The sequence below is a fragment of the Streptomyces sp. LUP47B genome (genome assembly GCF_001746295.1).
Lineage (GTDB): Bacteria > Actinomycetota > Actinomycetes > Streptomycetales > Streptomycetaceae > Streptomyces.
Window position 1 is genome coordinate 285,522 of the sequence record NZ_MJAH01000010.1, and the last position, 113,888, is coordinate 399,409.

Genomic DNA, 113,888 nt, shown 5'->3' on the forward strand with positions numbered 1-113,888 from the left:
GTACGGACGACACGGAGTACACGATCTTCTCCGGCCTGCTGCTCGCCCGGCACGGCTCGGCCCTCACGCCGTCCCATGTGGAGGCGGCCTGGCACGAGTGGATCGCGGACCGGGACGAGGGCCCGTTCCGGGGCGCGGGCTTCAGCGAGCGCGGCACGCTGGAGAACCTGCGCCGCGGCCTGGCGGCCCCGATCTCGGCCCAGCACCGCCACGCCTGGAGTGACGGCCTGGCCATGCGGGCGGCCCCTTTCGGCGTCTTCGCGGCGGGCCGTCCCGCTGAGGCGGCCCGTCTGGTGGCGATCGACGGCTCGGTGAGCCACGACGGCGAGGGCATCTACGGCGGGCAGGCGGTGGCGGCGGGAGTGGCGGCGGCGATGGCGGGCGCACCCACCGTCGTGGTCGTCGCGTCCGCGCTGGCGGTGATCCCGGACGACAGCTGGACGGCCCGGTCACTGCGCCGAGCCGTGGCCGTGGCACACCGGGGCGAGAGGGCGGTCCGCTCCGCGGTGGTGATCGGCGGCTACCCGTGGACCGACCTGGCCCCCGAGGCGGTGGCCCTGGCCTTCGGCGCGTACGCGGCGGCCGACGGCGACTTCCGCGAGGCGGTCCTGACGGCGGTGAACATGGGGAGGGACGCGGACACGACGGCGGCGGTGGCGGGGGCCCTGGCGGGAGCGACGAGGGGAGCGTCGGCGATCCCGGCCGACTGGGCGTCGGCGATCGGCCCGGCGAGCGGCACCTGCCTCCCCTCCATGGCGGGCCATCACGTACTGGACGTGGCGGAGCTGCTGGTGCCGGGCGAGGACAAGAAGTGGGCCACGACCGGCCTCACCCGGCACCCATGGCCGGCCGCGAACCCGGCCGCCTTCACCCTGGCGGCGGACGGCAACCCGGGAGTGGCCCGATGAGGCGGCCGGGCCCCTCGACGGAGACACCGGGCCCCACCCCCACCCGAATCACCCCCACCACAACAGCCCCACCGACCGCTTCCGACACCACGACCCGACCGACCACGTCCGACACCACAGCCCGAGCGACCAGGTCCGACGCCACGGCCCGACCGACCACGTCCGACACCACCGCCGCCCGACCGACCACCTCCGACACCCGGGCCCGACCGACCACCTCCGACGCCACGACCCGACCGACCACCTCCGACGCCACGACCCGACCGACCACGTCCGGCGCCGCCCCACCAACCACCACCGGCCCGGCCACCCGATCGAACGCCTACAGCACCACGACCGCGGCAACCACCTGCAGCGCCACAGCCCCGCCACCCACCACGGACGCCACCACCCAACCGATCACCCACAGCACTACGACCGCGCCAACCACCTACAGCACCACAGCCCCGCCACCCACCACCGACCCCGCGGCGCACACGGCGCCCACGGCGAAGCCGCACCAACCCGCCGCGCCCACGCCGAAGCCACACCAACCCGCGCCCGCCGACGGCGAGTTCGCCCCACAGGGGCCACCCGCAGCCGACCACGAAAGCCGCGCGGGTGGTGCGGGTGGGAAAACGAAGGCCGAAGGCGAAGCCGAGGCCGGACAGCGAGTCCAGGGCCTCCTCCTCGGCCTCGCCGCAGGCGACGCCGCCGGCTGGCCCGCCGCCCGCCACAGAGCCGCCCGCATGCCCGACTGGACCCGCCGCCTCACCCGCGAGCTCGACACCTTCGCCGAACAGAACGCCACCACCACCCTCCCCGTCCCCATCGCCCTCAACCAACCCCCCGAACCCCTCCGCCTCGGCCCCTCCGACGACGCCGAATGGGCGGCCTTCACCGCGGAAGCCCTCCTCAGGGCAGGCGCCGGCACGACCCTCGGCGACCTGACCGGAGACCGCCGTACAAGAGCCGCCATCGACGCCACCTGGAACGCCCTCGCCGCCGAAGTGGCCGCCGCGGCACATCGCGCCCCCGAGATCGAGTCCGCCGTCCTCCCCCTGCGCGCCCGTATCTCCGTAAGAGCGGGGCTCGGCAACCTCGCCACCGGACTGCGCCCACCCGCCACCGGCCACGACAACCCGCACTACTTCGACGACGCGGCCTGCATCAGGGCCTGTGTCCTCGCCGTCGCCCACCCCGGCAACCCCCGACTCGCCGCGGACCTGGCCGAGTTCGACGCCCGCTACACCCAGGACGGAGACGGCGTACACGGCGCACGGGCGATGGCCGCGGCCGTCTCCCTCGCCCTGATCGGCACCCCCGTCGAGGCCTGCGTGGCGGCCGCCCTCACCGAACTCCCCGAGGAGACGGAGATCGGCCGCAACGCCCGCCACGCCCTGCACCTCGCCCGGTCCGCCGACACCGCCTTCGCCCTGATCCCCGCCCTGGAACACGAAATCGTCGACCACGTCTACAGCTACGGCATCGCGGCCGCCGAAACCGTCCCCGTGGCCCTGGCGCTGGCCGGCGCCGCACAGGGCCGTATCGCCGAGGCGATCCCCGCCGCGGCCTGCCTCTCCCGGGTCGCCGACTCGGCCCCCGCCCTGGTGGGCGCGCTGACCGGGGCACTGGGCGGCGCCGGCGCGATCCCCGCCACCTGGCGCAACACCTGCCGGACACTCTCCGGCTGCGCCCTCCCCCGCCTCACCGGCACGGACCTCGTGGAACTCGCCGAACTCCTGGAAGCCGCACAACCGCCCCTCCCAGGAGGATGATTCCGGGCATGACGCCCAAAAACTCAGAAATCGGCCTTGAGGACCGGATCACCGGAGCCCTCGTGGGCGCGGCGGTGGGCGACGCCCTCGGCGGCCCCGTCGAGGGCTACTCCCCCGACCAGATCCTCGAACGTCACGCTGGCCGCGTCCACGGCATCGTCGGCCCCTGGAACGGCGACGCCTGGCGCACCGCCCGCCCCATCGCCCCGTACCACAAGGGCGACGGCCACATCACTGACGACACCTTGATGACCCACGCCCTGATCAGGGTCTACGACCGCGTCCGCGACCACCTCGACGCCTACGCGATCGCCGACCACCTGGTCCCCGACCTGATGACGAACCCGCGCTGGATCCCGGAGCTGGAGGCGGCGGCGCTCCCCCTCCAGCGGATCTTCCTCGCCGAGAAGTGGCTGGTCACGCGCCTCCACTACGGCCATGTCGACCCCCGGGAGGCAGGCGTCGGCAACATCGTCAACTGCGGCGCGGCGATGTACATGGCGCCCGTCGGCCTGGTCAACGCGGCGAACCCGCGAGCCGCCTACGCCGAGGCACTGGACGTCGCGGGCGCCCACCAGTCGTCGTACGGCCGCGAGGCGGCGGGAGTCTTCGCGGCGGCGGTCGCGGCGGCGGCGACACCGGGCGCGACACCGGACTCCGTGGTGACGACCTGTCTCTCGCTGGCGAAGGACGGCACCCGTACCGCGATCGAGCAGGTCTGCGAAGTGGCCACCCGCCACACGGACTTCGAGTCGGCACTGCTCCCGCTGCGGAAGGCGGTCGCGCCCTACGACACGGTCGGCCCCGACTACCGCGCCCCCTCCCTCGGCGCCCGCCGCCCCTCCCGCCTCCACGCGATCGAGGAACTCCCCATCGCCCTGGCCATGTTGCTCGTGGCCGCGGGCGACTACCGGCGCGCGGTCCTCGGCGCGGTGAACTACGGCAGGGACTGCGACTCGATCGCCACGATGGCCGGCGCCCTGGCCGGCGCCCTGGGCTCCCCGGTCCCGGACGACTGGTCCAAAACGGTCTCGGAGGCGAGCCGCCTGGACCTGTGGGAACCGGCGGCGACGCTGACGGCCGTGACCCGGGAGGTCTTCGAGCGGGACGTGACCCACCGCAGGACCCACGAGGCGGCCTTCGCGGACCTCGGAGGCCCGAGATGCTCCGACTGACCTGGGTCCAGCCGGAGGACCTGATCGGCCACGAACTCCGCCAGGCGGCCCAGGACGGCAGGGAGCCGTCGGCGATCGTGGCGAGGTGGAGAGCGGCGGGCGGCAAGGGGGCGCCGACACGAGCGGGCGCCTCCGCGGAGCCCGCGTCCAGGTACCTGCGGCAACTGGCGGAAGACCTGCTGGACGAACTGGCGGATCTCCCCAGCGCGTTGGCGGAACACGAACCCACCGACCTCGCGACGATCAAGGCCCGCTGCCGGGAGTGGCCGTCGCACACCCCCGCGGCACCCCCCGCGCAGGCCGGTCTGGAGGCGGCCTGGCTGGGCCGGGCGGCGGGCTGCCTCCTGGGCAAACCGGTGGAGAAGCTCCCCCTCGATGCCATCCGCCGACTCGCACGGTCAACCGGCAACTGGCCCCTCGACACGTACTTCACGGCCAAGGGCGTCCCGGCGGAACTCCTCGCCGCCCATCCCTGGAACCGCCGCTCGGCAACCACCTCCCTCGCCGAGAACATCGACGGCATGCCCGAGGACGACGACCTCAACTACCCCCTGCTGAACCTCCTGTTGCTGCAACGCCACGGCAGGCGGTTCACCACCACGGACGTGGCCGAACTCTGGCTGGCCGAACTCCCCGCCGGCCGCACCTTCACCGCCGAACGCATCGCCTACCGCAACCTCCTCCAGGGCCTGGAACCCCCGAGAACGGCCCGCCACCGCAACCCCTTCCGCGAGTGGATCGGCGCCCTCATCCGCGCGGACGTCCACGGCTGGACCAACCCCGGCGACCCGGCCGCCGCGGCCGAACAGGCCCACCGGGACGCCACCCTCACCCACACGGCGAACGGCGTCTACGCGGCGATGTTCACGGCAGCGGTGATCGCCCGGGCGACGACGACCCCCGACATCCACACCTGCCTGCGCACCGGCCTCACCGTGATCCCCCCGAACTCCCGCCTGGCGAGGGCGATCACCCACGCCGTCCGACTGGCCGAGCGGCACGAGGACTTCGACGAGGTCGTTGACGAACTCCACGCCACCCACGCGGCCACCCACCACTGGGTGCACTCGATCCCCAACACCGCGCTGATCACCGCCGCCCTCACCCACGCGAACGGCGACTTCACCGGCTCCGTCTGCAGAGCGGTCAGCGGCGGCTGGGACACCGACTCCAACGGCGCCACCACCGGCAGCATCGCCGCGCTCCTGGCCGGTGCCCCCGACCACCTCCCCGACCGCTGGACCACCCCCCTCAAGAACCGTCTGGCCACCTCCGTCGCCGACTTCAACGGCACCGGCTTCGACACCCTGGCCCACCTCACCCACCGGGAGGCTGCTCGCCCATGACCCACATCGCCGTGCTCGGCAGCACGAACATGGACCTGGTCACCTACGTCGACAAGGCACCCCGGCGCGGAGAAACCGTCACCGGCAGAGAGTTCCGTACGATCCCCGGCGGCAAGGGCGCCAACCAGGCGATCGCCGCGGCCCGCGCCGGCGCCACCGTCTCGATGATCGGCGCGGTCGGCAACGACGGCTTCGGCACCCGGCTGCGCTCCACCCTGGAGCACTCCGGCGTGACCACCGACCACCTGCGCACCCTCGACGGCCCCTCCGGCACCGCGCACATCGTGGTGGACGACGCGGGCGGCAACGCGATCGTCGTCATCCCCGGCGCGAACGGCGCCGTCGACCACCTCGTCCCCGGCGACGAGGGCCTGATCGCCTCCGCCGACGCCCTGCTCCTCCAACTGGAGACCCCCCTGTCGGCGGTCCTCGCGGGCGCGCAGACGGCCCGGTCCCACGGCGTCCGCACGATCCTCACGCCCGCCCCCGCCCGGCCCCTCCCGCCCGAACTCCTCGCCGCCACCGACCTGTTGGTGCCCAACGAGCACGAGGCGGCCACCCTCACCGGCCAGAGCGACCCGTTCGCCGCGGGCGCCGCCCTCCTGGACCGGGTCCCGCGCGTGGTGATCACCCTGGGCGCGGCGGGCAGCGTGTATCTGACCCGGGACGCCGAACCCCTCGCCGTCCCCGCCCCGCACGTCACCGCCGTGGACTCCACGGGTGCCGGTGACACCTTCGTGGGCGCCCTCGCCGTCGCCCTCGGCGAGGAACGGCCGATCCGGGAGGCGATGGCCTGGGCGGCCACGGCGGCCGCGCTCTCCGTCCAGCGGGAAGGCGCCTCGGCGTCGATGCCCTACCGATCCGAGATCGAGGCCCGGTACACGTCATGACACACGCACCTCTCACCGGCCTCCGCGTTCTCGACCTGGCCACCCTGTTCGCGGGCCCGATCGCGGCCACCATGCTCGGCGACTTCGGCGCGGAGGTCGTCAAGATCGAACACCCCACGAGGCCGGACCCCTCCCGTGGCCACGGACCCTCGAAGGACGGCATCGGCCTGTGGTGGAAGGTCCTGGGCCGCAACAAGCGCACGATCACGATCGACCTCTCCAAGCGGGGCGGTCGCGCCACCTTCCTCCGCCTGGCCGAAACGGCGGACGTGGTCATCGAGAACTTCCGCCCCGGCACCCTGGAGAAGTGGGACCTCGGCTGGCCGGAGCTCTCCGCCGTCAACCCGCGGCTGGTCCTCACCCGGGTCACCGGCTTCGGCCAGTTCGGCCCGTATGCCCACCGCCCCGGCTTCGGCACCCTCGCCGAGGCGATGAGCGGCTTCGCGGCGATCACCGGCGAACCGGACGCGCCCCCGGTCCTGCCGCCCTTCGGCCTGGCCGACTCCATCGCGGGCCTGGCCACGGCGTACGCGGTGATGACGGCGCTCGCGGCCCGCGACCGCACCGGCGAGGGCCAGGTCGTCGACATGGCGATCATCGAACCGATCCTGACGGTCCTCGGTCCGCAGCCGACCTGGTACGACCAGCTCGGCCTCGTCCAGGAGCGCACCGGCAACCGATCCGCCAACAACGCCCCGCGCAACACCTACCGCACGGCGGACGGCACCTGGGTCGCCGTCTCCACCTCGGCCCAGTCGATCGCGGAGCGCGTGATGCGCCTGGTGGGCCGCCCGGAGCTGATCGACGAGCCATGGTTCGCGACCGGCGCCCAGCGCGCCGCCCACGCCGACGTCCTCGACGCGGCGGTCGGCTCCTGGATCGCCGAACGCACCCGCGCCGACGTCCTCGCGGCCTTCGAGAAGGCGGAGGCCGCGGTCGCCCCGATCCAGGACATCCGGGACGTGATGGCCGACCCGCAGTACCAGGCGCTCGACACCGTCACCACGGTCGACGATCCCGACCTCGGCCCCCTGCGCATGCAGAACGTCCTCTTCCGGCTCTCCTCGACCCCCGGCGCGATCCGCTGGGCGGGCCGCCCGCACGGCGCGGACACGGACGAGATCCTGACGGAACTGGGCCTGACCGAGGCCGAGTTGACGGCCCTGCGCACGGAGGGTGCGCTGTGAGACCGCACCCGCTCACCTGGCTCTACGTCCCCGGCGACCGCCCGGAGACCGTCACCAAGGCCCTGGCCTCCGGCGCCGATGTCGTGGTCGTCGACCTGGAGGACGCGGTGGCCCCCGAACGCAAGCGGTACGCCCGCGAGGCGACGGCCGAACGTCTCGCCGACCCGCAGCCGATCCCGGTGCACGTCCGGGTGAACGCCCTGGACAATCCCCTGGCGGCGGCTGACCTGGCAGCGATCGCCGCCCTCCCGGGCATCTCCGGCCTACGGCTGCCCAAGGTCACCGCTCCCGACCAGATCACCCACGTCGCACAGACGACGGCCTGGGCCGAAGGAGGCGCCCCGCCCCTGTACGCCCTCCTGGAGTCGGCCCTGGGCATCGAGCGTGCCTACGCCATCGCCACCGCGCACCCGGGTCTGCGCGGCATCGCCCTCGGTGAGGCAGACCTGCGAGCCGACCTCGGCGTACGACACGACGGGGGCCTGGACTGGTCCCGCTCGCGAGTGATCGTGGCGGCAAGAGCGGCGTCCCTCCCTCCCCCGCCCCAGTCGGTCCACCCCGACACCCAGGACCTGGCGGGCCTCGAAGCGTCCTGCGCCCACGGCCGCGCCCTGGGCTTTCTGGGCCGGGCAGCCGTGCACCCCCGCCAGCTCCCGGTGATCGAGCGCGTCTATCTCCCCACGGCGGAGGAGATCGAGCAGGCGGAGACGGTCCTCAAGGCGGCGGAGGCCCACCGGGGCGCCCAGGCCCTCCCGAACGGCACCTTCATCGACGCGGCGGTGGTGACCCAGGCCCACCGCACGCTCTCCCTCGCCCACCGCCGCTGACATACGGCGAGGGCGCCCCGACAACTCGGGGCGCCCTCGTCGACGTACAACGGACCGTCAGCTCTTCTTCGCCGACCCGGCCTCGTCGCTCACCTCACGGGAGTCGGCCTCGGTCTCGCCGGAGTCGGCCTCGGCTTTCTCTGCCTTCTCTTCCTTCTCCGCACCGTGGGCCTTCTCGGCCTCTTCGGCCTCACCGTCGGCGGCGTCGGCACCCGGCTCGACCACTTCCTCGCGGCCGGGCCGCTTCTTCGCCGACAGCACGAAGTACGTCACCGCGAGCACGAACACGATGATCGCGGTCCAGACGTTGAGCCGGACCCCGAGGATGTGGTGGGCGTCGTCGATGCGCATGTACTCGATCCAGCCGCGCCCCGTGCAGTACGCGGCGACGTACAGCGCGAAGGCCCGTCCGTGTCCCAGCTTGAAGCGGCGGTCGGCCCAGATGACGAGGAGCGCGACGCCGACGCACCACAGCGACTCGTACAGGAACGTCGGGTGGTAGTAGCCCGGCACCCGGCCGTCCGTGGAGGACGTGATGTGCAGGGCCCACGGCAGGTCGGTCGGCTTGCCGTACAGCTCCTGGTTGAACCAGTTGCCCCAGCGGCCGATCGCCTGCGCGAGGGCGATACCGGGGGCGAGGGCGTCGGCCCAGGCGGGCAGTGGGATGCCCCGGCGCCGGCAGCCGATCCACGCGCCCAACCCGCCGAGCGCGATCGCACCCCAGATACCGAGGCCGCCCTCCCAGATCTTGAAGGCGTCCACCCAGTCACGGCCCTCGCTGAAGTACAGCTCGTAGTCCGTGATCACGTGGTAGAGGCGGCCGCCGAGCAGTCCGAACGGCACGGCCCAGACCGCGATGTCGGCCACCGTGCCGACCCGCCCGCCGCGGGCGATCCAGCGCTTGTTGCCGAGCCAGACGGCAACGAAGACACCGATGATGATGCAGAACGCATAGCCACGCAGCGGGATGGGACCGAGGTGAATCACCCCGCGCGACGGGCTGGGAATGTAGGCAAGTTCCATGGCAGGGTCGACGCTACCCTGCCGGGCCGGGCCGACGGCAGGCGGCCCGGCAACGGGTGGATAACAGGCGGGTGAGAGAACCCGCCCGCCGGCTTGCTCCCTGTCAGCCGCTCCTTCACCCCTTGGCGGCGGCCTCCACCTGCTGCTTCAGCTTCGCCGGCGTCATCGTCCGGTCCTGGTAGATGTTCTTGCCGTCGAGCAGCACGGTCGGGGTGCCGGAGAATCCGCCGTTGCGGAAGGCGGCCGCGGACTTGTCCACCCAGGTGTTGTGGGTGCCCTTCTCGACACAGCTGCGGAAGGCGGGGGTGTCGAGCCCGTCGACCTTCTTCGCCAGTTCGAGGAGTTTGCCGTTCTCGGCGTAGTCGTCGCTGGTCTCCTCGGGCTGGTTCTCGTAGAGCACGTCGTGGTACGCCGGGAACTTCCCGGCGTCCTGGGCGCAGGCCGCGGCATTGGCCGCGTTGCGGGAGCCGGTGCCGCCCATGTTGCCGTCGATGATCGTCGCCAGGTGGTACTCGACCTTGAGCTTGCCGGACCCGGTGAGCTCGTGGATCGCCGGCCGGTACGCCGCCTCGAAGGCCTTGCAGGCCGGGCAGCGGAAGTCCTCCCAGACGACCAGCGTCGACTTCGCGCCCTCCTTGCCGACCGGGACGGCGAGGCTGTCCTGGCCGTTGGCCCCCGAGGGCGCCACGACCGGGCCCGAGGCCTTGTCCTTGCCGGAGTTCGCCGCGATGACACCGATCACCGCCGCGAGACCCAGGACGCACACCACGCTCGCGCCCACGATCAGCACCCGGCGCCGCCTGTCCGCGGTCTTCTGCTTCGCGCGCTCCTCCGCCAGCCGCTCCCGGGCGGTGCGCTTTCCCTCACGGTTCTTCTCGCTCACACCCGCAGAACGAACCGGGGAGGCGCACCGCGCCTCCCCGGTCCCAGGACCACTCCTTCGAGTGACCGAATATCTCATTACGCGATGACGGGCCGCGCCGCGGTCACGCCTGTCGGCGCACGCCCTTCGCCAGCTCGCCCGCGAGTGCGCGGACGCCCTCCACCCCGGCCCTGTCGTCCGGCGCGTCGAGCATCCGCTTCACGAAGGCCGAGCCGACGATCACGCCGTCGGCGAAGCCGGCCACCTCGGCGGCCTGCGTGGCGTTGGAGACGCCGAGCCCGACGCAGACCGGCAGGTCGGCACCCGCGGCCCGGGTCCGTTCGACCAGGTCCTGGGCCTGCGCCCCGACCGACTCACGGGTACCCGTGACGCCCATCAGCGAGGCGGCGTAGACGAAGCCGCTGCCGGCCGCGGTGATCTCCGCGAGTCGCGCGTCCTTGCTGCTGGGCGCGACCACGAAGACCGTGGCGAGCGCGTGCTTCTGCGCGTGCTCCCGCCACAGCGCCGACTCCTGCACCGGCAGGTCGGGCAGGATGCAGCCCGCGCCGCCGGCCTCGGCGAGCTCGGCCGTGAAGCGCTCCACGCCGTAGCGGTCGATGGGGTTCCAGTACGTCATCACGAGCACCGGCTTCCCGGTGGCCTCGTGGGTCTCCTTGACCGTGCGCATGACGTCCGCGATCTTGACGCCGCCGCGCAGGGCGATGTCGTCGGCGGTCTGGATGACGGGGCCGTCGAGGACGGGGTCGCTGTGCGGCAGACCCACCTCGACGACGTCGGCACCGCCGTCGAACGCGGCCTTGATCGCCTCGATCCCGCCGTCCACGGTCGGGAACCCGGCCGGGAGGTAGGCGATGAGCGCGGCGCGGCCCTCGGCCCTGGCGGCGGCGAGGGTGTCCGACAGCAGCTGAATGTTCCCGCTCACTTGGCGTCCCCCTCGATCTCGGCGGTGTCGGCGTCCTGGTCGGCGGCGACCTGGGCGTCGGTGTCGTACAGGTCGAAGTAGCGGGCGGCCGTGTCCATGTCCTTGTCACCGCGGCCGGACAGGTTGACCACGATCAGTCCGTCCTTGCCGAGCTCCCTGCCGACCTCCAGGGCACCGGCCAGCGCGTGGGCGCTCTCGATGGCCGGGATGATGCCCTCGGTGCGCGACAGCAGGCGCAGGGCCTGCATCGCCGCGTCGTCGGTGACCGCGCGGTACTCGCCGCGGCCGCTGTCCTTGAGGTAGGAGTGCTCGGGGCCGATGCCCGGGTAGTCCAGACCGGCGGAGATGGAGTACGGCTCGGTGATCTGGCCCTCCTCGTCCTGGAGGACGTAGGAGCGGGAGCCGTGCAGGATGCCGGGCTCGCCCGCGGTGAGGGTCGCCGCGTGTTCGCCGGTCTCCACACCGTGCCCGGCGGGCTCGCACCCGATGAGGCGTACGCCGGTGTCTGGGATGAAGGCGTGGAACAGGCCGATGGCGTTCGAGCCGCCGCCGACGCAGGCGATGGCCGCGTCGGGAAGACGGCCGGCGCGCTCCAGGAGCTGGCGGCGGGTCTCGACGCCGATCACGCGGTGGAAGTCGCGGACCATGGCCGGGAAGGGGTGCGGTCCCGCGACGGTGCCGAACAGGTAGTGCGTGTGGTCGACGTTGGCGACCCAGTCGCGGAAAGCCTCGTTGATCGCGTCCTTGAGCGTGCGGCTGCCGGACTTCACGGCGATGACCTCGGCGCCGAGCATGCGCATCCGGGCCACGTTGAGGGCCTGGCGCCGGGTGTCGATCTCGCCCATGTAGATGGTGCACTCGAGGCCGAACAGCGCGCAGGCGGTGGCCGTGGCGACGCCGTGCTGACCGGCGCCCGTCTCGGCGATCACCCGGGTCTTGCCCATGCGCCTGGTGAGCAGGGCCTGACCGAGAACGTTGTTGATCTTGTGGGAGCCGGTGTGGTTGAGGTCTTCCCGCTTCAGGAAGATCCGGGCGCCGCCCGCCTCCGCGGCGAAACGGCGGACCTCGGTGAGCGAACTCGGGCGGCCGGTGTAGTTGACCAGCAGGTCGTCGAGCTCACGGGCGAACTCGGGGTCGTGCTTGGCCTTGTCGTACTCGACGGCGACCTCGTCCACGGCGGCGACGAGGGCCTCCGGGATGAACTTGCCGCCGAACGCGCCGAAGTAGCCTTCGGGGCTGGGGATCTGACCCTCGGGGTCGGGGATGAAGAACTCGCTGGGCATGCGGAAACCTCACGGTGAGTTTGTGGGAAAACACTAATCGCCGTGGGGCGGGGGGTTGTCAGTTGACTGCGGGCCCGTGGGGGCTGGTCGCGCAGTTCCCCGCGCCCCTGAAGGCCTGCTGCCATCGCCGCCCGTTTACCTGCCCAGGTTCGTCACCGATGACGTAACGGACCCTACGGCCGTGTACCCGGCGAGCCGGGGCCCGGCAGCCCCTCGGACGGCAGCCGCGCGCGAGGCGGGCGTGCCGGTCCATGGGGGTCAGGGTGAGTGTCATCGGGGTCAGCCTATCGGGCGATCAGCCGCGGCCGTGCCGCAGTGCCGGGTGCTCGCCGGCCGCCACCAGGTCGGAGACCGCCGTCTTGGGGTCCTTGCCGGTGACCAGGGACTCGCCCACCAGGACCGCGTCGGCGCCGGCGTTGGCGTACGCGATCAGGTCGTGCGGGCCGCGGACGCCGGACTCGGCGATCTTGACGAGGTGGGCGGGGATCTCGGGGGCGACGCGTTCGAAGGTGCCGCGGTCGACCTCGAGGGTCTTGAGGTTACGCGCGTTGACGCCGATGATCTTCGCGCCGGCGTCCACCGCGCGCTCGACCTCGTCCTCGTCGTGGACCTCGACGAGCGGGGTGAGCCCGATGGACTCGGCGCGCTCGATGAGGGACTCCAGGGCGGGCTGCTCCAGGGCCGCGACGATGAGCAGCACGAGGTCGGCACCGTAGGCCCGGGCCTCCCAGAGCTGGTACGACGTGACGATGAAGTCCTTGCGCAGGACCGGGATGTCCACGCGCGCGCGGACGGCCTCCAGGTCGGCCAGCGAGCCGCCGAAGCGGCGCTGTTCGGTGAGGACGGAGATGACGGCCGCGCCGCCCGCCTCGTAGTCCGCGGCCAGGCCCGCCGGGTCGGCGATCGCGGCCAGCGCGCCCTTGGAGGGGCTGGAGCGCTTGACCTCGCAGATGACCTTGACGCCGTCGCCACGCAGGGCGGCCACGCCGTCCTTGGCCGCGGGAGCCTTCGCCGCGCGCTCCTTGAGCTCGTCGAGGCTGACGCGCGCCTGCCGTTCCGCGAGGTCGGCACGGACTCCGTCGATGATCTCGTCGAGCACACTCACGCGAGCGGCCCCCTTCCAGGCGGTCGGTCCGGCGACTGATGAAAACAAGTGGTCACTGCGATGGTATCCGCAGGAGGGCGTAGGCCTCGCATCCGGTTGACGCCGCACCCTCCCCCACCCTCGAACAAGCTTCGCATGCTCGGGCGGGAGGTGCCCCCATACTGGACGTTCGCCAGTTGATCAAGGATGAAGCCCGCCACCGAACGGCAGGTTCCGGACAACCGTGAAGACCAGCAGCAATGTGCCCAGTGTCCACAGGTGCACCGGCCCGAGCGCGAGCCGCAGCGGTCGGCCGCGTGCCGCACGGACCACCCAGACGGTCCACAGCACGGCGAAGCCCAGATAGCCCACAACGGCCATCGCGTTGTCCTGGAGGGCGGCCAGGAAGTCACCGTGGATGAACGCGTGCGCGCTGCGCAGACCGCCGCAGCCGGGGCAGTAGAGGCCGGTGATCCGGTAGAGCGGACAGACGGGATAGTGGCCGGGCTGGTTGGGGTCCACGGTCCCCACGTACGCGAAGGCCCCGGCGACGGCCGCCAGGATTCCGCCCGGGACGGCGAGCCCGCTGAGTCGGGGTGCGCGCTGGGTGTCGGCGTTCACGCCTCGCATTGTGCCCTGCGGGACCCCACGCACGCGCGAGGGGCGGCCCCCGCGCTCCCGCCGGGCCGCCCCTCCACGAGGTGCTGTGCGTGTCAGCTCTTGGCCTCGGCCGTCTCACCCTGCTGCGAGGTGGCGAGCGGCTTGTGGGTGTCCTTGGGCATGCCCATCCCCATCGCGCTCATGATCCAGCCGACGACACCACCGATGACCACGATCGCCATACCGGCCCAGAAGCCCGCCGGCTGGGCCATCACCATGAAGGCGCCCGCGACGCAGAAACCGATGAAGGCGATAGTGACACCGGTCCAGGCGGCCGGGGTGTGACCGTGGCTGCTGCCCGCCATTGCTTGCTCCTAGGTGCTGAAGTACGTGTCTGAGCCGGACGCTCGAAGTCATTGTCCCGCACGCGAGGGCACGAGGTGATCCGGGGTCGCGCTTTGCGGGCGACCGCTATGCCCCCGTCGGATCCTCTCCCCGGTCGAGGGCCTTCCAGATGTCCTCGGGCCGGTCAGGGTCCACGACGGCGGCCTTACGACGCACCCGTGGCGCCCCGTCCCGCTCGTAGCGCCCGGACATCGCGGGCCACAGCCGTCCGTACCGCAGGGCGAGCAGCCCGGCGAGCAGGATCAGCGCACCCCCGACCACCGCGACGTACGGCCAGGCGGTGTGGGAGAGAGCGGCGACCGTCGCCGAGGTGTCGCCGGAGGCCTGGGCCGCCTGCTCGTCCAGCGCGGACGAGTCACTCGCCCCGAACAGCGCCGCGGCGACGATCCCCGCGCCGGAGAGCGCGAGCAGCGCGGCGACCAGGAAGCGCCCGGCCTTGCGGACGGCGAAGACGGCGACGAGCGCGGCCAGGCCCACTATGGCCAGGGCGGCGGGGACGCCGGTGACGTCACTGCCCTTGGCGGTCAGGGGAAAGGCGCCGCCTGCCACGGTCGCGGTGCCCTCTGACCACCGCTGACGGGTGGCCAGCAGCGCCACGGCGGCGCCGAGCGCGCCGCACAGCAGAGCGACAGCGAGACTCAGACGTCCGGCCCTGGCGGGTCCGGCGGCTTCGGAACGGGGGTGAGGTACAGCAGTCACGTACCCCACTATCACCCGAACCCCGGGCGAACGGGCACCCGGGGTTCCGTGAGAAGCGCCCCATTCCGCGGCGAAGGCCCCTACTTGCCGAGCCGGTTCGCCGTGTGGACCGCCCGCAGGACCGCCGCCGCCTTGTTGCGGCACTCCGTGTCCTCGGCGACCGGGTCGGAGTCGGCGACGATGCCGGCGCCGGCCTGGACGTAGGCGGTGCCGCCGCGGAGGAGGGCCGTACGGATCGCGATCGCGGTGTCGGAGTCGCCCGCGAAGTCGAGGTAGCCGACGCAGCCGCCGTACAACCCGCGCCGGGAGGGCTCGAGTTCGTCGATGATCTGCATCGCGCGGGGCTTGGGGGCGCCGGAGAGGGTGCCCGCGGGGAAGCAGGCGGTCAGGACGTCGAAGGCGGTGCGGCCCTGCGCGACCTTGCCGGTGACCGTGGAGACGATGTGCATCACGTGGGAGTAGCGCTCGACGGACATGAAGTCGACGACCTCGACGGAGCCCGGCTCGCAGACGCGCCCCAGGTCGTTGCGGCCGAGGTCCACCAGCATCAGGTGCTCGGCGCGCTCCTTCGGGTCGGCGAGCAGCTCGTCGGCGAGGGCCTGGTCCTCCTGCGGAGTCGCCCCGCGCCACCGGGTGCCGGCGATGGGGTGCACCATGGCGTGCCCGTCCTCGACCTTGACCAGGGCCTCGGGGGACGAGCCGACGACGTCGAAACCGTCGAAGCGGAACAGGTACATGTACGGGGACGGGTTGGTCGCCCGCAGGACGCGGTAGACGTCCAACGCGCTTGCCGTGCACGGCGTCTCGAAGCGCTGGGAGGGGACGACCTGGAAGGCCTCCCCGGCCCGGATGCGCTCCTTGATGTCCTCGACGGCCTCCTGGAAGTCGGGGCCGCCCCAGAGCGCGGTGTACTCGGGCAGCTCGGAGGGCGGCAGGACGGCCGGGGGCTGGGCCACCGCGCGGGACAGGTCCGCCTCCATCGCGTCCAGGCGGGCCACCGCGTCCGCGTGGGCCTCGTCCACGCCGGTGTCGAGGTCGTTGTGGTTGATCGCGTTGGCGATCAGCAGGACCGAGCCCTCCCAGTGGTCCATGACGGCGAGGTCGCTGGTCAGGAGCATGGTCAGCTCGGGGAGCTTCAGGTCGTCGCGCTCGCCGGGGCCGATCTTCTCCAGGCGGCGGACGATGTCGTAGCCGAGGTAGCCGACCATGCCGCCGGTGAAGGGCGGCAGGCCCTCCTGGTGCGGGGTGTGCAGGGCCTCGATGGTGGCGCGCAGGGCGGCGAGCGGGTCGCCGTCGACGGGGACGCCGACCGGTGGGGTGCCGAGCCAGTGGGCCTGGCCGTCGCGTGCCGTCAGGGTCGCGGCCGAGCGCACGCCCACGAAGGAGTAGCGGGACCAGGAGCGGCCGTTCTCCGCGGACTCCAGCAGGAAGGTGCCGGGGCGCTCGGCGGCGAGCTTGCGGTAGAGGGCGACCGGGGTGTCGCCGTCGGCCAGGAGCTTGCGCGTGACGGGGATGACACGGCGGTCGGTGGCCAGCTTGCGGAAGGTCTCGAGGTCCATGGCGGCTGACCTTACTGATCCGAGGCGGCGGTACCGGAATCAGCGCCGTCCTTGAGGAGCACGTCCGCGTCGAAGCAGGTGCGCGCGCCGGTGTGGCAGGCGGCGCCGATCTGGTCGACCTTGACCAGCACGGTGTCGGCGTCGCAGTCCAGGGCGACGGACTTGACCCACTGGAAGTGGCCGGAGGTGTCGCCCTTGACCCAGTACTCCCGGCGGCTGCGCGACCAGTAGGTGCAGCGGCCGGTGGTCAGCGTGCGGTGCAGTGCCTCGTCGTCCATCCAGCCGAGCATGAGCACCTCACCGGTGTCGTACTGCTGGGCGATGGCGGGGACGAGCCCGTCGGCGCTGCGCTTGAGACGCGCGGCGATCTCCGGGTCGAGGTGACTGGATGGAGCACTGTGGCGCGAAGCGCCTCGATGAGGGGCGGTGGCCGGGCGACGGGCGGGCGGGGGCGTGCTGGTCATGGTTGCCATTGTGCCGCGCGCCACCGACAAGCCCGGGGCCCTGTCCACTGGGCGGACCCGTCGGGCGGCCGTAGGCTGACTGCATGTCGACTTTCGCCAAGCGTGAACGACTTCTCCTCGCCGACCTGTTGGAGGCCGAGGGCCCGGACGCCCCCACTCTGTGCGAGGGCTGGCTCACCCGGGATCTCGCGGCGCACGTGGTGGTGCGCGAGCGCCGTCCCGACGCCGCCGGCGGCCTGCTGATCAAGCAGCTCGCGTCCCGCCTGGACCGGGTGATGGCCGAGTTCTCCGAGAAGCCCTACGACGAACTGATCCAGCTGATCCGCACCGGCCCGCCGCGCTTCTCGCCGTTCCAGCTCAAGCAGGTCGAGGAGCTGTCGAACACGGTCGAGTTCTACGTCCACACCGAGGACGTCCGCCGGGCCCGCCCCGACTGGGCGCCGCGCGAACTGGACTCCGTCTTCCAGGACACCCTGTGGTCCCGTCTGGAGCGCACCGCCCGGCTGATGGGCCGCGGCGTCCCCACCGGCCTGGTACTGCGCCGCCCGGACGGCCAGACGGCGGTCGCCCACCGCGGCACACCGGTCGTCACGGTGACCGGTGAGCCGTCGGAGCTGCTGCTGTTCCTGTACGGCCGGCAGAGCGCGGCCAAGGTGGAGCTGGACGGCGACAAGGAGGCGATCGCCAAGCTGCACGAGGCGAAGGAGCTCGGAATCTGAGGTCACACCGGGAGCTCGGCGCGCCGCAGGTTCCGTGCGCGCCGTCTCCACGACCGGGGCTCAGCCCCGCAAAGGCGTCACCGCACCGGGTGCCCCGCCCCCCGCAGCGTCTCCTTGACCTCGCCGATCCGCAGATCGCCGAAGTGGAACACCGAGGCCGCCAGCACCGCGTCCGCGCCCGCTCCGATCGCCGGTGGGAAGTGGTCGAGCTTGCCCGCGCCGCCGGAGGCGATCAGCGGCACCGTCACGTGCTTGCGGACGGCCTCGATCATCTCCAGGTCGTAGCCGTCCTTGGTGCCGTCGGCGTCCATGGAGTTGAGCAGGATCTCGCCGGCGCCCAGCTCGGCCGCCCGGTGCGCCCACTCCACGGCGTCGATGCCGGTACCGCGGCGACCGCCGTGGGTGGTGACCTCGAAGGTTCCCTCAGCGGTGCGTCGCGCGTCCACCGACAGCACCAGCACCTGCCGGCCGAACCGCTCGGCGATCTCCTTGATCAGCTCGGGGCGCGCGATGGCCGCGGTGTTCACCCCGACCTTGTCCGCCCCCGCCCGCAGCAGCTTGTCCACGTCCTCGGCCGTGCGGACCCCGCCGCCGACCGTGAGCGGGATGAAGACCTGCTCGGCGGTGCGGCGCACCACGTCGTACGTCGTCTCACGGTTGCCCGACGAGGCGGTGATGTCCAGAAAGGTCAGCTCGTCGGCGCCCTCGGCGTCGTACACCTTGGCCATCTCGACGGGGTCGCCCGCGTCGCGCAGGTTCTGGAAGTTGACACCCTTGACCACCCGGCCGTTGTCCACGTCCAGGCAGGGGATGACTCGTACGGCCAGCGTCATGAGGACACCCCTCGGAACGCCTCCACCTCGACCTCGACGACCAGACTCGGGTCCACGAAGCCGGAGACGATGATCATGGACGCGGCGGGCCGGACGGTGTCGAACAGCTCCTTGTGAGCCCGTCCGACCTCCTCCACGTCCCGGGCGTGGGTGATGTACATGCGCGTCCGCACGACGTCTTCGCGGCCGAGCCCCAGCTGCCCCAGCGCCGCGAACGCGACGTCGAAGGCGTTGACCGTCTGCTCGAACGGGTCGCCCGCGACGATCTCGCCGTCCACCACCGAGGTGCAGCCGGAGACCAGCACCAGGCCGTTCGGCAGTTCCACCGCACGGGAGTACCCGAAGGTCTCCTCCCACGGCCCACCGGTCGTGACACGTCGTACGTCGCTCACTTGGCCACCGCCTCCAAGGCCTCTTCCAGGGTGAACGCCTTCGCGTACAGGGCCTTCCCGACGATGGAGCCCTCGACACCGAGGGGCACCAGCTCGGCGATGGCCCGCAGGTCGTCCAGCGAGGACACGCCGCCGGAGGCCACCACGGGGCGGTCGGTCGCCGCGCACACGTTGCGCAGCAGCTCCAGGTTCGGGCCCTGGAGCGTGCCGTCCTTGGCGATGTCGGTGACGACATACCGGGCGCAGCCCTCGGAGTCGAGCCGCTCCAGCGTCTCGTAGAGGTCGCCGCCGTCGCGGGTCCAGCCGCGGCCCTTCAGGGTCGTACCGCGGACGTCCAGGCCCACCGCGATCCTGTCGCCGTGCTCGGCGATGACCTTGGCGACCCACTCCGGGCTCTCCAGGGCGGCGGTACCGAGATTGACCCGGGTGCAGCCGGTGGCGAGGGCGGCCGCCAGGGAGGCGTCGTCCCGGATGCCACCGGACAGTTCCACCTTGATGTCCATCGCCTCGGTGACCTGGCGGACCAGCTCCCGGTTGTCGCCGGTGCCGAACGCCGCGTCCAGGTCGACCAGGTGCAGCCACTCGGCGCCCGACCGCTGCCAGGACAGCGCGGCCTCCAGCGGGGAGCCGTACGAGGTCTCCGTGCCGGACTCGCCGTGGACGAGCCGGACGGCCTGGCCGTCGCGGACGTCGACGGCGGGAAGGAGTTCGAGCTTGCTCACAGTGTTCCGATCCAGTTGGTGAGGAGCTGGGCACCGGCGTCGCCGGACTTCTCGGGGTGGAACTGTGTGGCCCACAGCGCGCCGTTCTCCACGGCGGCCACGAAGGGCTCGCCGTGCGTCGACCAGGTGACCTTGGGGGCCGTCATCGCCGTGTTGTGCGTCTCCAGCGACCAGTCGTGGACGGCGTAGGAGTGCACGAAGTAGAAGCGGGCGTCGGCGTCCAGGCCCGCGAACAGCTGGGAGCCGGCCGCCGCGTCGACGGTGTTCCAGCCCATGTGGGGCACGATGTCGGCCTTCAGCGGCTCGACCGCGCCGGGCCACTCGTCGAGGCCCTCGGTCTGCACCCCGTGCTCGATGCCGCGCGCGAAGAGGATCTGCATGCCGACGCAGATGCCCATGACCGGGCGCCCGCCGGACAGCCGGCGGTCGATGATCCAGTCGCCGCGGGCCTCGTGCAGGCCCTTCATGCAGGCGGCGAAGGCGCCGACGCCCGGTACCAGCAGACCGTCGGCGTTCATGGCCCTGTCGTAGTCACGCGTTATCTCGACGTCGGCTCCCGCGCGCGCGAGGGCGCGCTCGGCGGACCTCACGTTGCCGAAGCCGTAGTCGAAGACGACCACTCGCTTGGATGCGCTCAATTCCACACCTCCAGCCTCACGACGCCCGCGACCAGACACATCGCGGCGCCTATGGAGAGCAGCACGATCAGGCTCTTCGGCATGTCCTGCTTGACGAAGGAGTAGATGCCGCCGGCCAGGAAGAGGCCGACGACGATCAGGAGGGTCGAGAGGCCGGTCACAGCGCGCCCTTCGTGGAGGGGAGGATGCCGGCCGCGCGCGGGTCGCGCTCGCTGGCGTACCTGAGGGCCCGGGCCAGCGCCTTGAACTGGCACTCCACGATGTGGTGCGCGTTGCGCCCGTACGGCACGTGCACGTGCAGCGCGATCTGCGCCTGGGCGACGAAGGACTCCAGGATGTGCCGGGTCATCGTGGTGTCGTACGCACCGATCATCGGCGCCATGTTCTCGGGCTCGGTGTGCACGAGGTAGGGGCGGCCGGAGAGGTCGACGGTGACCTGGGCGAGGGACTCGTCCAGCGGGACCGTGCAGTTGCCGAAGCGGTAGATGCCCACCTTGTCGCCGAGCGCCTGCTTGAAGGCGGCACCCAGCGCGAGGGCGGAGTCCTCGATGGTGTGGTGGGAGTCGATGTGCAGGTCGCCCTCGGTCTTCACGGTCAGGTCGAACAGACCGTGCCGGCCGAGCTGGTCGAGCATGTGGTCGTAGAAGCCGACGCCCGTCGACACCTCGACCTTTCCGGACCCGTCGAGATCGATCTCGACGAGGACCGAGGTCTCCTTGGTCACCCGCTCCACGCGGCCTACGCGGCTCATGCGCTCTCCTTCTTCAACTCACGGACCGCGTCGAGGAACGCGTCGTTCTCTTCGGGGATTCCGGCCGTCACCCGCAGCCAGCCTGGGACGCCGTTGTCCCGGACCAGGACGCCCCGGTCGAGGATCTTCTGCCACATCGCGTGGGCGTCGTCGAAGCGGCCGAACTGCACGAAGTTGGCGTCCGAGGCGGTGACCTCGTAGCCGATCTCCAGCAGCTCGGTGACCAGCCGGTCCCGCTCGGCCTTCAGCTGCTCGACGTACTTGAGCAGGGTGTCGGTGTGCTCCAGGGCGGCCAGCGCGGTCGCCTGTGTGACGGCCGACAGGTGGTAGGGCAGCCGTACGAGCTGTACGGCGTCCACGACCGCCGGGTGCGCGGCGAGGTAGCCGAGGCGCAGGCCCGCGGCCCCGAACGCCTTCGACATGGTCCGCGAGACGACGAGATTCGGCCGTGCTTCCAGCAGCGGCAGCAGTGAGTCGCCGTGGCTGAACTCGATGTAGGCCTCGTCGACCACGACCATGGAGGGCTTCGCGGCCTGCGCGGCCTCGTACAGCGCGAGGACCGTCTCCGGGGGGACCGCGGTGCCCGTGGGGTTGTTGGGCGTGGTGATGAAGACGACGTCCGGCCGGTGCTCGGCGACGGCCTTCTCGGCGGCGGCGAGGTCGATCGTGAAGTCCTCGTTGCGCGGGCCGGAGATCCAGCCCGTGCCGGTGCCGCGCGCGATGAGGGCGTGCATCGAGTACGACGGCTCGAAGCCGATCGCCGTACGGCCCGGTCCGCCGAAGGTCTGCAGCAGCTGCTGGAGGACCTCGTTGGAGCCGTTCGCCGCCCAGACGTTGGCGAGGCCGACCTCGTACCCCGAGGTGTCGCTGAGGTACTTGGCGAGCTGGGTGCGCAGCTCGACCGCGTCCCGGTCCGGGTAGCGGTTGAGATCGCGGGCTGCCTCGCGGACGCGCTCGACGATGCGCTCGACCAGCGGCTCGGGCAGCGGGTAGGGGTTCTCGTTGGTGTTCAGCCGTACGGGGACGTCCAACTGGGGCGCGCCGTAGGGGGACTTGCCGCGCAGCTCGTCCCGTACTGGGAGATCGTCGATTCCGAAGTTCACTTGCTCGTCGGTACCTTCCACCCGAACCGTGCCTTGATCGCCGCCCCGTGGGCGGGCAGGTCCTCCGCCTCCGCGAGCGTCACCACGTGGTGCGCCACGTCCGCGAGCGCGTCCTTCGTGTAGTCGACGATGTGGATGCCCCTCAGGAAGGACTGCACGGACAGTCCGGAGGAGTGGCAGGCACAGCCACCGGTCGGGAGCACGTGGTTGGACCCGGCGCAGTAGTCGCCGAGCGAGACCGGCGCCCAGGGGCCGATGAAGATCGCGCCCGCGTTGCGGACCCGGTCGGCGACCGCGGCGGCGTCGGCCGTCTGGATCTCCAGGTGCTCGGCGCCGTACGCGTCGACGACCCTGAGGCCCTCGTCGATGCCGTCGACGAGGACGATCGCGGACTGCCTGCCCTTCAGGGCGGGCACGATCCGGTCCTCGATGTGCTTGGTGGCCGCGACCTGCGGCTCCAGCTCCTTCTCGACCGCGTCCGCGAGCTCGACGGAGTCGGTGACCAGGACGGCGGCGGCCAGCGGGTCGTGCTCGGCCTGGCTGATCAGGTCGGAGGCCACATGCACCGGATCGGCGGAGGCGTCCGCCAGGACCGCGATCTCGGTCGGTCCGGCCTCGGCGTCGATGCCGATCTTGCCCGTGAAGTAGCGCTTGGCCGCGGCGACCCAGATGTTGCCGGGGCCGGTGACCATGGGGGCGGGCGGGCAGGACTCGGTGCCGTACGCGAACATGGCGACGGCGGTCGCGCCACCGGCGGCGTAGACCTCGTCGATGCCGAGCAGCGCGCACGCGGCGAGGATCGTCGGGTGCGGGAGGCCTCCAAACTCGGCCTGGGCGGGCGAGGCGAGCGCGATGGACTCCACTCCCGCCTCCTGCGCGGGCACCACGTTCATGATCACGGAGGACGGGTAGACCGACCGGCCGCCGGGTGCGTACAGCCCGACACGGTCGACCGGCACCCACTTCTCGGTGACGGAACCGCCGGGGACGACCTGGGTCGTGCGGGTCGTACGGCGCTGCTCGCGGTGGACGAGACGGGCGCGGCGGATGGACTCCTCCAGGGCCGCGCGCACGGCGGGGTCGAGCTCTTCGAGCGCCTTGTCCACAACGGCGGCCGGCACGCGTACCGACTCCAGCCGCACCCCGTCGAACTTCTCCGCGAAGTCGATCAGCGCCGCGTCGCCCCGATGATGCACGGCCTCGCAGATCGGACGCACCTTCTCCAGGGCGGCCTGAACGTCGAAGTCGGCTCGGGGCAGCAGGTCGCGCAGGGCGGGGCCCTCGGGGAGGGCGTCGCCGCGCAGGTCGATTCGGGAGATCACGCTCCCAATTCTCTCAGACCCTCGTCAGGGCCCGTTCGCGCATTCCAATGGCTGATACGCAACCTGGAAGATCGCCTTCACGTCTAGCGTTCAGGGGGTTACTCAGCGGGCATGAACGGCTGTACGAATCCACAAGTGACCGAGGGGCTGGAAGAACCGTGACCGAGGGGGCCGGGGTCCGGGACGGAGACCTGCCGGACGATCTGACCGCCGCGGAAGCCGGTATGTGGCAGGCCTTCCGCAACGGCACCGTGTACGACCTGAGCAGCGGCGACACCGTCGTCGACGATCCGCACGGCGGGCACCCCTGGGGTCCCGAGCGGACGGTACGCGCGCGTATCGTGTGCTGGCTGCTCCTGGACGGTCCGCCCGCGCTCGCCGGCCGGGTCTCGTCCCTGAAGCTCACCGGCGTGCAGATCAGCGGCACCCTGGACCTCTCGGGCGGCACGGTCGTGCCGTACCTGGAGATGAAGGGCTGCCGCTTCGAGCGGGAGATCCTGCTGCCTGAGGCCCGCTTCACCACCGCACGGTTCGTGGACTGCTCGGTGCCGCGCCTGGAGGCCGCCAGGGTGCACACGGAGGGCGATCTGCATCTGCCGCGCTGCCGCTTCCACAACGGCGTACGGCTGACCGACGCGCACATCGGCACGGATCTGCTGATGAACCAGGCGATCGTCTACCGCGACCGCAGCGGCCGTTCGATCGCCGCCGACGGCATCACCGTGGGCCAGGACCTGCAGGCGGAGCTCCTGGAGTCGCACGGCGAGCTGAGCCTGCGCAGCGCCACCATCGGCGTCTCCCTGAGCCTGCGCGGCGCCCGGCTGAACAACCCGTACACCCGGCTCGCGCTGAACGCCCCCCAGCTGACCGTCGAGCGCACGCTGTACCTGACCCCGGCGGGCGTCGGCGCCTCCATGCTGAGCGGGGCGACCCCCGCGCGCGGGACGCGGATCCAGCGCTTCGAGTGCCAGGGCGGCGTGCGGCTGGACGACGGGCGGTTCGGGGACGCGGTCGACCTGGAACGGGCCCGCTTCACCTTCACCGAGGACCAGGAGCTGTCGCTGCGCCGGGTCCAGGCCCCGGAGCTGCGCTTCCTGGGTGAGAAGCCGCAGCGCGGCAAGGTGGTCCTCTCGGGAGCGCGGGTCGGCAACCTGGTGGACCGGGCGAGCGCATGGCCGGGACCGGGCAACCTCCACATGGGCGGGTTCGTCTACGAGAACCTCGTACCGCACGGTCCGTTCCCGCTGGCCGAGCGGCTGGAGTGGGTGGCGGCCGCCACCGCCGAGTACAACCCGGAACCGTACGAGAGGCTCGCGGCGGTGCTGCGGGCCGGTGGCGAGGACGAGGACGCGCGCGAGGTGCTGCTCGCCAAGCAGCGCCGGCGCCGCGAGAGCCTGCCGCTGGCCGCCAAGCTGTGGGGGTACGTGCAGGACTGGACGGTCGCCTACGGGTACCGGCCCGGTCGGGCCGCCGTATGGATGGCGGTGCTGTGGGCGGCAGGCTCCGTGGCGTTCGCACACGCGAGCCATCCGCCGCTCAAGGGCGGCGACCATCCGGTCTGGAATCCCGCCCTCTTCGCCCTCGACCTCCTGCTCCCGGTGATCGACCTGGGCCAGGTCGGTTTCTGGCAATTACGTGGCGGCTGGCAATGGCTGGCGGCCGCGATGGTCCTCCTCGGGTGGATCCTGGCGACCACCGTGGCGGCGGGTGCGACGAGGCTGTTGCGGCGGAATTAGGGAGGTCCGTGGTGCGTAAGGTGAACGTAGGTCACGTCTTTACCGCGCTTTGACCGTCCGTCGTACAACTTTCCACGAGTTGCACGTGCGCACTGGCGCAGGGCTGGCTCGCGGACCTTCAATGGTCGACACCATGGCTCTGCTGCCCCCCTTCATCCGAGCGTCACGGACACCCCCGTACCTCACCGGCGGACTGCCCGCCGACAACGAGGTACTGCTCGACGCGCCCGACGACCGGCTCGGGCCGGCGCTGGTCGCGGCCGGGCAGGGCGCGTACGGACGCGCGGCCGAGGTGCTCGCGGCAACCCGCGAGAGCGCCGCCTGGGAACTGCGCGACCGGTACGTCCGGCGGCTCTCCGCCTTCGCCCGCTCGCGCCCCGAGTGGTACGACGCCTGGCGCGCCGAGGCCCCGTACGACCCGGACCAGCTGCTCCTTGCCGCCCAGCTCGCCGTGGACCGCGTCTGGGACTCACCGGCCCGGGCGGAGCTGCTGCGCGAGGTGAGCCCGCTGATCACGGCCGCGGCACGCGGCGACGACCGCGACCCGGTGCCGTGGCGTATCGCGCTGGACCACGCGCGCGGCTCGCAGGCGGGGCACGTCTACTTCGGGGAGTTGTGGGAGGCGTCCCTCAGTCGCGCCCCGCTCCACTACGGCTGCCATGTCGCCGCGCTGCGCTATCTGGCGACCTCCTGGCGGGGCTCGTACCGCGAGTGTTTCGACTTCGCCGACCGGGCCGCGCAGGACGCCCCGTCCGGCTCCCTCATCCAGGCGCTGCCCGCGCGGGCAGCGCTCGCGTGTCTGACCGAGGGCGGCGGCACCGCGGTGCCGCGCGAGCGGCTGGACGCGGCGGCGGACCGGGCGATCGAGCTGTCCGCCACGTTCGCGGTGGCCGACCTCTGGCCGGCCGAGGTCCGCAACAAGCTGGTGTATGTCCTGGTGCGCCTGGGCCGCTGGACGGACGCTCTGGAGCAGCTGCGCATGATCGGCGCGTACGCGACCTCGTTCCCGTGGGGCCGGGAGTCCGAGGACCCGCTGGGCCGCTTCCTGGAGGTCCGCGAGGAGGTCCGCCGGCACGCCCTGATCCATCCACGGAGTGAGCACGGGGGACGTGTCCGCTCCGGAGGCCATTAGGCTTTGGCGCCGTGACCACCGTGCGGCTCCCGCTCTTCCCCCTGAACTCGGTACTGTTCCCGGGGCTCGTGCTTCCTCTCAACGTCTTCGAGGAGCGCTATCGCGCCATGATGCGCGAACTGCTGAAGACGCCCGAGGACGAGCCGCGCCGGTTCGCCGTCGTGGCGATCCGCGACGGCCACGAGGTGGCGCCCAGCGCACCCGGCCTGCCGGACCAGACGGCCGTGCCCGAGCGCGGCCCCGCGGCCGGCTTCGGCGACGACCCGGCCACGGCGTTCCACGCGGTGGGCTGCGTGGCGGACGCGGCGACGGTACGGGAGCGGGCGGACGGCACGTTCGAGGTCCTGGCGACGGGCACGACCCGGGTCCGCCTGCTGTCCGTCGACGCGTCGGGCCCGTATCTGACGGCCGAACTGGAGGAGCTGCCGGAGGAGGCGGGCGAGGAGTCCGGTCCCCTGGCGGAAGGAGTCCTGCGGGCCTTCCTCCAGTACCAGAAGCGCCTGGCGGGGGCCAGGGAACGCACCCTGTCGTCCGGCACGGAGCTCCCGGACGAACCGTCCGTTGTGTCGTACCTGGTGGCTGCGGCGATGATGCTGGACACCCCCACGAAGCAGCGACTGCTCCAGGCCCCCGACACCGCGTCCCGTCTCCGGGACGAACTGAAACTTCTGCGCGCGGAGACGGCGATCATCCGTAATCTTCCGTCGTTGCCGGCGTCGGAACTGACGCTCGGCCCGACGAGTCTGAACTGAGGCCGGGAACCGCCAGATGCCGAAGAAGCCGAAGAAGCAGCAGCAGCCGGGAGGCACCCCCGCGACGGTGGCCCTGACCGCGGCAGGCGTGCCCTTCACCGTGCACAGCTACGACCACGACCCCTCCCATCCGTCCTACGGCGAGGAGGCTGCCGAGGCGATGGGCGTCTCCCCCGACCGCGTCTTCAAGACGCTGGTCGCGGACGTGGACGGGGCCCTCACGGTGGCGGTGGTCCCGGTGGCCGGCTCACTGGACCTGAAGGCCCTGGCCACGGCGGCGGGCGGCAAACGGGCTGCGATGGCGGACCCGGCCCTCGCCGAACGCACCACGGGCTACGTCCGCGGCGGGATCTCTCCCCTGGGCCAGCGCAAGAAGCTCCCCACGGTCCTGGACGCCTCTGCCTCCACCCACGACACGATCTGCGTCTCGGCCGGCCGCCGGGGCCTCGAGGTGGAACTGGCGCCGGCCGACCTGGCCCGCCTCACGAAAGCGGTCCTGGCGCCCGTCGCCCGCGCGTGACCCCTCGACGAGCCCCCCTTCCTCGGTTGAGCAGAAGGGGCATGTCGAAGAAAACGCGGAAACGCAAATGGCGCACCAAGAAGGGCCGCTCGAACCACGGCAGCCGGCCGGCGTAGGGGTGCGACGGGGATCGTAGGGGTCGAAGGGGGTCATCCCCTACTGCGCAGGCGCTCCGTACCCGTCCTTGGGGACCGGCTCCCCATATATCGGCTCAGGATCCCGGGGCCCGAACAACGCCGTCAGCCCCAGATGCACGACAAGCCCGGCCAGCGACCAGGCCAGCAACGCCCCCTTCGCGCCCAGCTTCAGCGGCGCGGAGAACGTGACGCCCTTGCCCACGGCCTTCGCATGGGCGAGCACATCCGAGGACGGCCCGAGCCATGTCCCCACCCGCCACGCGAGAAAGGATCCCAGGATCCCTCCGACGGCGAGACCCACCACCAACGGCACCCCGCCCCGTCGCCGCCAGAGGAACACCACGAGCGCGCTCACAAAGCCGAAGGCCAGCGCCAACAGGGTGAACGTCCCGTCCACCCCCACCGCCTGCTCCCCTTCGGTGTCCTTGAGATAGACGACCCAGCTGCCCTGCTCGTCCACATCCCCGACCAGCGGCACATGCGGCGCCAGCCACCACCACAGCACGCCGAGCAGCGTTCCGAGGACCGCCACGGCCACCGTGACCGCCAAGGCCTCCAGCAGCTCGGTCTTCATGCCGGGCCCGTCCTGCCCGTACCGGGGTTCGGCCGGGGCCGTGTACCGGGGATCAGGGGCCTGCCACGCATCGTGCGAGGACGGTTCGTGGGGCGGCGGAGGAGGAGTCAACGGTGCGGTCACCCTGACATCGTGCCAGGCCCGCCTGTGCGGCGCGTCACCGGACGGCCGCCCGGCGATACGCCCAGGTGGCGACGGCAAGCGAGACCACGCCCACGCACCCGCACACGGCGAGGTCACCGAGCACGAAGGCCCAGTCGGGATGCGGTCCGAAGGTACGGGCGAACGCCTCGACGCCGTAGGTCGAGGGCAACAGGTCCCGCGCGAACCGCACCGCCTCGGGCATCCGCTCGGCGGGCAGCACCCCGAGCAGCAGCGCGGCGGACATGCCGAGCTGTCCCAGCAGGGTGGCCAGTTCCGGCCGGGGCGCGAGCAGCCCGAGCGCGGCGCCCAGTCCCGCGAGGGCCGCACCGGCCAGCGGGATCACCGCCACGAGCACCCACAGATGGGCCAGCGGAAGCCCGAACAGCACACACCCGAACACGGCGGTCACCACGGTCCCGGGCACGGTGAAGGAGGCGTACGCCCCCGCGGCGCCGAGCACCACGGCGGCCGGCGGCACCGGCAGGGTGGCGTAGTGATCGAGCCCCCCGCTCGCCCTCAGCTGGCCGAAGTACTGAGCGAGCAGATTGAGCGCGACGAAAGCGACGACCAGCACGGACGCCCCGGCGACCACGGACCGGGCCTCGCCGCCGCCGTCCACGACCCCCCGCATCAGGACCATGATGCCGATCGACTGGAAGGTCGCCACGAACAGCAGCGGGATGCGCGCGACCCGCGCGCGGGACAGCTGCGCGCGGTAGACGGCCGCCAGCGACGGCCACAGCCGCGCGCGCGGCCCGAGCTCGGCGGCCGCCGCCCGGCCCGTCTCCTCGACGGCCGGCGCGCCGCCCGGCAGAACCCCGGCGGGTACGACACTCACGTGGCTCTGCTCCTCTTCGCTCCGGCGGTCGCCCTGTGACGTACGGATGCGGCCGTCCGCGTACTCAAAGCGCTCAAGTCTTCACCAGCCCCTGCCGCGCGGCCCCGCCCAGCGCGAGGTACACGTCCTCCAGGCTGGGTGTGGCGAGCGTGAAGTCGTCCAGCGCGGCGAACGCGGCCCCACCGGTGACGGTGGCCACGACCGCACGGGCCTCCTCGGGGGCGAGCCGCAGCGTCCAGCGGCGCCCGGAGGCCACGGCCCGGTCCTGGAGCGCGGCGACCTCGGGGACGTGCAGCGGGGCCGCCTCGCGCCACACGAGGTCCACGCGGACCTCGCCCGCGACCTGTTCCTTGAGGCCGTTGGGTGTGTCGCAGGCGATCACCCGGCCCTGGTCGAGGACGGCGACCCGGTCCAGGACCGTCTCAGCCTCGATGACGTTGTGGGTGACGAGCAGGACGGTCGTGCCCCGTTCGGCCCGCCGCCGGTCCACGGCGGACCACACCGCGCGCCGCGCCACGGGGTCCATGGCGGTGGTCGGTTCGTCGAGTACGAGCAGCGGGCGCTCCCCCACGAGCGCCGACGCGAAGCACGCGAGCCGCCGCTGCCCGCCGGACAGCCTCCTCAGCGGCCGCCCGGCGATCGGCGTGAGCCCCAGCTCCTCGAGCACGGCGTCCCGCTCGGCCCGCGCCCGCCGCGCCTCCAGGCCGCGCAGCCGACCGGTGGTCTCGGCGGCGAGGGAGACGGTGAGGTCGTCGAGGGCGGTGGACTCCTGGCCGAGGTAGGCGAGGATCCGCGAGGCCCGGTCCGGGTGGCGCACGATGTCGTGCCCGAGGATCTCGACGCTGCCGCGGTCGGGCCGCATCAGCCCGGTCAGCTGCCGTACGAGCGTGGTCTTCCCGGCGCCGTTCGGCCCCAGCAGGCCGAAGATCTCACCCCGCCGGATGTCCAGCTCCACGTCGTCGGTGGCCCGCACCTCGGGTGTCCCCGGGGCGCCGCGCCGGCCGCGCACCGCACGGTAGGTCTTGGTCAGCCCGCGCACCGCACACACGACGTCATCACCGTGCCGAAGTGCCTGTGCCGCGCGCGTACTCACAAAGGACGAGACTACGGGGTCGGGGCGTCCTGTTCCCCTTTGGGGCGGCGTATGCGCCGTCTCACTCCCCGGCGGGTGCGTGCTCCGCCGCCGTCCGTACATCGATCTCCCGCCAGAACCCGGCCCGGATCGCATAACGGTCGTGTTCGTCGATCTGGTCGTCCTTGTGCGCGAGCAGCCCGAACCGCGCCGCGTATCTGAGCAGCTCCCCGTCGATCCGGTGCGGCACCCGCGGATACATCCCGGACAGCCGCTGCAGATGCGCCTGGTCCCCCAGCCGCTCCATCCACCGCCGCGCGAAGACCTGCCCGACCTCGAACGGATCACCGCCCACCGTGGTGATGTCCTCCTCCCGGTCGGCCCATCGCTGCTCCGCCGTGGTCAGCTGCGCGAGGGTCGGCATGGAGGCGACCTCGGGCGGCTCGGCGGCGCCACTGGGCCGGTCCACCCACCCTTTGTCGGAGGACCACCGCAGGGTCGCGCTCGCGGGGTGCTGGGCGGCCTGGGTACCGGGCGCCCGCAGCGCGGCGAGGTCCTTGGGCGTCGGCACCCCCTTCGGCGCCGGCACCCGCTCCTGCGTGCCGTTCTCCGAAGGGGCGGCCGTGGCGTGCTCGCGCTCCTCCCCGGTCCGCTCGGGCGCGGACTCGGGCAGCGGCGCCGAGAGGATCGCGGCGATCTCGGGCCGCGGCACCGGTGGCGGCGCGCAGATCCCGCCGACTTCCTTGGCGCGTACGGCCTTGGTGATCCACGCACGGTCCAGCACCCGCCGCTCGTCCGCCTCGGCGACCAGGTCCTCCGACTGGTTGTAGTCCCCGTCGGCGGCCTGCACGGCCCACAGGTGTACGGCGACCCCGTGCTCCTTGGCGGCCATCATGCCCGGCAGCAGGTCCCCGTCGCCGGTGACGAGCACGATGTCGGAGCAGGCGCGATTGCGGGCCAGCTCGGTGAGTTCGGCGTGCATGGCGGCGTCCACGCCCTTCTGGGCCCAGCGTCCGTCGCTGCGGGTCAGGGCGCCGAGCCGGACGGTGACCCGGGGCATCACGCGCAGTCTGCGGTGCTCGGGCTGCGGGACGCGGTCGGGGGCGCCGTCGAACCAGTAGATGCGCAGCAGGGGCCGTTCCGTGTCGGACTCGGCCCGGTCGCGCAGCCCCTGGACCAGGGCGGCGTGGTCGACGGTGATACGGGAACGGGAGGGCTCCCCGGCAAGGAGACTGGCGGCGGCCCCCAGCAGATACCCGGCGTCCACCAGGACGATGCAGCGGTCCACGCGATCCACCCTCTTTCCGGGAGGTTTGCTTCGGGCTTCCTTCGAGTCTGCCCGACCACGCGAGGGTTAACGGCCGGAACTCGATCTTCGGCGTGGCGTTTCGGGGCATCGCACGGCGACATTCCCTGTCACACACGGTAATTATCCGAAATGCGCCTCTTGCCAGCCTATGTGAATCTGATCCCGGCCCTGGCCCCTAGATCCCCCACAGGAGGCAGACACCATGGCCAAGAACAAGAAGCAGAGCCGTAAGCAGCCGCAGTCCGAGCGTGGCCGGCAGGAGGCCCAGCATTCCGCGATGGAGACACCGGCCGAGGAGCGTGCCACGCAGGTGACCCCCGGCGACGTCGCCCGCAAGGGCCGGCAGAAGAGCTTCGGTCACAACTGACATCTGCCTAAAGGGTTGTTGAGACCCGGATACACAGAGGGGCGCACCCGGTTGCGGGTGCGCCCCTCTGGAGTCGTCCTCAGCCCGCCAGGCAGGACGGTCCGAGCAGCACCTTCAGGTCTCCGAAGAGCGCCGGGTCCGGCTTCACGCGATGCCGGTCCAGCCGCAGGACCGTGGTCTTGCTGGGGCCCTGGAGCCGGATGCGGACCTCGCTCTCCCCCTTGTGGTGACTGAGGATCTCGCCGAGCCTGCTGACCATCGGCGGGGTCACCTTCAGCGCCGGGATGGTGAGGATCACGGGCGCGTTGGTGCCCGCGTTGGACAGGTCGGGGACCTGGAGCTCCATCGCGACCAGCCGGGGCACGTCCTCCCGCTTGTCGAGGCGGCCCTTGACGAACACCACGGCGTCCTCGACGAGTTGCGTCGACACCAGTTGGTAGGTCGCCGGGAAGAACATGCACTCGATGGAACCGGCGAGGTCCTCGACGGTGGCGATCGCCCAGGCGTTGCCCTGCTTGGTCATCTTGCGCTGGAGGCCCGAGATGATGCCGCCGATGGTCACCACCGCGCCGTCGGAGTGCTCACCGCCGGTGAGCTGGGCGATGCCCGCGTCGGCCTTGTCGGACAGCACGTGCTCCAGGCCGAAGAGCGGGTGGTCGGAGACGTACAGACCGAGCATCTCCCGCTCCTGGGCGAGCAGATAGGTCTTGTCCCACTCCTCGGTGGTGAACTCCACGTCCAGTCCGAAGCCGGGCTCGCTGGTGTCCTCGTCCCCCATCCCGCCGAAGAGGTCGAACTGGCCCTCCGCCTCCTTGCGCTTGACCGCGACCACGTTGTCGATCATCGAGTCGAAGTGCGCGGTGAGGCCCTTGCGGGTGTGCCCCATGGTGTCGAACGCGCCCGCCTTGATCAGCGACTCGGTGGTGCGCTTGTTGCAGGCGACCGCCTCGACCTTGTCGAGGTAGTCGGGGAAGGAGGCGTACTTCCCCTTGGCCTTGCGGCTGCGGATGATCGACTCGACCACGTTGGTACCGACGTTGCGCACGGCTTCGAGGCCGAAGAGGATGACGTCGTCGCCCTGGGCGGCGAAGTTGTGCTCCGACTCGTTGACGTTCGGCGGCAGCACCTTGATGCGCATACGACGGCACTCGTTGAGGTAGACCGCCGACTTGTCCTTGTCGTCCTTCACCGAGGTGAGCAGCGCGGCCATGTACTCGGCCGGGTAGTTGGCCTTGAGGTACGCGGTCCAGTAGGAGACCAGTCCGTACGCGGCGGAGTGCGCCTTGTTGAACGCGTAGCCGGCGAAGGGGACCAGGACGTCCCACAGGGCCTGGATCGCCTCGTCGCTGTAGCCGTTCTTCTTGGCGCCGGCCTGGAAGATGGTGAAGTTCTTCGCCAGTTCGTCGGGCTTCTTCTTGCCCATGACGCGGCGCAGGATGTCGGCCTCGCCGAGCGAGTAGCCGGCGATGATCTGGGCGGCCTTCTGCACCTGCTCCTGGTAGACGATCAGGCCGTAGGTGACCGCGAGGACCTCCTGGAGCGGCTCCTCCAGCTCCTTGTGGATCGGGGTGATCTCCTGGCGGCCGTTCTTGCGCTCGGCGTAGTTGATGTGGGAGTTCATGCCCATCGGGCCCGGCCGGTAGAGGGCCGAGACGGCGGAGATGTCCTCGAAGTTGTCGGGCTGCATCTGGCGGAGCAGCGAGCGCATCGGGCCGCCGTCGAACTGGAAGACACCGAGGGTGTCACCGCGGCAGAGCAGTTCGAAGGTCTTGGGGTCGTCCAGCGGCAGGGCGAGCATCTCCAGGTCGATGCCCTTGTTGGCCTTCACCATCTTGATGGCGTCGTCCATGATCGTGAGGTTGCGCAGCCCCAGGAAGTCCATCTTCAGCAGGCCGAGCGACTCGCACTGCGGGTAGTCCCACTGCGTGATGGTCACGCCGTCGGTGTGGCGCACCCAGATCGGGGCGTGGTCGACGATGGGCTCGCTGGACATGATCACGCCGGCCGCGTGCACACCCATCTGCCGGACCAGGCCCTCGACGCCCTTGGCGGTGTCGATGACCTTCTTCACGTCCGGTTCGTTCTCGTACATCGACCTGATCTCGCCGGCCTCGCTGTAGCGCGGGTGGGAGGGGTCGGTGATGCCGTTCAGGTCGATGCCCTTGCCGAGGACGTCGGCGGGCATCGCCTTGGTGAGCCGGTCGCCCATCGCGTACGGGTAGCCCAGCACGCGCGCGGAGTCCTTGATGGCGTTCTTCGCCTTGATCTTGCCGTACGTGCCGATCATGGCGACCTTGTCGGCGCCGTACTTCTCGGTCACGTACCGGATCACCTCGACGCGCCTGCGCTCGTCGAAGTCGATGTCGACATCGGGCATGGAGACGCGCTCGGGGTTGAGGAACCGCTCGAAGATCAGACCGTGCGGGATCGGGTCGAGGTCGGTGATGCCCATGGCGTAGGCGACGATCGAGCCGGCCGCGGAGCCTCGGCCGGGGCCGACCGCGATGCCGTTGTTCTTGGCCCACATGATGAAGTCGGCGACCACGAGGAAGTAGCCCGGGAACCCCATCTGGATGATGACGTCCATCTCGTACTCGGCCTGCCGCTGGCGGTCCTCGGGGATGCCGCCCGGGAAGCGGCGCTCCATGCCGCGGCGGACCTCCTCCTTGAACCAGGTGACCTCGGTGTAGCCGTCGGGGATGTCGAACTTCGGCATGAGGTTCTTGGCCTCGAACATGCCCTCGGTGTCGACCTGTTCGGCCACCAGGAGCGTGTTGCGGCAGCCTTCCTGCCAGGCGTCCGAGGAGTCGACGGCGTACATCTCGTCCGTGGACTTCAGGTAGTAGCCGGTGCCGTCGAACTTGAAGCGGTCCGGGTCGGAGAGGTTCTTGCCGGTCTGGATGCACAGCAGCGCGTCGTGGGCGGTCGCCTCGTGCGCGTACGTGTAGTGCGAGTCGTTGGTGACCAGCGGGGGGATGCCGAGCTTCTTGCCGATCTCCAGGAGGCCGTCGCGGACCCGGTGCTCGATCTCGATGCCGTGGTCCATCAGCTCCAGGAAGTAGCGGTCCTTGCCGAAGATGTCCTGGTACTCGGAGGCGGACTTCAGCGCCTCGTCGAACTGGCCGAGGCGCAGCCGGGTCTGGAGCTCGCCGGAGGGGCAGCCGGTGGAGGCGATGAGCCCCTCGGACCACTGGGAGATGGTCTCCTTGTCCATGCGGGGCCACTTCTGCAGCCAGCCCTCGGCGTACGCGTCCGAGGAGAGCTTGAAGAGGTTGTGCAGGCCGGTCCTGTTCGCCGCCCAGATCGTCTTGTGGGTGTAGCCACCCGAACCCGAGACGTCGTCCCGCTTCTGGTGCGGCTGGCCCCACTGGATCTTCCGTTTGTTGCGCCGGGACTCGGGTGCGACATACGCCTCGATCCCGATGATCGGGGTGACCCCGGCCTTCTTCGCGGAGTGGAAGAAGTCGTACGCCCCGTGCAGGTTGCCGTGGTCGGACATGGCGATATGGGTCATGCCCATCTCGTTGCACGCGTCGAACATGTCCTTGAGCCGCGCGGCACCGTCCAGCAGGGAGTACTGGGTGTGGACGTGCAGGTGCGTGAACGGCGGCTTTGACACGGCGTGGCCTCCATGGAAAACACTCGACGACAGGCGGACGGACAGCTCGGGGGACAGCGTCGAAGTCTATGCCTCTGCACTGACACTCAGGGGGTCGCCCCGCGTACCTTCACAACGAGGGCCGCGGGCACTTTCCCCCGGGCCCGACCGTTGGACTGACGACAGAAACGCTGTCGTACACATGTACCAGGAGGCACCCCGCGATGTCGGTTCCGCAGCTCAACGACGAGCACCGCGGCGAGGAGATTCTCGCTGTCTTCGACACCGCCTTCGGCGAGCTCCTGGCCGCCGACCCGGCAGCGTTCCGCGTGAAGTTCCGGAAGATGGCGGCTTCCGCGTTCGCGTTCTACCGGGGCACGGCGTGCCTCTTCTACCACGACCTCGACGCCGAGAAGAGGGGTGGCCCGTACCTCGACGAGCGCACCTCGCGCGTGTGGATCCACGGCGACCTGCACGCGGAGAACTTCGGCACCTACCTGGACGCCAACGGCCGGCTGATCTTCAACGTCAACGACTTCGACGAGGCGTACGTCGGCCCCTTCACCTGGGACCTCAAGCGCTTCGCCGCCTCGGTGGCGCTGATCGGGTACGCCAAGGCCCTCGGCGACGAGCAGATCACCGAGCTGGTGGAGGTGTACGCGGGCGCGTACCGCGAGCGGATCCACGCCCTGGCCACCGGCGCCAAGAGCGACGAGGTCCCGCCCTTCACCCTGGACACCGCGCAGGGCCCCCTCCTGGACGCGTTGCGCGACGCCCGCTCCCTGACCCGCTTCGGCCTTCTGGACTCGATGACGGAGATCCGCGACTTCGAGCGCCGCTTCGCGCCGGGCGGCGGCTCCATCGAGCTGGACGCGGCCACCCGCTACAAGGTGCTCGCCGCCTTCGACGGCTATCTGGAGACCCTCCCGGAGGCCTCCCTGGACCGTCCGGACTCCTACCGCGTCAAGGACGTCGTCGGCCGCCGCGGCATCGGCATCGGTTCGGCCGGTCTGCCGTCGTACAACATCCTTCTCGAAGGGCACACCGACGCCCTGGAGAACGACGTCGTGATCTACATCAAGCAGGCCCAGACCCCGGCCGTCTCCCGCCACATCACCGATTCGGCGATCCGCGACTACTTCCAGCACGAGGGCCACCGCACGGTGATCTCCCAGCGCGCCCTCCAGCAGCACGCCGACCCGTGGCTCGGCTGGACCGAGCTGGGCGGCGCGGGCCAGCTGGTCGCCGAGGTCTCGCCGTACGCCGTGGACCTGGACTGGGGCGACATCGACGACCCGGAGGAGATCGCGGCGGTCGTCGCCGACCTCGGCCGGGCCACGGCCACCATGCACGCGGCGGCGGACGACACCTCCGGCGAGTCCCTGGTGCCCTTCTCCACCGAACGGGCCATCGACGCGGCGATCGCCGCCGACGAGGACGGCTTCGCGGGCCTGCTGGTCGACTTCGCGCACAGCTACGGCGCACGCGCGCGTGCCGACCACCAGACCTTCGTCGACCTGTTCCGCAACGGCCGGATCCCCGGTCTGTGACAGGGCTCATGACCCTTCCCATAACGATAGGGCCGCTCACAGGGATCCTTTAGGGGTCCCTTACAGCCCCGCGTGACAGACTCTCCACGCTATGGACATATCCGGGACCCAGCTACGAGCGCTCCGCGCGGCGCTGTTCACGGCACTCGTCGTGACGCTCAGCACCGCGTCGCACGTGCTGCTGTCCCGGGCTCCCCTGCCGCTCAACACGGTGGCGGCGGTCGCCGTCGCCGTGTTCGCGCTCGCCTACGTGCTGGCCGGCCGGGAGCGCGGCTTCGGGCGGATCGCCGCCGTGCTGATCCCGCTGGAGCTGGCTGCCGACACCGTCTTCACCACCGGCCAGCACGTCTGCTACGGCGCCGCGGGCGGCCCGGTGGCGGGCCCGCTGCGCTCGGTCGGCTGGGACGTGTTCTGCGGCGACGGCACCAGCGTGGGCTCGCCACTGGCCCGGATGACCGGCACCGATCCCGGCCGGCTCGGCGGCCTGCTCGCGCACGCCGACCCGCAGACCGCCTGGCTGCTGCTGGGCGCTCACCTCTGTGTCGGCCTTCTCGCGGCCGCCTGGCTGCGCCGCGGCGAGCGGGCCCTGGCCCAGCTGCTGCGGGCCGTGGCCGCCACGACCTTCCGGCCGCTCCTCCTCGTGGCCGCCGCGCTGACCGTGCGGTCGCACCCGGAGCCGGCCCGCCCGGTGCGCCCCGGCCGCCGTACGGCCGTCGCGCTCGACGAGATCCTCGTGCACTCCCTGGGACGGCGTGGACCGCCGTGCTCGGTCGCTGTCGCCTGAACAGGAACAGCAGCTGAGCACCACCAGTCCCGATCGACGTATCCCCCCGCACACGACGTGTGCGCGTCCCCTTGATGGAGAACACCACCATGAGCAAGCGGAACAGCCAGGCCTCGAAGACGGCCGCCCGTGAGCGGCTGCGCCAGGAGCGCGAGCGCCAGGCCAAGCGTGACAAGGTCAAGCGGCAGGTCATCGTTGCCTGCTCCGTCGTCGGCGTCCTGGCGATAGCCGGCGGCATCGGCTACGCGGTCGTCCAGAACAACAAGCCCGGCTACTGGGAAGAGGCCAAGAACGACAAGCTCGTCAAGCCGGCCAACAGCACGGGCAGCAACGGCACGACGGTCGTCATCGGCAAGAGCACCGCCAAGAAGACCCTGGTCATGTACGAGGACCCGCGCTGCCCCGTCTGCGCCCAGTTCGAGCAGACCGTCGGCTCGACCGTCGACAAGGACGTCGAGGACGGCAAGTTCAAGATCCAGTACGTCGGCGCCAGCTTCCTCGACGGCAACCTCGGCGGCGAGGGCTCCAAGAACGGCCTCAGCGCCCTCGGCGCGGCGCTGAACGTCAGCCCCGAGGCGTTCCTGAAGTACAAGACCGCGATGTACTCCACGAAGTGGCACCCTGCCGAGGACGGCCCCGACAAGTTCAAGGACGACGCCTACCTCATCAAGATCGCGCAGACCGTCCCGGAGCTGAAGGACAACAAGACCTTCCAGAACGCCGTGAAGAACGGCACCTACGACAAGTGGGCCCTGGACATGTCCGACAAGTTCAACAAGGACGGCGTGACCGGCACACCGACCCTGAAGATGGACGGCAAGACGCTGACCGGTTCCGACGGCAAGAGCGCGCCGATGACGGTCGCCGACTTCAACACGGCGCTCGATGCGGCCCTGAAGGCCTGACCCCCGCACTCTTCAGGCAAAGAGCGGGCGAACTTTCACGAGTTCGCCCGCTCTCGTTCATACCGGCCAGTAACCTGATCGGCCGTGACCAGTAGACAGAGATCAGCCGAGAGCAACTCCCTGTCCCCGCGCCGCCGTACGGTCGTCAAGGCCGCGGCGGCCACCGCTGTCCTCGCCGCTCCGCTCGCCGCCGCCCTGCCGGCCCGAGCCGCCGACGAGGCTCCCGCCTTCCTGCACGGCGTCGCCTCCGGCGACCCGCTCCCGGACGGCATCCTGCTGTGGACCCGGGTGACCCCGACCGCCGAGGCCGTGCCCGGTTCCGGGCTCGGCCCGGACACCGAGGTCGGCTGGGTCGTCGCCAGGGACAAGGCCTTCACGACCGTCGTCGCCAAGGGTTCCGTCACCGCGACCGCCGCCTCCGACCACACGGTCAAGGCGGACGTCCGCGGCCTCGCGCCCGCGACCGACTACTGGTTCCGCTTCTCGGCCGGCGGCACCGAGTCCCCGGCGGCGCGCACCCGCACCGCGCCGGCGTCGGACGTGGCCGTCGCGAACCTCCGCTTCGGCGTGGTCTCCTGCGCCAACTGGGAGGCCGGCTACTTCTCCTCGTACCGCCACCTCGCGGCCCGCGGCGACCTGGACGCCTGGCTGCACCTGGGCGACTACATCTACGAGTACGGCACCGGCGACTACGGCACGCGCGACACCGTCGTACGACAGCACGCGCCGGCCCACGAGATCCTCACCCTCGCCGACTACCGGATCCGGCACGGCAAGTACAAGACGGACCCGGACCTGAAGGCCCTGCACGCGGTCGCCCCGGTCGTCGCGATCTGGGACGACCACGAGTTCGCCAACGACGCCTGGTCGGGCGGCGCCGAGAACCACACCGAGGGCGCGGAGGGCGCCTGGTCGGCCCGTCAGGCGGCCGCCAAGCAGGCCTACTTCGAGTGGATGCCGGTGCGCCCGGCGATCGCGGGCACCACCTACCGGCGGCTGCGGTTCGGCAAGCTCGCCGACCTCTCGCTGCTCGACCTGCGGTCCTTCCGCTCACAGCAGGCCGCCGTGGGCAACGGCTCGGTGGACGACCCGGACCGCACGATCACCGGCCGCGCGCAACTGGACTGGCTCAAGGCGGGGCTGAAGTCCTCCGACACGACCTGGCGGCTGGTCGGCAACTCCGTGATGATCTCGCCGTTCGCGATCGGCTCGCTCTCCGCCGACCTGCTGAAGCCGCTCGCCGAGCTGCTGGGCCTGCCGAAGGAGGGCCTCGCCCTCAACCCCGACCAGTGGGACGGCTACACGGACGACCGTCGCGAACTGCTGGCCCACCTGCGCTCCAACGCCATCCGCAACACCGTCTTCCTGACCGGCGACATCCACATGGCGTGGGCCAACGACGTACCGGTTGACGCCGGCACCTATCCGCTGTCGGCCTCCGCCGCCACGGAGTTCGTGGTCACCTCGGTGACCTCCGACAACCTCGACGACCTGCTGAAGGTCCCCGAGGGCACGGTCACCGCGCTCGCCGCTCCGGTCATCCAGGTCGCCAACCGGCACGTCCACTGGGTCGACACCGACCGCCACGGCTACGGCGTCCTGGACATCACCGCCGACCGGGCGCAGATGGACTACTACGTGCTGTCCGACAAGACCAAGGCGAACGCGACCTCGTCCTGGGCGCGTTCGTACCGCACGCGGACCGGCACACAGAAGGTCGAGCGGACGTACACCCCCGTCTAGAGCGTCTCGAGGAAGCCGAGGGCCACCCGCCAGGTGGCCTCGGCGGCCTCCTCGTCGTAGTCCGGGAGGCCGGGGTCGGTGTAGAGATGACCGGCCCCGGCGTATCGGTAGATCTCGACGTCGGCGCCGGTGCGGCCCATCTGGAGATACCAGGCGCTCAGCCAGTCGTCGGTCTCGAACGGGTCCGGCTCGGCCACGTGCAGTTGGACCGGCAGCTCGTCCGCGGTCGCGTTCGGCGCGATGTCCGACGTGCCGTGCAGGAGGAGCAGTCCGCGGGCCTTCTCGTCGCCGAGGCCGAGGGTCTGCGCGATCGAGGCGCCGAGCGAGAAGCCGGAGTAGACGAGACCGCGGTCGGAGTACGGCGCGGCGGCCAGGACGGCCCGCTTGAGCAGTTCGTCCTTGCCGATCTCCGCGTTGAAGGCCATGCCCTCCTCGACCGTCTCGAACGTGCGCCCCTCGAAGAGGTCCGGCGTCCACACCTCGTGCCCGGCCTCCCGCAGCCGGTCGGCGGCCTGACGGACGGCGGGCCTGAGGCCGTAGGTCGAGTGAAAGAGCATGATGTTCATGAGGCCATGGTGCCAGCCTGCACCGACAGCGCCGTTTCGCGGGCGTGCGGGCGGCCGTACCCACTTCGCGGCCGAAGTCACATGTTCATGCCCCGCCCGGGCCGGTTAGGTTCGGGGTCATGGAGAACGTACTCCGGCCACTGATCGTGGTCGGTGGCTCGGTGCTGGTCACACTGGTGATCGGCTGGGCCACCGACCTTCTGCTGCGCAAGGCCGACGCACGCCACAGCGAGACCCCGATGTGGGGGCTGCTGCGCCGTGGTCGCATCCCCTACATGCTCGTGCTGTGCGCGGCGATGCTGAGAGGGGCGTACGACGAGGCGAGGGTGCTGGAGCGGCACAGCGCCGGCATCGGGCAGACGCTGACGCTGGTCCTGATCGGGGCGACCGCCTGGCTGGTGATCCGGATCGCCGCGGCCATAGTGGAGACGACGTACACCCGTTACGCGCGCGCCCACCACGACGCCGCCCGGGTCCGCCGGGTGCGCACCCAAGTGACGCTGATCATGCGGGTGGTCGCCGCGACCGTCGGGGTGGTGGCGGTGGCCGCGATGCTGCTGACGTTCCCCGCGATGCGCGCGGCCGGTGCCTCGCTGCTGGCCTCCGCCGGAATCCTCGGCATCGTCGCCGGTGTCGCCGCCCAGTCGACGCTCAGCAACATGTTCGCCGGGCTGCAGATCGCCTTCGGTGACATGGTGCGCATCGGCGACACCGTGGTGGTGGACGGCGAGTGGGGCACGGTCGAGGAGATCACGCTGACCTTCCTGACGGTACGGACCTGGGACGAGCGCCGGATCACCATGCCGGTGTCGTACTTCACCTCGAAGCCGTTCGAGAACTGGTCCCGCGGCACCCCGCAGATGACCGGCATCGTCTTCTGGCACGTCGATCACACGGCCCCGGTGGAGCTGATGCGCGAGCGGCTGCGGGACATCCTGCGCGGGTGTCCGGCCTGGGACGGCCGCGCCTACGGCCTCGACGTCACCGACACCACCCCGAACACCATGCAGGTACGGGCCCTGGTGACCGCCAAGGACGCCGACGACATCTGGACGGTACGGGTCACGGTCCGCGAGCAGATGCTCCGCTGGCTGACCGAAAACCATCCGTACGCGCTCCCCCGCGTCAACACGGCGGACGCGGTCGTACGGCCACGCGGCGGCCCCTCCTCCAACGGCAACAGCAACGGCAACGGCACGGCCACCCGCCGGGCCCACGAGTCCCCACGGACGGGGCGGGGCTGACGGTCCGTCCCGGGCCGGTGCCCGCACCGGCCCGGGGGCGCGGGGCCGTGTCCCTGTGCGGCTGCCGCGGCGTGGGCGCGCCCCGCCACGACGGACCGCGCCCGCCCACCGTCAATGCCCCCGCTCAGCCCCACCGTTGACCTGCACGACCTGCGAAGTCACATGCCCCGCCCCCGGGGACGCCAGCCAATGAAGCGTCGCGGCGACATCCCCCGGCATCCCGGCCCGCCCGTTCGACGTGTCGTTGACGAGCCGTTCCCGCCGAGCGGGATCAATGGCCCCGCCGAAGAACTCCGTGTCCTCGATGTACCCCGGCGCGACCACGTTCGCGGTGATCCCCCGCGGCCCCAACTCGCGCGCGAGATCATGGGCGTACGGGTGCAGCCCCGCCTTGGCCGCCCCGTACGCCCCGCTCCCGGACCCCCGGTACGCGGCGATGGAGCTCACGAACAGCACCCGCCCGCCCGGCGAGGCGAGCCGCTCCTTCAGCCCCTCGGTGAGCAGTGCCGCGGTCAGGAGATTGAGCCGGAAGTTCACGGTCCAGTTGTGCGCGACGGCGTCGAGCGGATCGGAGCTGTCGACGTGCGGCTCGAGCTGCCCGGTACCCCCGGCGCTGTGGATCAGCACGTCCACGGCCCCGAGTTCACGCTCCACGAACCCGACGACCCCGCGCACCTGGTCGACGTCACCGAGATCGGCGGCGTACGTCAGAGCGCCTGGCACCCCGGCGTTCCCGAGCACCTCGGCACGCCGGCCGAGCAGCAGCACCCGGTCCCCTTCCGCGGCGAACACCTGCGCCGCCGCGAGTCCGATTCCCGTACCGCCACCGCTGATCACCACGTTGCGAGCCATGACCGCAGCCTACAAACGCCCGGTCGGCGAGCTCACCCCGGTTTCCGCACCTTCACCGCAAACTCCGAACGTCCAGATGCCGCAGCACCCGGTCCACGATCTCGGGATCGGCCCCGGGCTCGCTCCGCGCCGCCAGCACCTCGTGCCGCGCCGCGCTGAGCATCTCGCCGTGGATGCGCCGCGCCCGCTTGAGCCGCCGTCGGGCCTCGCGCCGCTCCTCGTCCCCCATCTCGGGAGAGATCCGCACACCGATCTCGAACGCGCGCCGCAGCATCTGCTCCGACAACTCCTCGGGCAGTTCCTCCACGTTCTCGATCTCCCGCAGCCGCTTCTTGGCCGCCTTCGCCGCCCGGACCGCGAGGATCTTCTCGAACTCCATCTCCCGCTCGCTGTCGGACCGCACCCCCAGCCGCTTCACCAGCCACGGCAGGGTCAGCCCCTGCAGCACGAGCGTCGCCATGATCACCCCGAACGCGATGAACACGATCTCGTCCCGGTCGGGGAAGGCCGCCCCCGAGTCGGTCTCCAGCGGGATGGCCAGCGCCAGCGCCACGGACGCCACGCCCCGCATCCCGGACCACCACATGACGACGGTCTCCCGCCATCCCATCGGGATCTCCTCGTCTATGTCCCGCTTGGCGTGCAGGCGTTTGGTGAGCCAGGTCGCCGGCAACAGCCACAGCAGCCGTACGAGCACCACCACGGCCACGATCGCGGCGGCCCAACCGAGCATCTCGCCCCAGCGTCCGGACGCGGTCCGGATCGCGTTGTGCAGTTCGAGTCCGATGAGCCCGAAGGCAACGCCGGTCACGAGCGTGTCGACGATGTCCCAGAAGGTGTGCCCGGCGAGCCGGGTCATCACGTCGTCGGCGTCGGTGGCGTACTCGGCGATGAACAGGGCGGTGGTCAGCACCGCGAGCACACCGGAGCCGTGAAGCTCCTCGGCGAGCACGTAGGAGGCGTACGGCACGAGTACCGTCAGCCCGATCTGGAGCGTGGCGTCACCCAGCAGATCCATCAGCTTGTTGGCCCCCCAGCCCAGCGCGAGCCCCACGGCGACGGCGACCACCGCGGAGAGCACCAGCTCGAAGACGGCCTTCCCGGCCGTGAACGAGCCGCTGACGGCTGCGGCGACCGCCACGTGGTAGAGCACGATCGCCGTCACGTCGTTGAAGAGCCCCTCGCCCTCCAGGATGGACACCAGCCTCCGGGGCAGCCCGAGTTGGCCTGCCACGGCGGTGGCGGCGACCGGGTCGGGCGGCGCGACCAGCGCGCCGAGCGCGACGGCGGCGGCGATCGGCAGTCCCGGCACGATCGCCTGGGCGACGACGGCGACGCACAGCGTGGTGACGAACACGAGCGCGACGGCCAGCAGGAAGATCGGCCGCTTGTTGGCCGCGAACTGCCGCCACGACGTCCGACGCACCGCCGCGTAGAGCAACGGCGGCAACAGGATGGGCAGAATCAGATCGGGTGGAATATCGACATTCGGTACGAAGTCCAGTACCGCGAGCACGATCCCGAGCAACGTCATCAGCACCGGCGCCGGCAATCCGAACCGGTCTCCCACCGGGACACTGATCAGAGCCCCCAGCAGCAACACGAACAACAGGGCCAACTGATCCACGGTCAGAACTCCGGGCAGATCGACAAATCTACGGTCACTTCAGTCTGCCCGCTTCACGCCCAGACCTTCCCGACCGCCGCTCGTCCTCTCCCGTCGGCGCGCATTGCGACCGTCAGAGAACCCGCCGCATGGCCCGATGCGGTATCCCCGCGTCCGGAAACTCCGGCCCGTACGCCACGTACCCGAGCCGCTCGTAGAACCCCAGCGCATGCGTCTGCGCATGCAGATCCACGGCCACGAGCCCACGCGCGCGTGCCGCGTCCTCGACGGCCCGCACGAGAGCCGCTCCCACCCCGAGTCCGCGCGCCGCCTGTGTCACGGCGAGCCGCCCCAACGAGCCCACGGTCACGTCACCGCCGGTCTTCCCGGCCGCGGCCTCTCCGTGCAGCAGCCGCCCGGTCCCGAGCGGCACCCCGTCCTCCCGCACGGCCAGCACATGCACCGCCACGGCGTCGTAGACGTCGTACTCGATGTCCTCCGGCACGCCCTGCTCGCCGACGAAGACCTCCTTGCGCACCGTGAAGCAGGCCTCACGGTCTGCGGGGTCCTCGGCGACCCGCACCACGTACGCGTGCGTGCTCACCCGTAGGTCTCCTCACGCACCAGGTCCAGGGCCTGCTGCAGATCCTCCGGATAGTCGCTCGCGAACTCCACCCACTCTCCGTCCCCGGGGTGCTCGAAGCCCAGCCGCACGGCGTGCAGCCACTGCCGGGTCAGCCTCAGCCGCTTGGCGAGCGTCGGGTCGGCGCCGTACGTCAGGTCGCCGACGCAGGGATGGCGGTGGGCCGCCATGTGGACACGGATCTGGTGGGTGCGCCCGGTCTCCAGCTTCACATCGAGCAGGGAGGCCGCACGGAATGCCTCGATGAGGTCGTAGTGCGTCACGGACGGCTTGCCCTCGGCCGTGACCGCCCACTTGTAGTCGTGCTGGGGGTGGCGGCCGATGGGTGCGTCGATGGTGCCGCTGGTCGGGTCCGGGTGGCCCTGGACGAGCGTGTGGTACCGCTTGTCGACGGTGCGCTCCTTGAACTGCCGCTTGAGCGAGGTGTACGCCCGCTCCGACTTGGCCACCACCATCAGTCCCGAGGTGCCCACGTCGAGGCGGTGCACGATGCCCTGGCGCTCGGCGGCACCGGAGGTCGAGATGCGGTACCCGGCGGCGGCGAGCCCGCCGATCACGGTCGTCCCGGTCCAGCCGGGGCTGGGGTGCGCGGCGACACCGACCGGCTTGACGATCACGACGATGTCGTCGTCGTCATGGACGATCTCCATGCCCTCGACCGGCTCGGCGACGAGCTGCACCGGCGCGGCCGCCTGTGGCATCTCGACCTCCAGCCAGGCCCCGCCGTGCACCCGCTCGGACTTCCCGACCACCGACCCGTCGACCGTGACCTTCCCCGCGGCGGCGATCTCGGCCGCCTTGGTCCGGGAGAAGCCGAACATGCGGGAGATGGCGGCGTCGACGCGCTCGCCCTCCAGGCCGTCGGGCACGGGCAGGGTACGGATCTCGGGAACGGTGCTCACCCGTCGAGTATGCCGGACACCACCGACAGCCCCGACCGGCGCCTGTGGATCACTCCTTGTGGACGGTGCCGTCGGGGTCGAGTCCCTTGAACGACAGCAGCACGATCAGGATGCCGCCGCACACGATCGCCGAGTCGGCGAGGTTGAAGACGGCGAAGTGCTTGGGCGCGATGAAGTCGACGACCGCGCCCTCGAACACGCCCGGGGAGCGGAAGATCCGGTCGGTGAGGTTGCCGAACGCGCCGCCGAGCAGCAGACCGAGCGCGATCGCCCAGGGCAGGCTGTAGAGCTTGCGGGCGAGGCGGGCGATGACCACGATCACCGCCGCCGCGATCACCGTGAAGATCACGGTGAAGGCCTCACCGAAGCCGAAGGCCGCGCCCGCGTTGCGGATCGCCTCGAACCTCAGCCAGTCCCCGACGATCTCGATCGGCTCGTGGTGCTCCAGTTTGGCGACCACGATCATCTTGCTGACCAGGTCGAGGGCGTACGCGAAGGCGGCCACCGTGAACAGCACGGCGATACGGCGCCTGCCCCTGGGCAGCGCCGTCTGGTCCTGCTCCGGTTCGGCCCCCGCCGCCTCTGGGGTATCCGGCGTACCGATGATGCGCTCCGCCTCTGTCACGTGAGTCCCTCGACCTAGATACCTGACTGAGGACGAGGGTACGACACGCCTCCAAGGACCCTCAGTACCGGCGTTCCTGCTTCTGCTTGCACTCCACGCACAGGGTCGCGCGCGGGAATGCCTGCATGCGCGCCTTGCCGATGGGGTTGCCGCAGTTCTCGCACAGGCCGTAGGTGCCGGCGTCGAGCCGCCCCAGAGCGCGTTCGGTCTGGATGAGCATCTCGCGCGCGTTGGCCGCGAGGGCCATCTCGCTCTCCCGCGTGATGTTCTTGGTCCCGGTGTCGGCCTGGTCGTCGCCGGCGCCGTCGCCGGAGTCCCGCATGAGCCCGACCAGGGACTCCTCCGAGGTGGTGATCTCGGTACGGAGCCGCAGGGCCTCGGCCGTGAGCTCGGCGCGCGCCTCGGCGACCTCTTCGGGCGTCCACGGGTCCTCACCAGGACGCACCGCGAGCTCTCCGGGCTCCACCGCGGAGACACGCGCGTTGGGTAGGGCGGTCTTCGCCGCCGTGGCCGTACCAGGAGTCTTCTTCGCAACCACTGTCGTGGCTCCCGTCTGCTTCGCGGCCTCGGCCGCGCCCGCCTTCTTGGCCGTGCTCTTCCTGGCCGCCCTCTTGGTGAGGGTGTTCTTCCCGGAGGTGCCCTGCCCGGCGTCCCCCTGCGGGGCACCGGCCTCCGTGGCGGCCTTCTCCTCGGCCGCGATGTCCTGCGCGGCCGTCTTCCTCCCCGCGCCCTTGGCCGCGCGCTTGGTCGCGGCCGTGTCCTTCACTGCGGATTCCTTGGCGACCGCCTTCTCCGTCACCGCTTCCTTGGCGGCCGCCTTCTTGGTACTGGCCTTCTCTGTGACCGCCTTCTCGGTCACCGCTTCCTTGGTGGCGGCTTTCTTCGTGGCCGCCTTCTTCGTAGCCGCCTTCTTCGTAGCCGCTTCCTTCGTGGCGGCCTTCTTCGTCACCGCTTTCTTGGTGGCTGTGGCTGTCTTCTTCGTGGCCGCCTTCTTCGCGGCGGAGGCTTTCTTGGCGACCGACTTCTTGGCGGCCGCCGCCTTCTTCGGCGTCGAGGCCTTCTTCGTGACAGAGGTCTTGCCGACGCCCTTGGTGACGTCTGCCGTCCCGCCGGCAGGCGCCTCGGCCGCGGGTCTCCCGGCCGAGGCCTCCTCCGCGGCCGTCCGGCCGCCGGGAGCCGCCGTGGCCTTCTTGGCGCCGCTCGCCTTCCGGGGCGCCGCCTTCTTCGCCACGGCCTTCTCGCCACCCGCGCGAGTGCTCTTGACGGCAGCCTTCTTCGCGACGCTCTTCGCCGCCGCTCCGACGGCCTTCACGGCCTTGGCGGCCGCGCCCTTGGCCTCGCCGCCGGAGGCACGGGCATGGGTGGACCGGCCCGACGCCGACTGCTGTACGGCGGTCTTCTTCGCCACCATGCCGCGGCCCCTTCACATATTGTGATCTTGCTCGCGAATCGTGCTGGGACGATAAATCGACTTCAGTCCCGCGGCAACGGGGCACGCCGCCCGATTCGCCCGCCCCGCGCGCGCGGGGCGGGAAGCATGCATGCGTTGTGCCCAGCTCCCCGCCAGGTAATCCGCCGGACCGTCCGTCCCGGAATCCGAACAGCCGTGCCGCTCCATTCGGGTCACTCCGTGCCCTACGGCGGCCTCCGCGTCCGGCCCCGGAAATCCGGTCGGCCACTGTCCCCGGGGCGCCGTACACTGGGCGGAGCGAAAAGCGTGGATGGGGACGAGTAGCGGCGTACGCAGCCCAGAGCGACCCGGGGACGGTGGAAGCCCGGGGGCGAGCGCGACGTGAAGATCACCCCGGAGCCGCCGGAAGAAAGCCTTGGATCAGTGGGCTCCGCCCACGGGCCACCAGGGCCGGTAGACCCGGCATCGCGACCCCAATGAGGGGGCTCACCGACGCACACCAGGCGTCGGCGGGCCAAGGAGGGTGGTACCGCGGGAGCGCGCCGAAACCGGCGCAGGGGCTCTCGTCCCTCCGGACGGAAGGCAGCAAGTCCGCCGGAGGAAGCTCGCTGATGACAACGCCGACGTACCGCCAGGTGCCCGCCCAGGTCGACCTGCCCGCGCTCGAGCACGCGGTGCTCGACTTCTGGCGCGAGCAGAAGATCTTCGCCAAGAGCCTGGAGCAGTCCGAGGGCCGCCCCGAGTGGGTGTTCTACGAGGGCCCGCCCACCGCCAACGGCATGCCCGGCGCCCACCACATCGAGGCGCGCGTCTTCAAGGACGTCTTCCCTCGCTTCCGCACCATGCGCGGCTACCACGTGGCCCGCAAGGCGGGCTGGGACTGTCACGGCCTGCCGGTGGAGCTGGCGGTCGAGAAGGAGCTCGGCTTCACCGGCAAGAAGGACATCGAGGCGTACGGCATCGCCGAGTTCAACGCCAAGTGCCGCGAGTCCGTGACCCGCCACACCGACGCCTTCGAGGCGCTCACGACCCGCATGGGCTACTGGACCGACCTCCACGACCCCTACCGCACGATGGACCCGGAGTACATCGAGTCCGTCTGGTGGTCGCTCAAGGAGATCTTCAACAAGGGCCTGCTGGTCCAGGACTACCGCGTGGCCCCCTGGTGCCCCCGCGACGAGACGGGCCTGTCGGACCACGAGCTGGCGCAGGGCTACGAGACGATCGTCGACCCTTCCGTGTACGTCCGTTTCCCGCTCACCTCCGGTCCGCTCGCCGGCCAGGCCGCGCTCCTGGTCTGGACGACGACCCCCTGGACGCTGGTGTCCAACACGGCCGTGGCCGCGCACCCCGAGGTCACCTACGTCGTCGCGACCAACGGTGAGGAGAAGCTCGTCGTCGCCGAGCCGCTGCTCGCCAAGGCGCTCGGCGAGGGCTGGGAGACCACCGGCGAGTCCTTCACCGGCGCCGAAATGGAGCGCTGGACCTATCAACGTCCGTTCGAGCTCGTGGAGTTCCCGGAGCCGGCCCATTACGTGGTCAACGCCGAGTACGTCACGACCGAGGACGGTACGGGCCTGGTCCACCAGTCCCCCGCGTTCGGTGAGGACGACCTCAAGGTCTGCCGCGCCTACGGCCTGCCCGTCGTGAACCCCGTGCGCCGCGACGGCACGTTCGAGGAGGACGTCCCCCTGGTCGGCGGCGTCTTCTTCAAGAAGGCGGACGAAAAGCTCACCGAGGACCTCCAGCAGCGCGGCCTCCTCTTCAAGCACATCCCGTACGAGCACAGCTATCCCCACTGCTGGCGCTGCCACACCGCGCTCCTCTACTACGCGCAGCCGTCCTGGTACATCCGCACCACGGCCGCCAAGGACCGCCTCCTCCAGGAGAACGAGAACACCAACTGGTTCCCGGAGACGGTGAAGCACGGCCGCTTCGGCGACTGGCTGCAGAACAACATCGACTGGGCGCTGTCCCGCAACCGCTACTGGGGCACTCCGCTGCCGATCTGGCGCTGCGAGGACGACCACCTCACCGTCGTGGGCTCCCGCGCGGAGCTCACCGAGCTGACCGGCACGGACCACTCCGACCTGGACCCGCACCGCCCGTTCATCGACGAGGTCACCTTCGCGTGCCCCCAGTGCCAGAAGACGGCCACGCGCGTGCCGGAGGTCATCGACGCCTGGTACGACTCGGGTTCGATGCCGTTCGCGCAGTGGGGCTACCCGTACAAGAACAAGGAGCTGTTCGAGTCCCGCTACCCGGCGCAGTTCATCAGCGAGGCCATCGACCAGACCCGGGGCTGGTTCTACACGCTGATGGCCGTGGGCACCCTGGTCTTCGACAAGTCGTCGTACGAGAACGTCGTCTGCCTCGGTCACATCCTCGCCGAGGACGGCCGCAAGATGTCCAAGCACCTGGGCAACACCCTGGAGCCGATCCCCCTGATGGACCGGCACGGCGCGGACGCGGTGCGCTGGTTCATGGCGGCCGGCGGCTCCCCGTGGGCGGCCCGTCGCGTGGGCCACGGCACGATCCAGGAGGTCGTCCGCAAGACGCTCCTGACGTACTGGAACACGGTTGCCTTCCAGGCCCTGTACGCCCGTACGTCGAACTGGGCGCCCAGCGAGGCGGACCCGGCCCCGGCCGACCGCCCGGTCCTGGACCGCTGGCTGCTGTCCGAACTGCACGCGCTGACCGACCAGGTGACCCAGTCCCTGGAGTCGTACGACACCCAGCGCGCCGGCAAGCTCCTGTCGGCGTTCGTCGACGACCTGTCCAACTGGTACGTACGCCGGTCCCGGCGCCGCTTCTGGCAGGGCGACAAGGCCGCGCTGCGCACGCTGCACGAGGTCGTCGAGACGGTCACCAAGCTGATGGCCCCGCTGACCCCGTTCATCACCGAGCGGGTCTGGCAGGACCTGGTCGTGCCGGTCTCCCCCGGCGTCCCGGAGTCCGTGCACCTGGCGTCCTGGCCGGAGGCGGATCTGTCCGCCATCGACCCGGAGCTGTCGAAGCAGATGGTCCTGGTGCGCCGGCTCGTCGAGCTGGGCCGTGCCACGCGCGCGGAGTCGGGTGTGAAGACCCGTCAGCCGCTGTCCCGGGCGCTCATCGCCGCGACCGGCTTCGGCTCCCTCGACCGTGAACTGCACGCGCAGATCACGGAGGAGCTCAACGTGAGCGCGCTCGCCTCCCTCAGCGAGGTCGGCGGCAGCCTGGTCGACACCACGGCGAAGGCCAACTTCCGCGCTCTCGGCAAGCGTTTCGGCAAGCGCGTCCAGGACGTGGCCAAGGCCGTCGCGGGCGCCGACGCGGCCGCGCTCTCCCTCGCCCTGCGCGAGGGCACGGCGTCGGTCGAGGTCGACGGCGAGACGATCACGCTCGCCCCCGATGAGGTGATCATCACGGAGACCCCGCGCGAGGGCTGGTCGGTGGCGTCCGACTCCGGTGCGACGGTGGCGCTGGACCTGGAGATCACGGAGGAACTCCGTCAGGCGGGCCTGGCCCGTGACGCGATCCGTCTGATCCAGGAGGCCCGCAAGAACAGCGGCCTCGACGTGGCCGACCGTATCGCGCTCCGCTGGACGGCCACGGACCCGGCCGTGATCGCGGCTCTGTCCGAGCACACGCCCCTGATCGCCGACGAGGTCCTGGCCACGGACTTCGCCCAGGGTGAGGCGGACGACACCTACGGCACCCCGTTCACCGACGAGGGCCTGTCCCTGACGTTCCGCCTGCGCAAGGCGTAACCGGCGAGAGCGAAGGCCCGGTCCCCAGGAGGGGGCCGGGCCTTCCGCGTCTTGGCGACACTGTGATCAACCCGCGTAAAAGGGCGGGGCCCCGGATCGAAATCCGGGGCCCCGCCCTGAACGCTGCCGACGCCTAAGGCGTACTAGAGGCCGTCAGTTGTCGTCCTCGTCGATGAGGAAGCCACGCATCGGCGAGGGAGCCTGTCCCATCGGACCAGGACCCTGGGGCCGTACCGGCGCCATCGGCTGGGTCATCGCGGGAGACATCTGCTGCTGGCCGCCGTAGGACGGGCCGGCCGGCGAAGGACCGCCGCCCATGCCCTGGTTGCCGCCGTACGACGGCGCGCTCGCACCGGCCGGAGCCATGGAAGGCGCCGGGGACGGCGGCAGCGACGCGGTCGCCGGGGTACGCGGCGGAGCCAGCGAGTCGTCGGCCTGGGTCTCCAGCTGACGCAGCTGCGACTCGAGGTACGACTTCAGACGCGTGCGGTACTCGCGCTCGAAGCCGCGCAGGTCCTCGACCTTGCGCTCCAGCGTGGCGCGGGCGGACTCGAGGGAGCCCATCGCGACACGGTGCTTCTCCTGCGCGTCCCGCTCCAGCGCGTCGGCCTTGGCACGGGCGTCACGCTCAAGACCCTCGGCACGCGAACGAGCCTCGCCGACGATCTTGTTGGCCTCGGAGCGAGCCTCGGCGATCGCCTGGTCGGCGGTCTGCTGGGCCAGCGAGAGGACACGGGCGGCGCTGTCGCCACCGGGGCCCTGACCGGGGCCGCCCATCGGACCGCCCATGGGGCCGCCCATCGGGCCACCCATCTGCTGCTGCATGGGCGGCTGACCGCCCATCTGACCCTGGCCCATGGGGCCCTGGCCCATCTGACCCTGACCCATCGGGCCTTGGCCCATCTGACCCTGGCCCATGGGGCCCTGGCCCATCTGACCCTGACCCATCTGGCCGGGGCCCTGCGGGCCACCCTGGCCACCGCCGGGACCGGCGGGCAGCTGCGGAGCACCACTCGGCAGCTGGGGCGGGCCACCCATGGGGCCGCCCATCTGCTGCTGCGGCGGACCGGATATGCCGGCGGGCACCGGAGCGCCGGGACCTGGGCCGCGCATGCCCTGCTGCGGCATTCCCTGTCCGGGCATGCCACCCTGCTGCTGGTCCTGCTGCTCCGGGGGCTTGCGCATGTTCTGCTGGTTCTGGGCAGCAGCACGCGTCGCCGCGGCCAGCTTGGCGCGCAGGTCCTCGTTCTCGCGCAACAGGCGCGTCAGTTCGGCTTCGACCTCGTCGAGGAAGGCATCGACCTCGTCCTCGTCATAGCCTTCTCGGAGGCGGACGGTCGTGAACTGCTTGTTCCGCACGTCCTCGGGGGTCAACGGCATCTCTTCACCTCAACGTAGTCATCGGCAGTCGGCAAGACCGTATCGTCCACAGTCACCTCGCCAGGTTTCCCGTGATGGAGATGAGGATGTAGACGATGATCATCAGCACGAAGAAGGACAGGTCGAGCGCCACGCCCCCGAGACGCAGCGGCGGGATGAACCGCCGCAGAAGCTTCAACGGTGGATCGGTGACAGTGTAGGTGGCCTCCAGAACGACCACCATCGCCTTGCCGGGTTGCCACGAGCGGGCGAACTGGAAGACGTAGTCCATGACCAACCGGAAGATGAGCACGATGAGGAACACCATCAGCGCGATGTAGATCACCTGCGCGAACACGCTCATGGTCTGTCTTTCCCTCTCCCCTGTTCCGTACTTCGTTCCGGTTGTGCTTCTCAGCTCTGGTTGAAGAACCCGCCCTCTGCGATGCGGGCCTTGTCCTCCGCCGTGACATCGACGTTAGCAGGCGACAACAGGAACACCTTCTGCGTCACCCGCTCGATGCTGCCGTGAAGACCAAACACCAAACCGGCCGCAAAGTCGACAAGTCGCTTGGCGTCTGTGTCATCCATCTCAGTCAGATTCATGATCACCGGGGTGCCCTCACGGAAGTGTTCCCCGATGGTACGGGCCTCGTTGTAGGTCCGAGGGTGAAGCGTGGTGATCCGGTAAGGCTCTCGTTCCGACACGACCTTGGGCATGATCACCGGTGCGTTCTTCTCCAGGCTTGCGCGCTCTTGTGTGATGGATGCCACGGGCGCGATACGCGCGGGACGCACCGATTCCGCGGCCGGCGAAGTGGATCGGGGCACGGAGTCGCGCGGCACCGAGGACTGCACAACTCTGACCGATTCATCCCTTTCGGGCTGAAGTACCTGATGTGACTGGTGAGACGGCTCATGCCGTCGGCGGTCCCGCTCGGGCTCCGGGTCGAGTTCCGGTTCGAAGTCGTCGTCGGGGTCGAAACCGCGGCCGTCGTACCCATCGTCCTCCACGAGGCCGAGGTAGACCGCCATCTTGCGCATCGCGCCGGCCATTCTCTGAGTCCTCCGCTCTGTGGTGGATCGGCTGACGACTGCCAAGTGCCCGCGATCCACGAGGTCGTTATGACCGCCTTTCGGCGGAAATGACCATATTTTCTGCTGTGGTCCGACTTCTTGGCGACGTTACCCGAGCCTGGGGCGGACTCCGAGTACCGCGGTGCCGACGCGCACATGTGTCGCCCCTGCCGCCACGGCCTGTTCGAGGTCCGCACTCATCCCTGCCGAGACCATGTTCGCAGCCTGATGGACTCGGCGCAGGTCCGTCGACAAATCCATCAACCGCTCGAACGCCGCCTGTTCGCGTCCCGCGTACTCCCCGGTGAGCGGAGCGACGGTCATCAACCCGTCGAGCCGCAACCCCGGAGCCCGGGCCACGAGATCGGCCAACTCCGCGATTCCGCCTGGCGCCACGCCACCCCGCTCCCCTCGCTCGCTCGATCCGGCGTCGAGCGCGACCTGGATGAGACATCCCACTTCACGCCCGGCCTTCACGGCCTCCTTCGAAAGGGCCGTCACCAACTTGGAACGATCGACAGACTGCACGAGATCCGCGTAACCAACCACAGATCGCACCTTGTTGGTCTGCAATTGACCAACAAAGTGCCAAGTAAGCGGCAGATCCGAACATTCGGCGGCCTTGGGGGCCGCGTCCTGGTCCTTGTTCTCGGCGACATGACGCACGCCGAGCTCCGAGAGCATCCGCACATCGCTCGCGGGATAGGTCTTGGTGACCACGATGAGGGTCACCTCCTCCCGCGCCCGGCCGGCGGCCGCGCACGCGGCGGCGATGCGCTGCTCCACCTTCGCCAGATTTGCGGCGAGTTCATCCTTACGGTCCGTCATGCCCTATCAGTCCAGCCAGACATATCCCGCGAGTCGCCCCGTGGTGCGATCGCGGCGATACGAGAAGTGGTCGCCCGACTCCAGCGTGCACACCGGCGACTGCTGCCGGTCGCGCACCCCGAGCCGGTCGAGTTGCGCGTGCACGCCGGCGGTCACGTCGACCGCGGGCGTGCCCCAACTCGTCTCGGAGTGCGCCGCGGGCTCGACGGCGGCGACGTCGGCGCGCATCTCCTCGGGCACCTCGTAGCACCTGCCGCAGACGGCGGGTCCGGTGCGGGCGACGATCCGGGCGGGATCGGCGCCGAGTTCCGTCATCGCGCGTAGCGCGGCGGGGACGATTCCGGCGACCATGCCGGGCCGGCCCGCGTGGGCCGCGGCGGCGATCCCGGCGACCGGGTCGGCGAGCAGCACCGGGGTGCAGTCCGCGGTGAGGACGGCGAGGGCGAGACCGCGTTCGGCGGTGACGATCGCGTCGACCCGAGGCACCGGCCGCTCGCCCCACGGCGCCGAGACCACCACGGCGTCCGCCCCGTGCACCTGGTTCATCCAGACCACCCGGGCGGGATCGATACCCAGCGTCTTGGCGGCCAGTTCGCGATTGGTCCGCACGGCCTCGGGGTCGTCACCGACCGCCCCGCCGAGGTTGAGCTCCTCATACGGAGCGGCGCTCACCCCGCCCCACCGGTCGGTGAAGGCGAAGTGCGCGCCGCTCACGCTCTCGCGCCGTCCTGTCACTTCAGGAAGTCCGGCACGTCCAGTTCCTCGGCCGCGCTGTCGGTGTAGTGCCGCGACGGCGGGACCGGCGGGGCCACCGGAAGGTCGGCGACCGGCTCCGGCGCGGGCTCCGGGTCCTCCTTCGGCGTGACGCTGCCGAGCGAGCCGAAGGACGGGCGGCTCTCGGTCTGCCGTACCGGAGTGGGCTCCTCGCGGCGGGCCGGGTTCGAGGACGAACCCATGACCGTCTCCCGACGGGTCGGCGGCTGCCCCCCGTCGAAGCCGGCGGCGATCACGGTGACGCGAACCTCGTCGCCGAGGGCGTCGTCGATGACCGCACCGAAGATGATGTTGGCCTCCGGATGGGCGGCCTCGCTGACCAACTGAGCCGCTTCGTTGATCTCGAACAGGCCGAGGTCGGAGCCGCCGGAGATGGAGAGCAGCACACCGCGGGCGCCGTCGATGGACGCCTCCAGGAGCGGCGAGGAGATCGCCATCTCGGCGGCGGCCACCGCGCGGTCGTCGCCGCGGGCCGAGCCGATGCCCATGAGCGCCGAACCGGCCTCGGACATGACCGACTTGACGTCGGCGAAGTCGAGGTTGATCAGACCGGGCGTGGTGATGAGGTCGGTGATGCCCTGGACACCGGAGAGCAGGACCTGGTCGGCCGACTTGAAGGCGTCGAGGACGGAGACCTGGCGGTCCGAGATGGACAGCAGTCGGTCGTTGGGGATGACGATGAGGGTGTCGACCTCTTCGCGGAGTTCGGCGATGCCGTCCTCGGCCTGGTTGGCGCGGCGCCGTCCCTCGAAGGTGAACGGGCGCGTGACCACGCCGATGGTGAGGGCGCCCAGGGTGCGTGCGATGTTGGCCACGACGGGCGCGCCGCCGGTGCCGGTGCCGCCGCCTTCGCCGGCCGTCACGAAGACCATGTCGGCCCCCTTGAGGACCTCCTCGATCTCCTCACGGTGGTCCTCGGCCGCCTTGCGGCCCACGGCCGGGTTGGCTCCGGCGCCGAGTCCGCGGGTGAGTTCGCGGCCGACGTCGAGTTTGACGTCGGCGTCGCTCATCAACAGCGCCTGCGCGTCGGTGTTGATGGCGATGAACTCGACGCCCTTGAGACCGACCTCGATCATCCGGTTGATGGCATTGACACCACCGCCGCCGACACCGATGACTTTGATGACTGCGAGGTAGTTCTGCGGTGCTGCCACGTCGAAGGCCTCTCGCCTCGAGTTACGTGTCGCCGAACCAACGGGGCACTGCTGCCTCGCGATCCGTCGACTGATGCCGAATGGGACGGTCCGTAGCGCCGACCCGAACCCTAACGCTGAAGTTTAGGGTTACCAGTGTGTCTGTTCCCTGGAGTCTTCTGAACAGGACACTAAGTCGACAAGTGGCGCACGTTCAACGAACACGCCGAACCTCCCGTTTTTCTTTTCACCCTATGTGATCAGCCGTAGCAGTGCCCAACCAGGGTGCTGGCCTGCGCTGATGTGCGTCAACTCCCTGATGACGCAGGGGCCGTGGGGACGCTGACGTCGAAGTGCCGCGCATCGGGAGTGGCTTTCATGAGAGCGGCGAGCGTACGGGCCTTCGCGGCACCTTTCTCACTGCTCCCCCAGGCGACGGTACGGCCGCCCTCCAGCTCCAGCGAGATGTCGTCGTACGAACGCACCTTGACGGAACGGGTCGTGTGCGCGACGGCGGCCGGAATGTCACCCGCCACGCGCACCGCTTCGCGCACGAGCCGGGCCTCACCGAAGCGGCGCAGGCTCGCGGCACGGGAGTCCGGCCGGGAGAGCGTCAATTCCAGCGCGGGAACGCCTTTGGGGGCCTCAGAAACCGTGGCGAATCGGACTCCTTCGTCGTCCACTTCGACGAAGTTTCCGCCCTTTTGGACAAGCAGAACCGGAGTACGCTCGGTCACTTTCAGTCCGATTCCATGGGGCCAGGAACGAGCGACATCAACCGAGTCAATTCGGGGCAATTTCCGGAGCAGCCGTGCCTCAATCGCATCGGTGTCGACGGAAATCAGCGGCGCTCCGACCGGCACGTCGGCGGCCTCGCGGACCTGGTCCGGGGTCAGCACCCTGGTTCCCGAGACCGACACGCCTTCGACGCGCAGCCACTGGGAGCCGTACAACAGCCAGACGGTGCCCGCGGAAAGAAGCACGAGCACCACGGCAAGAATGATGATCGTACGAAGCCGACGCACCCTCAACCGCCGGGCAGGAGGCGGGCCGGACGACTCCTGCTGGCGTTCACCGCGCTCGGCGGTCGTCGATCCGGCCACGCCCACTCCCTCTTCCTGGCTACTGGCGTCGGTGGGAGGCGATCGCCTCGTACACCATGCCGACGAGCAGCTCGTCGGCGTCCCGGCGACCGAACTCGGCGGCGGAGCGGGACATCTCGTACAGCCGGTGCGGGTCGGCGAGCACGGGCAGGACGTTGGCCCGGACCCAGTCCGGCGTCAGTTCCGCGTCGTCGACCAGCAGTCCGCCGCCGGCCTTGACCACCGGCTGGGCGTTCAGCCGCTGTTCGCCGTTGCCGATGGGCAGCGGGACGTAGGCGGCCGGGAGCCCGACGGCGGAGAGTTCGGCGACGGTCATCGCGCCCGCGCGGCAGAGCATCATGTCGGCCGCGGCGTACGCGAGGTCCATCCGGTCCAGGTAACTTACCGGGATGTAGGGGGGCATTCCCGGCATCTGCTGTACGTGCGGCAGTTCGTTCTTGGGGCCGACCGCGTGCAGGATCTGGATCCCGGCCTGCTGGAGCCAGGGCGCGACCTGCTGGACGACCTCGTTGAGGCGCCGGGCGCCCTGCGAGCCGCCGGAGACCAGCAGGGTCGGCAGGTTCGGGTCGAGGCCGAACATGTGCCGGGCCTCGGGGCGGGCGGCGGCCCGGTCCAGGGTGGCGATGGTGTGGCGCAGCGGGATGCCGATGTAGCGGGAGTTGCGCAGTTTGCTGTCCGGTGTGGCGACGGCGACCTGGGCGGCGTACCGGGACCCGATCTTGTTGGCGAGGCCGGGGCGGGCGTTGGCCTCGTGGATCACGATCGGCACACCGAGCCGCTTGGCGGCGAGGTAGCCGGGCAGTGCCACATAGCCGCCGAAGCCGACGACGCAGTCGGCCTTGGTGCGCTCAAGGATCTGCTCGGTGGCCTTGATCGTGCCGCGCAGCCGGCCCGGCACGGTGATCAGCTCCGGGGTGGGCTTACGGGGCAGCGGGACGGCCGGGATGAGCGCGAGCTCGTAGCCGCGCTGTGGGACGAGTTTGGTTTCCAGCCCCCGTTCCGTGCCCAGAGCCGTGATCCCCACGCTCGGGTCCTGCCTGCGCAGGGCGTCCGCGAGGGCGAGCGCGGGCTCGATGTGGCCGGCGGTCCCCCCACCGGCGAGTACGACATGCACCGAAATTCACCGCTCTCCGGACGAACGCGCCGAGGGGGCGCGCCGTCTCATCGTGTTCCATCTCCGAGGCCCCCGTGCCGGCACGGCGCCTCCCGCCCGCTTTCTACCAAAGCGGGGTTGCCGCATCGAAAGCGCCGCCCGCGCGGCGGGATCGTCACGCGCGAACGCGATCAGCAGCCCGACGGCGAACATGGTCGGCAGCAGGGCGGAACCCCCGTAGGAGAACAGCGGGAGAGGGACACCGGCGATCGGCAGCAGACCGAGCACCGCACCGATGTTGATCACAGCCTGAGCGGTGATCCAGGTGGTCACGCCTCCCGCGGCATACCTGACGAAGGGGTCCTCCGTGCGTCCGGCCACGCGGATACCCGCATAGCCTAGAGCCGCGAAGAGGGCGAGTACCGACAGCGTCCCCGCGAGGCCCAGTTCCTCACCGGTGACGGCGAAGATGAAGTCGGTGTGGGCTTCGGGTAGTTGGCCCCATTTCTCCACACTCGCACCGAGCCCGGAACCAAAGATTCCGCCGGAGGCGAGGGCATAGATGCCGTGCACGGCCTGCCAGCAGTCGGCGGCCCCGGACTTGGGCTCGGTGGCGCCGATGCAGGCGAGCCGGGCCATGCGGTTGGGGCTGGTCTTGATCAGGACGAACCCGATGAACGCGGCGACCGACAGCACCCCGACGAACAGCCGGGTCGGCGCCCCCGCGAGCCACAGCAGGCCGAACAGGATCGCCGTCAGGATGATCGCCGTACCCATGTCGCCGCCGAGCATGATCAGCCCGAGCAGCAGGAAGGCGACCGGGACGAGCGGCACCAGCATGTGCTTCCACTGGGTCAGCAGCTTCTTGTCCTGCTTGCGGGCGAGCAGGTCGGCCGCCCACAGCACGAGGGCCAGCTTGCCGAACTCGCTGGGCTGGATCTGGAAGGAGCCGCCGAGCGAGATCCAGTTCTGGTTGCCGTTGACCGACATCCCTATCCCCGGCACCTGCACCAGGACCATCAGGAAGACGGCGCCCGCCAGGATCGGATAGGCGAGGGCCCGGTGCAGCTTGACCGGCATCCGGGACGCGATCAGCAGCAGTACGGTGCCGATGGCGGCGGCCAGGAACTGCTTGCGGAAGAAGAAGGATCCCGGCAAGGACATCTGCAGAGCCGTGATCTGGGAGGCCGAGTAGACCATCACCAGACCGAGCACGGTGATCAGCAGACTGCCGCCGAGGATCAGGTAGTAGGCGGTCAGGGGCCGGTCCCAGGCCTTGCGCGCACGTGTGTAGAGCCGTTGTACGGGGTTCTCGCGCGAGGGCCGGGAGACGGCGGGGCGCCGGGACGCCCGCTGCACGGGCGGCCTGCCGGTACGGCTACTGGGCATCAACGCCTCCGCTACGTCGGTCAGGAGCCGAGTTCGCGAACCGCCTCCGCGAACGCGTCACCGCGCTTGTTGTAGTTGGCGAACATGTCCATCGAGGCGCAGGCCGGGGCCAGCAGCACCGTGTCACCGGCGACGGCGAGGCGCGAAGCCTCCTGGACAGCCGCGAGCATCGCCCCAGTGTCGGTCCGGTCGAGGTCCACCACGGGTACTTCCGGGGCGTGTCGCGCGAGGGCTTCACGGATCAGGGCACGGTCCTGGCCGATCAGCACGACACCGCGAAGTCGCTTTGCCGACTTGGCGACCAGCTCGTCGAAGGTCGCGCCCTTGGCGAGCCCGCCCGCGATCCACACGATCGACTCGTAGGCCGCCAACGAGGCTTCGGCCGCGTGGGTGTTGGTGGCCTTGGAGTCGTCGACGTACGCGACGGCGTCCACATCGGCCACGTGGGCGATGCGGTGGGCGTCCGGGGTGAAGTCCCGCAGCCCGTCCCGTACGGCCCTTGCGGGCACCCCGAATGCCCGTGCGAGAGCCGCCGCCGCAAGGGCGTTGGCGATGTTGTGCGGGGCGGGCGGGTTGACGTCGGAGATCTCGGCGAGCTCCTGGGCGTTCTTGTGCCGGTCCTCGACGAAGGCGCGGTCGACCAGGATGCCCTCCACGACGCCGAGTTGGGACGGTCCGGGGGTGCCGAGGGTGAAGCCGACGGCCCGGCAGCCCTCTTCGACGTCCGCCTCGCGCACCAGGTCCTCGGTGGCCTTGTCGGCGACGTTGTAGACGCAGGCGACCCGATTGCCCTCGTAGATGCGGCCCTTGTCGGCGGCGTACGCCTCCATGGAGCCGTGCCAGTCGAGGTGGTCCGGCGCCAGGTTCAGCACGGCGGCGGAGTGGGCGCGCAGGGAGGGCGCCCAGTGGAGCTGATAGCTCGACAACTCCACGGCCAGGACGTCGTACTGCTCGTCGCCGAGCACGGCGTCCAGCAGGGAGACGCCGATGTTGCCGACGGCGGCGGTGCGCAGCCCCGCGGCCTTCAGGATCGACGCCAGCATCTGGGTGGTGGTCGTCTTGCCGTTGGTGCCGGTGATCGCGAGCCAGGGAGCCGCGTCGGGGCCCCTGAGCCGCCAGGCGAGTTCGACATCGCCCCAGATCTCCAGGCCGGCCTCTCGGGCCGCCGCGAACAGCGGCTTGTCCGGCTTCCAGCCGGGCGCGGTGACGACGAGTTCGGTGCCTTCCGGCAGGGTTGCGCCGTCGCCGAGCCGGACGGCGATGCCGAGCGCCTCCAACTCGGCGGCCTGCTCACGCGCGCGTGCGTCGTCGCCGTCGTTGACGACCGTGACGTGCGCCCCGCGCGCGTGCAGCACCTTGGCCGCCGGGATGCCGGAGACACCGAGTCCGGCGACGGTGACGTGCTTGCCCTGCCAGTCCAACGGCTCCGAGGAGGTCACTTTTCCGCTGCCCATCCCGCGTAGAAGAGGCCCAGTCCGACGATCACACAGATGCCCTGGATGATCCAGAAACGGACCACGATGAGGACTTCGGACCAGCCCTTGAGTTCGAAGTGGTGCTGGAGCGGTGCCATTCGGAAGACCCGCTTGCCCGTCATCCGGAAAGAGCCGACCTGAATGACGACCGACATGGTGATGAGGACGAACAGACCGCCCATGATGGCGACCAGGAGTTCTGTGCGGGACAGGATCGCCAGGCCCGTGAGGACACCGCCGAGGGCGAGCGAACCGGTGTCACCCATGAAGATCTTGGCCGGCGAGGTGTTCCACCACAGGAAGCCGAGGCAGGCGCCCATCAGCGCGGAGGCGATCACCGCGAGGTCGAGCGGATCGCGCACCTCGTAACAGGCGTTCGGGTTGGTCAGGCTGCCCGCGTTGGCGCAGGACTCCTGGAACTGCCAGACACCGATGAAGGTGTAGGCGCCGAAGACGAGGACCGAGGCGCCGGTGGCGAGGCCGTCCAGACCGTCGGTGAGGTTCACGCCGTTCGACATCGCGAGGATCATGAACAGCGCCCAGACCACGAACAGGATCGGGCCGATCTTCCAGCCGAAGTCGGTGATGAACGACAGCCTCGTGGAGGCCGGGGTGTTGCCGCGGGCGTCCGGGAACATCAGCGCGAGCACGGCGAAGCTGATGCCGACGATCAGCTGGCCGGCCATCTTCGCCTTGGCCCTGAGGCCCAGCGAACGCCGCTTGACGATCTTGATGTAGTCGTCGAGGAAACCGACCAGGCCCATGCCGCACATCAGGCCGAGCACCAGCAGGCCCGAGTAGGTCGGCGGGTAGCCGGTGATGACCTTGGACAGGAAGTAGGCGGCGACCGTCGCGAAGATGAAGGCGATACCGCCCATCGTCGGCGTACCGCGCTTGCTGCCGTGCGAGCGCGGTCCGTCGTCCCGGATGTACTGGCCGTAACCCTTGCGCGCGAGCAGCTTGATCAGCAGCGGGGTGCCGAGCAGGGTCAGAAAGAGGCCGATGACTCCTGAGAACAGGATCTGCTTCATCATCGGGCGGCAACCTCACCCTCGGCGTCGAGCAGCGCCTGGGCGACGCTCTCCAGGCCGACCGAACGGGACGCCTTCACGAGGACGACGTCTCCCGGGCGCAATTCACTGCGCAGCAGGTCGATCGCCGCCTGTGCGTCGGACACGTGCACCGACTCCTCACCCCACGAACCCTCGTTATATGCGCCCAGTTGCAGCCAGGACGCTTCCCTGCCCCCGACCGCGACGAGCTTGCCGACATTGAGCCGGACGGCGAGCCGTCCAACCGCGTCGTGCTCGGCGAGCGCCTCGTCCCCGAGCTCGGCCATCTTGCCGAGCACCGCCCAGGTCCGCCGCCCCTTGCCGATGGCCGCGAGCGCGCGCAAGGCGGCTCGCATGGACTCGGGGTTCGCGTTGTAGGCGTCGTTGACGATGGTCACGCCGTCCGGGCGCTCGGTGACCTCCATACGCCAGCGGGAGAGGGAGCCCGCCTCGGAGAGCGCGGTGGCGATCTCACTTGCGGACATGCCCAGCTCATGGGCGACGGCGGCCGCGGCGAGCGCGTTCGACACGTGGTGCTCACCGTACAGGCGCATGGTCACTTCGCTTGCACCGGAGGGTGTGTGAAGCATGAAGGCAGGCTGTCCGCTGTCCGTGAGTCGTACGTTCTCGGCGCGAACGTCCGCTTCGCCGGACTCTCCGAAAAGGATCACCTTCGCCTTCGTACGGGATGCCATGGCACGTACGAGAGGATCGTCGGCGTTGAGAATCGCGGCGCCGCCCTCCTGTGCCGACGGCAGGGCTTCCACGAGTTCGCCCTTGGCCTGCGCGATCTGCTCGCGGCCGCCGAACTCCCCGATGTGGGCGGAGCCGACGTTCAGGACCAGGCCGATCTTCGGGGGCGTCAGATCCGTGAGGTAGCTGATGTGGCCGATGCCGCGGGCGCCCATCTCCAGGACGAGGAACTTCGTCTCCTCGGTGGCGGTGAGCGCGGTGAGCGGCAGGCCGATCTCGTTGTTGAGCGAGCCCGGCGTGAACACCGTCGGCGCCTTGCGCTGGAGCACCTGGGCGATCAGGTCCTTGGTGCTGGTCTTGCCGGCGGAGCCGGTGAGGGCGACGAGGGTCGCGCCGAGCCGTCGTACGACATGACGCGCGAGGGCGCCGAGGGCCGTCTGGACGTCCTCGACGACGATCGCGGGCACGCCGACGGGGCGCTGGGCCAGCACGGCCACCGCACCGGCCCGGACGGCTTGTTCGGCGTAGTCGTGGCCGTCGACGCGCTCCCCCACGAAGGCGGCGAACAGACTGCCGTCCTTCACCTGCCGGGAGTCGATGACGACGGGCCCGTGCACCAGCACCGACGGATCCGGTATGTCGTGCGTCTGCCCGCCGACGACTGAGGCGGTCTCGGCGAGAGAGAGGGCGATCACAAGTTCATCCCTGGGTCTTCTGGATGGCTTCTCGAAGCACCTGGCGGTCGTCGAAGGGACGGACCACCCCGGCGATGTCCTGGCCCTGCTCGTGGCCCTTCCCGGCGACCAGTACGGTGTCGCCCGGCCGCGCGCGGGCGACGGCTGCGGCGATCGCGGCCGCCCGGTCCTCGAAGACCTGAACCTCGCCGCGCTCGTGTACTGGCACGGACGCCGCGCCCTCGAGCATGGTTGCAAGGATCGCGAGGGGGTCCTCGGAGCGGGGGTTGTCGGAGGTCAGTACGGCGGTGTCGGCGAGGCGGGCCACGGCGGCGCCCATCGGGCCGCGCTTGGTCCTGTCGCGGTCGCCTCCACAGCCCAGCACGACGTGCAGCCGGCCCTCGGTGACCTTGCGGAGCGCCTTGAGTACCGACTCGACGGCGTCGGTCTTGTGGGCGTAGTCCACGACCGCGAGGTAGGGCTGTCCGGCGTCCACGCGCTCCAGGCGGCCCGGTACGCCCGGCACCGCGGCGACGCCGTCGGCGGCGGTCTGCGGGTCGAGGCCCGCGGCGGCCAGGGCGGCGATCGCGGCGAGGGTGTTCGCCACGTTGAAGGGCCCCGGCAGCGGCGACCTGGCGGTGATCCGCTCGTCCTTGGGGCCGATCACGGTGAACGTCGAGTCCATCGGGCCGACCTGGACGTCGGCGGCGCGCCAGTCGGCGTCGGGGTGGCCCTCGGCGGAGAAGGTGACGACCGGGACCGTGGCCTCCTTGACGAGCCGGCGTCCGTACTCGTCGTCGAGGTTGACCACGCCGAGACGGCTGCGTTTCGGCGTGAACAGCTGCGCCTTGGCCTGGAAGTAGTCCTCCATGCCGGAGTGGAACTCCATGTGCTCCGGACTGAGGTTGGTGAAGACGCCGATGTCGAAGACACAGCCGTCGACCCGGCCGAGGACCAGCGCGTGGCTGGAGACCTCCATGGCGACGGCCTCGACCCCGCGCTCGCGCATGACCGCGAACAGGGCCTGGAGGTCGGTGGCCTCGGGCGTGGTGCGCTCGGACTTGATGCGCTCGTCGCCGATGCGCATTTCGACGGTGCCGATCAGGCCGGTGGACTTGACCCCCTTGAGACCGCCCTCGACGAGGTACGCCGTGGTGGTCTTGCCGGAGGTGCCGGTGATGCCGATCTGGAGCAGGTCCCGGCCGGGGTGACCGTAGATCGTGGTCGCGAGTTCGCCCATCTGCGCGCGTGGGTCCTCGACGGCCAGCACCGGGAGCCCGGTCGCGGCGGCGCGTTCGGCGCCTGCCGGGTCGGTCAGCACCGCGACCGCGCCGAGGCCGACGGCCTGGGTGGCGAAGTCGGCGCCGTGCAGGCGGGCGCCCGGGAGGGCGGCGTACAGGTCGCCGGGGCGGACGGCGCGCGAGTCATGGGTGATGCCCGTGACCTGCGCGCTCTTCTCCGGCTGTTCGATACCCAGCTGGTCGGCGAGCTCCGCGAGGGGTGTTGCGGAGACCCGGACCGGCCGGGGCGGTCCCGGATATGTCACGGGTGCGCCCTTCTGGGTGGTTTGGGACTGATCAGCGTGTGGCACGGCGGTGAGCGTACCGGGCACACCCGCCTCGGAGCGAAGCGAGGGGCGACGGGCGCCCTGGTTCCCGGAATCGGAGGTGGTCGTCGTCACGAGGTGGTTCCTGGTGGCCTTTCCGAGGTGCTGATGAGGCGGAGGTGATGCTGATCAGGGCGTGTAGGAGACGGGCAGCTTCGCGGCCTTCGCCCCCGTGGGCGGGACCTGCAGGGTCTTCAGGGCGAACTCCATGACCTGCTTGTAGACGGGCCCGCAGATCTGGCCGCCGAAGTAACTGCCGCTGGTGGCGTTCTGGATGGCGCAGTAGACGGTGATCCGGGGCTTGTCGGCGGGCGCGAAGCCGGCGAACGACGAGGTGTAGCCCTTGTACTTGCCGGTGGCCGGATCCACGCGGTTGGCCGTGCCCGTCTTGCCCGCGACCCGGTACCCCGGGATGCGGGCCTTGGTGCCGGTGCCCTCCTGGTCGTCCACGACCGACTCCAGCATCCGGGCCAGCGTCTTGGCCGTCTTGGCGCTGACGACCCTTGTCTCCTTGGGCTTCGCGGCGGGTGTGAAGCGTCCGTCGGGTCCCTTCGTGCCGCGCACGAGGGTCGGTTCGACGCGGACACCGCCGTTGGCGATCGTCGAGTAGACGGACGCGGCCTGCATCGCGTTGAGGGACACGCCTTGGCCGAAAGGAATCGTGTACTGCTGCGAGGTCGACCAGTCAGCGGGCTTGGCGAGGATGCCCGGGGTCTCGCCGGGGAAGTCGAGCCCGGAGTAGCGGCCGAGCCCGAATTTGTGCAGGTACGAGTAGAGGACCCGGTTGGCCTGCGCCTGGGTCTTGCCGAGCTGGCCGGTCGCCAGGATGGTGCCGATGTTGCTGGACTTGGCGAGCACGCCGTTGAGCGTGAGGTACCAGGTCGCGTGGTCGATGTCGTCCTTGAAGAGCCGGTCACCGCGGTGCAGCCGGTTGGGCACGATCACATGCGTGAGCGGGGTGGCGACGCCCTGTTCCAGTACGGCGGCCATGGACATGACCTTGGCGGTGGAACCGGGCTCGTAGGCGTCCTGGAGGGCGGCGTTGCCCATGTTCACCGAGCTCGCCTTGGACAGGTCGTTCGGGTCGAAGCCGGGCGAGTTGGCCATGGCGAGGACCTGGCCGGTCCGCGTGTCCTGCACTATCACGTACCCGCGGTCCGCCTTGGACTCCTTCACCTGCTCGGTGATGGCCTGCTGGGCGGCCCACTGGATGTCACGGTCGATGGTGAGCTCGACGTCGCTGCCGGGCACCGCGGGGGTCTCGGTGGAGCCCACGGTGGGCACCTGGCGGCCGCCGGACTGGGCGTAGCGGATCTTGCCGTCCTTGCCGGCCAGCAGGGAGTTCAGCTGCTGCTCGACACCGCCGCCGCCCTTGCCGTCGGCGTTGACCCAGCCCAGTATCCCGGCGGCGAGATCGCCGTTCGGGTACACGCGCTTGGTGGTCGGCACGGACAGGACGCCCGCGAGGACGTTGGCTGTGCCCGGGTCGGTCTCGCTCTTGGTGGCGAGCGCGGTCTTCAGGTCCTTGATCTGCTTCCAGACCTGCGGGGTCTGGCGGTTGGCGAGCAGGGCGTAGCGGAGTGTTCTGTCCTTGGGCCGCAGCTTCTTGACGATCGTCTCCTGCTCCTGCCCCAGGATCGGGGCGAGCAGGGCGGCGGCCTGCTCGGGGCCGTCGTCGATCTTCAACTCCTCGCGGCTGAACAGCGTGGGGTCGGCCGTGATGTCGTACGCGTCCTCGCTGGTCGCGAGGGCCACGCCGTCGCGGTCGGTGATCCCGCCGCGCTCGGCGGCCAGCGTGTAGCCGACATACCGGTTCTCCTGGGCCTTGGCGGCGTACGTGCTCGCGTCGACGGCCTGCACCTGGAGCAGTCGTACGACGAAGGCGGCCAGCACCAGCGTCAGCGCGAGGCCGACCAGGCGCAGCCGGGGGCGGGGGCTGCCCAGGCGGATGGTCTTGGGGGCCGCGGAGCGGGGCGCCGCGGGGCGGCGGGCGGGGCGGGATCCGGGGCCCGGGCGCGGTCGGCCGACGGGGCGGGCGGAGCGCTCGGGGCGCGCGGGTCCTGGCACGCGGCGGCGCGGCGGTTGCCTGCCGCAANCGGGATCCGGGGCCCGGGCGCGGTCGGCCGACGGGGCGGGCGGAGCGCTCGGGGCGCGCGGGTCCTGGCACGCGGCGGCGCGGCGGTTGCCTGCCGAAATCGTCGGACACTTCCGTCACCTGCCGGGGGTCGGGGTCGTGGGGGGCGGGACGACCGAGGGCACGGCCTCGGGCGCCGGTACGACGGTCTGCGTCGGGGTGGAGGCGGCCGCCGGCGTCGGGACGGTCGCGCTGTCGATCACCTCGGGGGCGAGCACGAGCGGCATCCGCCAGGAGGCCTGTTCGGCGTCGGAGGCGGGGGACGGGACGCCCTTGACGGTGCCGTCGGGGTCGAGGAAGGCCGGGTCGCCGCCGGGCACCATGCCGAGTTCACGGGCGCGGCGCACCAGGGCCTCGGGCGCGGAGTAGGCGTCGATGTCCCGTTGGAGACCCTGCTGCTCGTCGGTGAGGCTCTTGGTCTCCTTCTGGAGGTCGGTGAGCTTGAACGACCCTTCGCTGATCGCGGAGTTCAGCACCAGCAGCCCGATGAGGCCGCCGCCGAGGAGGAGCACCACGAGGAGCACGAAGGGGGCGCGGGCCGCCTGTCCGGAGCCCGTCGGGCCGGGGAACAGACGCGCGAGACGGGCCGCCCTCCCCCTCAGTTCGGGTTTCCTACTCACTCACCCTCCAGCGAGTCCGGTTTCCCAACTCACTGACGCGGCTCACGCGCCTCACGCACTTCACTCGATGGACTCCCTGATTCGCTCGGCGCCCCTGCAGCGCGCCGGTGCGGCCCGCCGGTTCTCGGCGATCTCTTCCTCGGTGGGAAGTTCGGCACCGCGCGTGAGCAGCTTGAGCCGGGGCTGGTACTGCTCGGGGACGACCGGCAGTCCGGGCGGGGCGGTGGTGGCGGCGCCGGCCGCGAAGACCTGCTTGACCAGCCGGTCCTCCAGCGAGTGGTACGACAGCACGGCGATCCGGCCGCCCACGGCGAGCGACTCCACCGCGGCCGGGATCGCCCGCTCCAGGACGGAGAGTTCGCCGTTGACCTCGATACGCAGGGCCTGGAAGGTGCGCTTGGCCGGGTTGCCGCCAGTGCGCTTGGCGGCCTGCGGCAGGGAGTTTCTGATCAGCTCGACGAGCCGGGCACTGTGGGAGAAGGGCTCCTTCTCCCGCTCGCGCACGATCGCGGACACGATCCGCTTGGCCTGCTTCTCCTCGCCGTACGCCCTGAGGATCCGGACGAGTTCGCCCGGCGGGTAGGTGTTGAGGACCTCGGCGGCGCTCATACCGGTCGTCTGGTCCATGCGCATGTCGAGGGGGGCGTCCTGGGCGTAGGCGAAGCCTCGGTCGGCCTCGTCGAGTTGCATGGAGGAGACACCGAGGTCGAAGAGGACACCCTGCACGCGCGCGATGCCGAGCCTGTCGAGGACGTCGGGGAGCTCGTCGTAGACCGCGTGGACGAGGGTGGCACGCTCGCCGAAGGGCGCGAGCCGCTCGCCGGACAGGCGCAGGGCCTCCTTGTCGCGGTCGAGGGCGACGAGCCGGGCCTCGGGGAACCGCTGGAGCAGCGCCTCGCTGTGACCGCCCAGGCCGAGCGTGCAGTCGACGACCACCGCTCCGGGCCGCTCGAGAGCGGGGGCCAACAGGTCCAGGCACCGCTGGAGCATCACCGGGACGTGTCGACTCTGACTCAAGGGGCCCTCTCAGGTCCGGCGCGAGGGTACGCACCGCCGGGTCCCCGCCCTCCCTCCCCTTCGCCGGTGGACCCCGGTGAAAGGGGAGGCCTGCCGGCGCCGGAAGCGTCAGCCGACCGGGAGCGGGAGGAGGCCGAGCCGTACGTACGCGCCGCGCACGCGGGGAGATCTCCGGAAAATCGCCGGGGTCTCCGGGGAAAGTCCAGCAGGGAGGCCTCGCCTCCCGCTTCGCGTCACTTTAGTCCACGGCCTCTCGCGGTCAATCAACCGGCCTGCGCGTCGCGCCTCGGCGCGGACCCGACGCCACGAAAGGGCGGAAAACACCCTTTCGGGTGCACCTGGGACCCTGTGGGGTACCTCACACCGAGGACGTGATGACGCTCTTTTTCCCTTCTCACGGCAGGACCGGGACGGCGGTGACCAGTACCGTCATGGTTATGACGACTTCCGCATCCGTTCCCACCGAAGGCGCCATATCTCCCGGCGGCCGTGTGACCGATCGCCTGGTCGACGCCAACGAGCGGTACGCCGCCGCCTTCACCGACCCCGGTATGGACGCCCGCCCGGTCCTGCACGTCGCCGTCGTGGCCTGCATGGACGCCCGACTCGACCTGCACGCCGCACTCGGCCTGGAGCTCGGCGACTGCCACACCATCCGCAACGCCGGCGGCGTGGTCACCGACGACGTGATCCGCTCGCTCACCATCAGCCAGCACAAACTCGGCACCCGCAGCATCGTCCTGATCCACCACACGGGCTGCGGCCTGGAGGCGATCACCGAGGACTTCCGCACCGAGCTGGAGATGGAGGTGGGCCAGCGTCCCGCGTGGGCGGTGGAGGCCTTCCGGGACGTCGACCAGGACGTACGCCAGTCCATGCAGCGGGTGCGCACCTCGCCGTTCCTGGTGCACACCGACGACGTGCGCGGCTTCGTTTTCGACGTCAAGACGGGCCTGCTGCGCGAGATCGACCCCGCGTAATCGGCCGCCGTAGCTGTCGTTTCGCTGTTGATTTCGGCCCTCACGATGCCCATAACGTCGTAAAACCCGACATAGTGCAGCCAGTTGTCCACAGTCGAGTGACACGAATCGGTAACGGCAGCAAGAATGCGGTTGTGGCGTCACGCGGAACTTTTCACGCGTGGTGTCCGTGATTCGGGGTGGGCCGGTTACGCATCACAGAGCGTCGGCCCGGAAAGTACGGGCCGAGGAGGGCCGGGTGACCACCTATGACGATCGAGCGAGCCTCACTGATCTGACCGCCGTCGTGGAGCGGGTACGCAGTTCGGTGGAGGGCGTGATCGAGGGGAAGCCCGAGGTCGTTCGGCTTTCGCTGACCGTGCTGCTCGCCGAGGGACATCTTCTGATCGAGGATGTCCCCGGCGTCGGCAAGACCATGCTGGCCAAGGCGCTGGCGCGGTCCATCGACTGCTCGGTGCGCCGCATCCAGTTCACGCCCGACCTGCTGCCCTCGGACATCACGGGTGTGTCCATCTGGGACCAGCAGCGCCGGGACTTCGAGTTCAAACCGGGTGCGATCTTCGCGCAGATAGTCATCGGCGACGAGATCAACCGCGCCTCGCCGAAGACCCAGTCGGCGCTTCTGGAGTCGATGGAGGAGCGCCAGGTCACCATCGACGGGCAGACCTACGAGCTGCCCAGTCCCTTCATGGTGGTGGCCACGCAGAACCCGGTCGAGATGGAGGGCACGTATCCGCTGCCGGAGGCCCAGCGCGACCGTTTCATGGCCCGGGTCTCCATCGGCTACCCCAGCGCGGACGCCGAGCTGCAGATGCTCGACATCCACGGCGGCGTGAACCCGCTGGACGACCTCCAGCCGGTGGCGCACGCACACGACATCGTGAAGCTGGTCGAGGCCGTCCGCGGCGTCCACGTCGCCGAAACGGTCCGGCGGTACGCCGTAGACCTGGTCTCCGCGACCCGCACCCACCCCGACCTCAGACTCGGCGCGTCCCCGCGCGCGACGCTGCACCTGCTGCGCGCCGCCAAGGCCTCCGCCGCCCTCAGCGGCCGGGAGTTCGCGCTGCCGGACGACATCCAGGCACTCGCCGTGGCCGTCCTCGCCCACCGTCTGCTGCCCACCGCCCAGGCGCAGCTGAACCGGCGCACCGCGGAGCAGGTCGTGCAGGAGATCCTCCAGCGCACCCCGGTTCCCGCCGCGCCCCAGCAGGGCGGCCTCGGGATCGGCCGCTCCGCACCCGCGTACCCGCAGCAGCCGCCGCGGAGCCTGTGATGTCCACCGGGGCGCCATCGGCCGACGGCCCCGAGGCCGACCGGGGCGACAAGGGCGGGGTGCGGACCGCGCTGACGGGTCTGACCACCCGGGGCCGCTCCTTCTTCGCCGCCGGCATCGCCGCGGCCGTCTGCGCCTGCGTCCTCGGTCAGAGCAACCTGCTGCGGGTCGGCCTGATGCTGGCCGTGCTGCCCCTGATCTGCGCCACCGTGCTCTACCGCACCCGCTACCGGGTCGCGGGCAGCCGAAGGCTCTCCCCCGCGCGCGTGCCCGCCGGCAGCGAGGCCCGCGTCCATCTGCGCATGGACAACGTCTCGCGGCTGCCCACCGGCCTGCTGATGCTCCAGGACCGGGTCCCCTACGTCCTCGGCCCGCGCCCCCGCTTCGTGCTCGACCGCGTCGAGCCGGGCGGCCGCCGCGAGGTGTCCTACCGGGTCCGCTCCGACCTGCGGGGCCGCTACCCGCTCGGCCCGCTCCAGCTGCGCCTGACCGACCCGTTCGGCATGTGCGAACTGACCCGCGCCTTCTCGACGTACGACACCCTGACGGTGATCCCGCGCGTGGAGGCGCTGCCGCCGGTGCGGCTGAACGGCGAGGCGAAGGGGTACGGCGACGGGCGGCAACGCTCGCTCGCCCTGGCCGGCGAGGACGACGCCATCCCGCGCGGCTACCGCTACGGCGACGACCTGCGCCGGGTGCACTGGCGTTCCACCGCCCGCTACGGCGAGCTGATGGTGCGCCGCGAGGAACAGCCCCAGCGCGCCCGCTGCACGGTGCTCCTGGACACCCGGGGCCTCGCCTACGCGGGTGCGGGCCCGGACTCGGCCTTCGAGTGGGCCGTCTCGGGGGCCGCCTCCGTCCTGGTCCACATGCTCGAACGCGGCTTTTCCGTACGGCTGTTGACGGACACCGGCAACTCCGTGCCCGGCGAGGGCGCCGACGGCTTCGCGGGCGCCAGTCAGGGGACGGCGGACGCGGCCGGGCTGATGATGGACACGCTCGCGGTGATCGACCACTCCGACGACACCGGCCTGTCGCGCGCGTACGACGTGCTGCGCAGGGGGAACGAAGGACTGCTGGTGGCCTTCTTCGGCGATCTCGACGAGGAGCAGGCCACCGTGGTCGCCAAGATGCGGCAGCGCAGCGGGGGCGCGCTCGCCTTCGTGCTCGACAGCGAGAGCTGGGTGCGGGAACCGACCGACGTGCCCGGGGCGTTGCAGGAGCGCGACGAACGGCTGCGGATGCTGCGCGAGGCGGGCTGGACGGCACTGGGTGTGCCGCGCGGCTCCTCGCTGGAGGAGCTGTGGCGCCTCGCGGACCGCGAGCGCACGGGCGTCGGCGTGGCCGGCGCCGGGGAGGGACCATGCTGAGCGGGCGGGGACGACTGGCGCTGTGCGCGTGGGCGGCCACGCTGATGGCCGCGTGCGCCCTGCTGCCGCTGGTCGAGCCGGTCACCTGGATCGTGCAGGCGGCCTTCCTGCTCGGGGTGCAGACGGTCGTGGGCGCGGCGACCCGGCGGATCCCGCTGGCCCGTCCTCTGACGGTGGCGGCCCAGACCCTCGTCACGCTGGTCATGCTGACCCTGATCTTCGCCCGGGACCAGGCCCTCTTCGGGCTGATCCCCGGCCCGGGCGCTTTCGTGCACTTCGGGGACCTGCTCCAGCAGGGTGGCGACGACATCGCGCGCTACGCGATCCCGGCGCCGCTGGACTCCGACGGCATCAAGCTGATGGTCTTCGGCGGAGTCCTGATCATCGGACTCGTGGTGGACACCCTCGCGGTGACCTTCCGCAGCGCGGCCCCGGCGGGTCTGCCGCTGCTCGCGCTGTACTCCGTCGCCGCGGGGCTGTCCGAAGGACACGGCGACTGGTTCTGGTTCCTGCTCGCGGCGACCGGCTATCTGCTGTTGCTGCTGGCCGAGGGGCGCGAGCGGCTCTCGCAGTGGGGCCGTGTCTTCGGCGGGGCCGCGCGCGGCCCGGGCGCCGACCCCGGGCCGGTGGCGCCGGTGCGCACCGGCCGGCGGATCGGCGTGGCGAGCCTCGGCGTCGCCCTCGCGGTGTCGGCCGTCCTGCCCACGATGAACGGCGGGCTCCTGGACACCACCGGGGCGGGCGTGGGCGCCGGAAACGGCAACGGCGGCACGATCTCCGCCGTGAACCCGCTGCTCACCCTGCGCGACAGCCTGAACGTGGACGAGGACCGCCAGGTCCTGTCCGTGCGGACCGGGAACAGCACCGACGTCTCCAACCTGTACCTGCGGATCGTCTCCCTGGACGAATTCGACGGCCGGACCTGGAAGCCGTCCAAGCGGCCCATCAAGGCCGTACCGGACGACTTCCCCACCCCGGTCGGCCTCGGCGGCGACGTCAGACGCGCGGAGGTGGACACGACCATCGCGGCGGCGAACTGGTACGCGCAGGACTACCTGCCGATGCCGTACCCGCCGAGCGGCGTGAAGATCAAGGGCAGCTGGCGCTACGAGCCCGAGGGGATGGCGCTCGTCGGCGACCACGGGCAGAACACGCGCGGGCTGACGTACCAGGTGAAGAGCCTGGATGTGCAGCCGACGGCCGAGCAGCTCGCGTCGGCGCCGACCGCGCCCGCGGCCATCGAGCGCGACTACACCAAGCTGCCCGACTCGGTGCCGTCGGTGGTCGCCAAGACCGCCCGCGAGGTCACCGCGGGCGCGAAGAACCCCTATGAGCAGGCGGTCGCGCTCCAGGACTACTTCGCGGTGAACGGCGGCTTCGAGTACGACACCAAGGTGGAGGTCGGCGACGGGCCCAACGCGATCGCCAACTTCCTGCGGGACAAGCAGGGCTTCTGCGTGCACTTCTCCTTCGCCATGGCGGCGATGGCCCGCTCCCTGGGCATTCCGGCCCGGGTCGCGGTGGGCTTCGCGCCCGGCACCCCGCAGGCGGACGGCTCGATCTCGGTGGGGCTCAAGGACGCCCACGCCTGGCCCGAGCTGTACTTCGAGGGGGTGGGCTGGACCCGCTTCGAGCCCACCCCGACCCGGGGCACGGTGCCCTCGTACACCGTCCCGGACGCCACCGGCAGTCTGACCCCCGACGTGCCCCGGCCGTCCGCGGGTTCGTCCACGGAGCCGTCGGCCTCCCCCTCGGCGAGCGAGAGCTGCTCCGCCCAGCTGCGCAAGCTGGAGGCGTGCGACAGCGCGTCGCCCGCGGCCGCGGCGGCCGGGGACGGTGGCGGCCCCTGGTGGGCCGTCCAGGGCCAGTGGTGGTACCTGAAGCTGCTGTTCTGGGTGTCCGTGGGACTGCTCGTGCTGTTGATCCCCCTGGCGCCGATGCTGGGGCGGCTGCGCACCCGGTCGGTACGTCTGGGCGGGCACGGCCGCAGTGACGCGGATGCCGCCGCGCACGCCCTGGCGGCCTGGCAGGAGCTGACCGACACGGCGTGGGACTTCGGGATCCTGCCGGACGACTCGCAGACGCCGCGCAAGGCGGCGGCGCGGATCGTACGGCTCGGGCATCTCGATCCGACGGCCGCGGCCTCGGTGCACCGGGTGGCGGACGCCGTGGAGCAGGTGCTCTACGCCCCGCGCCCCCGGCCGACGGCCGGCCTCGCCCAGGACGTCTACCGGGTGATCGGCGGACTGCGCGGCTCGGTCGGCCGGGTCACGCGGGCGCGCGCGCTGATCGCCCCGCGTTCCACCGCACGGGTGCTGTGGGCGGCGTCGGAGTGGTGGGCCGGGGTCAAGGCACGTGCGGCGGCGATCCGGCCGACCCTGCGCAAACCGTTCGGTCAGCAAGGCTGAAAAACCGCCGTCCGCAGACGGCGGCACGACGGTGGCCCGGGCCTTCAAAGGCCCGGGCCACCGTGTTGCGAGGGGTGAGAGTGTCCTGCGGAGAGACGGGTGGAGGTCACGTCCTGAGGACTACGCGAGCTCGAGGACATGTGTGAGGGGGTGAGCACCCGGCTGGGTGCTCACCCCCTCACGACATCTGTGGGAGCTGCTCGGCGGGCCGGCTACTGACCGCCCTGCTCGTCTCGTCGCCGCTGCCAGCGCTGCTCGATCCGATCCATCATCGAGCGCTTCTGGCGTCCCTGGCGACGGGCATGTGGGGCGCCCGCGGCAGGCTGCTCGCCCGGCTTGGGGGCCTTGCGCCAGCCGGTCACGGCGAGCACCGCGCAACCCAGCATGACGAGGAAGCCCACCACACTGAGCCACACCTGCTTGGCGACCATACCGGCCATGAGGAGCGCGATACCTACGAGGAAGCCGGCAACTGCCTGGTAGACCCGCCGCCGGGTGTACGTACGCAGCCCGCTTCCCTCGAGCGCCGACGCGAACTTGGGATCTTCGGCGTACAGCGCTCGCTCCATCTGCTCGAGCATGCGCTGCTCGTGCTCCGAGAGCGGCACGGAGTCCTCCTCATCGTGCAGTCGCCGGGGCGACTCGGGGGGTCCCTTCAGGATAGGCAGGGAATCGCCCCCGTGAAACCCGCCCCTCTGCGCCAATTGGCCAACCGGATTCCGCCATGAACGCTCCGGCTGCTGAATCTTGTCATTCCCCAGCGGCCGTCCCGTCATGCCGGGCGGTCTCCCTCGATCATACGGCGCTGCGCGCGCGATCGGGGGGCCTGTGGCGTACTCCATGTGCCATCAAGTACCTGATCAGCACTCCGGCACAGGGGGCGGCTCAGGCCTCGGCCGCCTCCCGGGTCTCGCCGAGCACATGGAGCTGGGTGGCCACGGAGTGGAAGGCGGGGAGCTCGGCCGCCGCCTCCTCCAGCTTCAGCAGGGCTTCCAGGGCGCCGGGCTCGGTGTCCACGAGCACGCCGGGGACGAGGTCGGCGAAGACCCGCACACCGTGTACGGCGCCCACGGTGAGGCCCGCGCCCTCGACGAGCGCGGTGAGCTGTTCGGCGGTGAAGCGGCGCGGTACGGGGTCGCCGTCGCCCCAGCGGCCGTCCGGGTCGTCGAGCGCCTGCCTGGCCTCCTTGAAGTGGCCTGCCAGAGCCCGGGCGAGCACGGCGCCGCCGAGACCGGCGGCGAGCAGGCTGAGCACGCCCTCGGGGCGCAGGGCGGCCACGACGTTGCGCACGCCCTCGGCCGGGTCGTCCACGTACTCCAGGACGCCGTGGCACAGCACCACGTCGTAGCCGCCGCGCTCGGCCACGTCAAAGAGGCCGTGGGCGTCGCCCTGAACACCTCGCACCCGGTCGGCGACTCCGGCCTCGGCCGCGCGGCGCTCCAGGGCGAACAGCGCGTTCGGGCTGGGGTCGACGACGGTGACCTGGTGGCCGAGGCGGGCGACGGGCACGGCGAAGTTGCCGCTGCCGCCTCCGGTGTCGAGGACGTCCAGTGCCTGGCGTCCCGTGGCCTTGACCCGGCGGTCGAGGGCGTCCTGGAGTACCTCCCAGACCACGGCGGTACGGAGAGAGGCGCGGGGTCGCATCGGGTCCGACACGGCAGTTGACTCCTCGGCGCGGCACCGCCCGTTGCACGGCGGAGCGATCGGGGCGCCTTCCCGGCCGGGGGCGTGGACGGGGAAGGCTTTCAGGCGCTCCCCACCCTATTGCCTCCGGCACCGCGCCCGGCATCGCGGTGCCGGGCGCCAGGGGTACGTCCCGCCCGGTGAGACGGTGGGAACCGTAGGCGGCCGGGTGGGGCACGGGGCGCTGCGAGAAGAGGCTGGGCGGGGCGGCGCTCTGCGGTTCGCTCCGGGCCGGTAAGGCGGCGCCTGAGGCCCGGCGGGACGGTCCACGGGCGGTGCTCTGCGAGCCGCGCCGGGTCGAGGCGTGGAGGCGCGGCGCCCACCGGTTTGACGGGGCACCGCATGGGGTTGCGGGCCTGCCTCGCGAAACGTACCCCCGCGTCCATCCGGGCCGCCGTCGGCGAGCCGGTCTCTGGACCGCCCCCTGTGGTACGAGTCCCGGGAGCGTGCCACGCTCAGCCCGTGTCCGGAAAGTCGCGGCCGCGGTCGGTCTCTGCGCCGCCTGCCTCGGGCTGGTCCGCGTCCTGGCGGGGTTGGGGCAGGACCGGCTGGAGCACCAGCATCCGCTCGACGAGGCGCAGGAACATCGCCACGTCGCGTATGAGGTCGTCCGCGTCCCGGCGGCTGGCCGCGCCCTGGATGCCCGCCTCGGCCCGGGCGCGGCGCCGGGCCCCGGAGGCGAACAGCGCGCTCCACTCCGTGAGCTCGGGCGCTATCTCGGGGAGCACTTCCCAGGCGCTCCGGATCTTGGCCCGGCGTCGGGGCGTGGGCTCCGGACGCCCCCGCGCGGCGAGCACGGCGGCCGCGGTGCGCAGGGCGGCGAGATGCGCCGTCGCATAGCGCTCGTTCGACGTCTCCAGCGCCGAGGCCTCGTCGAGGCCGGCGCGGGCCTGGGCCAGCAGGTCGAGGGCGGCGGGCGGGGCCGTCGTCCGGCGCAGCACGGGGTGCACGTCGCTCGCCGGGCCGGTCAGTGAGGGGGCAGGGCCGGTGGCGCGGCGCCGACGGGCGGCGGCTGCGTGGTAGCTGGCCATGACGAACCTCCTGTCGTCTGGTTGCCGGCACCTCCCGCTACGGAGTGCCGTATGTGCCCATCGTGAGGTATGCCACTGACAATCCGTTCTGACCTGGGCTTTTGCTTCGATCGAAGGTTCGGGTTAGTTTTTGCACTGACCAGTCAGTTCAAAAAGTTCCGGATTCAAGAAGATCAGGGGGTGGCCGTGGACGGAATCGCTGTCACGGCCGAAGGCTTCGGGCTCGAGGGGCCTCGCGGCTGGGCGTTCCGCGGGGTCGACCTCGCCGCGGAGCCCGGCGCGTTGATCGCCGTGGAGGGGCCCTCGGGTTCCGGTCGTACGAGCCTGCTGCTCGCACTCACCGGGCGGATGAAGGCCACCGAGGGGACGGCGACCGTGGGCGGGGCGCGGCTGCCGAAGCAGTTGGCGGCGGTGCGCCGGTTCAGCGCGCCGGCGAACGTCGCAGGGGTTACCGACCTCGACCCGGCCCTGACCGTGGCGGAGCACTTGCGTGAACGGGCGCTGCTGCAGCACCGGTTCGGCGATTCGGTGCGCGCGCTGCTGCGGCCGCGTGAGGAGCGCAGGTCCGAGACGAAGCTGAGGATCGACACCGCGCTGACGGCCGCCGGGCTCGACCGGGAAGCGCTGCCCAAGGGCGCGCGGACGGCCGTACGCGATCTGGAACGCCTGGAGGCCCTGCGGCTGTCCATCGCCCTCGCCCTGATCGGCCGCCCGCGACTGCTCGCCGTCGACGACCTGGACCTGAAGTTGTCGGACGCCGAGCGGACCGAGGCCTGGGCGCTGCTGAGGTCCCTCGCCGCGGCCGGGACGACGGTCGTGGCGGTGTGCAGTGAGGCCCCGGAGGACGCCGTGACGGTGTCCACGCGATCCGAGCCGCAAGAGGACACCCGAACCCGGAAGGAGACGGCCGATGCGCTCGCCGAGACTGGCCGCGCTTGAGCTGCGCCGCTTCGGCAGGGGGAAACTGCCGCGCGCCGCTCTGGTGGCACTGCTCGTGCTGCCGCTGCTGTACGGCGCCCTGTATCTGTGGTCCTTCTGGGACCCGTACGGCCGCCTGGACCGAATCCCCGTCGCCCTCGTGAACGACGACAGGGGTGCCACCGCCGACGGCAGAAAGCTGACCGCCGGAGACGACCTCACCAAGGGGTTGCGCGAGAGCGACACCTTCGACTGGCACCAGGTGAGCGCCGCCGAGGCACGCAAGGGTGTCGAGAACGGCACGTACTACCTGTCGCTGACCATGCCGGCCGACTTCAGCGGGCGGATCGCCTCCAGTGCCGGTGACTCCCCCGAGACCGGCGCCCTCCAGGTCCGTACGAACGACTCGAACAACTACATCGTCGGGCAGATCTCGCGGACGGTCTTCGCCGAGGTGCGCCGGGCCGCGTCCACGAAGGCCTCGCGGTCCTTCCTGGACCGGATCTTCATCTCCTTCTCCGACATCCACGGCGCCACCGTGAAGGCCGCCGACGGGGCCGACGACCTGGAAGGCGGCATCGGCAAGGCCGAGAAGGGATCCGAGGATCTCGCCACGGGCCTGAAGGACGCCGAGGCGGGCACCGGGAAGCTCTCCGCCGGTCTGGCGAAGCTCGACACCGGCTCGGGTGATCTCGCTGACGGCGCACAGCAGGTGGCCGACGGGACCCAGAGCCTCGCCGACAAGGTCAACGGGGTCGCGGACAAGCTGGGCCCCTTCCTCGAAGGCAACCAGAAGACCATCGGCGACACCGCCCGGCTCGTCGCCGACTCGGCCGGGGCCGTCCGCCACAACCTCGGCACCCTGGTGAGGACCGCCCCGGCGGCCGCCGAGGGCGCACATAAGGCGGCCGCCACCCTGAACGCCGTCTATAAGGCGCGCTGCACGGACCCCGTGCTGCCGGACCCCGCCTGCGCCGACCTGAAGAAGGCCGAGCAGGCCGCCGCCGACGTGGCGAAGGTGGCCGACGACGTCAACGCTCTTGTCGCCGACCAGAACGGCGATCTGAAGAAGCTCGACAGCCGGCTCGCCACACTGCAGCAGCAGGCCCGGGCGCTCGCCGACCGGGCGCCCCGTCTCTCCGAGGACCTGGACGACGCCGTAGCGAAGATCAACAAGCTGAACCAGGGCGCGGGCAAGGTCGCCGTCGGCGCCAGGACGCTCCACTCCGGCCTGGGCACCGCGCGGACCGGCGCACAGGACCTGGACGAGGGCCTCGGCCGGCTCAGCACCGGGGCCGACGACCTGAGCGGCGGCATGTACAAGCTCGCCGACGGCTCCGAGAAGCTCTCCAACGGGCTGCACGACGGCGCCTCGCAGATTCCCGACTACGACAAGAAGGACCGTGACAAGCGCACCGACGTGATGGCGGATCCGGTCCAACTGGTCTCCAGGGACCTGCACAAGGCGCCGAACTACGGCACCGGGTTCGCCCCGTACTTCATCCCGCTGTCCCTGTGGGTGGGCGCGATGGTGGCGTACATGCTGATCACACCGCTGAACCGGCGTGCGCTCGCCGCCGGTGCCGCGGCCTGGCGGATCGCGCTGGCCGGGTGGCTGCCCGTGGTGGCGATCGGAGTGCTGCAGACCGTGGCCCTGATGTCGGTGCTGCACTGGGCGATCGGCCTGCAGATGGCGCGGGCGGCCGGGACCGTGGGCTTCCTCTTCCTGGTGACGGCCTGCTTCGCGGCGATCGTCCAATGGCTGAACGCACGCTTCGGAGCGGCGGGCCGGATCCTCGTCCTGGCGCTCCTGATGCTCCAGCTGACGTCCGCGGGCGGCACCTACCCCGTCCAGACCAGCCCGGGCTTCTTCAACACCATCCACCCCTTCCTGCCGATGAGCTACGTCGTGGAGGCCCTCAGGAGGCTCATCACGGGCGGCGGTCTCACTCCGGTGTGGCACGCGTGCGTGGTGCTCCTCGCCTTCACCGCCGGCGCCCTCGCACTGACCGCCCTGTCGGCCCGCCGCCGGCAGGTGTGGACGCTGGACCGGTTGCACCCGGAGCTGACCCTGTGAGCTCTTCCGCGACCTCAAAAGCGGCCTCACCTGTGAGAATCAGGAGCATGGAAAGCAGCAGCGCCACGGCGGGCGTCAGCACACGCCGCGAGGCCACCCGGCAGAAGCTCTACGAGGCGGCCGTCACGCTCATCGCCGAGCAGGGCTTCTCCGCCACCACGGTCGACGAGATCGCCGAGCGGGCCGGAGTCGCGAAGGGCACGGTCTACTACAACTTCGCGAGCAAGTCCGTTTTGTTCGAGGAACTGCTGCGGCACGGCGTGGGCCTGCTCACCGCCTCTTTGCGGGAGGCGGCGGAATCGACGGCACGCGCGGGTGGCGGCAAGGTGGACGCCCTGGACGCGATGATCCGGGCCGGTCTCGTCTTCATCGACCGCTACCCGGCCTTCACACAGCTGTACGTGGCCGAGCTGTGGCGCACCAACAGGGCCTGGCAGTCCACGCTCATGGTGGTCCGTCAGCAGGCCGTGGCGGTCGTGGAGGACGTCCTGCGCGAGGGCGTGGAGAACGGCGAGTTCAGCGACGAGATCGACGTACCGCTGAGCGCCTCCGCACTGGTCGGCATGGTCCTGGTGGCCGCCCTGGACTGGCAGTCCTTCCAGCCCGAGCGCTCTCTGGACGACGTGCACGCGGCGCTGTCGCGGCTGTTGCAGGGGCGGGTGAGCGGGCGCCGGGGATGACCCGGGGCTGACATGCGAAAGCGCCGGTCCGGTGTGGCCGCGTCCCCCGCGGGCCACCTCGAACCGGCGCCTTCCCTTGCTCCCCCGATTTCCCCCGTACCCCCGTTGGGCCCCCGTTCGGTCGTTCCCCCGCTTTCCCGGGTTCCCCCGTGCCTCGCTCCCGCCGACCTCGGCCGGCGGAAGGAGCGGATCCGGGGCGGCTCCGTTCCGGCGCCCCGTGTCGCCGGTGCCGGAGCCGTTCCCCTTCGCCGTGGCTCCACTCTCTCGTCCGAGCAGGTCGGAGCCCATCCGCGCGCGTACTCATCTCATCCCCTAGGTACGGATACTCAGTTCTGCGCACTCACCCCCAGACCGGCCCGCGGCCGGCTGGTTACCATCGCGTCCGTGTCCGTACTCCCTCTGGTGTTCACCAGCGGCTGGGCCAGCGGCGTCAACGCCTACGCGGTGGTGCTGCTGCTCGGCGTGTTCGGTGCGACGGGGCTGAGCGACGACGTCCCCGAGACCCTGCAGCGCCCTGAGGTGCTCGTCGCGGCCGGTGTGCTGTTCCTGTGCGAGGCGGTGGCCGACAAGATCCCGTACGTCGACTCGGCCTGGGACTCGGTCCACACGGTGATCCGTCCCGTGGCCGGCGCCTGGGTCGGCGCGCTGCTCGCGGGTCAGAGCGGTTCGCTCTCCGATGTGGCGGCCGGCCTGATCGGCGGTTCGACGGCCCTGGCCAGCCACACGGTCAAGGCGGGCACGCGCATGGCGGTCAACACCTCGCCCGAGCCCTTCAGCAACGTGGTCCTGAGCCTGGCCGAGGATCTCGGGGTCGGCGGCATCGTCGCCTTCGCGATGTTCCACCCAGAGGCGGCCGCGGTCGTCGCGGGCGTACTGCTGCTGGCCGGCCTGCTGACGCTCTGCTTCCTGATCTCCCGTATCCGGAGATTCCGACGCCGCAGGGCCCGACGCCGGGAGGAGAAACGCCTCGCGGCACCCATCGGCCGACCGCCCGGCTGACGGCCGGCCCCGGTGTGCAGCAGGTCCTCGTCGGCAAGCCGGCCGCCCGCGGGCGGAGTGTCAGTGGCGGCCGATAAAGTCGCAGGCATGGCACGGATTGCGGTGATCGGCGCCGGGATGGGCGCGATGGCGGCCGCTGCCCGGCTGGCCGTCGCGGGCCACCGGGTGGCGGTGTACGAGCGTACGGAGACGTACGGAGGGGCGGTGCGCCGGTTCGAGCGGGACGGGTTCGGGTTCGACACCGGGCCGGGACTGTTCACCCTCCCCGCGGTCTACCGCGATCTGTTCATCAAGACCGGCAAGGAGCCGCTGGAGTCGGTCGTCGAGCTGGTCCAGGTCGATCCGTCGTCGCGGCACCTCTTCACGGACGGCACCGAGGTGTCCCTGCCGAACGCCTCGCGCGCGGGAGTGGTCGCCGCGCTGGACGAGGCCCTCGGCGCGGGCGCGGGCGGACGCTGGGGCGACTTCCTCGTCCGGGCCCGCGAGGCCTGGGACCGCACCCGCAGGCCGCTCCTGGAGGAGCCCCTGTGGCCCAACTGGCAGGTGCTGCAGCGCGATCCCTACCCCGCGGTGCCGCACAAACGGCTGCTGCGCACCCGACGGGCCTGCACGCTGTACGAGATCTGCGCCTGGGAGCTGCGGGACCCGCGGCTCGCGGCGCTGCTGTACGGCCATGCGCTCGCGCACGGCGTCGACCCCGGTACCGCGCCGGCAAGCGCGGCCGTCCTGCCATACATGGAGCACGCCTTCGGGACCTGGTATGTCCGGGGCGGCATGCGGGAGTTGGCGCGGGCGCTGTACGAGCGGTGCGTCCAGCGCAAGGTCGAGTTCCACTTCGGCGCCGAGGTGACGGGCGTCGTGGAGAAGGACGGTCGGGCGGCAGGTCTGGAGCTGTCCGACGGGGCGGTCGTGGAAGCGGACACCGTCGTCGGCGCCGGGCCCTGGCGACTGCGCGGGCTCGTACCGGGTCGTGAGCTCTACGGCGCGAAGGACGTCCTTCCCGACGCCGAGGACCTGCATCCGGGCCGGGTCGTCGTGTGCCTCGCTCTGCGCGGAGCGCGCGAGTCGGACGCGGTGCACCGCACGGTGGTGTACGGGCCCGAACCGGAGAACGAGCTGGACCTGTTCGTGGACGGGGCGATGCCCGACCCCACGGTCCGGGTCGACCGGCCGGACGACCCTGCCCTGCGTCCCGACGCGGACCACGAGTCCGTGGTGCTGACGGCGACCGTGCCCTGCGGCCTCGGGTACGACTGGGCCACCGCGGGAGTCGTCGAGGCCTTCGCGGACCGGATGGTCACCGCCGCCGCGCGGGCGATTCCGGGCCTGCGTGAGCGGATCCTCTGGCGCGAGGTACGCACGCCCGTGCACACCGAGCAGGAGACAGGGGCCGTGGGCGGCGCCGTCCCTCCGCCCTCGCTGGCCGGCGGCGAAGGCACCCTGCACCCGTCCAACAGCACGGCGATACCTGGTCTGTTGACGGCCGGCGGCTGGTCACACCCCGGCGGGGGCCTCCCCCACGCGGGCATGTCGGGCTCGCTGGTGGCCGGACTGATCGTCGAGGGACCGGAGTTCCGCGGTTCTCAGTGACGGAGCCGTCCCGCGTCAGAAGCGGTACTGCTCGTCGTACCCCTGGCCCTGGTTCTGCTGCCCCTGGCCGCTGTTGTCCTGGTAATACCCCTGCTCCTGCGGGAGTTCGCCGCCGTAGGGCTCGTCGGTGCGCTGCTGCGGCACCCACACCCCGCCGGCCGGGGTCTCGCCGCCGTACGTCCCGCCGTACTGGTCGTAGCCCTGCTGGGCGAACTGCTGCTGGCCGCCGTAGGAGGCGTCGTACGACCCCGCGCCATAGGTCTGGGTGCCGATGTACGGGTCGGAGTAGGCGGCGTACTGCTGCTGCCCGGACTGGTCGTAGCCGTACTGCTGCTGGTCGTAGCCGTCGTAGCCGTACGTCTGGTCGGCGGCGGCCGTCGCGTACTGGTCCTGGGTCTGGCCCGCGGACGCGTAGGACTGGTCGCCGGCGTAGGAGGTGTCGTTGTATATGCCGTAGGAGCCGGTGTCGTCCGGCAGGGGCTGCGGCTCGTAGACCGAGGTGGTCTCGGCGGCCGTGGGCGCGGCGGAGCGCGCGGGCGTGAAGACGTCGTCGCGGTCGTAGTCGTCGTGGCCGTAGCCGGCGGTGTCCGGCCGGCCCCGGTCGTATCCGGCCTCGTCGCCTTGGGCCGCGTCGCCCGCCTCCAGGTCGGAGACCTCCAGGGCGGGCTCCTCGCCGCGCTCGCGCCGGCTCTTCTTGCCGCCGGTCAGACCGCCCAGCGCAGCCGGCGGGTTGACCGCCCAGCCCTGCTCGAAGCCGCGGCGGAACGACAGCGTGACGTACGTCTGGCCGACCGCGAAGGCGATTGCGCCCAGCCCGATGACGACCACCGACGGCATCAGCACGCCGAGGACCACACCGAGGAAGCCGACGAAGGCGAGCAGCCGCCAGCGCAGCCGTGCCTTGTACTGCAGCAGCACCTCGCCCAGCAGCCACAGCGCGACGATTCCGAACGCGATGTAGAGGACCGTCCAGCCCATGTACGCCCCTCTCCCAGTGACCGCTACGCAGTGTGTCGTATATCCGTACGACCGGTCTAGGCCTGCGGTGGATGGTGCAGACCCAGGTTTTCGTAGATTTCCAGTGTCGCCGTGGAGTTGTTGAGCGTGATGAAGTGCAGTCCGGGCACTCCCTCGGACAGCAGCCGGGCGCAGAACTCCGTGGCGAACTCGATTCCGATCGAGCGTACAGCGGTCGGATCGTCCTTTGCTGTGAGGATCCGCTCTTTCAGGGCGGAGGGGATGCTCGCGTTGCTGAGCTGTGGTAGCCGTTCCAGCATCCGCACGCTGGTCACGGGCATGATCTCGGGAATCACCGGGGTCGCGCAGCCCGCCGCGTGGACTCGGTCACGCAGCCGCAGATAGGACTCCGGCTGGAAGAACATCTGGGTGATGGCGTAGTCGGCGCCGGCGCGGCACTTGTCGACGAAGTGCGTGACGTCGGCCTCCCAGTCCGCGGAGCGCGGGTGCATCTCCGGGAAGGCCGCGACGCCGACGCAGAAGTCGCCCGACTCCTTGATGAGCTGGACGAGATCGGCGGCGTAGGTCAGCCCCTGGGGGTGCGCCACCCACTCGGCCATCGGGTCGCCGGGCGGGTCGCCGCGCACGGCCAGGATGTTGCGGATCCCGGCGTCGGCGTACTGGCCGATGATGTTGCGCAGTTCCGCGACGGAGTGGTCGACCGCGGTGAGGTGGGCGACCGGGGTCAGGGTGGTGTCCGCGACGATCTGCTCGGTCTCCTTGACGGTGCCCGCGCGGGTGGAGCCGCCGGCGCCGTAGGTCACGGAGACGAAGTCCGGCGCGACCGCCTCGACCCTCCTGAGCGCGCTCCACAGGTTCCGCTCACCCTTGGGGGTCTTCGGCGCCGAGAACTCGAAGGAGTACGTCGTCTTGCCCGCGGCGAGCATGTCACGCACCGTGCGTGCGCGGTCAGTCCTGGTGGATGCGGTTCCTAGGGCCATACCCGCAGGTTAGCCAGGGGGCAGCGGTCGCCCAACCGGATCACGGAAATTTGCCCGTTTTGTCGACTTGTTGTCCACCCCTCGGACACCGGACCGATCATGTGGCCGACGCATACCGGCCCCTCACTCCGTGTCACTCAACCGCTTCGCGAACTCCGCGGCGGCCGCGCCGGGGTCGTCCGCCTCGGTGATCGCCCGGACCACCACGACCCGGCGGGCACCGGCCTCCAGGACCTCGTCGAGGTTGCCGAGGTCGATGCCGCCGATGGCGAACCAGGGGCGGTCGGTGCCGAGGGCGGCGGTGTAGCGGACCAGGCCGAGGCCGGGGGCGTGCCGGCCGGGCTTGGTGGGGGTCGGCCAGCAGGGGCCGGTGCAGAAGTAGTCGACGCCGTCCTGGACCGCGGCCGCGGCCGCCTCCGCCTCGGCGTGCGTGGAGCGGCCTATGAGGATGTCGTCGCCGAGGATCGCGCGGGCGGCGGGGACGGGCAGGTCGCCCTGGCCGAGGTGCAGCACACCGGCGCCCGCCGCGTGGGCGACGTCGGCACGGTCGTTGACCGCGAGGAGCTTGCCGTGCCGCGCGCAGGCGTCGGCGAGGACCTGGAGGTGTTCCAGTTCCTCGGCCGCCTCCATGCCCTTGTCCCGCAGCTGCACGATGTCGACGCCCCCGGCCAGGACCGCGTCCAGGAACTCGGCGAGGTCGCCCTGGCGCTTGCGGGCGTCCGTGCAGAGGTAGACGCGGGCGCCGGCGAGCCGGTCACGGGTGGTGTCGGGCATGCGTGAGTCTCCCCCGGGTTCGGTGGCGTACGGGCCGTGCCGGACCGTGGCCGTGGCCTCGGCGGTCACGGCCCGTACGCCGGTGTGGTTCGGATCAGACGGCGAGCGCCTGGGCGCGGCGCTTCACCTCCGTGCCGCGATTCTCACTCAGGGCCTGCGCGGGGGTGCCGGGCAGGCTCTCGTCGGGCGTGAAGAGCCACTCCAGCATCTCTTCGTCATTGAATCCGTCGTCCCTCAGGAGCGTCAGGGTCCCGGCCAGGCCCTTGACGACCTTCTGCTCGGCCCCGTCGATGAAGGCGGCGGGGACGTGCAGCGCGCGGTTCTCACCACGGCGTACGGCGATGAGCTGGCCGTCCTTGACCAGCTGCCGCACACGCGTCACCTCGACATCGAGCATCTCTGCGATGTCGGGGAGGGTGAGCCAGGCGGGGACGAGAGCATCGATCTTTGCGTCAATCTCGGTCACGGGATCAAGCGTGCCATCCCACACTGACAGTCGGAAGCCGGGGCGCCTCCGGCGGGGGAACGGGGCGCATGATCACCGGCTGCCGCCCGCCCCAGAACCAGGCGGTCCCGGCCGCTGGAGCCAGGCAGCCCGGGCCGCCGAGAACGAGCGGCCCCGGCGGCCACACCCAGCGGGCCCGAGCCGCCGGACCAGGCACCCCTGGCCGTCGAGGCCAAGCGGGCTCGGCCGCCATCACCCCGCGAGCCCCAGCCGCCACACCACGCAGCCCCAGCCGCCGAAGTCAGACGGACCTGCCCGTCGAGGCCAAACGGATCCGGCCGCCAGCACTACGCGAGCCCCCGCCGTCGGAGCCAGGCGGACCCGACCGCCGAGACCGAGCAGGCCCGGCCGCCAGCACCCCGCAAGCCCAGACGCCACAACACGCAGGCCCGGCCGCCAGAGCCAGGCGGCCCTGGCCGCAAAGGCCAAACGGATCCGGCCACCGGAACCACCCGAGCCCTGGCCGCCGCCAGGCGGACCCGACCGCCGAGACCGAGCAGGCCCGGCCGCCAGCACCCCGCGAGCCCCAGCCGCCACACCACGCAGCCCCAGCCGCCGAAGTCAGACAGACCTGCCCGTCGAGGCCAAACGGATCCGGCCGCCAGCACTACGCGAGCCCCCGCCGTCGGAGCCAGGCGGGCCCGACCGCCGAGACCGAGCAGGCCCGGCCGCCAGCACCCCGCAAGCCCCAGCCGCCACAACACGCAGTCCCAACCGTCGCCACCAGGGCAGACCCGGCCAGCGAAGCCAAGTGGGCCCGGCCGCCAGAACCACGCGAGCCCCAGCCGTTGCCGCCAGCCGGACCCGACCGTCGAGGCCGAACGGGCCCCGGCCGCCAGAACCACGCAAGCCCCTGCCGCCACACCACGCAGGCCCAGTCGTCAGGCGTCGGCCGACGACGCCCGGGAGGTCTCGGCCGCCGGGCCGGGCTGCGGGACGTTGCCTACGCTGTCGCCGCCTTCAGTGGTCTCGCCGGGTCCGTCAGCAGTTCCGGGTTCATCTCCGTGCCCGCCTCGATCAGGCGGCGGCCCTGGGCCAGGTCGCGGGGCCGGCCCACCGCCAGGAGGGCCACCAGACGGTTCTCGCGCAGCCAGCACACCGTCCAGGCGGGACCCGACGGCTCACCGCGCCACAGTGTCGTGTCGGCGGACGCGTGGTGGCCGGCGTACTGGACGAAGCGGCCGAACTGCTCGGACCAGAAGTACGGGACGGGGTCGTAGACCATTCGGGTCTCGCCCAGGATGTCGGCGGCCACCGTGCGGGGGCCCTGGAGGGCGTTGTCCCAGTGGTGGACCAGCAGCCGCTCGCCGTACCTCCCCGAGGGGAAGGAGGCGCAGTCGCCGACCGCGTAGACGTCCGGCAGGGAAGTGCGCAGCCGGTTGTCGGCGACGACCTCGCGGTGGGCGCCGAGTTCGATGCCCGACCCGGCGAGCCAGACCGTGGCGGGCCGGGCGCCGATACCCACCACGACCGCGCCCGCGGCCACCCGGGAGCCGTCGTCCAGGACGACCTCGCCGGGCTCGACGCGGTCCACGCGCGCGTGGGTGCGCAAAACGGCACCCGCGTCGGCGTACCAGGAGGTCATCGGCGCGGCCACCTCGGCGGGCAGCGCGCCCGCGAGCGGCCGCTCGGCGGCTTCCACGACCGTCACCGCACAGCCCGCCTCGCGCGCGGCGGTGGCGAACTCGGCGCCGATCCAGCCCGCCCCGACGACCACGATGTCGTGCTGCCGGGCGAGCACGGGGCGCAGCCGCTCGGCGTCGTCCAGGGTGCGCAGCAGATGCACGCCCGACACACCCTCCGTGCCGGGCAGCCGGATCGGTTCGGCACCGGTGGCGAGGACCAGGGCGTCGTACGGGACCGCCCCGGCCTCGGTGTCCAGTTCGTGCGCTTCGGGGCGCACGCCCAGCGCCTCGCGGCCGAGCAGCAGTTCGATGCCGAGGGACTCGAAGTCCACGTCGAAGGCGGAGCCCTCGGCCTTGCCGAGCAACACGGCCTTGGACAGCGGCGGACGGTCGTACGGCTGATGGGGCTCCGCGCCGATCACCGTGACCGTGCCCTTGAACCCCTGTTCGCGAAGGGCGACCGCGGTCTGTACGCCGGCCATGCCCGCGCCGACCACGACCACCCGCCGCTGCGCCTGCGTCTGCTCGCTCATTTGATCACCCTAGCCATCTGACTATCAGTCAGTCAGGAGTCGTGCTCAGTGACCTGTTCCACAACGCTCGTCCCGCTGCCCGGCTGCGACTCCCACTCCCACGTCTCCTCCAACCGCAGCCGCCCGTCAGGAAGCTCCACGACCGTCGAGACGCAGTGGCCGGAGGACGTCGTTCCGTCGTGCTTGAGCTGCACGTACCGGAAGTCGAGACGGTCCCCCGCGCGCGTGCCGACGAGATGCCCGCGTACGACGTCACCGCCCGCGTACCCGGCCCAGATCTCCCCATCCTTCTCGTGGTAGGTGAACCGGGTCCGCGTACCCACCTGACCTGGGGCCTGATCGGCCACCGGGGCGAGGACGAGGCCGTCGAGCGAGCGGGGCATGGCGGAAGGCTCCCTTACAGAGGCGCACGGGCACGGGCTAGGGTGGCCAACGTAGAGCACTCGCGGGAGCCCGGACGCACCGGGCTGAGAGGGAGGCTGGCGGCCTCCGACCGTACGAACCTGATCCGGGTCATGCCGGCGAAGGGAGGGGCTGGACGCCCATGTCCTCACGTACGTCAGACGTCCTCGTCGTCGGGGGCGGCATCATCGGCCTGGTCACGGCCTGGCGGGCCGCGCAGCGCGGACTCACCACGGCCGTCGTGGACCCCGAACCGGGCGGCGGGGCCGCCCAGGTGGCCGCCGGGATGCTGGCCGCGGTCACCGAACTCCACTACGGCGAGCACACCCTGCTGGGGCTGAACCTCGCCTCGGCCCACCGCTATCCCGACTTCGCGGCCGAGCTCACCGACCTGACCGGACTCGACCTCGGCTACCGCCGCTGCGGCACGCTCGCCGTGGCCCTGGACGCCGACGACCGCGCCCACCTGCGCGAACTGCACGCGCTCCAGCGGCAGTCGGGGCTGGAGTCGGAGTGGCTGTCCGGCCGGGAGTGCCGGCGCCTGGAGCCGATGCTGGCACCAGGGGTGCGGGGCGGACTGCGGGTGGACGGCGACCACCAGATCGATCCACGGCGGCTCACGCGCGCGTTGCTGGCCGCGTGCGAGCAGGCGGGTGTCGTCTTCCACCGCGCGTGGGCCAAAGGCCTCCGGGTCGCAGGGGACCGGGCCGCAGGGGTCACGACGACCGACGGCGACGAGCTGGGCGCGGGCCAGGTGGTGCTCGCCGCCGGAAGCCTCAGCGGCCGCCTCGAAGGGGTCCCCGCGGACGTCCTGCCCCCGGTACGGCCCGTGAAGGGCCAGGTGCTGCGGCTGACCGTGCCCTCACACTGCGCGCCCTTCCTGAACCGCACCGTGCGGGCCGTGGTGCGCGGCAGCCAGGTCTATCTGGTGCCGCGGGAGAACGGCGAGCTGGTGGTCGGCGCGACCAGCGAGGAGCTGGGCTGGGACACGACGGTGACCGCGGGCGGGGTGTACGAGCTGCTGCGCGACGCCCACGAGCTCGTCCCCGGCATCACCGAGCTGCCGCTGACGGAGACCCGCGCGGGACTGCGCCCGGGCTCCCCGGACAACGCTCCGCTGCTCGGGCCCACGGAACTGACCGGGCTGGTGCTCGCGACCGGCCACTATCGCAATGGCGTGCTGCTCACGCCGATCACCGGGGACGCCATGGCGCACGTCCTGACGACCGGTGAACTCCCCGATGTGGCACGCCCGTTCACTCCCCGGCGATTCGCCGCCACGGAACGCCTGGAGCAGCCGGCATGAACATCTCCGTCAACGGGGAGCCGCGGCAGTTCGCTCCCGGCACGGCTCTCGACACCGTCGTGCGGGCGCTGACGCCGGCGCCGTCCGGGGTGGCCGCGGCGCTCAACGAGACCGTCGTCCCGCGCGCGCAGTGGCCCTCGACGTCCCTCACCGAGGGAGACCGCGTGGAAGTCCTCACCGCCGTCCAAGGAGGCTGAGCCATGGCCGACGATCCCTTTGTCATCGACGGCACGTCCTTCTCGTCCCGGTTGATCATGGGCACGGGCGGAGCGCCCAGCCTGGACGTGCTCGAGCGAGCCCTGGTCGCCTCCGGCACCGAGCTGACGACGGTCGCGATGCGGCGCGTGAACCCCTCGGTGCACGGCTCGGTGCTGTCCGTACTGGAGAAGCTCGGCATCCGCGTGCTCCCGAACACGGCGGGCTGTTTCACCGCCGGGGAGGCCGTACTGACGGCCCGCCTCGCGCGCGAGGCGCTCGGCACGGACCTGGTCAAGCTGGAGGTCATCGCCGACGAGCGCACCCTTCTGCCGGACCCGATGGAGCTGCTGGACGCGGCCGAGACCCTGGTGGACGACGGCTTCACGGTGCTGCCGTACACGAACGACGACCCGGTGCTCGCCCGGAAGCTGGAGGACGTGGGCTGCGCGGCGATCATGCCGCTGGGCTCACCGATCGGCTCGGGCCTCGGCATCCGCAACCCGCACAACTTCCAGCTGATCGTCGAGCACGCGCGTGTGCCGGTGATCCTGGACGCGGGAGCGGGCACGGCGTCGGACGCGGCCCTGGCGATGGAGCTCGGGTGCGCGGGTGTGATGCTCGCCTCAGCGGTGACGCGGGCGCGGGAGCCCGAGCTGATGGCGCACGCGATGCGGCACGCGGTGGAGGCGGGACGGCTGGCGTACCGGGCGGGGCGGATCCCCCGACGGCACTTCGCCGAGGCGTCCTCCCCGGTGGCGGGCAGGGCGGTGCTGGACCCGGAGCGGCCTGCTTTCCAGTGACCTGAAGTGGCGGCTGGGGCGGGTGGGTGACTCAAGCGGCACACCTGCCCGCGACCTGCAACTCCGTGCGATCTGCGTCACAGCTGCGCTGCAGTCCCGCCTCGATATCGGCCGAACAGGACGGGCTGTCAGCGTCGGCTCGTACACTCACCTGCGTGGATACGACCCTTCAGGACCCGTTGGTCGGGCAGGTGCTCGACGGCCGCTATCGCGTGGACGCGCGGATCGCGGTCGGCGGGATGGCCACGGTCTACCGGGCCCTGGACACCCGTCTGGACCGCGTGCTCGCGCTCAAGGTGATGCACCCCGCGCTCGCGGCGGACGGGACCTTCGTCGAGCGGTTCATCCGGGAGGCCAAGTCCGTCGCCCGGCTCGCCCACCCCAACGTCGTGCAGGTCTTCGACCAGGGCACCGACGGGTCGTACGTCTATCTCGCCATGGAGTACGTCGCCGGGTGCACCCTGCGCGACGTGCTGCGCGAGCGCGGGGCCCTGCAGCCGCGCGCCGCCCTGGACATCCTGGAGCCCGTGCTCGCCGCGCTCGGCGCCGCACACCGCGCGGGTTTCGTGCACCGGGACATGAAGCCGGAGAACGTCCTGATAGGGGACGACGGCCGGGTCAAGGTCGCCGACTTCGGACTCGTGCGGTCGGTGAACACCGTGACCAGCACCACCGGAGCCGTACTCGGCACCGTGTCCTATCTCTCGCCCGAGCAGATCGAGCAGCCGGGCACCGCGGACGCCCGCGTCGACGTGTACGCGTGCGGTGTGGTCCTGTACGAGATGCTGACCGGCGACCGCCCGCACGACGGCGACTCCCCCGCCGTCGTTCTCTACAAGCACCTCCACGAGGACGTCCCGCCGCCCTCGGCCGTGGTCCCTGGGCTGCCGTACGAACTGGACGAACTGGTCGCGTCGGCCACCGCCCGCACCCCGGACCTGCGTCCGTACGACGCCGTGGAACTGCTCGCGCAGACCCGCGAGGCACACGGCAGGCTGAGCGCCGACCAGCTGGACGCGGTACCGCCGCAGGCGCTCGCGGCGGAGCACGCGGGCGCCGAGAACCGCACGAGCGTGATCCCGCGCTCCCTGACCGTGCCGCGCCTGCTGCCGGTCAACGAGGACGAGCCGGTGTACCACCGCACCAGCCGTCTGGAGAGCCCGCCGCCGCCTTCCCGGCGCGGCCGCTCCTCCGGCGGCCTCCGGCGCGGTCCCCTCCTGATCATCGCCGCGATCCTGCTGGCCCTCGGGCTCGGGGCGGGTGTCTGGTACATCAACTCCGGCCAGTTCACCCAGGTCCCGGCCCTCCTGACGAAGACCGAGGCGCAGGCCCGGGACCGGCTGGACGAGGCCGGTCTGGAGACCGGCAAGGTCTCGTACGCCTACAGCGACACCGTGAAGCGCGGCACCGTCATCAGCACGGACCCAGGGGTGGGCGCCCGCATACGGAACCACGACTCCGTGTCGATCACCGTCTCCAAGGGCCCCCAGACCGTGAAGGTGCCCGATCTGGAGGGGGCCGCGCTGAGCAGTGCCAGGACCCGGCTGAAGGCGGAAGGGCTGCAGCCGGGCATGGTCACCCGGGAGTTCAGCGACGACGTACCGAAGGGTTTCGTGATCAGCACGGATCCCGGGGACGGCACCACGCTGCGCGCCGGCTCGGCGATCGCGCTCACCGTCAGCAAGGGTGCACCGGTCGACGTCCCGGACGTCACCGGCGAGGACCTGGACGACGCCAGGGCCGACCTGACGGAGGCCGGTCTGAAGGTGAAGATCGCCACCACCCGGGTCAACTCCGAGTTCGACGCGGGCCAGGTCGCCGAGCAGACCCCGGCCGGCGAGAGCCAGGCCGCCGACGGCGACACCGTCACCCTGACGATCTCCAAGGGCCCGGAGATGATCGAGGTCCCGGACGTCACCGGTGACAGCGTCGACGACGCCAAGACCGAACTGGAGGACGCGGGCTTCGAGGTCGACGAGGACCGCGGCCTGCTCGGCCTGTTCGGCGACACGGTGAAGAAGCAGTCCGTGGAGGGTGGGGACACGGCCCCCAAGGGTTCGACGATCAAGATCACCATTCGCTGACGAGTGCGGGCTGTGCGCGAGGGGTGTGATGCGCGGTGCACCGCACCGCACCCCATCCGTGCAGGCGCCGCAGGCAATGGCACCCTTGACCGGTGACAACTCAGCGCAACCCCGTCGGCGGCCACGTCCCCGTGGCCGGCGGCCTGAACTCCGTCGGCCTGTCGTACGCCCGTGACCTCGACGCCGAGACCGTGCAGGTCTTCGTCGCCAACCCGCGCGGCTGGGCCACCCCCGCAGGCAACCCCCGCCAGGACGAGGCATTCCGCGAGGCCTGCGCGGAAGAGGCGATACCGGCGTACGTCCACGCCCCGTACCTGATCAACTTCGGCTCGCACACCGAGGCGACCGTGGAGAAGTCGGCCGATTCGCTCCGGCACTCCCTCAGGCGCGGACGAGAGATCGGCGCGCGGGGCGTCGTCGTGCACACCGGCAGCGCGACCGGCGGCCGCGACCGTTCCGTGGCCCTGAAGCAGGTGCGCGAGCACCTGCTGCCGCTTCTCGACGAGCTCACCCACGACGACGACCCGTACCTGCTCCTGGAGTCGACGGCCGGCCAGGGCGCCTCCCTCTGCTCACGCACCTGGGACTTCGGCCCGTACTTCGAGGCCCTGGACGCCCACCCGAAGCTGGGCGTCTGCCTGGACACCTGCCACATCTTCGCGGCCGGCCACGACCTCACCGGTCCGAGCGGCATGCACCAGACGCTCGACCTCCTGGTGGAGACCGTCGGCGAGGGCCGTCTGAAGCTGATCCACGCCAACGACTCCAAGGACGTGGTCGGCGCCCACAAGGACCGCCACGAGAACATCGGATCCGGCCACATCGGCGAGGACCCGTTCCGCGCCCTGATGACCCACCCCGCCACCGCGGGCGTACCGCTGATCATCGAAACGCCGGGCGGCAAGGAGGGACACGCGGCGGACGTGGAGCGGCTGAAGAAACTCCGGGACGGGTGACACATCGAGGAATACCCCTAGGGGGTATGCGGTTCCTGCTCGGTACAGGAACCGTCACCTGACATTGGGGGAACTGATGCAGCACCCGACAAGCGGATGGGCCACGGCCGTCCAGGCCACCCTCCACTGCCTCACCGGCTGCGCCATCGGCGAAGTGCTCGGCATGGTCATCGGCACCGCGTTCGGCTGGGGCAATCTGTCCACGACCGTCCTGGCGATCGCCCTCGCGTTCCTCTTCGGCTACTCGCTCACCCTGCGCGGGGCCCTGAAGGGCGGCCTGGACTTCCGGGCCGCGGTCCAGGTGGCGCTGGCCGCCGACACCCTCTCCATCGCCGCGATGGAGCTCATCGACAACGGTGTCATCGTGCTGTGGCCGGACGCCATGGACGCGGAACTCGCCGACCTGCTGTTCTGGGCGTCACTGGCGATCTCGCTGGCCATCGCGTTCGTCGTGACCGTGCCGGTCAACAAGTGGATGATCGGGCGCGGCAAGGGTCACGCCGTGGTCCACCAGCACCACGCGCACTGACCGGTCACAGCTCGGGGCCGTCCCCCGGCTGCTCCTGGTACGAGTACCGCTGTTCCTTCCAGGGATCGCCGACGTTGTGATAGCCGCGCTCCTCCCAGAAGCCCCGGCGGTCGGCGGTCATGTACTCGACGCCACGGACCCATTTGGGCCCCTTCCAGGCGTACAGATGGGGGACGACCAGCCGGAGCGGAAAGCCGTGCTCCGCGGTCAGCAGTTCCCCGTCCTTGTGGGTGGCGAGGATCGCCTGCTCGGACGCGAAGTCCTCGAGGCGGAGGTTGGAGCTGAAGCCGTACTCGGCCCAGACCATCACATGGGTGACGGCCGGCGCGGGCGGGGCGACGTCCAGGATCGTACGGGCGGGAATGCCGCCCCACTCGGCACCGAGCATGCTGAACTTCGTCACGCAGTGCAGATCGCCCACGACGGTGGTGTACGGCAGCGCCGTGAACTCCTCGTGGTTCCAGCAGTGCTTCTCGCCGTCCGCGGTGGCGCCGAAGACCCGGAACTCCCAGCGCTCGGGCCGGAACCTGGGGACCGGCCCGTAGTGCGTGACGGGCCAGCCGCGCTGCAGTCGCTGCCCCGGCGGAAGCTCGGAGTGCGCCGCTTCTCCGCTCTCGCGCTCCACCGGCTGACCCATGTCTTCCATCCTGACAGACCCGAGGCGATGCACCTGACCAGCCCCCACCCAATTCACCTCACACCGGACTAAGCATGCCCTTACTTACTAAGTGAAGACTTACTGGACGATCTTCTTCGCCGGTGCGAGGATGCGGCGCAGCCTGCCAGTTCCCCACGGTTGGAAGGAGCCTCTGCGATGCAGGGCGACCCCGAGGTCATCGAATTCCTCAACGAGCAGCTCACGGGCGAGCTCACGGCGATCAACCAGTACTTCCTGCACGCGAAGATGCAGGAGAACTTCGGCTGGACGAAGCTGGCGAAGTACACGCGGCACGAGTCGTTCGACGAGATGAAGCACGCCGAGGTGCTGACCGACCGCATTCTCTTCCTGGAGGGGCTGCCGAACTACCAGCGGCTGTTCCACGTGCGCGTGGGCCAGACCGTCAAGGAGATGTTCGAGGCCGACCGGCAGGTCGAGGTCGAGGCCATCGACCGCCTCAAGCGCGGTATCGAGGTCATGCGCGCCAAGGGCGACATCACGTCGGCGAACATCTTCGAGTCGATCCTCGCGGACGAGGAGCACCACATCGACTATCTCGACACGCAGCTGGAGCTTCTGGAGAAGCTCGGTGAGGCGCTGTACATCGCGCAGCTGATCGAGCAGCCGGAGAGCTAGGCGGCCTCGTCGAGTTCTTCGAGTCCGGTCAGGACCTGTTTGCCCGGGTCGGCCGGCTCCCGGCGGGGGTAGGCGCCGCGGCCGAGGATGGCCTGGATCCGGCGTACACAGGATCCGCAGTCCGTCCCGGCCTTGCAGGCTGAGGCGATCTGGCGGGGCGTACAGGCACCACCGTCCGCGTGCTGCTGGACCTGCGCCTCGGTCACTCCGAAGCAGTTGCAGACGTACACGCGGATTCCACCTCCCGCCGAGATCAATAAGGCTAACCTAACCTTACCCGGCGCTCTGGAACCGCAAAAGTGGAGTGGGGCGCGGATCGTATGTGATCCGCGCCCCATTCATGTTCCTGTAACAGGTGCCCCTGTCACTGGTCCCTGTACATCTCCGCGACGAGGAACGCCAGGTCGAGCGACTGGCTGCGGTTGAGCCGCGGGTCGCAGGCCGTCTCGTAGCGCTGGTGCAGGTCGTCGACGAAGATCTCGTCGCCGCCGCCCACGCACTCGGTGACGTCGTCACCGGTGAGCTCGACGTGGATGCCGCCCGGGTGGGTGCCCAGGCCCTTGTGGACCTCGAAGAAGCCCTTGACCTCGTCGAGCACGTCGTCGAAGCGGCGGGTCTTGTGGCCGGAGGCCGCCTCGTAGGTGTTGCCGTGCATCGGGTCGGTGATCCAGGCGACGGTGGCGCCGGAGGCGGTGACCTTCTCGACCAGCTCGGGCAGCTTGTCGCGGACCTTGTCGGCGCCCATGCGGACGATGAAGGTCAGCCGGCCGGGCTCGCGGTCGGGGTCGAGGCGCTCGATGTACTGCAGCGCCTCCTCGGCCGTGGTGGTCGGGCCGAGCTTGATGCCGATCGGGTTGCGGATCTGCGAGGCGAACTCGATGTGCGCGCCGTCCAGCTGCCGGGTGCGCTCACCGACCCACACCATGTGCGCGGAGACGTCGTACAGCTGCCCCGAGCGCGAGTCCACGCGGGTGAGCGCCGACTCGTAGTCGAGCAGCAGCGCCTCGTGCGAGGAGTAGAACTCGACGGTCTTGAACTCCTCCGGGTCGGTCCCGCAGGCCCGCATGAAGTTCAGCGCCTGGTCGATCTCGCGCGCCAGCTGCTCGTAGCGCTGGCCGGACGGGGACGACTTCACGAAGTCCTGGTTCCAGGCGTGCACCTGGCGCAGGTCGGCGTAACCGCCGGTGGTGAAGGCGCGCACCAGGTTGAGCGTGGAGGCGGAGGCGTTGTACATCCGCTTCAGGCGCTCGGGGTCCGGGATGCGGGCCTTCTCGTTGAACTCGAAGCCGTTGACCGAGTCGCCCCGGTACGTCGGCAGCGTCACACCGTCGCGGGTCTCGGTGCCCTTGGAGCGCGGCTTGGAGTACTGGCCGGCGATGCGGCCGACCTTCACGACCGGCACCGAGGCGGCGTACGTCAGCACGGCGCCCATCTGGAGCAGCGTCTTGAGCTTGTTGCGGATGTGGTCCGCGGACACGGCGTCGAAGGCCTCGGCGCAGTCGCCGCCCTGGAGCAGGAACGCCTCTCCCTTGGCGACGGCCGCCATCCGGGCGCGCAGCTGGTCGCACTCGCCCGCGAAGACGAGCGGCGGATACGACTCGAGGTCCGCGATCACTGCGCGCAGAGCCTCGGTGTCGGGGTACTCGGGCTGCTGCGCCGCGGGCAGGTCTCGCCAGGTGTTGCCAGCGCTGGCGCTGGTCTTAGCGTTCACGGTCACGACGTCAACATTACGGGGTCGTGTCCTGGCTCCCGTGCCATGCCCAGGAAATGAGACACGGGTGGCGCGCCGTGGACATGGGGTAGGGTGCGTCGCATGTTCGCGCATTCGACCCAGAACTGGTGGTGGACCGCTCATCCGGCGGCCCACTGACAAGCGCGTACGCAAGACTTCGCGAAGGCCGCCCGAGGGGCGGCCTTCGGCGTTTTCCGGGGTCGTTCCTCACCGCCATCGACACAAGACGGACGAGGAACCATGGACCTGACCAAGCTCCTGCACGACGACCGCCCTTTCGCCCTGCTCCGCCGCCGCACCCCGGGCCATGACGAGAACACCGTGGAGGTGTTGCTCGGCCCCGTCAGCACCTACGACCGTCTCGCCGACCTCCCCGACGAGGGCCTGGCGCTCGTCCCCTTCCGCCAGATCCGCGAGCGCGGTTTCGACGTGCGGGACGACGGGACGCCGCTCGCCGTGCTGACGCCCGAGGAGACCCACGCCCTCCCCCTCGCCGAGGCCCTCGCGCAGCTTCCCGCCCACGACGTCCGTGTCGAGAACGGCGGCTTCGACGTGGCCGACGAGGAGTACGCCGAGATCGTCGGACGGGTGCTGCACGAGGAGATCGGGCGTGGCGAGGGCGCCAACTTCGTGATCCGGCGGACCTACGAGGGCGAGATCCCGGGGTTCTCCCGCGCGGACGCGCTCGCCCTGTTCCGGCGGCTCCTGGAGGGCGAGCGGGGCGCGTACTGGACCTTCGTCGTGCACACCGGGGAGCGGACCCTGGTCGGTGCGAGCCCGGAGGTGCACGTCCGGATGTCCGGCGGGACCGTCGTCATGAACCCGATCAGCGGGACGTACCGCTATCCCGCCGAGGGCCCCACCCCCGAGCACCTGCTCGGCTTCCTCGCCGACGGCAAGGAGATCGAGGAGCTGTCGATGGTCGTCGACGAGGAGCTCAAGATGATGTGCACCGTCGGTGACATGGGAGGGGTCGTCATCGGGCCCCGGCTGAAGGAGATGTCCCACCTCGCGCACACCGAGTACGAGCTGCGCGGGAAGTCCTCGCTGGACGTGCGGGAGGTCCTGAAGGAGACCATGTTCGCGGCCACCGTCACCGGCTCGCCCGTGCAGAACGCCTGCCGGGTCATCGAGCGGCACGAGGTCGGCGGGCGCGGGTACTACGCGGGCGCGCTGGCGCTGATCGGCAGGGACTCCGGTGGTGCCCAGACCCTCGACTCCCCCATCCTCATCCGCACCGCCGACATCAACGCGGACGGGCGGCTGCGGGTCCCCGTCGGCGCGACCCTCGTGCGCGGCTCGGACCCGGTGAGCGAGGTCGCGGAGACCCACGCCAAGGCGGCTGGCGTACTGGCGGCTCTCGGCGTACGACCGTCCCGGCCCCGGGCGGAGCACGCGCGCGTGAGTCTCGCCGACGATCCACGCGTGCGTGCCGCGCTCGACGGGCGGCGCACGAACCTCGCCCCCTTCTGGCTGCGGATGCAGGAGCGGTCGTACGGGCTCGAAGGGCACACCCTCGTGGTCGACGGCGAGGACACCTTCACTTCGATGCTCGCGCATGTGCTGCGCTCGGGCGGGCTGGACGTGACCGTGCGGCGCTACGACAAACCGGGCCTCAAGGACGCCGTGCTCGCGCACGAGGGGCCCGTCGTCCTCGGCCCCGGTCCCGGCGACCCGTCCGACCTGGACGACCCCAAGATGCGGTTCCTGCGGGACCTGACCGCGCTCGTCCTCGGGGAACACCGGCACGGCGTCCTCGGCGTCTGCCTGGGCCACGAGCTGATCGCGGCCGAGCTGGGCCTGGAGATCGTACGGAAGGAAGTCCCGTACCAGGGAGCGCAGACGACGGTCGATCTGTTCGGGCGGCCCGAGACCGTCGGCTTCTACAACAGCTTCGTGGCGCACTGCGACGACGAGACGGCGACCGAACTGGCGGCGCACCAGGTCGAGATCAGCCGGGCCGGCAACGGGGAGGTGCACGCGCTGCGCGGCCCCGGCTTCGCGGGCGTCCAGTTCCACCCGGAGTCGGTCCTGACACTGAACGGCGCCACCGTCGTACGGGAGCTGGTGAGGCAGCTGCGCCGCACGGCTGTGTGAGCCGGCCGGCGTCAGCCGAAGAACACCCCCACCTCCTCGTACAGCTTCGGGTCGACCGTCTTCAGCTGCGCCGTCGCCTCCGCGATCGGCACACGCACGATGTCCGTTCCGCGCAGGGCGACCATCTTGCCGAAGTCGCCTTCGCGGACGGCGTCGATGGCGTGCAGGCCGAAGCGGGTGGCGAGCCAGCGGTCGAAGGCGCTGGGGGTACCGCCCCTCTGGATGTGCCCGAGCACGGTCGTGCGGGCCTCCTTGCCGGTGCGCTTCTCGATCTGCTTGGCCAGCCACTCGCCGACACCGGACAGCCGCACATGTCCGAAGGAGTCGAGCGACTCGTCCTTGAGGACCACGTCACCGTCCTTCGGCATGGCGCCCTCGGCGATGACCACGATCGGGGCGTACGACGCCCTGAAGCGGGAGGTGATCCAGGCGCACACCTGGTCGACGTCGAAGCGCTGCTCGGGGATGAGGATGACGTTGGCGCCGCCCGCGAGACCGGAGTGCAGGGCGATCCAGCCGGCGTGGCGGCCCATCACCTCGCAGACCAGGACGCGCATATGGGACTCGGCGGTGGTGTGCAGCCGGTCGATGGCCTCCGTGGCGATGCCGACCGCGGTGTCGAAGCCGAAGGTGTAGTCGGTGGCGGAGAGGTCGTTGTCGATGGTCTTCGGTACGCCGACACAGGGCACACCGTGCCGGTCGGACAGTTGCGCGGCCACGCCCAGGGTGTCCTCGCCACCGATGGCGATGAGCGCTTCGATCTCCCGCGCGGCCAGGTTCTCCTGGATCCGGCGGATGCCGTCCTCCTGTTTCAGCGGGTTGGTGCGGGAGGAGCCGAGGATGGTGCCGCCGCGGGGCAGGATGCCGCGGACGGCCGGGATGTCGAGACGTACGGTGCGGTCCTCCAGTGGACCCCGCCAGCCGTCCCGGAAGCCGGTGAAGTCATAGCCGTACTCCTGAACGCCCTTGCGGACGATGGCCCGGATGACGGCGTTGAGGCCGGGGCAGTCGCCGCCTCCGGTCAGTACTCCGACGCGCATGGACAGATCCCTTCGCCGCAGGTGCCTGACGAAGGGTCAGTGTGACGCGCGTCTCACTCGTCGTCGAGGCCTCTTTCGATGGCGTATCGCACGAGCTCGACCCTGTTGTGGAGTTGCAGCTTGCCGAGGGTGTTCTGGACGTGGTTCTGGACCGTGCGGTGGGAGATCACCAGGCGTTCGGCGATCTGCTTGTAGCTCAGGCCCTTGGCGACCAGCCTCAGCACCTCGGTCTCGCGCTCGGTGAGCTGCGGGGCCCTGGGCTGGTCGGGGTCGCCGGCGGGCGCGGGGTCGGTGGCGAGGCGGCGGTACTCGCCGAGCACCAGGCCGGCGAGACCGGGCGTGAAGACGGGGTCTCCGACGGCCGTGCGGCGGACCGCGTCCAGGAGTTCCTCGGTGGACGCGGACTTCAGCAGATAGCCGGTAGCGCCCGACTTCACGGCCTCCAGGACGTCGGCGTGCTCGCCGCTCGCCGACAGCACGAGGACACGCAGCGCCGGGTTGTGCCCGACGAGCTCCTTGCAGACCTGGACGCCGGGCTTCACCGGCAGGTTCAGGTCGAGCACCAGCACGTCGGGGTCCGCCGCCCTGGCCCGGCGTACGGCCTGGTCGCCGTCGCCCGCCGTCGCGACCACGTCGAAGCCGGACTCGGCCAGGTCCCGGGCGACCGCGTCGCGCCACATGGGGTGGTCGTCGACCACCATGACCTTGATCGGACCCTTGTCGTTCATCGTTGTCCTGCCTTCCCCCGTGAGACCTTCGGTACCTTCAGTTCGACCTCCGTGCCCTGGCCCGGAGGCGAGATCAGCTCGGCGCTGCCGCCGAGTTCGCGCAGCCGGCCCCGGATCGACAGGGCCACCCCGAGCCGCCCCTCGCCCTCGGCCTGGGCGAGCCGCCCCTCGGGGATGCCGGGTCCGTCGTCCCGTACGGTCACGATCACCTCGTCGGGTTCGTCCTCGACGAGGATCCACGCACGCGCGTGCTCACCGGCGTGCCGGTGCACGTTGTCCAGGGCGGCCCCGACGGCCGCGGCCAGTTCCCGTGCGGCGGGCGGGGGCAGTGGGACGGGGGCGCCGGGCTCGACGAGGGAGACCTTCGCCGAGGCGTACGGGGCGAGCAGTGCGCGCAGGTCGAGCGGACCGGTCTCGTCCGGCCCGTCGTCGTCCCGCTCGACGTCGATGACGTGGACGACCGCGCCCTGGGCCGCGTCCCGGGACACCCGGGAGACGGAGGTCAGGCCGCCGGAGACCAGGGTGCGCAGCGCCACCTCCTGCTCGCCGGCCATCCGGCCCAGCTCGGCCGCCTCGCCGCCCATGACCGCGCCCCGGCGCTGCACCATGGCGAGCACCTGGAGCACGCTGTCGTGGATGTCCCGGGCCAGCCGCTCACGCTCCCGGGTCGCCGCCTCGATCTCCAGGGCGCGGGCGAGGGTGCGCTCGGAGGCGCGGGCGACCTCGACGACGTAGCCGATGGCGATGGAGGCGACCCAGACGAGGATCACGTTGTGGACGGTGTCGCGGGCCGGGTGGCCGCGCTCGAAAAGGTTGGCGGCGGCGACCGGCGTGGAGGCGAGCGCGGCCCAGCGCCAGCCGCCCTTGATGGCGAACGCCAGGACGGAACCGGCCGTCCATATCGACGGCAGGGTGGGGCCGCCGCTGTCGATGTGGTGGTCGTTGACGACCAGCGGGGTCAGCACGATCCCGGTGACCGCGATCGCGAGGTCGACGGCGAGGAAGCGCTTGGTGCAGGCGGCCGCGTTCTGGACGCGGGGCAGCGTGGCGAACGTCCACACGCACAGGACGACGTAGTAGGCGATGGCGATGCCGGGCCGGTCGAACTCGTCGTACTCGGTCGCGAAGAGTCCGACCGCGTACAGCATGGTGAGCACCCGGTACCCGGTCAGCGCACGCCACAGCGGCTGCTCGACCGACATGCGCATGACGCGCACCTGCTTGGCCATGTCCCCCACCCCCGGGCTCCGACTGCCGTGTCCCAGGATCCTAGGACGCCGACTGCCCGGGCTTGTCCTGCTCGGCCTTCGCGGCAGCCGCCTTGGCGGCCTTCTCGGCCTTGGCCGCCTCCGAGATCCGGCGCTTGGCGGCGGTCGCGTAGATGTCGACGTACTCCTGACCGGAGAGCTTCATGATCTCGTACATGACCTCGTCGGTCACCGCGCGCAGCACGAAACGGTCGTGCTCCATGCCCTGGTAGCGGCTGAAGTCCAGGGGCTCGCCGATGCGGATGCCCGGCCGCATCAGCTTGGGCATGACCTTGCCCGGCGGCTGGATCTTCTCGGTGTCGATCATCGCGACCGGGATGACCGGGACGCCGGAGGCGAGCGCCACGCGCGCGAGGCCGCCGGGCTTGCCCCGGTAGAGGCGGCCGTCGGGCGAGCGGGTGCCCTCGGGGTAGATGCCGAACAGCTCGCCACGCTCCAGTACGTCCAGGCCGCTCTTGATCGCCGCCTCGCCCGCGCCGCGCGCGCCGGAGCGGTCCACCGGGAGCTGGCCGACGCCCTTGAAGAAGGCGGCCGTCAGACGGCCCTTCACCCCGGGGGTCGTGAAGTACTCGGCCTTCGCGATGAAGGTGACCTTGCGGTCGAGGACCGCGGGAAGGAAGAAGGAGTCGGAGAAGGAGAGGTGGTTGCTCGCCAGGATGGCCGGGCCGTCGGCGGGAATGTTCTCGAGGCCTTCCACCCAGGGCCTGAAGGCGACCTTCAGCGGCCCTCCGATGGCGACCTTCATCGTGCCGTACAACAACCGAGTGCCTCCTGTGTCCGTGGATGAGACCTTAACCCGGGGCCCTGTCAAACAGCCCGACGGCCCTGGTCGGTGTCAGTGCGGTCGCGTACGGTGAACCTCACCTGGACTTGCTCACGCTTCTTTCATGAACAGGAGACCTAGGTGCCGGTCCTCCCCGGAGCCGAGCCGTTCCGCCATGAGGGCGGGGACGCCGGTGTCCTTCTCTGCCACGGCTTCACCGGTTCCCCCCAGTCACTGCGCCCCTGGGCCCAGCACCTCGCCGAGCACGGCCTGACGGTCTCCCTGCCGCTGCTGCCCGGGCACGGCACCCGCTGGCAGGACATGGCCCTCACCGGCTGGCAGGACTGGTACGCGGAGGTGGACCGCGAGCTGCGCGCCCTCAGCGAGCGCTGCACCTCCGTGTTCGTGGCCGGACTGTCCATGGGCGGCACCCTGGCCCTCAGGCTGGCCGCCAAGCACGGGGACGCGGTGCGCGGTGTCGTGGTCGTCAACCCGGCGAACCGCATGCACGGCCTCGCGCCGTACGCCCTTCCGGTGGCCCGTCACTTCGTCCGTACGGCGCCCGGGATCGCCAGCGACATCAAGAAGGAGGGCAGCGTCGAGCTGGGGTACGACAAGGTGCCGCTGCACGCGGCGCACTCCCTGCGCACCTTCTTCCGGCAGGTCGACGGCGAGCTGCCGCAGGTCACCCAGCCGCTGCTGGTGCTGCGCAGCGCCCAGGACCATGTGGTCCCGGCGGCCGACTCCGCGCGCGTGCTGAGCCGGGTGTCGTCGACGGACGTAACTGAGATCGTGCTGGAACAGAGCTACCACGTGGCGACGTTGGACCATGACGCGGAGCGGATTTTCGACGAGAGCCTCGCGTTCATCGGCCGGCACACCACCGGCATCGGCAGCGAAGGGACGGCCGCACGTGGCTGAGCACGACTCCGACCGCGAGGACCGCGAGCCGGACGAGCAGGGCGTCCCCTTCGACGAGGAGGCCGCGTGGGCGGCCATCGTGGCCGGGTACGGCGAGGAACCGAAGGACCCGCCGGGCACGAAGCCGTTCAAGTCGATCGAGGATCTCGCGCTGCTCGAGACCGAGACGAACGACGATCCGACGACGACGGAGACGCAACCCAAGAAGGACGGGGCGAAGAAGGACGCGCCGAAGAAGGACGAGAACCCGGCGAAGCCGCTGGGCGGTTCCGTCGCCTTCGCACCCGGTGTCGGGCCTCGTGACTACAGCGCGCCCGAGCCGGCCGAGGACGACTTCGAGGAGGACGACGAGGGGCACTTCGTCCCCCCGGAGCCGCCGCCGCTGCCGTCCGCCGACACCACCTCGAGGTTCGCCTGGCTGGGCGTGCTGGGCGGACCGGTTCTGCTGCTCGTCGCGGTGCTGCTCGGCTGGGAGATGACGTGGTGGCTGGCCACGGCGGGGATCGGCGGGTTCCTGGGTGGCTTCGTCACGCTGGTGACGCGGATGCGGGCGGACGACGAGGACGACGAGGATCCCGGCCGGGGTGCCGTGGTCTGATCCGGCTCAGTTCGCGGGGATTCTGAGGGTGGCCAGGACCGGGAGATGATCGGTGGCCGCCCTCATGTCTGCCTCCGTGATCCCGGGGAGGTGCGTGGGGACTCCGCAGCCGAGCACCTCGATGCCCTTCGTGGCGAAGATCGCGTCGATCCGCTGGTGGGGTTCCGAGCGGGTCCAGGTGTGTTCGCCCCCCATCGGGCCGGCCGCCCAGCAGTCCTGGAGGTTCGCGGCGAGGCGCCTGAAGGTGCGGCCGGTGGGCCGGTCGTTCAGGTCGCCGCCCGCGACGGCCTGGTCCACGCCCATGCCGGCGAGACGGTCGAGGAGCATGCCCGCCTGGTCGTAGCGCTCGTCCTCGTGCAACGACAGGTGGCAGCTCAGCACGCCGAGGCGGGCGCCGCCGAGTCGTACGACGGCTGTGGCGAAGCCTCTTCTGTGTCGGCCGGGGGTGAGCGGGAGGAGGACGTCCTCCGTACGTTCGACCGTTGCCCGCAGGTTGCAGAGGATCGCGGGGCCCGCGGCTGTGCCCCCTCCGGTGAGGATCACCAGCCCTGACGCTGACGCCAGCCGTGCCAGCTTCTTGCGCCAGCGGAAGAAGAGGGGGGCTTCCTGGATCAGTACGAGATCGGGTTCGCAGGCCTTGATGACTCTGGCCAGCGCGTCTGTGTCGTCTCGCATCGAGCGGATGTTGTAGCTCAGGACTTTGACCGGAACCATGTGGATCAATTTACGCCCACGGGCAAGAGGGAGGGGCGCGAGGTGTGTGCCGCCCCGCGCCCCTGAGTAGGTCCACTGAATGCCGTCTACATGATGGGGTCGGGCTCTCTCGCCAGGTCCGCGGCGCCCACCAGGCCCGCCTTGTTGCCCAGTTGGGCCGCGATGACGTCGGCGACCGGGCGCCAGTTGCCGCCCACCAGCCAGCGCTTGTAGGACTTGCGGATCGGGTCCAGGACCAGTTCTCCCTCGTCGGAGAGGCCGCCGCCGACGATGAACGCGGAGGGGTCGAAGAGGGAGGCCAGGTCGGCGAGGCCGGCGCCGGCCCAGCGGGCGAGCTCGCGGTAGGAGTCGACGGCCACCGGGTCGCCCTGGCGGGCGGCCATGGAGATGTGCTTGCCCTCGATGCCGTCGGGGCTGCCGTCGCCGAGGCCGAGGAGGATCTCGGCGTTCTCCGGGGTGGCGTTGGCGCGCTGCTTGGCGTAGCGCACCAGGGCGCGTCCTGAGGCGTACTGCTCCCAGCAGCCCTGGCTGCCGCAGCCGCACAGCAGACCGTCGGGCACCATGCGGATGTGGCCGAACTCGGCCGCCACGCCGAAGTGGCCGCGGCGCAGCTTGTTGCCGATGATGATGCCGCCGCCGAGGCCGGTACCCAGGGTGATGCAGATGACGTTGCGGTGGCCCTTGCCCGCGCCGAACTTGTACTCGCCCCAAGCGGCCGCGTTGGCGTCGTTCTCCACGACGACCGGAAGGCCGACCCGGGTCTCGACCTTCTCCTTCAGCGGCTCGTTGCGCCAGTGGATGTTGGGCGCGAAGTAGACCTCCGAGCGCTGGCGGTTGACGTATCCGGCCGCACCGATGCCCACGCCCACGATCGCGTGCCCGGCGCGCGCGCCCTCCACCGCCGAGGCGATCGCGTCCACGATGCCCTCGGCCGTGCCCGGGGTCGGCACCTTGTGGGTCGAGAGGATGTTGCCTTCCTCATCGACCACGCCGGCCGCGATCTTCGTGCCGCCGATGTCGACGCCGATGGTGAGTCCCATGAATCCCTCAGTTTCGGTCGAGCCCCGCTACGGCCAACCGTACCCGAGCCCCTGCCGTCAGCGGGTTTCAGTCCAGATCGATGCGCTCGCCGGGGCCGGGATCCTCGCCCCGGTCGCGCAGTGTGTCGTCGCGGCGGCTCCAGCGCTGCTCCTGTGCCTGGACCGCGGAACGGTAGGCGGCGAGGAGCTCGCCGCCCGCGGCGGCGAGGTGGTCGAAGACGTCCGGGTTGCGCTCGATGACCGGCTCGACCGCTGCCTTGGCCTGCTGGACGACCTGCTTGACCACCTGCTGGGCGGCGGGCCCGGCGATGCCACCGAGGAGCGGGGACTGGAGACCGGACAGCTTCTCGGCGACATTGTCGACGAGCTTGCGCAGTTCCTCGGCGGCCGAGCCCGGGGGCGGGCCGTACTGGGTGCGGCGGCGGGCCTTCTCCGCCGCGAGGTCCTCGGCGGCCGCCGTCGCCCACGCGTCGGCGTCGGTCGCCCGTACCTCGTCCACCGAGTCCACCGGCTCGCGGTCTCCGGCGTCGGACGGGGGGAGCTCTTCGCTCATGACGACCTCCTGACTACGGTTCGTCCCTACGACGTTACCCGAACGGGCGTACCCGGTTCACGGGGTCCGGGGCCACAGATCCGGGTCCGGCGCGAACCGGATCCGCAGCTCGCCCTCGCGCAGGGCGGCGCCGGCGACGGTGCAGCGGCGCAGGGCCGAGGGCAGCGGGACGATCCGGCGGAACTGCCCCGCGCTGACGAGGAGTTCGTCGCCGCGCCGGATCAGGTCCAGCTCGTCGCGTATGGCGCCGGGCAGCGGGAGGTGCCACACCAGGACGCCGTCCTCGGCGAGGTGATCGGTGACGGGCCACTCGACCGTGGAGGTCGTGTCGTTGACCTCGGGGACGGCGAGGGCGGTGAGGTCGTCGGTGCCGCGCGGGTCGTGGCCGAGGTGCGGGACGGCATGGACGTCGTACGACTCCTGCCACTCCTCCAGGGCCTTGCGCTGCTGGGCGACGAAGCCGGCGGGCCACTCCTCCGGTACGACGCGGTTGGCGATCAGGGCGTCGGGGCGCAGGCCGCGCAGGGCGAGGGCGAGGCTTGCGGACCGTACGTCGTCGGTGCCGGCGGGGCCGGGTTCGGCGACGAGTCGTACGACGGCCTCGCGGTCGGCGAGGACGGCCTCGACCGCGCCGAGTTCGGTGTCCCAGCGGGCGGCGGTCTCGTACAGCCACTCCGAGGGCATGGGGACGCCGGCGAGCCGTCCGAGCACGGGGCGCAGGCCCGCGGCGGCCTGGCGCTCGGCCGGGAGCAGACGGCGCAGGTAGCGGCGGAGTTCCTCGGGCAGGGAGAGAAGGGCGAGGGCCTGCTGGGTGGGCGGCAGGTCCACGACGAGCAGTTCGTGCCGCTCGGAGAGCGCCGCGTCGCGCAGGGCCCGCAGGAGGGTGAGTTCCTCGGCGCCGGGGAGGGGGGTGACCTCCTCGGGGTCCAGACGGGAGGCGCCCAGCAGGTTGAGCACGTGGGAGGCACGGTCCTGGAAGCGGGCGAGATCATCCCGGAAACCGGCGGTGGCGTCGGGACGCCAGGCGGTGAGGTTCGGGGTGATCCGGGTGGGGGTGGGGCCCGTTGTCGCGCCGAGCATCGTGCCCAGGGTGTCCGTGCGGTCGGCACTCAGCACCAGGGTGCGGATGCCGTCGCCCGCGGCGCGCAGGGCGGTGGCGGCGGCGACCGTCGTACGACCGCTGCCGCCGGGGCCGGTGATCAGGATGGTGCGCATAGGGGTGAACCGTAACGGACGCCGCGGTTCGGCCCGGCCGTGTGGTCTCGCGGCTGCGGGCCGGTGGGGGCTGGTCGCGCAGTTCCCCGCGCCCCTTTGGGGCGCGTTCCAGCCGGCGTGACTGCACCTGCCCAGGGGCGCGGGGCTGCATCCATATGCGGCTCCGCCGCGCGGGCGCGATCGACCCCCACCGGCCCGCAGCCGACCGCGAAACCCCTACCGCTCCGACTCCACCCGCTTCTTGAGCCCCGCCAGCGCCCGGTCGATGATGACCTTCTCCGCCTTGCGCTTGATCATGCCGAGCATCGGGATCTTGACGTCGACCGTCAGCAGGTACGTGACCTCCGTCGCCCCCGCACCGGCGGGCTTCAGCACATAGGAACCGTCCAGTTGCCGCAGCATCTGGGACTTCACCAGCGTCCAGGAGACCTCGTTCTCGCCGGTCCAGGTGTAGCCGAGGACCTGGTCGTCCTTGATGGCGCCCGCGTCCATGACCAGCCGGACCTGCTCGGCGCGGCCGGACGCGTCCGTCGAGAGGACCTCCGCCTGCTTCACCTCGCCCGTCCAGTCCGGGTAGCGGGCGAAGTCCGCGATCACCGCCATGACGTCGGCAGGCGCAGCTTCGATCGTGATGCTCGAACTGGTGTGTTCCGCCATCGCCGTGGCTCCTCCAGATATGGTCCGGTGAGGAAGGGTGGTACGCACGTCTGTGCAGCGTGAAGGCTACCGCGCGTCCGGGCTCACCATTCCAGCGCCCACGGCTTCCCACTCCCCGCGAAGTGCCCCACGTTCACGCACTCGGTCGCCCCGATCCGCATTCGCCGGACCAGGGGCTGATGCACGTGACCGAAGAGCGAGTACCGGGGCCGGGTGCGGCGGATCGCGTCCAGCAAGGCACGGCTCCCCCGCTCGAACCGCCGCGCCACCGTGTCGTACACCAGCTCCGGCACCTCCGGCGGGATGTGCGTGCACAGCACGTCCACCTCGCCCACCGCCTCGATCTTCGCCGCGTACTCCTCGTCGCTGATCTCGTACGGCGTCCGCATGGGGGTCCGCAGACCGCCACCCACGAAGCCGAAGGTCCAGCCGCCGATCTCCACCCGCTGGCCGTCGAGCACGGTCGTACCGGGGCCTGCGTACTCCTGCCACAGAGGCGGCATGTCGACATTGCCGTAAGTCGCGTACGTCGGTGCGGGGAACGCGGCGAACATCTCGGCGTACTGCTTGCGCACCGCCTTCTCGATCACGGAGGCCCGGTCGGCGCCGATTCCGCCCCACAGCCGGGCCCCGAGCTCTCGCGCCTCCTCGAAACGGCGGGCGGTGCGCAGTTCCACGATCAGGTCGGCGTTCTGCGTCCCGAACAGGTCGGGGAAGATCCCGCGCGAGTGGTCGGCGTAGTCGAGGAAGAGGACGAGGTCGCCCAGGCAGATCAGGGCGTCGGCGCCCTCGCCGGCTCTGGCCAGGTCACGGGCGTTGCCGTGCACATCACTGACCACATGTACGCGCGTCCTGTGGTTTCCGGACGGTGTGGGTGCCATGACGATCAAGGGTAGGCCTGTGCGGCATACGTGAACAGAGCCGCCCGGTCCTGCGGTTACTGGCCAGTCGGCAAGCAGGTGGACTACTGTGCGCGAAGAACCCCCATCCGTGTGACGCAGCGAACATCTCGCCGGGACCCCCTGTCGAAGAAGCCATACCGGCGGGTAACGTCCGGGCAGTCCAGTCGTGCTCAGCTTTCAATTACTGAATTCCTGAGCACCTGCCCGAGCCTTGGACCGACCGTCGCATCACACAACGTCGTGGCGCCGGCGCCCTATGAGGAGCAGCAGTCTTGCGCGAGTTCAGCCTTCCGGCTTTGTACGAGGTCCCTGCGGACGGCAATCTCACCGACATCGTCCGGAGAAACGCCGCGCAGCATCCCGACGTCGCCGTCATCGCCCGCAAGGTGGGCGGCCAGTGGCAGGACGTGACGGCCACGGCGTTCCTGGCCGAGGTGCACGTCGCCGCCAAGGGACTGATCGCCTCCGGCGTTCAGCCGGGCGACCGGGTCGGTCTGATGTCCCGTACCCGCTACGAGTGGACGCTGCTCGACTTCGCGATCTGGAGCGCGGGCGCGATCACCGTGCCGGTGTACGAGACCAGTTCGCCGGAGCAGATCCAGTGGATCCTCGGCGACTCGGGCGCGACCGCCTGCGTCGTCGAGCTGGACGGTCACACCGCGGCCGTCGAGTCGGTGCGCGACTCGCTGCCCGCCCTGAAGCACGTCTGGCAGATCGAGGGCGGCGGGATCGAGGAGCTGGCCCGCGCCGGCCAGGACATCAGCGACGCGGCCGTGGAGGAGCGCAGCTCGCTGGCGAAGGCCGACGACCCGGCGACCATCGTCTACACCTCCGGCACCACCGGCCGTCCCAAGGGCTGTGTGCTCACCCACCGCAGCTTCTTCGCGGAGTGCGGCAACATCGTGGAGCGGCTGCGCCCGCTGTTCCGCACCGGTGACTGCTCGGTGCTGCTCTTCCTGCCGCTCGCGCACGTCTTCGGCCGGCTCGTGCAGATCGCGCCGATGATGGCGCCGATCAAGCTGGGCATGGTCCCGGACATCAAGAACCTCACCGACGAGCTGGCGTCCTTCCGGCCGACGCTGATCCTGGGCGTCCCGCGCGTCTTCGAGAAGGTCTACAACTCGGCGCGTGCCAAGGCGCAGGCGGACGGCAAGGGCAAGATCTTCGACAAGGCCGCCGACACGGCGATCGCCTACAGCAAGGCCCTGGACACCCCGTCAGGTCCGTCGCTGGGTCTGAAGATCAAGTACCGGACCTTCGACAAACTGGTCTACAGCAAGCTGCGCGCGGTCCTCGGCGGCAAGGGCGAGTACGCCATCTCCGGCGGCGCCCCGCTCGGCGAGCGCCTGGGCCACTTCTTCCGCGGCATCGGCTTCACGGTCCTGGAGGGCTACGGCCTGACCGAGTCC

At 70.9% G+C, this 113,888-nt stretch carries 109 protein-coding genes and 1 riboswitch (2 of these 110 cut by a window edge); of the genes, 40 read left to right on the forward strand and 69 right to left on the reverse strand.

Annotated elements, in window-relative coordinates; genetic code table 11:
• From BFN33_RS29305 to BFN33_RS29335, 7 genes are all read left to right on the forward strand, one after another.
• On the forward strand, window positions 1–908 hold the 3' portion of the coding sequence (locus BFN33_RS29305; protein ID WP_069763151.1) for an ADP-ribosylglycohydrolase family protein. 193 nt of this gene lie to the left of the window's left edge; only the last 908 of its 1,101 coding nucleotides appear in the window; the start codon falls outside the window, past its left edge; the stop codon is at window positions 906–908.
• A 398-nt stretch (window positions 909–1,306) separates the two neighbouring features.
• Window positions 1,307–2,665 (forward strand): ADP-ribosylglycohydrolase family protein, encoded by a 1,359-nt coding sequence (locus BFN33_RS29310; protein WP_079141075.1) that lies wholly within the window; start codon window positions 1,307–1,309, stop codon window positions 2,663–2,665.
• A gap of 8 nt (window positions 2,666–2,673) precedes the next feature.
• Window positions 2,674–3,840, forward strand: coding sequence for an ADP-ribosylglycohydrolase family protein (locus tag BFN33_RS29315; RefSeq protein ID WP_069763152.1), 1,167 nt, complete (start codon window positions 2,674–2,676; stop codon window positions 3,838–3,840).
• Window positions 3,828–5,186 carry an ADP-ribosylglycohydrolase family protein gene (locus BFN33_RS29320; protein ID WP_069763153.1) on the forward strand — a complete coding sequence of 453 codons (1,359 nt, stop codon included), beginning with the start codon at window positions 3,828–3,830 and terminating at the stop codon, window positions 5,184–5,186. The genes BFN33_RS29315 and BFN33_RS29320 overlap by 13 nt, the downstream gene beginning before the upstream one ends.
• Window positions 5,183–6,076, forward strand: a complete 894-nt coding sequence (gene rbsK / locus BFN33_RS29325) for a ribokinase (protein ID WP_069763154.1) — start codon at window positions 5,183–5,185, stop codon at window positions 6,074–6,076. Before BFN33_RS29320 ends, rbsK begins: the two co-directional genes overlap by 4 nt.
• Window positions 6,073–7,263 (forward strand): CaiB/BaiF CoA-transferase family protein, encoded by a 1,191-nt coding sequence (locus tag BFN33_RS29330; protein ID WP_069763155.1) that lies wholly within the window; start codon window positions 6,073–6,075, stop codon window positions 7,261–7,263. Before rbsK ends, BFN33_RS29330 begins: the two co-directional genes overlap by 4 nt.
• A complete protein-coding gene (locus tag BFN33_RS29335) occupies window positions 7,260–8,090 on the forward strand; it encodes a CoA ester lyase (RefSeq protein WP_069763156.1) in 831 nt (276 codons plus the stop codon). Before BFN33_RS29330 ends, BFN33_RS29335 begins: the two co-directional genes overlap by 4 nt.
• Window positions 8,091–8,147: 57 nt before the next feature.
• Here the strand turns inward: BFN33_RS29335 and lgt are convergent, their stop codons facing one another.
• From lgt to hisI, 11 genes are all read right to left on the reverse strand, one after another.
• The gene (lgt, locus tag BFN33_RS29340; protein WP_069763157.1) at window positions 8,148–9,113 is read right to left on the reverse strand and encodes a prolipoprotein diacylglyceryl transferase; all 966 of its coding nucleotides are present in this window, start codon (window positions 9,111–9,113) and stop codon (window positions 8,148–8,150) included.
• A 115-nt stretch (window positions 9,114–9,228) separates the two neighbouring features.
• Window positions 9,229–9,996 (reverse strand): thioredoxin domain-containing protein, encoded by a 768-nt coding sequence (locus BFN33_RS29345; protein WP_069763158.1) that lies wholly within the window; start codon window positions 9,994–9,996, stop codon window positions 9,229–9,231.
• A gap of 103 nt (window positions 9,997–10,099) precedes the next feature.
• Complete coding sequence (gene trpA, locus BFN33_RS29350) at window positions 10,100–10,918, reverse strand: tryptophan synthase subunit alpha (protein WP_069763159.1); 819 nt, start codon at window positions 10,916–10,918, stop codon at window positions 10,100–10,102.
• The gene (trpB, locus tag BFN33_RS29355) at window positions 10,915–12,201 is read right to left on the reverse strand and encodes a tryptophan synthase subunit beta (RefSeq protein WP_069763160.1); all 1,287 of its coding nucleotides are present in this window, start codon (window positions 12,199–12,201) and stop codon (window positions 10,915–10,917) included. The genes trpA and trpB overlap by 4 nt, the downstream gene beginning before the upstream one ends.
• Before the next feature lie 58 nt (window positions 12,202–12,259).
• On the reverse strand, window positions 12,260–12,475 hold the full coding sequence (trpM, locus tag BFN33_RS55610; RefSeq protein ID WP_079141059.1) for a tryptophan biosynthesis modulator TrpM: 216 nt from the start codon (window positions 12,473–12,475) through the stop codon (window positions 12,260–12,262).
• Between the two features lie 21 nt (window positions 12,476–12,496).
• On the reverse strand, window positions 12,497–13,306 hold the full coding sequence (gene trpC, locus BFN33_RS29360) for an indole-3-glycerol phosphate synthase TrpC (RefSeq protein ID WP_057618470.1): 810 nt from the start codon (window positions 13,304–13,306) through the stop codon (window positions 12,497–12,499).
• Window positions 13,307–13,486: 180 nt separating this feature from the next.
• The gene (locus BFN33_RS29365; RefSeq protein WP_069763161.1) at window positions 13,487–13,915 is read right to left on the reverse strand and encodes a DUF2752 domain-containing protein; all 429 of its coding nucleotides are present in this window, start codon (window positions 13,913–13,915) and stop codon (window positions 13,487–13,489) included.
• 83 nt (window positions 13,916–13,998) lie between these two features.
• The gene (locus BFN33_RS29370; RefSeq protein WP_069763162.1) at window positions 13,999–14,250 is read right to left on the reverse strand and encodes an HGxxPAAW family protein; all 252 of its coding nucleotides are present in this window, start codon (window positions 14,248–14,250) and stop codon (window positions 13,999–14,001) included.
• 106 nt (window positions 14,251–14,356) lie between these two features.
• On the reverse strand, window positions 14,357–14,998 hold the full coding sequence (locus BFN33_RS29375; RefSeq protein WP_069763163.1) for a TIGR02234 family membrane protein: 642 nt from the start codon (window positions 14,996–14,998) through the stop codon (window positions 14,357–14,359).
• Between the two features lie 71 nt (window positions 14,999–15,069).
• On the reverse strand, window positions 15,070–16,548 hold the full coding sequence (locus BFN33_RS29380; RefSeq protein WP_069763164.1) for an anthranilate synthase component I: 1,479 nt from the start codon (window positions 16,546–16,548) through the stop codon (window positions 15,070–15,072).
• Window positions 16,549–16,559: 11 nt separating this feature from the next.
• Complete coding sequence (hisI, locus tag BFN33_RS29385) at window positions 16,560–17,012, reverse strand: phosphoribosyl-AMP cyclohydrolase (protein WP_079141060.1); 453 nt, start codon at window positions 17,010–17,012, stop codon at window positions 16,560–16,562.
• An 83-nt stretch (window positions 17,013–17,095) separates the two neighbouring features.
• Here hisI and BFN33_RS29390 point away from each other — a divergent pair, with 83 nt between their 5' ends.
• Window positions 17,096–17,731 (forward strand): TIGR03085 family metal-binding protein, encoded by a 636-nt coding sequence (locus BFN33_RS29390; protein ID WP_069763165.1) that lies wholly within the window; start codon window positions 17,096–17,098, stop codon window positions 17,729–17,731.
• 77 nt (window positions 17,732–17,808) lie between these two features.
• Here BFN33_RS29390 and hisF read toward each other — a convergent pair whose 3' ends face one another.
• The 8 genes from hisF to hisD are packed head-to-tail and all read right to left on the reverse strand — an operon-like array spanning window position 17,809 to window position 23,492.
• Window positions 17,809–18,564 (reverse strand): imidazole glycerol phosphate synthase subunit HisF, encoded by a 756-nt coding sequence (gene hisF / locus BFN33_RS29395; RefSeq protein WP_062038020.1) that lies wholly within the window; start codon window positions 18,562–18,564, stop codon window positions 17,809–17,811.
• Window positions 18,561–18,956 carry a RidA family protein gene (locus BFN33_RS29400; RefSeq protein ID WP_069763166.1) on the reverse strand — a complete coding sequence of 132 codons (396 nt, stop codon included), beginning with the start codon at window positions 18,954–18,956 and terminating at the stop codon, window positions 18,561–18,563. Before BFN33_RS29400 ends, hisF begins: the two co-directional genes overlap by 4 nt.
• Window positions 18,953–19,678, reverse strand: a complete 726-nt coding sequence (gene priA / locus BFN33_RS29405; RefSeq protein ID WP_069763167.1) for a bifunctional 1-(5-phosphoribosyl)-5-((5-phosphoribosylamino)methylideneamino)imidazole-4-carboxamide isomerase/phosphoribosylanthranilate isomerase PriA — start codon at window positions 19,676–19,678, stop codon at window positions 18,953–18,955. Before priA ends, BFN33_RS29400 begins: the two co-directional genes overlap by 4 nt.
• The gene (hisH, locus tag BFN33_RS29410) at window positions 19,675–20,316 is read right to left on the reverse strand and encodes an imidazole glycerol phosphate synthase subunit HisH (protein ID WP_069763168.1); all 642 of its coding nucleotides are present in this window, start codon (window positions 20,314–20,316) and stop codon (window positions 19,675–19,677) included. Before hisH ends, priA begins: the two co-directional genes overlap by 4 nt.
• Window positions 20,313–20,477, reverse strand: coding sequence for a hypothetical protein (locus tag BFN33_RS53285; protein ID WP_057618481.1), 165 nt, complete (start codon window positions 20,475–20,477; stop codon window positions 20,313–20,315). The genes hisH and BFN33_RS53285 overlap by 4 nt, the downstream gene beginning before the upstream one ends.
• On the reverse strand, window positions 20,474–21,067 hold the full coding sequence (hisB, locus tag BFN33_RS29415; RefSeq protein ID WP_069763169.1) for an imidazoleglycerol-phosphate dehydratase HisB: 594 nt from the start codon (window positions 21,065–21,067) through the stop codon (window positions 20,474–20,476). Before hisB ends, BFN33_RS53285 begins: the two co-directional genes overlap by 4 nt.
• On the reverse strand, window positions 21,064–22,170 hold the full coding sequence (locus tag BFN33_RS29420) for a histidinol-phosphate transaminase (protein ID WP_069763170.1): 1,107 nt from the start codon (window positions 22,168–22,170) through the stop codon (window positions 21,064–21,066). Before BFN33_RS29420 ends, hisB begins: the two co-directional genes overlap by 4 nt.
• On the reverse strand, window positions 22,167–23,492 hold the full coding sequence (gene hisD, locus BFN33_RS29425) for a histidinol dehydrogenase (RefSeq protein WP_069763171.1): 1,326 nt from the start codon (window positions 23,490–23,492) through the stop codon (window positions 22,167–22,169). Before hisD ends, BFN33_RS29420 begins: the two co-directional genes overlap by 4 nt.
• Window positions 23,493–23,650: 158 nt before the next feature.
• Here hisD and BFN33_RS29430 point away from each other — a divergent pair, with 158 nt between their 5' ends.
• The 4 genes from BFN33_RS29430 (at window position 23,651) to ybaK (ending at window position 27,632) form a co-directional block, all read left to right on the forward strand.
• Entirely contained in the window at window positions 23,651–25,228 is a 1,578-nt protein-coding gene (locus BFN33_RS29430; protein WP_069763172.1) for an oxidoreductase, read from the forward strand.
• A gap of 121 nt (window positions 25,229–25,349) precedes the next feature.
• The gene (locus BFN33_RS29435; RefSeq protein ID WP_069763173.1) at window positions 25,350–26,360 is read left to right on the forward strand and encodes a hypothetical protein; all 1,011 of its coding nucleotides are present in this window, start codon (window positions 25,350–25,352) and stop codon (window positions 26,358–26,360) included.
• 11 nt (window positions 26,361–26,371) lie between these two features.
• On the forward strand, window positions 26,372–27,112 hold the full coding sequence (locus BFN33_RS29440) for an LON peptidase substrate-binding domain-containing protein (RefSeq protein WP_069763174.1): 741 nt from the start codon (window positions 26,372–26,374) through the stop codon (window positions 27,110–27,112).
• 16 nt (window positions 27,113–27,128) lie between these two features.
• Complete coding sequence (ybaK, locus tag BFN33_RS29445) at window positions 27,129–27,632, forward strand: Cys-tRNA(Pro) deacylase (protein WP_069763175.1); 504 nt, start codon at window positions 27,129–27,131, stop codon at window positions 27,630–27,632.
• Between the two features lie 156 nt (window positions 27,633–27,788).
• Here the strand turns inward: ybaK and BFN33_RS29450 are convergent, their stop codons facing one another.
• The 4 genes from BFN33_RS29450 to BFN33_RS29465 all read right to left on the reverse strand — a co-directional run bounded on the left by BFN33_RS29450 (window position 27,789) and on the right by BFN33_RS29465 (window position 31,685).
• Window positions 27,789–28,466, reverse strand: a complete 678-nt coding sequence (locus BFN33_RS29450) for a DUF2567 domain-containing protein (RefSeq protein WP_079141061.1) — start codon at window positions 28,464–28,466, stop codon at window positions 27,789–27,791.
• Between the two features lie 34 nt (window positions 28,467–28,500).
• The gene (locus BFN33_RS29455; RefSeq protein WP_069763177.1) at window positions 28,501–29,325 is read right to left on the reverse strand and encodes an ABC transporter permease; all 825 of its coding nucleotides are present in this window, start codon (window positions 29,323–29,325) and stop codon (window positions 28,501–28,503) included.
• 73 nt (window positions 29,326–29,398) lie between these two features.
• Window positions 29,399–30,373, reverse strand: a complete 975-nt coding sequence (locus BFN33_RS29460) for an ABC transporter ATP-binding protein (RefSeq protein ID WP_069763178.1) — start codon at window positions 30,371–30,373, stop codon at window positions 29,399–29,401.
• Between the two features lie 106 nt (window positions 30,374–30,479).
• Entirely contained in the window at window positions 30,480–31,685 is a 1,206-nt protein-coding gene (locus BFN33_RS29465; RefSeq protein ID WP_069763286.1) for an NYN domain-containing protein, read from the reverse strand.
• Window positions 31,686–31,908: 223 nt separating this feature from the next.
• Between BFN33_RS29465 and BFN33_RS53290 the strand changes: the two genes are divergently transcribed.
• Window positions 31,909–32,073, forward strand: coding sequence for a hypothetical protein (locus BFN33_RS53290; protein WP_088245412.1), 165 nt, complete (start codon window positions 31,909–31,911; stop codon window positions 32,071–32,073).
• A 79-nt stretch (window positions 32,074–32,152) separates the two neighbouring features.
• Here the strand turns inward: BFN33_RS53290 and dnaE are convergent, their stop codons facing one another.
• On the reverse strand, window positions 32,153–35,692 hold the full coding sequence (gene dnaE / locus BFN33_RS29470; protein WP_069763179.1) for a DNA polymerase III subunit alpha: 3,540 nt from the start codon (window positions 35,690–35,692) through the stop codon (window positions 32,153–32,155).
• A gap of 203 nt (window positions 35,693–35,895) precedes the next feature.
• Here dnaE and BFN33_RS29475 point away from each other — a divergent pair, with 203 nt between their 5' ends.
• The 4 genes from BFN33_RS29475 (at window position 35,896) to BFN33_RS29490 (ending at window position 40,653) form a co-directional block, all read left to right on the forward strand.
• A complete protein-coding gene (locus BFN33_RS29475) occupies window positions 35,896–37,221 on the forward strand; it encodes a DUF2252 domain-containing protein (RefSeq protein ID WP_069763180.1) in 1,326 nt (441 codons plus the stop codon).
• A gap of 91 nt (window positions 37,222–37,312) precedes the next feature.
• Entirely contained in the window at window positions 37,313–38,005 is a 693-nt protein-coding gene (locus BFN33_RS29480) for a hypothetical protein (protein WP_069763181.1), read from the forward strand.
• 89 nt (window positions 38,006–38,094) lie between these two features.
• The gene (locus BFN33_RS29485) at window positions 38,095–38,910 is read left to right on the forward strand and encodes a thioredoxin domain-containing protein (RefSeq protein WP_069763287.1); all 816 of its coding nucleotides are present in this window, start codon (window positions 38,095–38,097) and stop codon (window positions 38,908–38,910) included.
• Window positions 38,911–38,994: 84 nt separating this feature from the next.
• Complete coding sequence (locus BFN33_RS29490; protein ID WP_069763182.1) at window positions 38,995–40,653, forward strand: alkaline phosphatase; 1,659 nt, start codon at window positions 38,995–38,997, stop codon at window positions 40,651–40,653.
• On the opposite strand, the gene BFN33_RS29495 is transcribed toward BFN33_RS29490, so the two are convergent.
• Complete coding sequence (locus BFN33_RS29495; protein WP_069763183.1) at window positions 40,650–41,219, reverse strand: dienelactone hydrolase family protein; 570 nt, start codon at window positions 41,217–41,219, stop codon at window positions 40,650–40,652. The genes BFN33_RS29490 and BFN33_RS29495 overlap by 4 nt on opposite strands.
• Window positions 41,220–41,338: 119 nt before the next feature.
• Between BFN33_RS29495 and BFN33_RS29500 the strand changes: the two genes are divergently transcribed.
• Window positions 41,339–42,463 (forward strand): mechanosensitive ion channel family protein, encoded by a 1,125-nt coding sequence (locus BFN33_RS29500; protein WP_069763184.1) that lies wholly within the window; start codon window positions 41,339–41,341, stop codon window positions 42,461–42,463.
• A gap of 111 nt (window positions 42,464–42,574) precedes the next feature.
• On the opposite strand, the gene BFN33_RS29505 is transcribed toward BFN33_RS29500, so the two are convergent.
• The 6 genes from BFN33_RS29505 to BFN33_RS53295 all read right to left on the reverse strand — a co-directional run bounded on the left by BFN33_RS29505 (window position 42,575) and on the right by BFN33_RS53295 (window position 48,502).
• Window positions 42,575–43,315: an SDR family NAD(P)-dependent oxidoreductase gene (locus tag BFN33_RS29505; protein WP_069763185.1), complete on the reverse strand. Its 741-nt coding sequence runs from the start codon at window positions 43,313–43,315 to the stop codon at window positions 42,575–42,577.
• Window positions 43,316–43,367: 52 nt separating this feature from the next.
• A complete protein-coding gene (locus BFN33_RS29510) occupies window positions 43,368–44,942 on the reverse strand; it encodes a Na+/H+ antiporter (RefSeq protein ID WP_069763186.1) in 1,575 nt (524 codons plus the stop codon).
• 112 nt (window positions 44,943–45,054) lie between these two features.
• Window positions 45,055–45,525 (reverse strand): GNAT family N-acetyltransferase, encoded by a 471-nt coding sequence (locus BFN33_RS29515; protein WP_069763187.1) that lies wholly within the window; start codon window positions 45,523–45,525, stop codon window positions 45,055–45,057.
• The gene (locus BFN33_RS29520) at window positions 45,522–46,466 is read right to left on the reverse strand and encodes an RluA family pseudouridine synthase (protein WP_069763188.1); all 945 of its coding nucleotides are present in this window, start codon (window positions 46,464–46,466) and stop codon (window positions 45,522–45,524) included. Before BFN33_RS29520 ends, BFN33_RS29515 begins: the two co-directional genes overlap by 4 nt.
• Window positions 46,467–46,515: 49 nt before the next feature.
• Entirely contained in the window at window positions 46,516–47,091 is a 576-nt protein-coding gene (lspA, locus tag BFN33_RS29525; RefSeq protein WP_069763189.1) for a signal peptidase II, read from the reverse strand.
• Between the two features lie 61 nt (window positions 47,092–47,152).
• On the reverse strand, window positions 47,153–48,502 hold the full coding sequence (locus tag BFN33_RS53295) for a TraR/DksA family transcriptional regulator (RefSeq protein ID WP_079141062.1): 1,350 nt from the start codon (window positions 48,500–48,502) through the stop codon (window positions 47,153–47,155).
• A gap of 611 nt (window positions 48,503–49,113) precedes the next feature.
• On the opposite strand from BFN33_RS53295, the gene ileS reads away from it, so the two are divergent.
• Window positions 49,114–52,251, forward strand: coding sequence for an isoleucine--tRNA ligase (ileS, locus tag BFN33_RS29535; protein ID WP_069763190.1), 3,138 nt, complete (start codon window positions 49,114–49,116; stop codon window positions 52,249–52,251).
• A 153-nt stretch (window positions 52,252–52,404) separates the two neighbouring features.
• Here ileS and BFN33_RS29540 read toward each other — a convergent pair whose 3' ends face one another.
• From BFN33_RS29540 to rsmH, 16 genes are all read right to left on the reverse strand, one after another.
• On the reverse strand, window positions 52,405–53,631 hold the full coding sequence (locus BFN33_RS29540) for a DivIVA domain-containing protein (RefSeq protein WP_069763191.1): 1,227 nt from the start codon (window positions 53,629–53,631) through the stop codon (window positions 52,405–52,407).
• A 52-nt stretch (window positions 53,632–53,683) separates the two neighbouring features.
• The gene (locus BFN33_RS29545) at window positions 53,684–53,974 is read right to left on the reverse strand and encodes a YggT family protein (protein WP_057618503.1); all 291 of its coding nucleotides are present in this window, start codon (window positions 53,972–53,974) and stop codon (window positions 53,684–53,686) included.
• Between the two features lie 50 nt (window positions 53,975–54,024).
• Window positions 54,025–54,666, reverse strand: a complete 642-nt coding sequence (locus BFN33_RS29550) for a cell division protein SepF (RefSeq protein ID WP_069763192.1) — start codon at window positions 54,664–54,666, stop codon at window positions 54,025–54,027.
• A 129-nt stretch (window positions 54,667–54,795) separates the two neighbouring features.
• Window positions 54,796–55,515, reverse strand: a complete 720-nt coding sequence (locus tag BFN33_RS29555) for a YggS family pyridoxal phosphate-dependent enzyme (RefSeq protein WP_069763193.1) — start codon at window positions 55,513–55,515, stop codon at window positions 54,796–54,798.
• 6 nt (window positions 55,516–55,521) lie between these two features.
• The gene (gene pgeF, locus BFN33_RS29560; RefSeq protein ID WP_069763194.1) at window positions 55,522–56,250 is read right to left on the reverse strand and encodes a peptidoglycan editing factor PgeF; all 729 of its coding nucleotides are present in this window, start codon (window positions 56,248–56,250) and stop codon (window positions 55,522–55,524) included.
• Window positions 56,247–57,443, reverse strand: a complete 1,197-nt coding sequence (gene ftsZ / locus BFN33_RS29565) for a cell division protein FtsZ (protein WP_057618507.1) — start codon at window positions 57,441–57,443, stop codon at window positions 56,247–56,249. The genes pgeF and ftsZ overlap by 4 nt, the downstream gene beginning before the upstream one ends.
• Window positions 57,444–57,730: 287 nt before the next feature.
• Complete coding sequence (locus BFN33_RS29570; protein WP_069763289.1) at window positions 57,731–58,525, reverse strand: cell division protein FtsQ/DivIB; 795 nt, start codon at window positions 58,523–58,525, stop codon at window positions 57,731–57,733.
• Window positions 58,526–58,544: 19 nt separating this feature from the next.
• Window positions 58,545–59,639, reverse strand: coding sequence for an undecaprenyldiphospho-muramoylpentapeptide beta-N-acetylglucosaminyltransferase (murG, locus tag BFN33_RS29575; protein ID WP_069763195.1), 1,095 nt, complete (start codon window positions 59,637–59,639; stop codon window positions 58,545–58,547).
• A gap of 6 nt (window positions 59,640–59,645) precedes the next feature.
• Complete coding sequence (gene ftsW, locus BFN33_RS29580) at window positions 59,646–61,007, reverse strand: putative lipid II flippase FtsW (RefSeq protein WP_069763196.1); 1,362 nt, start codon at window positions 61,005–61,007, stop codon at window positions 59,646–59,648.
• 20 nt (window positions 61,008–61,027) lie between these two features.
• Window positions 61,028–62,461 (reverse strand): UDP-N-acetylmuramoyl-L-alanine--D-glutamate ligase, encoded by a 1,434-nt coding sequence (gene murD, locus BFN33_RS29585; RefSeq protein WP_256122896.1) that lies wholly within the window; start codon window positions 62,459–62,461, stop codon window positions 61,028–61,030.
• Window positions 62,443–63,516 carry a phospho-N-acetylmuramoyl-pentapeptide-transferase gene (gene mraY, locus BFN33_RS29590; protein WP_059206038.1) on the reverse strand — a complete coding sequence of 358 codons (1,074 nt, stop codon included), beginning with the start codon at window positions 63,514–63,516 and terminating at the stop codon, window positions 62,443–62,445. The genes murD and mraY overlap by 19 nt, the downstream gene beginning before the upstream one ends.
• Complete coding sequence (murF, locus tag BFN33_RS29595; RefSeq protein WP_069763198.1) at window positions 63,513–64,922, reverse strand: UDP-N-acetylmuramoyl-tripeptide--D-alanyl-D-alanine ligase; 1,410 nt, start codon at window positions 64,920–64,922, stop codon at window positions 63,513–63,515. The genes mraY and murF overlap by 4 nt, the downstream gene beginning before the upstream one ends.
• Window positions 64,923–64,926: 4 nt before the next feature.
• Complete coding sequence (locus BFN33_RS29600) at window positions 64,927–66,447, reverse strand: UDP-N-acetylmuramoyl-L-alanyl-D-glutamate--2,6-diaminopimelate ligase (protein WP_069763290.1); 1,521 nt, start codon at window positions 66,445–66,447, stop codon at window positions 64,927–64,929.
• A gap of 189 nt (window positions 66,448–66,636) precedes the next feature.
• Window positions 66,637–68,602 (reverse strand): penicillin-binding protein 2 (locus BFN33_RS29605; protein ID WP_141758002.1); only part of this gene is annotated, 1,966 nt, incomplete at its 5' end.
• A gap of 116 nt (window positions 68,603–68,718) precedes the next feature.
• On the reverse strand, window positions 68,719–69,261 hold the full coding sequence (locus tag BFN33_RS29610) for a hypothetical protein (protein WP_069763200.1): 543 nt from the start codon (window positions 69,259–69,261) through the stop codon (window positions 68,719–68,721).
• Window positions 69,262–69,321: 60 nt separating this feature from the next.
• Window positions 69,322–70,278, reverse strand: a complete 957-nt coding sequence (gene rsmH, locus BFN33_RS29615; RefSeq protein WP_079141063.1) for a 16S rRNA (cytosine(1402)-N(4))-methyltransferase RsmH — start codon at window positions 70,276–70,278, stop codon at window positions 69,322–69,324.
• Between the two features lie 374 nt (window positions 70,279–70,652).
• Here rsmH and BFN33_RS29620 point away from each other — a divergent pair, with 374 nt between their 5' ends.
• The 4 genes from BFN33_RS29620 (at window position 70,653) to BFN33_RS29635 (ending at window position 76,309) form a co-directional block, all read left to right on the forward strand.
• A complete protein-coding gene (locus BFN33_RS29620; RefSeq protein WP_079141064.1) occupies window positions 70,653–71,258 on the forward strand; it encodes a carbonic anhydrase in 606 nt (201 codons plus the stop codon).
• A 238-nt stretch (window positions 71,259–71,496) separates the two neighbouring features.
• On the forward strand, window positions 71,497–72,531 hold the full coding sequence (locus BFN33_RS29625) for a MoxR family ATPase (RefSeq protein WP_069763203.1): 1,035 nt from the start codon (window positions 71,497–71,499) through the stop codon (window positions 72,529–72,531).
• On the forward strand, window positions 72,531–73,901 hold the full coding sequence (locus tag BFN33_RS29630; RefSeq protein WP_088245413.1) for a DUF58 domain-containing protein: 1,371 nt from the start codon (window positions 72,531–72,533) through the stop codon (window positions 73,899–73,901). The genes BFN33_RS29625 and BFN33_RS29630 overlap by 1 nt, the downstream gene beginning before the upstream one ends.
• On the forward strand, window positions 73,898–76,309 hold the full coding sequence (locus BFN33_RS29635; protein ID WP_069763291.1) for a DUF3488 and transglutaminase-like domain-containing protein: 2,412 nt from the start codon (window positions 73,898–73,900) through the stop codon (window positions 76,307–76,309). Before BFN33_RS29630 ends, BFN33_RS29635 begins: the two co-directional genes overlap by 4 nt.
• Before the next feature lie 212 nt (window positions 76,310–76,521).
• On the opposite strand, the gene BFN33_RS29640 is transcribed toward BFN33_RS29635, so the two are convergent.
• The 3 genes from BFN33_RS29640 to BFN33_RS29650 form a co-directional block, all read right to left on the reverse strand.
• Window positions 76,522–76,917, reverse strand: coding sequence for a DUF3040 domain-containing protein (locus BFN33_RS29640; RefSeq protein ID WP_057618523.1), 396 nt, complete (start codon window positions 76,915–76,917; stop codon window positions 76,522–76,524).
• A gap of 277 nt (window positions 76,918–77,194) precedes the next feature.
• Entirely contained in the window at window positions 77,195–77,965 is a 771-nt protein-coding gene (locus BFN33_RS29645; RefSeq protein WP_069763205.1) for a methyltransferase, read from the reverse strand.
• A gap of 482 nt (window positions 77,966–78,447) precedes the next feature.
• Window positions 78,448–79,023 carry an SAV_6107 family HEPN domain-containing protein gene (locus BFN33_RS29650; protein WP_069763206.1) on the reverse strand — a complete coding sequence of 192 codons (576 nt, stop codon included), beginning with the start codon at window positions 79,021–79,023 and terminating at the stop codon, window positions 78,448–78,450.
• A 180-nt stretch (window positions 79,024–79,203) separates the two neighbouring features.
• On the opposite strand from BFN33_RS29650, the gene BFN33_RS29655 reads away from it, so the two are divergent.
• From BFN33_RS29655 to BFN33_RS29675, 5 genes are all read left to right on the forward strand, one after another.
• Complete coding sequence (locus BFN33_RS29655) at window positions 79,204–79,962, forward strand: ATP-binding cassette domain-containing protein (protein WP_088245414.1); 759 nt, start codon at window positions 79,204–79,206, stop codon at window positions 79,960–79,962.
• Entirely contained in the window at window positions 79,934–82,018 is a 2,085-nt protein-coding gene (locus BFN33_RS29660; RefSeq protein ID WP_069763207.1) for a YhgE/Pip domain-containing protein, read from the forward strand. Before BFN33_RS29655 ends, BFN33_RS29660 begins: the two co-directional genes overlap by 29 nt.
• A 47-nt stretch (window positions 82,019–82,065) precedes the next feature.
• Window positions 82,066–82,698, forward strand: a complete 633-nt coding sequence (locus tag BFN33_RS29665; protein WP_069763208.1) for a TetR/AcrR family transcriptional regulator — start codon at window positions 82,066–82,068, stop codon at window positions 82,696–82,698.
• A gap of 384 nt (window positions 82,699–83,082) precedes the next feature.
• Window positions 83,083–83,697 (forward strand): DUF4126 domain-containing protein, encoded by a 615-nt coding sequence (locus tag BFN33_RS29670; RefSeq protein ID WP_069763209.1) that lies wholly within the window; start codon window positions 83,083–83,085, stop codon window positions 83,695–83,697.
• Window positions 83,698–83,784: 87 nt separating this feature from the next.
• Complete coding sequence (locus BFN33_RS29675; RefSeq protein ID WP_079141065.1) at window positions 83,785–85,287, forward strand: NAD(P)/FAD-dependent oxidoreductase; 1,503 nt, start codon at window positions 83,785–83,787, stop codon at window positions 85,285–85,287.
• 15 nt (window positions 85,288–85,302) lie between these two features.
• On the opposite strand, the gene BFN33_RS29680 is transcribed toward BFN33_RS29675, so the two are convergent.
• The 6 genes from BFN33_RS29680 to BFN33_RS29705 form a co-directional block, all read right to left on the reverse strand.
• The gene (locus BFN33_RS29680; RefSeq protein WP_069763210.1) at window positions 85,303–86,265 is read right to left on the reverse strand and encodes a hypothetical protein; all 963 of its coding nucleotides are present in this window, start codon (window positions 86,263–86,265) and stop codon (window positions 85,303–85,305) included.
• Window positions 86,266–86,321: 56 nt separating this feature from the next.
• Window positions 86,322–87,245 (reverse strand): methylenetetrahydrofolate reductase [NAD(P)H], encoded by a 924-nt coding sequence (metF, locus tag BFN33_RS29685; protein ID WP_069763211.1) that lies wholly within the window; start codon window positions 87,243–87,245, stop codon window positions 86,322–86,324.
• 123 nt (window positions 87,246–87,368) lie between these two features.
• Window positions 87,369–88,019 carry a thiamine phosphate synthase gene (gene thiE, locus BFN33_RS29690; protein ID WP_069763294.1) on the reverse strand — a complete coding sequence of 217 codons (651 nt, stop codon included), beginning with the start codon at window positions 88,017–88,019 and terminating at the stop codon, window positions 87,369–87,371.
• Between the two features lie 94 nt (window positions 88,020–88,113).
• Complete coding sequence (locus BFN33_RS29695) at window positions 88,114–88,485, reverse strand: Rv2175c family DNA-binding protein (RefSeq protein ID WP_062037890.1); 372 nt, start codon at window positions 88,483–88,485, stop codon at window positions 88,114–88,116.
• A gap of 982 nt (window positions 88,486–89,467) precedes the next feature.
• Entirely contained in the window at window positions 89,468–90,682 is a 1,215-nt protein-coding gene (locus BFN33_RS29700; protein ID WP_176742490.1) for an NAD(P)/FAD-dependent oxidoreductase, read from the reverse strand.
• A gap of 32 nt (window positions 90,683–90,714) precedes the next feature.
• Window positions 90,715–91,065, reverse strand: coding sequence for a hypothetical protein (locus tag BFN33_RS29705; protein ID WP_069763212.1), 351 nt, complete (start codon window positions 91,063–91,065; stop codon window positions 90,715–90,717).
• Between the two features lie 52 nt (window positions 91,066–91,117).
• Window positions 91,118–91,229, forward strand: a riboswitch (TPP riboswitch).
• Here BFN33_RS29705 and thiO point away from each other — a divergent pair.
• The 6 genes from thiO to BFN33_RS29735 all read left to right on the forward strand — a co-directional run bounded on the left by thiO (window position 91,227) and on the right by BFN33_RS29735 (window position 96,957).
• Window positions 91,227–92,390, forward strand: a complete 1,164-nt coding sequence (gene thiO / locus BFN33_RS29710; RefSeq protein ID WP_069763213.1) for a glycine oxidase ThiO — start codon at window positions 91,227–91,229, stop codon at window positions 92,388–92,390. (Overlaps the previous riboswitch by 3 nt.)
• Window positions 92,387–92,587, forward strand: a complete 201-nt coding sequence (gene thiS, locus BFN33_RS29715) for a sulfur carrier protein ThiS (RefSeq protein ID WP_069763214.1) — start codon at window positions 92,387–92,389, stop codon at window positions 92,585–92,587. Before thiO ends, thiS begins: the two co-directional genes overlap by 4 nt.
• Before the next feature lie 3 nt (window positions 92,588–92,590).
• A complete protein-coding gene (locus BFN33_RS29720; protein ID WP_069763215.1) occupies window positions 92,591–93,388 on the forward strand; it encodes a thiazole synthase in 798 nt (265 codons plus the stop codon).
• A 155-nt stretch (window positions 93,389–93,543) separates the two neighbouring features.
• Complete coding sequence (pknB, locus tag BFN33_RS29725) at window positions 93,544–95,472, forward strand: Stk1 family PASTA domain-containing Ser/Thr kinase (RefSeq protein WP_069763216.1); 1,929 nt, start codon at window positions 93,544–93,546, stop codon at window positions 95,470–95,472.
• Window positions 95,473–95,564: 92 nt separating this feature from the next.
• Window positions 95,565–96,428, forward strand: coding sequence for a deoxyribonuclease IV (locus BFN33_RS29730; protein ID WP_069763217.1), 864 nt, complete (start codon window positions 95,565–95,567; stop codon window positions 96,426–96,428).
• 76 nt (window positions 96,429–96,504) lie between these two features.
• Window positions 96,505–96,957 carry a DUF4396 domain-containing protein gene (locus tag BFN33_RS29735; protein WP_079141066.1) on the forward strand — a complete coding sequence of 151 codons (453 nt, stop codon included), beginning with the start codon at window positions 96,505–96,507 and terminating at the stop codon, window positions 96,955–96,957.
• A gap of 4 nt (window positions 96,958–96,961) precedes the next feature.
• Here the strand turns inward: BFN33_RS29735 and BFN33_RS29740 are convergent, their stop codons facing one another.
• Window positions 96,962–97,594, reverse strand: a complete 633-nt coding sequence (locus BFN33_RS29740) for a sulfite oxidase-like oxidoreductase (protein ID WP_069763219.1) — start codon at window positions 97,592–97,594, stop codon at window positions 96,962–96,964.
• A gap of 177 nt (window positions 97,595–97,771) precedes the next feature.
• Here BFN33_RS29740 and bfr point away from each other — a divergent pair, with 177 nt between their 5' ends.
• Window positions 97,772–98,251, forward strand: a complete 480-nt coding sequence (bfr, locus tag BFN33_RS29745) for a bacterioferritin (RefSeq protein ID WP_007381448.1) — start codon at window positions 97,772–97,774, stop codon at window positions 98,249–98,251.
• On the opposite strand, the gene BFN33_RS29750 is transcribed toward bfr, so the two are convergent.
• Window positions 98,248–98,481: a bacterioferritin-associated ferredoxin gene (locus BFN33_RS29750; protein WP_176742491.1), complete on the reverse strand. Its 234-nt coding sequence runs from the start codon at window positions 98,479–98,481 to the stop codon at window positions 98,248–98,250. The genes bfr and BFN33_RS29750 overlap by 4 nt on opposite strands.
• 134 nt (window positions 98,482–98,615) lie before the next feature.
• Window positions 98,616–99,968: a class II 3-deoxy-7-phosphoheptulonate synthase gene (locus BFN33_RS29755; protein ID WP_069763220.1), complete on the reverse strand. Its 1,353-nt coding sequence runs from the start codon at window positions 99,966–99,968 to the stop codon at window positions 98,616–98,618.
• Window positions 99,969–100,064: 96 nt separating this feature from the next.
• Between BFN33_RS29755 and BFN33_RS55615 the strand changes: the two genes are divergently transcribed.
• The gene (locus BFN33_RS55615) at window positions 100,065–100,121 is read left to right on the forward strand and encodes a trp operon leader peptide (RefSeq protein WP_071528813.1); all 57 of its coding nucleotides are present in this window, start codon (window positions 100,065–100,067) and stop codon (window positions 100,119–100,121) included.
• A gap of 102 nt (window positions 100,122–100,223) precedes the next feature.
• Window positions 100,224–102,080: an anthranilate synthase family protein gene (locus BFN33_RS29760; RefSeq protein ID WP_069763221.1), complete on the forward strand. Its 1,857-nt coding sequence runs from the start codon at window positions 100,224–100,226 to the stop codon at window positions 102,078–102,080.
• A gap of 11 nt (window positions 102,081–102,091) precedes the next feature.
• On the opposite strand, the gene BFN33_RS29765 is transcribed toward BFN33_RS29760, so the two are convergent.
• The 4 genes from BFN33_RS29765 to BFN33_RS29780 are packed head-to-tail and all read right to left on the reverse strand — an operon-like array spanning window position 102,092 to window position 105,876.
• Window positions 102,092–103,120 carry a 6-phosphofructokinase gene (locus tag BFN33_RS29765; protein ID WP_069763222.1) on the reverse strand — a complete coding sequence of 343 codons (1,029 nt, stop codon included), beginning with the start codon at window positions 103,118–103,120 and terminating at the stop codon, window positions 102,092–102,094.
• Window positions 103,121–103,173: 53 nt separating this feature from the next.
• On the reverse strand, window positions 103,174–103,848 hold the full coding sequence (locus BFN33_RS29770; RefSeq protein ID WP_069763223.1) for a response regulator transcription factor: 675 nt from the start codon (window positions 103,846–103,848) through the stop codon (window positions 103,174–103,176).
• Window positions 103,845–105,077, reverse strand: coding sequence for a MacS family sensor histidine kinase (macS, locus tag BFN33_RS29775; protein WP_069763297.1), 1,233 nt, complete (start codon window positions 105,075–105,077; stop codon window positions 103,845–103,847). The genes BFN33_RS29770 and macS overlap by 4 nt, the downstream gene beginning before the upstream one ends.
• A gap of 40 nt (window positions 105,078–105,117) precedes the next feature.
• The gene (locus BFN33_RS29780) at window positions 105,118–105,876 is read right to left on the reverse strand and encodes a 1-acyl-sn-glycerol-3-phosphate acyltransferase (RefSeq protein WP_079141067.1); all 759 of its coding nucleotides are present in this window, start codon (window positions 105,874–105,876) and stop codon (window positions 105,118–105,120) included.
• 144 nt (window positions 105,877–106,020) lie between these two features.
• Here BFN33_RS29780 and BFN33_RS29785 point away from each other — a divergent pair, with 144 nt between their 5' ends.
• Window positions 106,021–106,800 carry a carboxylesterase gene (locus BFN33_RS29785; protein WP_069763225.1) on the forward strand — a complete coding sequence of 260 codons (780 nt, stop codon included), beginning with the start codon at window positions 106,021–106,023 and terminating at the stop codon, window positions 106,798–106,800.
• Window positions 106,793–107,398, forward strand: coding sequence for a hypothetical protein (locus BFN33_RS29790; protein WP_069763226.1), 606 nt, complete (start codon window positions 106,793–106,795; stop codon window positions 107,396–107,398). The genes BFN33_RS29785 and BFN33_RS29790 overlap by 8 nt, the downstream gene beginning before the upstream one ends.
• Before the next feature lie 6 nt (window positions 107,399–107,404).
• Here BFN33_RS29790 and BFN33_RS29795 read toward each other — a convergent pair whose 3' ends face one another.
• The 6 genes from BFN33_RS29795 to BFN33_RS29820 all read right to left on the reverse strand — a co-directional run bounded on the left by BFN33_RS29795 (window position 107,405) and on the right by BFN33_RS29820 (window position 112,458).
• Window positions 107,405–108,112, reverse strand: a complete 708-nt coding sequence (locus BFN33_RS29795) for an endonuclease/exonuclease/phosphatase family protein (protein WP_069763227.1) — start codon at window positions 108,110–108,112, stop codon at window positions 107,405–107,407.
• An 86-nt stretch (window positions 108,113–108,198) separates the two neighbouring features.
• Window positions 108,199–109,152 carry an ROK family glucokinase gene (locus tag BFN33_RS29800; protein WP_031061936.1) on the reverse strand — a complete coding sequence of 318 codons (954 nt, stop codon included), beginning with the start codon at window positions 109,150–109,152 and terminating at the stop codon, window positions 108,199–108,201.
• 67 nt (window positions 109,153–109,219) lie between these two features.
• Complete coding sequence (locus BFN33_RS29805) at window positions 109,220–109,705, reverse strand: DUF5304 family protein (protein ID WP_069763228.1); 486 nt, start codon at window positions 109,703–109,705, stop codon at window positions 109,220–109,222.
• 57 nt (window positions 109,706–109,762) lie between these two features.
• Window positions 109,763–110,920 carry an ArsA family ATPase gene (locus BFN33_RS29810; RefSeq protein WP_069763229.1) on the reverse strand — a complete coding sequence of 386 codons (1,158 nt, stop codon included), beginning with the start codon at window positions 110,918–110,920 and terminating at the stop codon, window positions 109,763–109,765.
• Window positions 110,921–111,136: 216 nt separating this feature from the next.
• On the reverse strand, window positions 111,137–111,577 hold the full coding sequence (locus tag BFN33_RS29815) for an SRPBCC family protein (protein WP_069763230.1): 441 nt from the start codon (window positions 111,575–111,577) through the stop codon (window positions 111,137–111,139).
• Window positions 111,578–111,660: 83 nt separating this feature from the next.
• Window positions 111,661–112,458: a metallophosphoesterase gene (locus tag BFN33_RS29820; RefSeq protein WP_079141068.1), complete on the reverse strand. Its 798-nt coding sequence runs from the start codon at window positions 112,456–112,458 to the stop codon at window positions 111,661–111,663.
• Between the two features lie 293 nt (window positions 112,459–112,751).
• Here BFN33_RS29820 and BFN33_RS29825 point away from each other — a divergent pair, with 293 nt between their 5' ends.
• Window positions 112,752–113,888, forward strand: partial view of a long-chain fatty acid--CoA ligase gene (locus BFN33_RS29825; RefSeq protein WP_069763232.1) — the 5' portion only. The gene runs 660 nt beyond the window's last position; the window shows 1,137 of its 1,797 coding nt (coding positions 1–1,137); its start codon is at window positions 112,752–112,754; its stop codon lies off the right edge, out of view.

Excerpts from the sequence above, each read along its gene's own strand:
- ileS (WP_069763190.1), top strand. The coding sequence starts at position 49,114 with ATGACAACGCCGACGTACCGCCAGGTGCCCGCCCAGGTCGACCTGCCC.
- BFN33_RS29680 (WP_069763210.1), bottom strand. The coding sequence starts at position 86,265 with ATGGGCTGGACGGTCCTCTACATCGCGTTCGGAATCGTCGCGCTGTGG.
- thiS (WP_069763214.1), top strand. The coding sequence starts at position 92,387 with ATGAACATCTCCGTCAACGGGGAGCCGCGGCAGTTCGCTCCCGGCACG.
- lgt (WP_069763157.1), bottom strand. The coding sequence starts at position 9,113 with ATGGAACTTGCCTACATTCCCAGCCCGTCGCGCGGGGTGATTCACCTC.
- BFN33_RS29485 (WP_069763287.1), top strand. The coding sequence starts at position 38,095 with ATGAGCAAGCGGAACAGCCAGGCCTCGAAGACGGCCGCCCGTGAGCGG.
- BFN33_RS29795 (WP_069763227.1), bottom strand. The coding sequence starts at position 108,112 with ATGGTTCCGGTCAAAGTCCTGAGCTACAACATCCGCTCGATGCGAGAC.
- BFN33_RS29380 (WP_069763164.1), bottom strand. The coding sequence starts at position 16,548 with ATGGACCTCGAGACCTTCCGCAAGCTGGCCACCGACCGCCGTGTCATC.
- BFN33_RS29810 (WP_069763229.1), bottom strand. The coding sequence starts at position 110,920 with ATGCGCACCATCCTGATCACCGGCCCCGGCGGCAGCGGTCGTACGACG.
- BFN33_RS29720 (WP_069763215.1), top strand. The coding sequence starts at position 92,591 with ATGGCCGACGATCCCTTTGTCATCGACGGCACGTCCTTCTCGTCCCGG.
- BFN33_RS29320 (WP_069763153.1), top strand. The coding sequence starts at position 3,828 with ATGCTCCGACTGACCTGGGTCCAGCCGGAGGACCTGATCGGCCACGAA.
- BFN33_RS29705 (WP_069763212.1), bottom strand. The coding sequence starts at position 91,065 with ATGCCCCGCTCGCTCGACGGCCTCGTCCTCGCCCCGGTGGCCGATCAG.
- thiO (WP_069763213.1), top strand. The coding sequence starts at position 91,227 with ATGTCCTCACGTACGTCAGACGTCCTCGTCGTCGGGGGCGGCATCATC.
- BFN33_RS29735 (WP_079141066.1), top strand. The coding sequence starts at position 96,505 with ATGCAGCACCCGACAAGCGGATGGGCCACGGCCGTCCAGGCCACCCTC.
- BFN33_RS29770 (WP_069763223.1), bottom strand. The coding sequence starts at position 103,848 with ATGAACGACAAGGGTCCGATCAAGGTCATGGTGGTCGACGACCACCCC.
- BFN33_RS29550 (WP_069763192.1), bottom strand. The coding sequence starts at position 54,666 with ATGGCCGGCGCGATGCGCAAGATGGCGGTCTACCTCGGCCTCGTGGAG.
- trpM (WP_079141059.1), bottom strand. The coding sequence starts at position 12,475 with ATGACACTCACCCTGACCCCCATGGACCGGCACGCCCGCCTCGCGCGC.
- BFN33_RS29475 (WP_069763180.1), top strand. The coding sequence starts at position 35,896 with ATGTCGGTTCCGCAGCTCAACGACGAGCACCGCGGCGAGGAGATTCTC.
- BFN33_RS29820 (WP_079141068.1), bottom strand. The coding sequence starts at position 112,458 with ATGGCACCCACACCGTCCGGAAACCACAGGACGCGCGTACATGTGGTC.
- BFN33_RS29315 (WP_069763152.1), top strand. The coding sequence starts at position 2,674 with ATGACGCCCAAAAACTCAGAAATCGGCCTTGAGGACCGGATCACCGGA.
- hisF (WP_062038020.1), bottom strand. The coding sequence starts at position 18,564 with ATGACGCTGGCCGTACGAGTCATCCCCTGCCTGGACGTGGACAACGGC.
- BFN33_RS29620 (WP_079141064.1), top strand. The coding sequence starts at position 70,653 with ATGACGCTCTTTTTCCCTTCTCACGGCAGGACCGGGACGGCGGTGACC.
- hisI (WP_079141060.1), bottom strand. The coding sequence starts at position 17,012 with ATGACCAGCACGCCCCCGCCCGCCCGTCGCCCGGCCACCGCCCCTCAT.
- BFN33_RS29505 (WP_069763185.1), bottom strand. The coding sequence starts at position 43,315 with ATGGCTCGCAACGTGGTGATCAGCGGTGGCGGTACGGGAATCGGACTC.
- murD (WP_256122896.1), bottom strand. The coding sequence starts at position 62,461 with ATGGGCAGCGGAAAAGTGACCTCCTCGGAGCCGTTGGACTGGCAGGGC.
- BFN33_RS53295 (WP_079141062.1), bottom strand. The coding sequence starts at position 48,502 with ATGGTGGCGAAGAAGACCGCCGTACAGCAGTCGGCGTCGGGCCGGTCC.
- BFN33_RS29365 (WP_069763161.1), bottom strand. The coding sequence starts at position 13,915 with ATGCGAGGCGTGAACGCCGACACCCAGCGCGCACCCCGACTCAGCGGG.
- ybaK (WP_069763175.1), top strand. The coding sequence starts at position 27,129 with ATGCCGAAGAAGCCGAAGAAGCAGCAGCAGCCGGGAGGCACCCCCGCG.
- BFN33_RS29540 (WP_069763191.1), bottom strand. The coding sequence starts at position 53,631 with ATGCCGTTGACCCCCGAGGACGTGCGGAACAAGCAGTTCACGACCGTC.
- BFN33_RS29660 (WP_069763207.1), top strand. The coding sequence starts at position 79,934 with ATGCGCTCGCCGAGACTGGCCGCGCTTGAGCTGCGCCGCTTCGGCAGG.
- BFN33_RS53290 (WP_088245412.1), top strand. The coding sequence starts at position 31,909 with ATGGCCAAGAACAAGAAGCAGAGCCGTAAGCAGCCGCAGTCCGAGCGT.
- rbsK (WP_069763154.1), top strand. The coding sequence starts at position 5,183 with ATGACCCACATCGCCGTGCTCGGCAGCACGAACATGGACCTGGTCACC.
- BFN33_RS29765 (WP_069763222.1), bottom strand. The coding sequence starts at position 103,120 with ATGCGCGTCGGAGTACTGACCGGAGGCGGCGACTGCCCCGGCCTCAAC.
- hisB (WP_069763169.1), bottom strand. The coding sequence starts at position 21,067 with ATGAGCCGCGTAGGCCGCGTGGAGCGGGTGACCAAGGAGACCTCGGTC.
- macS (WP_069763297.1), bottom strand. The coding sequence starts at position 105,077 with ATGGCCAAGCAGGTGCGCGTCATGCGCATGTCGGTCGAGCAGCCGCTG.
- BFN33_RS29480 (WP_069763181.1), top strand. The coding sequence starts at position 37,313 with ATGGACATATCCGGGACCCAGCTACGAGCGCTCCGCGCGGCGCTGTTC.
- BFN33_RS29435 (WP_069763173.1), top strand. The coding sequence starts at position 25,350 with ATGGTCGACACCATGGCTCTGCTGCCCCCCTTCATCCGAGCGTCACGG.
- BFN33_RS29675 (WP_079141065.1), top strand. The coding sequence starts at position 83,785 with ATGGCACGGATTGCGGTGATCGGCGCCGGGATGGGCGCGATGGCGGCC.
- BFN33_RS29500 (WP_069763184.1), top strand. The coding sequence starts at position 41,339 with ATGGAGAACGTACTCCGGCCACTGATCGTGGTCGGTGGCTCGGTGCTG.
- BFN33_RS29760 (WP_069763221.1), top strand. The coding sequence starts at position 100,224 with ATGGACCTGACCAAGCTCCTGCACGACGACCGCCCTTTCGCCCTGCTC.
- BFN33_RS29390 (WP_069763165.1), top strand. The coding sequence starts at position 17,096 with ATGTCGACTTTCGCCAAGCGTGAACGACTTCTCCTCGCCGACCTGTTG.
- BFN33_RS29665 (WP_069763208.1), top strand. The coding sequence starts at position 82,066 with ATGGAAAGCAGCAGCGCCACGGCGGGCGTCAGCACACGCCGCGAGGCC.
- BFN33_RS29545 (WP_057618503.1), bottom strand. The coding sequence starts at position 53,974 with ATGAGCGTGTTCGCGCAGGTGATCTACATCGCGCTGATGGTGTTCCTC.
- BFN33_RS29805 (WP_069763228.1), bottom strand. The coding sequence starts at position 109,705 with ATGAGCGAAGAGCTCCCCCCGTCCGACGCCGGAGACCGCGAGCCGGTG.
- metF (WP_069763211.1), bottom strand. The coding sequence starts at position 87,245 with ATGGCCCTAGGAACCGCATCCACCAGGACTGACCGCGCACGCACGGTG.
- BFN33_RS29740 (WP_069763219.1), bottom strand. The coding sequence starts at position 97,594 with ATGGGTCAGCCGGTGGAGCGCGAGAGCGGAGAAGCGGCGCACTCCGAG.
- BFN33_RS29800 (WP_031061936.1), bottom strand. The coding sequence starts at position 109,152 with ATGGGACTCACCATCGGCGTCGACATCGGCGGCACGAAGATCGCGGCC.
- BFN33_RS29330 (WP_069763155.1), top strand. The coding sequence starts at position 6,073 with ATGACACACGCACCTCTCACCGGCCTCCGCGTTCTCGACCTGGCCACC.
- BFN33_RS29700 (WP_176742490.1), bottom strand. The coding sequence starts at position 90,682 with ATGAGCGAGCAGACGCAGGCGCAGCGGCGGGTGGTCGTGGTCGGCGCG.
- bfr (WP_007381448.1), top strand. The coding sequence starts at position 97,772 with ATGCAGGGCGACCCCGAGGTCATCGAATTCCTCAACGAGCAGCTCACG.
- BFN33_RS29555 (WP_069763193.1), bottom strand. The coding sequence starts at position 55,515 with ATGACGGACCGTAAGGATGAACTCGCCGCAAATCTGGCGAAGGTGGAG.
- thiE (WP_069763294.1), bottom strand. The coding sequence starts at position 88,019 with ATGCCCGACACCACCCGTGACCGGCTCGCCGGCGCCCGCGTCTACCTC.
- BFN33_RS29370 (WP_069763162.1), bottom strand. The coding sequence starts at position 14,250 with ATGGCGGGCAGCAGCCACGGTCACACCCCGGCCGCCTGGACCGGTGTC.
- trpB (WP_069763160.1), bottom strand. The coding sequence starts at position 12,201 with ATGCCCAGCGAGTTCTTCATCCCCGACCCCGAGGGTCAGATCCCCAGC.
- BFN33_RS29650 (WP_069763206.1), bottom strand. The coding sequence starts at position 79,023 with ATGGCCAGCTACCACGCAGCCGCCGCCCGTCGGCGCCGCGCCACCGGC.
- BFN33_RS29495 (WP_069763183.1), bottom strand. The coding sequence starts at position 41,219 with ATGAACATCATGCTCTTTCACTCGACCTACGGCCTCAGGCCCGCCGTC.
- BFN33_RS29815 (WP_069763230.1), bottom strand. The coding sequence starts at position 111,577 with ATGGCGGAACACACCAGTTCGAGCATCACGATCGAAGCTGCGCCTGCC.
- ftsW (WP_069763196.1), bottom strand. The coding sequence starts at position 61,007 with ATGCCCAGTAGCCGTACCGGCAGGCCGCCCGTGCAGCGGGCGTCCCGG.
- BFN33_RS29630 (WP_088245413.1), top strand. The coding sequence starts at position 72,531 with ATGTCCACCGGGGCGCCATCGGCCGACGGCCCCGAGGCCGACCGGGGC.
- mraY (WP_059206038.1), bottom strand. The coding sequence starts at position 63,516 with ATGATGAAGCAGATCCTGTTCTCAGGAGTCATCGGCCTCTTTCTGACC.